This is a genomic window from Microbulbifer variabilis (genome assembly GCF_052468405.1).
Window position 1 is genome coordinate 750,431 of record NZ_CP174343.1, and the last position, 115,343, is coordinate 865,773.

Genomic DNA, 115,343 nt, shown 5'->3' on the forward strand with positions numbered 1-115,343 from the left:
GTGAAGAACTATCACTTGGGCTCGGTACTCAATGGTGGCGGTGCTTTCCCGAACAATGACAAGTTTGCTACTCCCCAGGATTGGCTGGCACTCTCGGATGCTTTCTTTGAGGCGTCTATGGACACCTCCGATGGCGGTGTCGCTATTCCTCTGATTTGGGGTTCCGATGCGGTTCACGGTCACAATAATGTAATTGGCGCTACCCTGTTTCCTCACAATATTGGCTTAGGTGCTGCCCGGGATCCAGATTTGATCGAGCGTATCGGTCGTGCGACAGCTCGCGAGGTCGCTGTTACTGGAATTGACTGGACCTTTGCACCAACAGTTGCAGTTGTTCGCGATGATCGCTGGGGACGAACTTACGAAAGCTACTCTGAAGATCCTGTGCTAGTTGCCGATTATGCGAAAGCTATGGTTAATGGGCTACAAGGAATAAAAAGCAGCGTGGGTTTTTTGCGCGGTGAGAACCTGGTAGCCACTGCCAAGCACTTTGTCGGTGATGGTGGTACTACCCGAGGAATAGACCGGGGTGATAATGCGGTACCCGAGCGTGAACTGGCTGAGGTGCACGCGGCTGGTTACCTGACGGCGCTCCCCGCGGGTGTGCAGACTGTGATGGCTTCTTTTAACAGTTGGAATGGTGAGAAGTTGCATGGCCACAAGTATCTGCTGACAGATGTCCTGAAAGGGCGTTTGGGCTTTGATGGCTTTGTTGTAGGCGACTGGAATGGCCACAGCTTTGTGCCAGGTTGTACCTTGGAGAGCTGTGCCGCAGCAATTAATGCCGGTCTGGATATGTTTATGGTTCCGGCAGACTGGAAAGCGCTCTACAAGAATACGCTTACTCAAGCCAAGAGCGGTGAAATTCAGCCTGAGCGTCTAGAAGATGCGGTGCGTCGTATCTTGCGAGTGAAGCTTCGCGCAGGCCTATTTGAGCGTAACATGCCGTTGGCTGGTAAAGGTGGCATTTTAGGAAATAATGAGCATCGCGCGATTGCCCGGGAGGCGGTGCGCAAATCTCTGGTGTTGTTAAAAAACAATGAACAGCTACTGCCGTTGGCTGCCAACCAGAATGTGCTCGTGGTGGGAGACGGGGCGGACAACCTTTCCAAGCAAAGTGGTGGTTGGACTATCTCCTGGCAGGGAACTGGAAATACCCGAGCTGATTTTCCCGGTGCAACCTCGATTTATGAAGGGATTGCTTTGGCAGTAAAAACGGCTGGTGGTGAAGCTATCCTGAGTGTGGATGGATCTTTCGGGGCTGATACCTTTGCAAATGGCAAGCCACCTGGAGTAGCGATCGTCGTTTATGGTGAGGATCCCTATGCAGAGTGGCACGGAGATATCACCAATATTGAATACCAGCGCGGCGGTAAAAAAGATTTGGTACTACTGAAAAAACTTCGTGAGCAAGAAGTGTCGATAGTCAGTGTTTTCTTGTCTGGACGTCCACTATGGGTGAATAAGGAGCTAAATGCGTCAGATGCCTTTGTAGCGGCGTGGTTGCCGGGCTCAGAGGGCGCGGGTGTAGCAGATGTATTGTTCAGGGGAGAAAATGGTGAGGTGCGCTATGACTTTACTGGCAAACTACCTTTTAGCTGGCCTGTGTATATTAACCAAGCCGTTCTCAATCCTTACCAGGAACACTATGAGCCACTTTTCTCGTTGGGTTATGGTTTAACAGCTAAAGAGGAGTCTCTGGTGAGTAATGAATTGCCTGAAGTCAGTGAAAATTTTGCTGGGGGAGTCCTTGAAGATGCCTGGTTAATGGTTTCCCGTCCCAGGGCTCCCTGGGTATTGAATATCGTTGAAAGGGATTCCAAGACAGTTCCAGTCACGGGTAATTACACAGCTAGTGACGATGATGAAAATGTCGTTGTTACCTCAATTGATATGTCCTCTCAGGAGGATGCCCGTCTGATCAAGTGGAAAGGTTTACGTCCTGGAGCCGTAGAGTTGTCTGCAGAATATATGCAGAACCTGAATATTTACCTGGAGGAAAAATCTGCTCTTAGCCTAAATATCCGGGTTGACCGGGAGGTGGAAAAGCCGGTATTTGCCGGGATGACTTGTGGTGAGGGCTGTATTGCCAAGGTACCTTTACATTCTGCCTTGAAAACCATGCCTCTGAAAGACTGGACTCGTATCTCTGTGGACCTGCGGTGTTTTGCTAATGCGGGCGCTGACTTTGGAAAAATTTTCAGTGTTTTCCGCTTGGAAAGTGAAGGCGCTATGGAAATTGCGGTGGCCAATGTGAAATTGATTCCAGAAGCGGCAAAAACTGCAACTGTTCAGTGTAAAAGTTAATAGCGAGATATTTGAGGGGGTCAAGTAGGTTCAATAAAATGGACTGGTTCAGGCCAAATCTGAACTACTACAAATAAAAGCTTGATTCCCTTTAGAGATTTTGAAAGCCCGCATTCAACTCTGAGGTGCATCACCCTCTAGGCCGCTGTAGCACTCGCATTGTCTTCCATAATCTGTCGAGGAGTTTTATAACCTCAGTGGTTCAACCATGGAAGATGCACTTTACGAAATTGAATCAACAATTAAATTTGTCAAAGTAACCTTGGGGAGCCGATCCCCAGAGTAAACAACCATCCTTGACAACTTTTCCTGCTAGCCCATTAACCTCCTAAATGCCGTCAAGGCTTTCAGGAAAGCTTTTTCATATTCTCCAGCTACAAGGAGTATCAGTAAGTCCCTAAGTCAGGGGCGCGTTAGCGCCCCAGGAACATCGGGTTACCACCCTGTGAGAGTGATCAATTGCAGGTTGCAGGACCAATTTCCTCCCAAACTGTGGAAGCACCAGGTTCGTCACCCTGGGTCCACCACTTGGCACGGTAACGGGCATCGCCGTGATTTACTTCGTCCCCACCGTTGTAACTGGTCGTTGCATTCCATGGCATTTCGACTTCACTGACCAGTATCCAGTCAGCTGCAGTTATCCCCGGCTCCATCTGGGTCCAGTACTTGGCCTGCCAAACGAGATTCTGATGGCTTACCTGGTCACCGCCCAGGTAAGTGCCCCCCATTTGCCAGGCAGGGTAATTATCTGCGTTGGGGTCGGACTGGTTGCAGCTATCCCCTGTATCGGTCACATTCACCTGCACTGCGGCAGAGACACTGGTGAAGCCATCGCTGACGGTCACTGTCGCGGTGAAAGCAGTATTCGCTTGAACCTGGGGTGCAGTGAAGGTAGCACTGGCACTATCGCCATTGGCTACAGTAAGACCCGGTGCATTCCAGTTGTAAGTAAGCGTATCGCCATTGGGGTCACTAGCATTGGCAGTAACACTGACACTCCCTCCTTCAGCAACAGAGACACTGCCTGGGACGGAAACGACGGGGGGCGCATTATCTCCCTCTGGTAGCAGAGTCACTAAGACATTATCGGTATTCGATAACTCACCATCGCTCACAGTGAGTTCAAATTCCAACTGCGTCTCCATAGTAACCTGCGGAGCGGTAAACTCTGGAGAAGCACTATCCGTACCCTGTAGGGGTACTGTGGGGGTACCGATCTGAGTCCAGGAGTAGGTCAAAACATCACCATCTGGATCACTGGAAGCACTACCATTCAAAGTCACTGAAGTACCGCTCACCACAGACTGATCAACTCCCGCATTGGCTGACGGTGCTCGATTGGCCATGCCATCATCGTGGCCCAGGCTCTCATGCATGGCATTGAGTATGTCACCGTTGTCTGCATCAATTTCCCAGGCAAACAAACCTGCGAGACCATTGCTTCGTGCGTAAGTACCTTTTTGCATGACGGAGGTGACATTGTCATAGGTAATCAGGTCACCGGTATCAGCCTTGAAGATATAGGCGCCCTGAGCAGTACTGTCGTAGTGCTCCTGCCACTCACCGCTGGCAATCTTCCCGGCAATATCACGGTAGTCCACAATGCCGGCTTCCCAGGTGCCTGGAGTCGCTCCGGTCGCTGTTCCTGTCAGGTGATCAGCACCCGTCCAACCGGTAACCCCGGTCCAACCGCGACCATACATTGCAGTACCCAACACCAGCTTTGACGGTGGTACACCTGCGCCGATCAATGTCTGGATACCGGAATGAGCATTGTAGTCATCTGTCGGATTCCAGCTCGGAGCATAAATCGCCGTCTGATGCCCAAGAGTCTCGTTACTCCAGGCTCCGTAGAAGTCATAGGCCATCAAAAACAGATAATCCATGTACTGTTCGACATTCGAGTAATCGACATCTTCGATCTTGTCAGCCCCAGCACCAATAGCAGAAGTGAGCTCGTACTCACGGCCGGTTTCCTGCTCGAGCTGGTCCAGCATTGCGCGCAGTTCTTTCATCAGTAAGCGGTAAGTTTCACCATCGGTATTGGGATCGCCAAGATTAGGGTTCGCGCCCTGGCCACCAGGGTACTCCCAATCAATGTCCACACCGTCAAAGAATTTCCAGGTACGCAGAAACTCCTCTACTGAATCCACAAAGCGGGTACGAAGTTCAGGATCATCAAAGAAGTAGAATGGATCGGATAGGGTCCATCCACCGATCGACGGTAGTACCTTGATATCTGGATAGGCCTGCTTCAACGCCATCAACTGGCCGAAGTTACCCTTGTAGGGATCGGACCAGCTGTGCCCTGCTTGTGATTTCTGCAGTGCCGCAAATGGGTCGTGAATAGCAACTTTGAAATCTTCCCGCCCAGAACAAGAGCGCTGTAGTGCCTGGAAGCTGCCTTCAATGTCCTTGAGGCTGTCGTTGATGCCGTCGCCGCCACAAATAGGAATAAAGCCGTACAAGATATGGGTGAGGTTATAGGCTGGGATTTTGTCAACCGGGAACTTTCGACCGTACACACCCCACTCTACAAAGTAAGCACCCACAACAGATCCGCTGGTATTAGTGTAAGGCTGGTTATTCTCTCCATCATTGAGCACGATTGGGTCCAAGTGGCTCCCGTCAGTATCAGCTACGACGATGTCAGTTACTTCTGAACTGCTGCAACCGGAGAAGTTACATAGGGCGACCTGCAGTTCGTATCGGCCTCCTTCAGTGATCTGCAATGTGGCAGTTCCGCTCTGGTTGCCGGCGCCATTTACTGGCTGCTCGAATACAACTTGTCCATCGAGCAGATACTGTGCAGTGTCGGCATCGTCGCCTGAAAATTTGGACCAGGACACAGGTATTTCAGCCTGGTCTTTGATGGTCACCAGCTGCTCGTAGGCGGTAGCTGTGTCGTCAACTTCAATAATGGCAAAGCGGGTTTCCATATTGTTAATGGCGGGTACACCGGGGACTGCGAGTGCGGTCGAACTGACTAAAGCAAATATCAATGGAGTTTGCGACCAGGTCAGGAATTTAGGCGTTTGCATAGGGTTTACCTTGAGCAAGTTATTTTTATTGTTGGCCATCGGCAGTTAGGTGATGCGATTGCCAAAATGACACCGCTGTCAAAATATCATCGCTTATGGGGAGTCGCAATGCAGAAAGGGATGAATTGCCACGGGGTAAAGAGAATTCGAATGAAAGTGCCGCCATTGGAGGCAATATGAGACCCGTATCACGAAAAAAACGGAACTTTACGAGAATATGACTGAGGCAAGACATTGCGCCTTTTCCCAGGGGGGGAGGTTTGATCAACCCGGATCAAGGGGAGAAAACGAGGAGTACTGGTGGGCGACTTTTCTGCATCGAGCAGGAGCTTTACCGGTGGTGATCGTTACGGTTCACCGACCAGCTTGCCAGCCGGTAAGGGAGGTGCAGGAATAACAAAGTTAAGGAACCTCTGATTAACGAAGCATTTTTCTAGAATTAAGCTGAATCACTTATAAAACTCACTTTTTTACGCGCAAACGCTTAATTTTCGCGTACTAGCTCCCTGATTTTTCACCAGAAGTCCTCAATAGGCGAATCACGGGCGCCCCCCCTAGGCAGCCAAGTATTTTTTCCCTATTAGTAAGTAAGTGAAGCCTGCGAACAAGCACAGCCGCTCAGTATTTTTTACCAGTCCTCGATAGCGGACCTTGTCATAACCCAATACCCGCTTGATGTAGCGAAAGGGGTGCTCGACCTTCGCTCTTATCTGCGCCTTGATCTTTTCCGCAAGGCGCGACTGTGGAACTAAAGTGTCCATTTCTTCAAGGAATTTTTCCCTACGGGTCTTGCGGCGCTTATTCAGAGGTTCCTTAAATCAATATCTAATATGGCATAACAACGTCAGTTCGAACTGTTTACGAATATCTTAAGCTCTGTGGAGGGGGTACGCTAAAGAAATCTGCCTAACAGGCCTGTGAGCAAAACACAATTCCTGCATGAATTAATTTAATATGTAGTGTAAATGCTCATAAAAAATAAAAGCATGATTATGTTGGAGGTTGGTAATCTTCTGTTTTTGTATGTTAATCGTTCCTACTCAAATCATTACATTCCAAGCAGAAGATTACACTTGATTTTGTGATCGGACACCGGGTAACAGCGGGGGTGCCTATAAAAACGATCACGTAGATATAGAAATTACTAAAGATCGTGGCGACGGCTTCAATGTTGGCTGGATTGATCAGGGAGAGTGGCTTGCCTACAAAAATTTACAAATACCCAGCACAGGAAACTACAAAGTTCATATGCGTGTTTCCAGTCCCTCAGGTGCCACAGTATCTGTTGATTTAAACGGTGTGCAATGTATTGGATCGAGCCGTCACCCCCAATACCGGCCGTTGGCTGGCAGAAATGGCTGACTATCGACTTCACCGCCAAAATAGAGGCGGGTAATTATAATTTACGCGTTTATGCAGAGTTTGGAGGTTGGAGTTTCAATTGGATCGAAATAATTGCCGTAGACTTTAAGAGTCTTGTGTCGGCCGACGAGCTCAATAGTACCGATAGCAGCAGCTGGAGTTTCTAAACCAATTATGGTGGTTGCGAGATACAGTATTACACTAACGGGCAGAATGTGACGATTCAATATGATCGCGCTGTGGGTTGTAAGGTGCTGGCAATCGAAGCCGGATAAGAGGAGCACAACAATTAGAATTGCTGATAGGGGCCGTGACCTTCAACTCCTTTTCCAGTGGAATGGTGGGGGTGGCGACGACGGAATATCGTCGGCTTAATGAAGGTGAAGTCAGTAAAGGAATTTGCTTCTGTTGAGGTGGGTTAGTGGTTTAACGGTTATGGTGGGTCCTCACTTTCTGCCCGGGTAGGTATACTGTTGCGGATTTTACTTCCAGGCTCTCCTGTCAGTGACAATTTCAACTTACCAAAAACGGCTACCAGAGCTTATCCAAGCTTCGCTGCAGTGCTATCCCGCACAGGGGCGTCTTTGGGTGGGGTTCTCTGGTGGCCTCGACTCCACTGTGCTTCTTCACGTATTGCATAAATGTGAGATTCCGGTGCTGGCTTTGCATGTACACCATGGTCTTAGTGAAAGCGCGGACAGCTGGCAGGCCCATTGTCAGGCATTTTCCAATGGGCTAAATATCCCTTTTACAGCGCTTCGCGTGGCAGTAGATAAGAAGGGTGGTGGGCTTGAGCAGGACGCACGCCTGGCCCGTTATCGTGCCTTTGGCGATGTCATGTCCCCAGGTGATCAAATTTTGCTCGGTCATCATGGGGATGATCAGGCGGAGACCTTCTTGCTTCGCTTACTGCGAGGTGCCGGTGTGCTCGGGCTTGCTGGTATGGCCAAATGGCGCCCATTGGGGAGTGGCGCATCCCTGCTTAGACCTCTGCTTAAGGTTGGTCGGGCTGAACTGGAGGATTGGGCCCGGGAGCATAACCTCAGTTGGATTGATGATGAAAGCAACAGTGATGAAGGCCTGGATCGCAATTTCTTACGTCATCGCATCATGGCTCCGCTTGGTGAGCGCTGGTCGGTTAGGCAGAGGGTTGCTCAGGCTGTGGATAACCTCAGGGAATCCGTCGAGCTGTTACAGGAGTTGGCACTTGCTGACCTGAATACATGTGACCTAAAGCGAGAGCGTTTAGGCGAAAGCCTGTCCCTGAAAGTATTTTCCGCCTTGAGTATGGCGAGACGTAAGAACCTGTTGCGATACTGGGTTCAACGCCAGGGGGGGATGCCACCAGAATCTGTCTCGCTGCAAGAGGCTCTGGCGCAAGTGAGTGGTGCAGCACAGGACGCCCAGTTGGTTGTGCATTTGGGGGGGCAGGTAGTGAGGCGATATCAAGACCGGCTTTACCTGACCCCGAAGCTGGCTCCTCTATCTTCCTGTAAGAATACTCTTTTGGCTTGGGATGGTATTTCCAGCCTTGCGCTGCCAGGAGGGGCGGTATTGGAGCCGGTGACAGGGTGGCCGCAGGCAGATTACCTGGTGCGCTATCGCAGCGGTGGAGAACGCGCACTGCCAATAGATCGTACCCATTCCCAAACTCTCAAAAAGATTCTGCAAGAGCGGGGCTTGGAACCCTGGCTGCGCGACAGGGTGCCACTGGTATACAGGGGAGAGGAGTTGGTGGCTGTTGCCGGGCTCTTTTCCTGTAAAGTAAATAGCGATATCCCCGATCGGCCTCCAAGCTGGCGGTTTTTCGATTGAGTGGGAAGGGGTTTTCTGCTACTCTGGCGCCCCGTCTCAAAGGCACCGGGAGAAGCTGGATTATCCGCCCGGGCCAGCCCTGTAAGCTCGACATTCATCGAGCGCTCAACTGACCAAGGTTTTGCATGACGCGCTATATTTTTGTAACTGGTGGCGTGGTTTCCTCGTTGGGGAAAGGTATCGCCTCCGCCTCTCTGGCCGCCATTCTCGAGGCCCGCGGCCTCAAGGTTACCATCCTAAAACTGGACCCTTACATCAACGTAGACCCAGGTACCATGAGCCCCTTCCAGCACGGTGAGGTGTATGTCACCGAGGATGGTGCCGAGACTGACCTGGACCTGGGTCACTATGAACGCTTTATCCGTACCCGGATGTCCAAGCGTAACAACTTCACCACCGGCCGTGTGTACGAGACCGTACTGCGTAAAGAACGCCGTGGTGACTACCTGGGTGGTACCGTACAGGTGATCCCCCACATTACCGACGAGATCAAACGCCGCGTCGTGGAAGGTGGCCGCGATGTCGACGTCGCTATTGTTGAAATCGGTGGCACCGTAGGTGATATCGAATCCCAACCGTTCCTGGAGTCCGTGCGTCAGCTGCGTGTGGAAATGGGCACCAACCGCGCCCTGTTGATCCACCTGAGCTATGTGCCTTTTCTTGCCACTGCTGGTGAAACCAAGACCAAGCCGACCCAGCACTCTGTTAAAGAGTTGCGTTCTATCGGCTTGCAGCCGGATATTCTGCTGTGCCGTTCCGAGCGCGAGATCGATGAGGACTCCCGCCGCAAGATTGCACTGTTCACCAATGTTGAAGAGCGCGCTGTTGTACCGCTGCCCGATGCCAAGACCATCTATGGCGTACCGCGTCTTCTGCACAGTTACGGCCTCGACGATATCGTTGTGGAAAAGCTGCAGCTGGAATGCCAGGCTCCAGACCTGTCCGAGTGGGACCAAGTGGTCGATGGCAAGCTGAACCCACAGCACGAAGTGAAAATTGCCATGGTTGGCAAATACATGGAGTTGCTGGATGCCTATAAGTCCCTGATCGAGTCCCTGACCCATGCGGGTATCAAGCATCGCTGCAAAGTGGATATCGACTTTATCAACGCTGAAGACGTTGAGGGCGAGAACGGTATTGACCTGATCAAGGATGCCGATGCAATCCTGGTTCCCGGTGGATTTGGTGAGCGCGGTTTAGAGGGCAAGCTTGAATCTGTTCGCTACGCCCGTGAAAACAATATTCCTTACCTGGGCATCTGCCTCGGTTTACAATCTGTGGTTATCGAGTTCGCGCGCAATGTGCTCGGCCTCGAAGGTGCCAACAGTACTGAATTCAATACTAAAACCCCGCACCCTGTTATCGGCCTGATCACAGAGTGGATCGATAGCGAAGGCAATATCGAGAAGCGCGATGAGCAGTCCGATCTGGGCGGCACCATGCGCCTGGGCGGCCAGGAATGTCGCCTGGCTAAAGACACCAAGGCCCGCGATATCTACGGTGCAGACGTCATCGTAGAGCGCCACCGCCACCGCTACGAAGTGAACAACAACTACGTTGATCGCCTGCAGCAAGCCGGTTTGAAAATTGGCGGCTGGTCTGCAGACGATACCCTGGTAGAAATGGTTGAATTGCCGAACCATCCCTGGTTCGTTGCTTGCCAGTTCCACCCGGAATTTACTTCAACCCCGCGCGACGGCCATCCGCTGTTCGAAAGCTTTGTTGCCGCGGCAATGAAGCAGCGTGAAAACCAGGGTTAATCAGTAATTCCATCCCCGGCGCCTGTGGCTGGGGGTGAGATGACAGGGAGCTGACAGTGAAAACCATTGAAGTCGGAAATATTCAGGTCGCCAACGATAAGCCTTTTGTGCTGTTTGGCGGTATGAATGTACTGGAATCCCGCGACCTGGCGATGCAGGTGGCTGAGCACTATGTAAAAGTCACTGAAAAACTGGGTATTCCCTATGTTTTTAAAGCGTCTTTTGACAAGGCCAATCGCTCTTCCATCAACTCTTATCGCGGACCGGGAATGGAAGAAGGCCTGAAGATTTTTCAGGAAATCAAAGACACCTTTAAGGTCCCCTTGATTACCGATGTCCACGAAGTACACCAGGCTGCTCCGGTTGCCGAAGTCGTGGATATTATCCAGCTGCCGGCCTTCCTGGCCCGTCAGACTGATCTGGTCGCCGCTATGGCAGCGACTGGTGCAGTGATCAACGTCAAAAAGCCCCAGTTTATGAGCCCGCCGCAAGTTAAAAATGTGGTGGAGAAATTTGCTGAGTGCGGCAACGAAAATATTCTTTTGTGTGAGCGCGGTGCCTGCTTTGGCTACGACAACCTGGTTGTCGATATGCTGGGCTTTAGCACCATGATCAATGCCTCCGGCGGTGCGCCGCTGATTTTTGATGTTACCCACTCACTGCAAATGCGCGATCCTTCCGGCGCAGCCTCCGGTGGTCGCCGTGCACAGGTCACTGAGCTGGGCCGCGCAGGTTTGGCTATCGGGATTGCCGGCCTGTTCCTGGAAGCACATCCGAATCCAGACAAAGCATTGTGTGATGGCCCCAGTGCATTGCCATTAGAGAAGCTGGAGCCATTCCTGGCGCAGATGAAAGCGGTAGATGACCTGATCAAAGGTTTTGAGCCGCTGGATACGAAATAAAAAAGAGAGTTTTTTGCGCGCCCTGATCGGGCGCGCGGCACTTTCCCCTCTGCTATTTAGCTTTAGTGCTGTAGCAAAAGTGCATAACGTCTGATTTACGAAAACCTATTTTCAGTAAGTACCAATACGGAGCCCATTGTAAATGAGCAAGATTGTCGCTGTTAAAGCCTTTGAAGTAATGGATTCTCGCGGTAACCCTACCGTTGAAGCCGATGTAATCCTGGAAGACGGTTCCATTGGCTCCGCCTGTGCTCCTTCTGGTGCCTCTACTGGTTCTCGTGAAGCTCTGGAATTACGCGATGGTGATAAGAGCCGTTACCTGGGCAAAGGTGTATTAAAGGCGGTTGAAAATATCAACACCACTATCGCCGATCTGCTCAAAGGTATGGACGCAACTGATCAGCGCACCCTGGATAAAGCGATGATCGATGCCGATGGTACTGAAAACAAAGCCAAGCTGGGTGCCAATGCTATCCTGGCTGTTTCCCTGGCGGCAGCCAAGGCCGCTGCAGCCTCCAAGAAAATTCCACTGTATCAGCATATTGCTGAGGTGAACGGCACCCCCGGTCAATACTCTATGCCGGTGCCGATGATGAATATTCTCAACGGTGGTGAGCACGCTGATAACAATGTGGATATCCAGGAATTTATGGTTCAGCCCGTTAAAGCTGAGTCTTTTGCCGAAGCCCTGCGTCAAGGTGCTGAGATCTTCCACTCCCTGAAAAAAGTACTGTCTAGCAACAGCCTGAATACGGCAGTTGGCGATGAAGGTGGCTTTGCTCCGAATCTGCCTTCCAACGAAGCAGCTTTGAAAGTCATTGCTGAAGCGGTAGAAAAAGCCGGTTACACCCTGGGCGATGACATCACCCTGGCTTTGGACTGCGCTTCTTCCGAGTTCTACAAAGATGGCAAGTACGACCTGTCCGGTGAAGGTAAGCAATTCGATAGCGAAGGTTTTGCCAGCTACTTGGCCGAGCTTTCCGCAAACTACCCAATCCTGTCTATTGAAGACGGTATGGACGAAAGCGATTGGGACGGCTGGAAAGTGCTCACCGACAAAATTGGTGACAAAGTACAGCTGGTAGGCGACGATCTGTTCGTAACCAACACCAAGATCCTGAAAGAAGGTATCGAGAAAGGCGTGGGTAACTCTATCCTGATCAAGTTCAACCAGATCGGCTCCCTATCTGAGACTCTGGACGCGATCAAAATGGCAAAAGATGCCGGCTACACCGCAGTGATATCCCACCGTTCCGGTGAAACCGAAGATACCACCATCGCCGACCTGGCTGTTGCTACTGCTGCTGGCCAAATCAAGACCGGCTCCCTGTGTCGCTCCGACCGCGTAGCCAAGTACAACCGTCTGCTGCGTATTGAAGCTGAGCTGAACGGTGCCGCTCCTTACCGTGGCCGTGCTGAATTTAAATAATCAATATTTGAATCGCACATAGATATTGCAGAGGACTTCCTCTGCAATATCTATAATACGAACAAGCGAAATATCGTAATCTCGTATGAAATGGCTGCTGGCAATTCTCACTATCATTCTGCTTACCACCCAATATCGACTTTGGGTTGGTGGAGGCAGTCTCGCCGAAGTTACCCGTCTTAAACGACAACTCGACCAGCAACAGGAAAAAAATGCTGCTCTCGCTCGGGAAAATCGTCAGCTATTGAGGGAAGTAAGGAGCCTCAAAGTGGGCACCGATGGTGTTGAGGCTAAAGCACGCTATGACCTGGGACTCATAAAAGAGGGGGAAACCCTTTTTATCTTCCTGGATTCGGAAGAGGGTAAAAAGTGATTACAGATTATTGGGTGATTGTACCCGCTGCGGGAATTGGCAAACGCATGGGCGCGGATCGGCCAAAGCAATATCTGCCTTTGCTTGGGCAACCCCTGTTATCCCTAACCTTACGTAATATTTTAAGTTGGCCCGGGCTCGCTGGAATTGTCGTAGCCCTTTCTGGTGATGATCAACTCTTCCAGCACTTGAGGGAGGCGGAGCATCCATTCGTGCACACTGTTACCGGTGGTGCTGAGCGTTCTGATTCTGTTCTTGCTGCATTAGAGTTTCTTTCTGAACGGGAATTGGCTGATACCCCTGTGCTGGTTCACGATGCTGCACGCCCCTGCGTGACCCTGGATGACATTAGCGCACTTCTGGATGAGAGTGTTTCCCCTATGGCTCTCCTGGCAAGACCTGCCAGTGATACGGTAAAGCGCGGTCATGAATCGAGTGGTGTGCCCTGTGTGGAGCAAACTCTTGACCGCACACAGATATGGTTGGCACAGACACCCCAGCGCGCCCCATTGGGAGTGTTGTATTCCTGTCTCAATCGCGCGCTGGAGCAAGGTGAAGCGGTGACGGATGAGGCGAGTGCACTTGAGACTTTTGGCCACTCGCCGCAACTTGTTGAGGGGCAGGGCGATAACATTAAAGTGACCCATCCTTCAGACATCATGGTAGCTGAGGCCATACTCCGCCTGCGTTATGCACCCACTGAGGATAAACGATAGTGAGTTTTCGAATTGGTCAGGGCTTTGATGTACATGCATTCTGCCCTGGCGATCATGTTGTGCTTGGTGGGGTAAAAATTCCCCATACGTTTGGCTTAAAGGCCCATTCAGATGGGGATGTGCTTTTACACGCCCTAGCAGATGCTCTACTTGGAGCTCTGGCCCTTGGAGATATTGGTTACCACTTTCCTGATACGGATAAACGCTATGCGGGTGCTGATAGTCGCACATTGCTGCGGCATGTCCTGTCCTTGGTTAATAGTAAGGGTTATCGTTTGGTGAATGTGGATACCACCCTGATAGCCCAGGCCCCCAAGATGGCACCATATATCCAGTCCATGCGAGAAAATATTGCCGGGGATTGTGATGTGGATGTTGAGAGCATCAGTGTAAAAGCCACAACCACTGAAAAGCTTGGTTTCACTGGGCGTGGAGAGGGCATTGCTGCTCAGGCTGTGGTATTGCTAGAGAATAGCCATGTCTGAGGCCTGGAACCTAAATTGGCCCCGGGCTTTGGGAGGGGCAGAAATCTCCGCAGATTTCCGTACTGAGCCGGAAGATTTTGTTGTCGATGAGTTGGCCTTTCCAGAACCCTGTGATGATGGCGAGCACGTATACCTGCACATCCGGAAGCGAGGTGCCAACACTGCCTGGGTTGCGAAACAATTGGCCAAACTCGCCGGCGTACGTCAACTGGATGTCAGCTATTTTGGTTTGAAAGATCGGCATGCAGTTACCACCCAGTGGTTTAGCGTGTGGCTTGGACAAAAACCTGAGGCCGATTGGTTGCAGATTAATGGTGATGAGGTTTCTTTACTGCAGACATTTCGCGGTGCCCGCAAGCTACGTCGCGGCGAACATGCCGGTAACCGATTCAAAATTCGCCTGCGCAATATTCGGGGAGATCGCCAAGCTGCAGACAAGGTTCTGGAGCAAGTTAGGGAGGGTATACCGAATTATTTTGGTGAACAGCGCTTCGGTGTTTCTGGCGGTAACCTGGATCTGGCGCGCCAATTGGTGGAAGAAGAAGGTCGATGCCGCAAAAGTGAGAAAGCCTTTGCCATGTCGGCAGCGCGCAGTTGGTTGTTCAACCAGGTTCTGGCGGAGAGGGTTAATTCAAAAAGCTGGTTCGAGTGCCTTGATGGGGAGCCAGAGGCCACTCCCAGTGGTCCCTTGTGGGGGCGCGGACGCAACCCAACTGTAGGTATTGCAGGTGAGCTTGAGGAAAGGGTTCTTGGAGAATGGCAACCCTGGTGCAACTGGCTGGAACATTGTGGCCTAAAGCAGGAGCGAAGACCGCTGGTATTACGTCCGGAGGCTTTTCGCTACCAGTGGTGTGGCGATAACCTGGAACTTGAATTTGCTCTTCCACCAGGCGCGTTCGCAACCGCCTTGCTGAGGGAAGTCGCCAATCTGGTCAATGTGAACTCGGGCACATAAAATTCAGTAATGGAAGCGACGGCTGCGATACAGGGGATGGAATCAAACAGCTTATGGACCGCTTGAGACACGAAGGTTTGGGAATGACTTCCCAGCGTACCCGCAATCGTCTGATACAGCGATTGCGTGAAGAGGGCATCAGTAATGAAGAAGTCCTCAATGTAATGGCATCAACACCGCGACACCTGTTCCTGGATGAGGCTCTGGCCATTCGCGCCTATGAGGATACGGCCCTGCCTATTGGTTACGGGCAGACTATTTCTCAGCCTTACATTGTTGCGCGAATGACAGAGCTACTCTTGAGCCGAGCCAAGTCTTTGCACAGCGTTTTGGAAGTGGGGACGGGTTCCGGGTACCAAACAGCGATTCTCTCTCGTTTGGTGGAACAACTTTATTCTGTAGAGCGTGTCGAACCATTGCTGGAGAAGGCACGTAAGTGTTTGACAGAGCTGGGTCACCATAATGTTGAATACAAACTTAGCAATGGCGGCTTTGGTTGGCCAGAAAAAGGTCCATATGATGCAATCCTGGCTGCGGCAGCACCGGTAGTAGTTCCCGATGAGCTGAAGCAACAGTTGGCACCTGATGGTGTGTTGGTGATTCCTGTTGGTTCAGAGCATCAGTATTTGACGATGGTGACCCGTCGCCAGGATAGTGATCAATTTGATGTGGAAAAATTGGAGGCGGTTCGCTTTGTACCGCTGCTCAGTGGTGTTGTTCGATGAAGTTATATGAAACCCTCAGAGGTCGCTATCCTGGGGTGGTGTTACGAGGTATGGCGATGGGGGCTGCAGATGTGGTCCCCGGGGTTTCTGGGGGAACTATCGCCTTTATTACGGGGATTTACCAGGAGTTACTGGACTCTCTCAGCCGAATAGGCCCACACTGCATCACTCTCCTAAGGAAGGAGGGCGTTGCAGCAACCTGGAAATATATAAACGGTGGTTTCCTGTTGTCCCTGTTTTTGGGAGTGCTGATTAGTATTTTTAGTCTTGCCCGATTAATAAGTGGACTGCTGGAGAATTACCCGATTGTTGTCTGGTCTTTCTTTTTTGGTTTGGTTCTGGCATCCACTGTTTCGGTTATACGAAATATTCCGCGGTGGTCCCCTTCAGTTATAGTTTTTTTGTTCCTGGGCATAGCTTTGGCGGTTACAGTCAGTGAGCTACGTCCGGGAGAAATCCCGGCAACGCCTCTGACATTATTTTTATCTGGAGCTTTGGCTATTTGTGCAATGGCACTTCCGGGTATTTCCGGCGCCTTTATTTTGTTGATGATTGGGATTTACCCCAAGGTGCTTTCCGCCGTTCATGAGTTACAGATAACAAATTTAATTTGTTTTGCCGCAGGTGCAGCCATTGGGTTGATGTTATTTAGTCGATTACTTTCGTGGTTGATGCATAGGTTTGTCGCTCGTACACTGGCTTTTCTTGCTGGAATCTTGCTGGGAAGTTTGAAAATAATTTGGCCTTGGAAACTGCCTATGCCCGGAGAGGCAGAAACGTCCAGTAAGTTGGCACCGCTGTTAACAAATACCACTCCGGCAGATTTTGTGACTCAAACAGGGGATTCGGCACAACTTGGTGGGGCTATTACAGCTGCCCTGGCGGCCATGGTGTTGGTTCTCACAATAGACTTTTTGGGAGGGGCTCATCGGGGAACATCTAGCGCCACACCGCAATAAGATCTGGAAAATCTCGGTATGGCAGCGTTTTATGAAGCGTTCACCGGAATTTTTGGAGCTTTTCTTTAGACACTTTTTCCATAAATGCCGTGGTCTGATGTAAAAAGAGAATAATGGAATGTCATCTTTTGCTACGCTCTAAAGGCCTGTTTTGGCGGAACAATTCCCCCATTTCTGGTCATTTTTTGTTTGGGGTGTTAAAAATATTAGGCATCAGTATCCTGTTATTGCTTCTGGTTTCCTGTGGTAGCCATATGGCTCCCACCAGTTCCCTGAAGCAACCCCCCAGTATCAGGCTCAACTATCACACAGTGAGTAAGGGCGACACCCTCTATTCAATTGCCTGGCGATACGGCAAGGATTTTCGGCAGCTGGCGGCGCTTAATGGCATTAGATCTCCCTATAATATCTATCCTGGTCAGCGGCTTAAACTGACGGGAAAAGTACCTCCAAGTGCCTCCTCAAAGGCTCCCATCGCCGCAAAGAAAACTGTGAGTAAACCGGTTTCCTCAAAGAAGCCAGCCGCGACAGCAAGTAAAAAATCCTTAACGAAAGCTCCTCGACGCCAAACGGCTCAAACCAAGCGCGCAGGCTCTATTCGCTGGCGCTGGCCTGTACAAGGCCAACTGATCAGCCGCTTCCGCTCAGGGGATCCTTTGCGTAAGGGTGTTGATATCGCAGGAGAAAAGGGTGAGTCTGTATTGGCAGCAGCCGATGGCACCGTTATCTACGCGGGAAGTGCATTGAGAGGTTATGGAAAGCTGCTGATCGTTAAGCACAGTGAAGTTTACCTGAGTGCTTATGCCCACAATCACCGTTTGTTGGTGAAAGAGGGCAGCAAAGTCAAAGCTGGGCAACGGATAGCGGAACTGGGTTCGAGTGGTACCGACCGCAACAAGCTCCACTTTGAGATTCGCAAAAACGGTCAGCCAGTAGACCCTCTTGCTTACTTGCCGTAAGCCGGATGGGTGCAGTAAAGCTCTGTAAATAAAAATGGACTTTTAACTAATACCACTTGAGGTAGTCACTGTAATCGTGACGACTGAAGGGTCTGGCCGATTCAGTGGCTGTCGCCATACACTCATGGTGCCTGATTGTATTTTGATCAGCTTCTTGAGTGTTTGGGCGGCTGATATTGGCAAAGTACAAGGAGCAGGGGAAATGGAAGCACAACGGCAAGACCAGTCTTTGGCTGGCCAGGCAGAAGACTTTCCTCCTGAGTTGGCGGTAGAGAATGAAGAGCAGAAACTAAGTAGCAGCGAAGAGAGAGGTAAAGGCCGTACCCGGAGAAATGCGGCAAAAAATAACTCCGTCTCCTCCCCCGGAGAGAAGAGTAGGGTCACCAGATTGGATGGCGACAGCCATTTGCAGAAGAATTTGGATGCTACTCAACTCTATCTGAATGAAATTGGTTTTTCCCCCTTATTGACCGCTGAAGAAGAGGTGTATTACGCACGTAAGGCTTTGCGTGGTGACGCTGCGGCGAGAAAGCGCATGATTGAGAGTAATTTGCGCTTGGTAGTAAAGATTGCTCGTCGTTATGTCAGCCGTGGCCTGGCGCTGCTAGACCTGATCGAAGAGGGTAATTTGGGGCTTATCCGCGCTGTTGAGAAGTTCGACCCTGAGCGGGGTTTCCGCTTTTCTACCTACGCTACCTGGTGGATACGTCAGACAATAGAACGAGCCATTATGAATCAGACTCGGACTATTCGCCTGCCAATTCACGTTGTAAAGGAATTAAATGTGTACCTCCGGGCATCCCGTGAGCTGGCGCAGAAGCTGGATCACGAGCCGTCCGCAGAAGAGATCGCTAATTTATTGGAGAAGCCGGTTGAAGACGTTGAGCGGATGTTAGGGCTCAATGAGCGGGTAACTTCAGTAGATACTCCGATAGGTCCCTCTTCGGAAAAGACACTGGTGGATACGATTCCCGACCAGCAGGAGTCTGATCCGGCTGAGTTACTTCAGGACAGTGATCTCTTTGATAGCATTAATCGCTGGCTCGGGGAGCTTCCCGACAAACAGTGTGAGGTTGTTTCCCGGCGATTTGGGTTGCGTGGCTTTGAAGCGAGCACCCTGGAAGAAGTTGGTAGGGAAATCGGCCTAACGCGTGAGAGGGTGCGCCAGATCCAGGTTGATGCACTTAAGCGCCTGCGTGAAGTCATGGAAAAACAAGGACTTGATGGACTGTCTTTGTTTGGAAACCTATAAACTTGGTCCTTAACCGAGGAAACCCCACGAAGACAATGTATCCGTGGGGTTTCCGTTAGCGATTCAATTTGAGGTTAATAGATTGGGTCTGATCTATTTCCTGACCCAGCGCCCAAGATTGTCCTGGTAATACTCCCCAGGAGAAAGGCGAGCTTCCAGTTTTTCCGCGGCACGGGCCGCTACTTGAGCAATATCGACATTATTGCGTTTGGCAATTTGCGCATAAGAAGTTTTGCGCTTTGCATTGATCTCTTTGACTAACTTCTCAAGCTCCGGGGAGCTAGCGTCTACGATAGCGATATAGCCGCTATTTGCCTCTCCAACCAACCCTTGACTCTTGGCTTCATTGAGTGAGATCGCCATTGCTGGAAGTGCGATGACGAAGCCTACGAGTAACAGGGCCTTCTTTAACATATGCATACGTTGCCTCCTCAAAAAATGCCTTCTTTGTCTTCAAACAAGGTATCTAGGTCCCGATCAACTTTTACCCGGATTTCGTGTTCAATCTTTACGTTTAAGTTTACAGTGATTGGCTCACTGGGAGCCTTTACCGCCACAGTAGGGGTGCACCCTGTGGCAACCATAGCGTACAACAGCCCTATGGAAATCAGCCGGCTGGCTCTCATCTGCTACTCCTTTCCGTACCTTCAGGTACCTTCTATTTGTTGCTGTTACAGCAGTTATCTCAATATCTGGGCCAGGTTTGCCAACCATATTGGGAGTTACCATATTCCCCATATAGTATTCGCTTAACCTTAACCGGCTCTGAATTAGCCAGTCCCCAATTTCGAAGAGCCTACTTTAATCCAGACCTATTGGTCCAGCTGCTTTTCCAAGGCTTCTGTCAGATCGCGGCTGGCCTGAAGAGAGCGAAGCATGGCTGGAATATTATTCTCAAGATTGAGGTTAATAATCAGATCCCGCTCTGAATCCACGGAATCACTGCGCCCTACAAGCTTTAAGCTTAGCTGCAGGTCACCACTGGGAGGGTACTCCATACTGCCTTCCAGGGTACGGAAATCGTAATCTTCGAGCGCATTCGCAATCAGCTTAAGTTGCGGGTTCCCCGACAGTATCTGAGGGGAAAAAGCTCCGTAATATCTCAGTCGTCCTCCCGGCTCCACTGCTTCCAAATGGCCGCGCTTTACTGTGATGCCGTCGGGGCCAGTTATAATAGGAATCACCAAATCTAGATGTCCGCCAGCTTCAAAGTTTTCTGACTCAGTTTCCTGAGCCAATTGTTCCAAGGACACATTCTTGGCAGACAGGATACTGCTCCGAGTTTTATCGGCCAGATTCCAGGTGAGCGCTTCTGAACGCAGCTCCCCGTCAAGAAATTCAGCTGAGAAATCCCTCAGCGACAGATCCTGCTCCCTGTCCAGAGACAAAGAAAAAAGGACTTTATCCAAAGTGAGTCCTGCATTGATAGATCGTATTGATAGCGGCTGAGGCTTCGGCGTAAACCAATGTTCCTCATCGTTTTCCAGTAGAATTGTCCCTTCTACTCCAGTAGCAAAACTTTCCCCGTAGACTGCAGCAATATTGGTAAGTATTAACTTGAAGGAATTTTTTGGTTGTAAAGGCCAGGATACATTGCCATTGGCAGAAAATGCCCCTGAAACTATATCTAAGGGCAAACCTTGAACTGCCTTGCTGAGGGGGTTATTTGTGGTGAATTCAACCTCTGGTAAGGAAAAATGAATATTACCGGTGGCCTGCTCGATATTATGATACCAATTCGAATCAAGCCTCAAAGCCCCAGCATTGAGCTGGCTTTTTCCCTCAATCTTATCTCCGTTCAGGGAGAAAACCCCAGTGAGGGTTGGTGTCATTGAATAATTTTCAGGAGTAATAACTTTGAGGTTTTTGCTGGAGAAGTTGGCACTTAGCTCAGTGTTTCTTTTGGTAGTTTTTAGGTTAAAATCACTTAAGACCAAATCTCCAGATAACGAAATAGATTCACTGTTAAATGCATCAAGTTGATTTTTCCATTTCGGACTAATACAGCTTGTAGAGAGTGTTTTTATCTCACAGTTCATTAGGGGTTGTTGAATAACACTCTTCTTTAGCTTGAATTCTCCCCCTGTAATTTCTTCAAATGTGGTATTTATCTGCTCAAGTTTAACTTTTCGAATGTCACCGTCCGTTTGGATTTTGATTTTTGCAGAAGAATGAAGCTCCTTTACGACGGTATTTATCGTTTTGTTAATAATGGTTGGTGCCATTAAGTCCAGGTTGAAATCGCATTCAGAAGTCCTATTATAACTGCAATTAAGCTGTCTAATTTGTAAAACAGCTGAGGTGGTTGAACCAGATGCTTGTAATTTTGAATTAACCCCACCATTGCTGATAGAGGCCGCAAAAGTGTTGGTGGCAGATGGCTCCAATATAAGTTGTACCGTATCTACAATCTCTACATCTGCTTGGCTTTGGTCCAATCCGGTGGACTTTAAAAGGGAATTTTTTTCCTGGTTTGATATTGAAGTGTTGAGGTGTATCTCACTGCCAGGGAGAAAGTTGATGCCAATCCTTTCTAGCCAGCTTTGCCACGCCGAGGTTGAGTTGACAGGCTTAAAGAAAATCTCACTCTGAAACTTCAGCTTGCCCCCCAAGTTGGTTACTGTAAATGAGGGAGCAAATATCTTCCGGTGAAGCGATTGTAGTATAGGCTCTGCTGCATCGAGATAAGCAGAACCCTCCGCGTGTAGTTTGGGGCTTTGTGCTTCGTCAGTAGCGGACTCAAATTTCAAGTTGAGCAGGGGTTTATCAGCTTCGTTATCATGTTTAGATGAAACTTCAAATGCACCGGAACCCGTGATGTACTCGAGTAGTAGGGGAGAAAATGACTTAAACTCGATCTCAATAGGCGTTGTGGTTGATAGCCTGGCCGTCGTATTTATGATTGATTTGTCGTCGAAACCTGAAATTTCCAGTGATTTGCTCTTCACCTGTAGATTGATATTCTGGTAATCCGAAAGGGAAAAGATATTATCAGGGATAAGTGCATTTGCATTTACAGTAAGTCGTCCGCTGGAGTCAATTTCACTTTCTGGAAATAGGTTTAGTAGCCGAGTAGCCCTGATAATTGGAGTAATTACTTCCAGGTTCGAAGTTGCTTCACCATCCAACTTCCAATAGTTACTGCCCTCTTTCGAGATACTCAGTGTCGTATAGGATATTAATTCAGAAGAACCTGGAGTGATACTAGCATTCACAGAAATCTTGTCTGGGGTTAGGTCTAGCTCTAAAGAGATGTGATAGTTATCAAATCCAATAGTCTTATAGGGTAATTCTGCGAGGATGTTGCTGTCTTCTCGGACAATGCTGAGTGGGCCAGCAATAAAGCTGTTATTAATTTCGATTTCCTTCACTAGCACTTTTCCGGGTATATTTTGAGTGATATCCCGGGCGATCTTTTCTAGGGAAAAAATAATTTCTTCTGCGAGCAGATGAGACGTCGGATTCTGTGTGTCCGGTTTGCTTTCCTGATGAGTTAACTTGTCAACTGATAATTCTATTCTCTGGATGTTATCCCGGCTGATAAGTACATGGAATGGGTAGAGTACTTGAACATTATCTAGAGTCAGGTTTTTGCCACTGGTGGATGTCAGTTGAATCCGCTCAATGGAAACTTCCCTGAAACTGATGTTCAGCCCGGATAGTTGCTTGATGACTACTTCACCGGAAAATAAATTGATAAGTTGAGGGGCGACGATATCCCTCTTCCACCAGCTGCCGAATAGCAGCATAGCCAGGATAGTTAAAAACGTAAAAATAAGAATACGGGGCTTTCGCACGCTAAACCTCAAGCTCCAGGAAAGGAGGTAACTTTGTTATCTCGCTTATGGACTGCAGTAGGTGGCATACAATGCAGGACAACTGCTCCCATAAAGTTGGTAAAAGGCTATTTTATCAAACTGGCCGGATAATCATTGGTGCAAACGTTGGATTATTCGTGAATAGGATGGTTCACTCATTCATGGCTGAAAAAATGTGAACAAGCAGTCATGGTGCTTCTACTATGGTCTCCTGCAGTAGCTTCAGGCGCCATAGGCCCTGTTCCTTGACCCAGAGGCTGGATGTAAACAGCCAGGCGGAAACTGGCTTATCTTCGAAGCTGCCCTCAAAAGATGTATACATGGTCATAAGTGCAGTCTTTGCGCTCAGAGGTGTTATTGAGACCTTATAAGAGGAGTGTTTCTTAATATCCAAGGTTCTGAACTTTTCAACAACCTGTCCGGGACCGAGGGCTTCCTTGTAATAGGGAGTAACTATCAATCCGTCTTTAGTCATTATTTCTTTGATGGCATTACCATCATGTTGCATAAAGGCCATTTTGAGAGCTTCCATGCGGGAGTTCAGCTCATCGTCCAGCTTTGCTGCCGAAGCTGGCGTAGCAATGAAAAGCAAAATGCCAACGATAAACAGTAAAGCGATAAGCTTGTTACCCATAATGACCACCTGAGTGAGAAGCAGCCCACCGACCGTTTGTTGCTTTAAAGATAACTGTGAAAGTAAATGGCCGCAAAATTGCTGAATGCTAGTGTCAGGGTGAGAGGCTTCCAAACCAGCCGGCATGGAGAAGGTCTTGTTATTCTGATCTACTGAGTGATAAGTGGGAATACAAGCCTATAAGAAATGCTAATAGTTAGGCTTATTATTTCAACTTGTAATACTGCTTTTTACCCCAATTTATTTATCCCCTTACCGTTCCGATAGGAACATACTTATTGAGGATGTTTCAACAATGCAAGATGCCCAGCCGAAGACTACTTACCTGAAGGACTATCGTGTGCCGGATTACCTGGTGGATAGTACCGACTTGTGCTTCGAACTGGAGCCAAAGGCCACCCTAGTGAAATCCCGTCTCAAAATTCGTAGAAATCCGGAGGCCGAAGAGGGAATACCGCCTTTACTTCTGGATGGAATCGACCTGGAACTGCTGTCTATTGCTATTGACGGCACCATGCTGTCTCCCGCTGACTATCAGGAGTTACCGCAGGGATTGTCGATTATTGTTGAGAAACCAGATTTTCTCCTGGAAATTCACAATCGGATAAACCCTGAGGATAATACATCCTTAGAGGGCCTGTATCTCTCCAATGGTATGTATTGTACGCAATGTGAGGCCGAGGGTTTCAGGAAGATTACCTTCTATCCAGACAGGCCTGATGTAATGTCAAAATTCACAACTACCATTGTGGCCCCAATAGATCATCCTGTGTTGCTTTCCAACGGTAATGAAGTGGATCGGGGCTATATTGAGGACGGACGTCAGTTTGTTACTTGGGAAGACCCTTTTGCCAAACCGGCTTATCTCTTTGCTCTGGTTGCGGGAGATTTACAGCATGTTGATGATACTTTTACCACTTCCAGTGGACGTGAAGTAAAGCTACAGATTTTTACTGAAGCAAAAAATATCGGCAAATGTGATCATGCGATGCGATCCTTGAAAAGTGCCATGCACTGGGATGAGGAGGTGTATGGTCGGGAATATGATCTCGATATTTTCATGGTTGTTGCAGTTGATCACTTCAATATGGGGGCAATGGAAAATAAAGGGTTGAATATCTTCAATTCTGCCTGTGTTTTAGCCAGCCCGGAAACCGCTACCGACTCGGCATTCCAAAGAATTGAATCAATCGTTGGTCATGAGTATTTTCATAATTGGTCGGGTAATAGGGTTACGTGCCGCGATTGGTTCCAGCTTAGTCTTAAAGAGGGATTTACGGTTTTTCGCGATGCAGAATTTTCCGCTGACTTGAATTCGAGGGCCGTTAAACGTATTGAAGATGTGACCTTGCTGCGTACTAATCAATTTGCGGAAGATGCCGGTCCAATGGCGCACCCTATTCGCCCGGACTCCTATATGGAAATCTCTAACTTCTACACACTTACTGTGTATGAAAAGGGCGCAGAAGTTGTGCGTATGATCCATACGCTTTTAGGAGCGGATGGCTTTCGCAAGGGGAGTGACCTGTACTTTGAGCGGCATGATGGGTGTGCCGTTACCTGTGAAGATTTTATAGTTGCAATGGAAGATGCTAATCAGGTGGATCTCACCCAGTTCCGTCGCTGGTATAGCCAGGCTGGCACGCCAGTCTTGGATGTGACAGATCAATTTGATGAAAGTACGGGTGTATATAGGTTTGTCATTCGCCAGTCTTGCCCTCCTATACCTGAGCAAAAAGACAAACTCCCGTTCCACATTCCCCTTACGGTGGGGTTACTGGACTCAACAGGGAGCGATATCGCGTTGGATAAAGCGGGCTCCACCCAGCTTGTTCTGGAGATCACTGAAAGTGAACAGATGTTTGAGTTTAATGGGCTGAATGAGAAGCCTCTACCTTCCCTTTTACGAAGCTTCTCTGCACCAGTGAAAGTACGCTATGACTATAGTCTTGAGCAGCTTCTATTCCTGATGAGCCATGATTCGGATACTTTTAATCGATGGGATGCTTCTCAAAGATTAGCGTTTAAGGCTATGAATCTGCTTCAGGGTGCATACCAAGAAGGTTTAACTTTAAAACTGTCTCCAGAGCTCATTTTGGCTTATCGGAATATATTGTTGGATAAAGAGCTAGACCCGGCACTGGTTGCGGAAATTATGCTTTTGCCCAGTGAGCACTCCATTGCGGAGGAATCAGTATCTATTGATGCTGAAGCTATTGTCGCTGCAAGAGCTTTTGCTCGTAAATCGCTCTCCTGCGCGCTTATTGATGAGTTAAAAGAACGGTATGCTGAGCTTGATATTGAAAGGCCCTATAGCCCTAATGCCAAGGATATCGCTGAGCGCAGGTTAAAGAATATCTGCTTGGAATACCTCTGTATCACAGAATCTGCGGATGCTCTAGATCTCGCTCAGCGACAATTTGATTCGGCTGGAAATATGACAGACAGAGCAGCGGCGTTAAGTGCATTGATTAACTATGGTAATGATCAATACGCTGAACAAGCCATTCATCAATTTTATGACCGCTGGAAGGAAGATACACAAGTTACTGAGCTTTGGCTTGCACAGCAAGCCTGTAGCGCGAAAAGAGGCACCCTGAATAATATCAAAGCGCTTATGCAGCATCCCGCCTTTGAGTTGAAAAACCCAAATAAAGTGAGGGCAGTAATTGGTGGGTTTGCCAATCGAAATTTCCAACAATTCCACAAAAATGATGGTAGTGGTTTTGAGTTTGTTGCAGACCAGGTTATTGCCTTAGATAAGTTAAACCCCCAGATAGCCTCCAGAGTGGTAATTCCTATCACGCGCTGGAAGAAATATCAGGGGGATTTGGCAGATAAAATGAAAGCTGCACTATTACGAGTGTCAAATTCCGGGGAGCTCTCCAAAGATGTTTATGAAGTGGTGAGTAAGAGTTTAATGAATTAGCAATTAGTCAGAAAAGAGCGGTGGTCGTAATACGGCCCCGCACAAACAGTCACACATAATGTACCTTATGGTTGGTGGTGTGTTTCTTCTTTAGAGATATTTTTGGGTTGCGTTCCGATATGTAGCTATGAACGGCCTTTAAAGAGTAAGCTATATGCGATTACACATTGATGAGATAGGTTTTATTCACTGGTGCTATGCTCTTCTTGTTGGCCATGTTTCCTGAATTCACGTGGGGATTTTCCCGTCCATTTTTTAAAGCTCCTCGAAAAGCTACTGGTGTCATTGAATCCAAGCTTATAGGTAATTGATGTCACGGGTAACTCTTGTTGCTTCAGGTATTGAATAGCCTGGTGTTTACGCGTTTTGTCCAGTATTGCCTGATAGCTAGAACCTTTTTCCTTAAGTTTTCTGTGTAGACTGCGGCAACTGATTCCGATGGTTTTGGCGACAATTTCTTGGGATAGGTCACCGGTAGGCATCAGATCTATTAAAACTTTATTTGTTATATTGATAATGTCATTTTTTCTTAGGCGTGATAGATAATTCGTTAGTGCCTGTTCGTTGATATTAGCCAACTCACTATTTCCTGAGCAGATGTGCCGATCTACAAAATCGCGTTCTAATCGAATTTCACAGGTGCTTGCAGAAAATCCCACTGGGCATCTATACATCATTCGATGGTGTTCAGGGTTGACTGGCTTCGTGCGCGTAAGGTTAATTGCAATCAGATTTTTGTGGATATCCGGGGATATTTTCCTGCATGATTTTATTAACAAGGCGATAAAGGCATCCACTGCATGGATGCTGGGCTCATAATGCAAGTCTTCGACCTTGTGCCAGGAGACTATTACTTCGTGTCGCTCATTGCGAATACTGATTTTCATGGCAGTGCTGACTACCTCTGAGAATCGCGATGACCGCTCCAGGCTTTCTCTGATGGAACTACTGGCCAAGTGAGCGTAACTTAGAGCGTGGAGGTTTGTGTGGTTAACATGCTTCACAACCTCTAAACCTATGCAATCATTGCCGGATAAGGACTCTGCCAGATTCCATAATTTTTTCATGTTTTCCAAAGGGATACGTCTATTTGTATCCTCTATGCTACAGGCTGAGATACCGGCCTTTCGCAGGGCTTCCCGGGGGGGACAATAAGGTTTTAAAGCCTCAATAATGGGTAAAACCCAGGTTGCAATGGTTGTGTGTCCATTCTCAGCCATTTGCCAGCTTGTCCTAATTGGTCAAGAGTTTGGCCAGTTAAGTAAAGAAGTGCATAGGCCAAACTATTAGCATCAAAATCAGTATTTCTACATTCTTCCAAGATTAGCCTAACAGTCTTGGTATGTTAAGGAAACCTGCTGCTTTTAAAGTAAGTCCCGATACTCATGCGATGGGAACTATGCACAATTTAATTAAAAGAATAGTGGTACTTACTGGTTTATCAGCCTCCGCATTATATGGAAGTGTGATGGCTGATGAGCCCACCCAGCTTTTCTGGGGAGATATGCATTTACATACCTCTTACTCATTCGATGCCTTTTTAAGTCAAAATTACTCGGCAACACCTGATACTGCTTATCGGTGGGCCAAGGGACAACCGGTTATTCACCCTTATACTCATGCTAAGGTACGAATAGATACACCGCTGGACTTTCTTGTGGTCTCCGATCATGCAGAGGGATTGGGGGTGATGAGGGCGATAGTTAACGAAACAGACCAGCTAAATACAGAATTACCCATTTCCCAATCAATAAAGCGCTGGTTCGCCAAGCAGCATATTCGCTATAAAGTATCTGTGAATGAGGGGATGGATATATTTAATGAGTTGCTGCCGATACAGGCGCTCAACTCGGAGGATGATGCTGATCCAGTACAGGACCCTGCCAATATTGCCCCAGAGCCGGTGCTCGGGGACTTAAATCAAACCCGGGAAACTGCTTGGCATGAAATCATTGATGCAGCCGAGCGTCATTATCAACCTGGTACTTTCACGAGCTTTATAGGTTGGGAGTGGAGTTCAACCCCTACAGGGGCCAACCTGCATCGGGTGGTAGTTTCCCCCAATGGTTCCAAACAGGCTAAGCAATATCTGCCTTTTGGGTCAGACCAGAGTCAATATCCAGAGGAATTATGGCGTTGGTTGGATGAAACGTCAGAGCGAACTGGTAGCGAGTTCATTGCTATCCCCCATAACTCCAATGTGTCAAAAGGGTACATGTTTGCAGAAACCACTCTGCGTGGTGAGCCGATCGACACACAGTATGCACGAACGCGCATGCGCTGGGAGCCCCTGGTTGAGATGACGCAAATAAAAGGGGATTCCGAGACGCACTCACAGCTTTCACCTATGGATCCCTTTGCTGACTTCGAAAATTATCCTTTCTACTTACAAGCTGATCCAGAAGCTTATCGTGTAGCTAAAGGCGACTATGTGCGCTCTGGCTTAAGGGCTGGTTTGGAGATTGGAGAGAAAATAGGGATGAATCCCTATAAGTTTGGATTGATTGGGTCCACCGATTCTCATACCGGTATATCGAGTGCTGAAGAGGGAAACTTCTGGGGTAAATTTGCCCATGATTCAATTCCGGAGGGCAAGCGGAAAAATACTGTCATAGGCGGAACCAAAGCAACTGGTTGGAATATGTCAGCTTCTGGTCTTGCTGCAGTTTGGGCCGAGGAAAATACACGAGAAAGCCTGTTTGCCGCTTTTAAGCGTCGTGAGGTTTATGCAACTACAGGGCCGAGAATTCAAGTGCGTGTTTTTGCAGGTTGGAGTTTCCCAAAGCATGCAATAGATGCAGAAAATATTGCTGAATTGGGTTATTCCCATGGAGTGCCTATGGGGGGGGATTTAACCAGGCCCCAAGCTTCAGATAAGTCGATACAATTACTGATACGTGCTGTTAAAGATCCCAAAGGAGCAAATCTTGATAGAGTCCAAGTTGTAAAGTCATGGCTCGACGAGGGAGGGCACAGTCATGAGCAGATCTTTAACGTAGCCTGGTCTGGCCAGCGGTCCCTGGATAACAGAGGTCAATTACCTCCGGTGGGTGATACTGTTGACCGCGAGACAGGCCTTTATACCAATACCCTGGGTTCTATCGAGTTGTCCACGTTATGGCAGGATCCAGGCTTTGATATGAACCAGAGGGCTTTTTATTATGTTCGTGTTTTACAGATTCCAACGCCGCGTCACTCCCTTTACGATGCGGTGGCAGCAAAAGAAATCAACCATGGAAGAGTTCAGATACCCTCTGAAGGCCCGGCAATTATTCAGGAGCGTGCCTATACCTCACCTATTTGGTATACGCCGTAGCTAATCAATGAATAAAGTCTGATGGTACAGTGAGGCGATCATTGCTTAACCTTATTAGCTTAGTAGTTGTAGAGGTTTTTAGTGGGAGGCTTAAATGCTGAAGAATTTGGGAGGACTGGGTAGAGATCCATTGGTACATTTTTTGGCTATCGCTTTGTTTCTATTTGTTGGTATTGAGCTGGTGGATCCAAAGGCAGGAGCATCGGATCAAACGAATATTCTACATTTGAATGAAGATTTGTTAATTGAATATATTCAATATCAAAAAAAAACATTCAACCCGAGGTTTGCCAGGACTTACTGGCAGAGCTTGGCCCCCTCTGATCGATCAGACTTGATTCATGACTATATTAGGGAGGAAGTGCTTTACCGCGAGGCTATGAATCTTGGCCTTCAGGATAATGATCAGATCATACGTCGTCGCCTTATTCAAAAGCTTGAGTATGTTACAGATGGCTTTGTTGGTGATATTAATGTTTCCCGGCAGGATTTAGAGCAGTACTTTTGGCTTCATCAGGAAGAGTACCGGATTGAAGCTTCTGTGACTTTCACTCATGTTTTTTTTGATTCCAGGAATCAATTTAATAACAGTCTAGAGGAGGTAGCTTTACAGACCTTGGATCACCTTTTGGAAAAGTCAGTGGCTTTTGAAAAATCCGCAGGGTATGGAGATAGATTTATATTTCACCGAAATTATGTGGCGCGAACGCGTCAACTGGTAGCTAGTCATATGGGGGAGGATATGACCCGGAAAATATTTCAGTTGCCAATAAACACTTGGTCCGGGCCTTATCAATCCCCTTACGGATTGCATTTAGTATTGGTGGTTGAGAATAATCCCAGTCGCCTGCCAAATTTTCAAGAGGTTGCTCCTCTGGTATTAGAAGACTATCGCCGTCAAAGAATGGATGATATGAGGCGACGTAAGATACAGGAATTGATTGCTCAATATCGAGTTGAATGGGATCTTTCAATACAGGATTTGTCTGCGGATTTTACCTATGTTAAATAGATATTCCTGCAGGTTAAGATTAATTATTTTAATTTTTCTGGTGGGTGGAATCTATGGTCGTCCTGGCTTTGCCCATGAAGGGAGGCCAATTTATATTCAATTGCAGGAGGTCTCAGAAAAAGTCTATAGTTTACGATGGAAGATCCCTCCCGTGATGGAGCCGGGTACTGAGCCCGATATTTACTTAAAGGGTGCAGACTGTCAAAAAATCTCTGGAGTTGAGGTTCCTCGTCATTCTGCTGTAAAAATGTATCAGTGCCAATCTCTAAGCTTCAATACTATTAAAAGCCCTACTACTGATTTGCAAATATATCTTGTATACCCTGTTGCAAATCCAGTGCTATCTACCTTGATTCACTTTGAAAGGATAAATGGGGATGCTGTCCACCTTTTTAATGGCCCAGGTGTATTGGAAGTAAATCTGCCTGCTGATTTGTCTGCCTGGGAATGTGTGAGGCAGTATATTAAAGCTGGATTTTTACACATTTTAGAAGGTTACGATCACCTGCTTTTTGTTTTGTGTCTGGTTTTTATTGCAAGGGGGCTTCGGGGTGTTTTGATAGCGGTAACTGGCTTTACGCTAGGTCACTCGATCACACTGGGGCTCGCAAGCTTGAATTTCTTTACCATAAGGGTGGATGTTGTAGAAGTATTAATCCCATTAAGTATTATGGTCCTAGCGGCTGAGATTATTAATGCAGGGCATTCTCGTGATAGGAATACTTTGTCTTGGCGATTCCCGGTTATTGTTGCTAGCGGTTTTGGGTTGTTACATGGATTTGGGTTTGCCAGTGCATTGACAGGGCTGGGCCTTCCTCACGACCAAAAATTAGTAGCCTTGATTAGCTTTAATGCTGGTGTCGAGCTTGGTCAATTGGTATTTGTTTTATTTGTGCTTCTTTTGACATATATGGTTAAGTTGATATTTTTAAGATGGGGTTTTTCAGTATACTCACTTCGTGGTTTGATGCCGTCTACATCAGCTGTTTACCCAGTAGGTGTGGTGAGTGGGTATTGGCTGATTGAAAGATCTTTAGAATTGGTTTCTTAGAATTTAAGAATTTTAATTTACATTAAATGTAAGATTTCTATTCGGTTATCCACTTATAGCAAAATTCAGCAATATTTATCCATTTGGGTTCTAGCATTAAGTAGTGGCCATAGCCTTCCGCAACATGCAAGGTGGTTTGTGAATTGCATTTCTTGGCGATGAGCCGTGCTGTAGAGGGTGGTATTGCGAGATCTTCAGAGCCTGAGATCATTAGAATAGGGCACTTTATTTTTTCATATTCAATTTTGGTGGTTTTATTTTCATCAAAGATCCAGAAGAATAGTTCAAAAAGCACTCTGCCTGATTCCGGTCCTAAACGATTAAATACAAGGTGCTGGTCAGATAAGTTTAGTTTGTTGAGCCCGAATTTTGCCATTGTTTCAAAGTCGGGTAATAGTATATCCTCCCAGAACTTCCCCGATGCCATAAACATTTTGCCAAGACTGCATTCCTGGCTGGTTGTGGGTGGAATTCCCCAGTTAGTGCTTCCATTCAATAAGATTATTTTTTGCGCTAGGCCCATGGAGCCTATTTTTTGTGCAATAACTCCTCCTAAGGAATGTCCAATTAGAATTGGTTTTCTATTCAAATGTATAACAAATTTTGCTATATCCTCTACATAGTCTGTAATGCTTGTTCCGACAAGGAGTCGATGAGCCGCTTCTGATTTTGGGGTTTCATGGTACCGATAGGCGGGACTATGGCAGTTAAATCCTTTTTGAATAAAGTAGTTATGAAAATTCTCTAAAGTCCAAGGGCCAGCATTAGTGCCGTGAATTAGAACAATGGGAGTGTCTATGGCTATTCTCCTGTTTTCTGTTACCGGGAATGTTGAAAGCTTAGCAAGGGAGTATGCTTTTTATTGGATTTTGGATGAGGTAATGTGGCTGTTGGTCAATTGATGTACGTATTGATTGACGTCTATAACCACAAGGAGAGTTTTAAGCTGTTTCGTCATTGAGAACCTAAAAGTACGTAATTTTATTTGTGGGATATTTAGATGATTTCGCATATATCATTGGGCACTAATGACCTTCAGAGAGCTGAGCGCTTTTATGATGCAATTTTAATTGTCATACAGGCTACAAAAACCTATTCATCTGAACGGGTTATATTTTGGGGATTTCCGAACTCAACAGCAAAGTTATCAATTACGGTTCCTTTTGATGGTGAGCCAGCGTTTCATGGCAATGGCACTATGGTGGCTCTTAAGGTGGAAGATGCAGGACTGGTGGATGCCATATTTACTAGGGCAATAGAATTGGGTGCTATTAGTGAGGGCGAACCTGGAGAGAGAAATCAGGGGGCTTACTATGGTGCATATTTCAGAGATTTGGATGGAAACAAAGTTGCTATCTTTTCGCGTTAGTAATTTTTTGAGACACAAAGACGGCCTCTACTCCGACAAAAGTTATATATGGATTTTTTTAAGGATTATTGTTAATGAGCAAAGGGATGTTTCATAAAATGTTGGATGGCAATTTACCTATGCCTAATGCGGCACAAACTCTTGGTGCAAAAATACTGGAGATAGATTGCAAAAAAGGAAAGGTAAAGGTTGAGTTTGAGGCGAAAGAGGCTTTTACCAATCCTGTGGGGAATATCCAGGGAGGATTTCTATCCGCCATGCTCGACGATACTATGGGGCCGGCGCTTGCTGTAACCCTTGAGGATAATGAGTTTGCGCCAACTTTAGAGCTGAAAATAAACTTTATTGCACCTGCTGTAATCGGTAAGCTATATGGATGGGGGAGGGTTGTTTCCAAGGGGGCTAGTGTTTGTTTCCTTGAGGGAGAACTTTTCCAGGAGGGAACCTTGATTGCCAGGTCTACTGCTACCGCTCTTATTCGGAATTTCTCTTCCTCCGCCAAAAAACAAGATCACTAGTGTGTGTATCAGGTGAGCCTGTGCCCAGAAAAAGGGATAGGTATAGATCCGCTAATATATTTTTCTAAACTAGCTGCAGGCTTCGATCTCTGCGAGTAAAGTTGTCATTAATTCGCTTGCAGGTAAGGCTCTGGCTAATGGGGCGCCCTGGCCTGCCCATTGGACTGAAAAGTCCTCGCTGCCAGCATTGGCTGCTGCGGCGGCAAGTGCTTTACCTGCACTGTAGCATATAGGGTAGTCCGGGCGGGCAGGGGCATTTATATCCAGCTCTCGATAAAAGCGATTGCTGACTCCCCGGGCAGGGCGCCCGGAAATGTTAGTGGTAATTGCGGTGTTGTGTGCCCGCTCACTCTGAAGGGATTTGCGAAAGGTATCATTAGCGGCGGATTCAGGGCATAGAACAAAAGCTGTCCCCATCTGCACCGCACTGGCACCCAGGGAAAAAGCTGCCTGAATACCCGCTCCATCCATTATGCCTCCTGCGGCAATAACCGGTAGGCGGTGTTGGCAGCTCAGTAGCCTTACTAGTGCCAAAGTGCCTAGCTCCTCATCAAGCTCTGGTTCGAATACACCTCTGTGACCACCGGCTTCTATACCTTGTGCAATTACGGCGTCAATGCCGGCTTCTTCAATAAGTTGTGCCTCTATAAGATTTGTGGCGGTAGCTAGAAGAGTAATACCTGCATCTTTCAGGGTGTCGATAGCGGATTGCTCTGGTAAGCCAAAATGAAAGCTGACTACGGCTGGCCTCTCTTCCAGAATTACTGACAGCATTTCACTATTACCGATAAAGCTATAGTAGGGCTCATGGAGTTCTTTAGGTGGTGTCGCCTTCAGGGCGGCAAAGTAAGGAGCGAGGTGGGCAAGCCAATCTGCTTCGCGTTTAGCGTCTGCAATAGCTGGCTGATGGCAGAAGAGGTTTACGTTAAATGGAGCGCAGGTTAGTGCCCGGGTTTGGCGGATTTGCTCTGCAGCTTTTTGTGGTGAACTTGCACCGAGGCCAAGAGCGCCCAGGCCGCCTGCATTAGAAACAGCAGCGGCCAGTTCTGGGCTAGAAACACCTGCCATGGGTGCCTGGAGTATTGGGTGCGGAACTCCCAGTCTTTCCAATAGTGCTTCCGCCATCCCACCGGCCTCTCTGATATTTGTCTTACTACATTAAGGTAGTTTGCGCGCGGTAGCTATACCGCGCTGCGGTTATTTCGAGTAGGTGGGGCAGGGCTATTTACAGGTGCAGGTTGAGTCCAATATAGGGACCTTTAATTTCGATATCGCTCTGCAGGTCGTCCAACTCTTCCAGGTCAAGGCTCATTACCCGATAGCCTGCCTCGATAGCCAAATCAATTGCCGGTACGAAATCCCAGCGTACTTTTGCGGTGAGGTCTGTGTGGGTATCACCTCGGTATGCCGTACCATTACCTTGAGCAATAACCGACCAGCCGGTAAATGGCAGGTCGAAACGCGCCATAGCGTAGGCCATTGGCAAGTAACCGGTGAGGTCGACAGTTTCTGCCTGGGTTTCGCTTACCGCAGTAAATTCTCCGTCATACATGCGCGCAGTCAGGCCTATGTCTAAATTCACCCAGTTATCCAGCACTTCGTAGTAGAAGGTGGCATCGGTGTGTGTAAGGGTGAGGTCAGTGGTGATCTCTGAGCCTACCAGGAAGGTTTCATCGTCGAAGGTTACAGAGCCCTCCAATAGTGCGGCACCATCGGTGTCAATCTTGCTGTGGGCTAACAGGATATTGGGGACCAGTGGTATCGGGTGCTCCAGGGCCGCCTGAATAAAGGTAATGTTGTCTTCACTGAGGGAGAGATTGTCCAAATCATAGTCATCATTGCCAATGCCACCGGTGTAACCTGGGAGCCAGACGCCTGCTGTGGCATCAAAACCAAGTATGGTATCTGCGCTGGCAGTAGTGCAGGCGAGGAGGGCACTGAAAGCAATTGCGGTTTTTTTCATGGACTTCTCTCCGTGATGAATTTGTCGCGGAGTGTACAGATATATTTTTTATGTGCCGCTGTAAGTTGCACATTTTTACAAATCTTTTTGAACGGATAAGCAAAACTGGCGTGTAAAAGCGTCGTGCTGTTGGGGTTCAGCTCTCCGCCTCCTTTAATGTATTGCGATTGGCTCCGGATTAGTCAGCCAAGTCTCACTAAATGAGCTTGTGATATTTTTCCTTTTGCGCTGGTTTAATTGGCTGCTTCAAATAACATTTCTTGTAGGGCACTGGCGGCATTGCTCAAGGTGCGACCGCGATGACTGATGACACCCAGGTTGCGCAGCACCTGCAGTTTCTTCACTGGTAATACAGCGAGGCTTTCATCGACCAGCGTGTGGGGCAGTACACTCCAGCCAAGGCCCACACAGGCCATCATCTTGATAGTCTCCAGGAAGTTGGTCGCTAATTTGGCGCTGAGTTTTAGCCCTTGTGCATCAAACTCGCGTTTAATCAGGCGCCCGGTATAGGTATTGAGGTCCGGCAGTATGGCGGGATAGTCGGCCAGGTCGGCCAGTTCCAGCGCGGGAATTTTTGTCAGGGGGTGTTCTGGAGCGGCTACCACCACACAGGGGTCGGGCCAGATAACCTGTGCATTGAGGTGCGGGTATTCTTTCAGGGCCAGAGTTACAACTGCCAGCTCATACTTGGCTGCCATCAGTGCCTCATAAGCCTGTTCGGAATCCAGGAAATCGATATCGAGGGCCACTTCTGGATAGCGGTTACTGAACTCTCTAAGCACCGGTGGCAAGTGGTGCAGTCCCACATGGTGGCTGGTAGCAATGCGCAAGCTGCCGCTCACCGAGTTGCTGAGGGCGCGTAACTCCCGCTCTGCATCACTGATTTCGTTGAGAATATGTCGGGCGCGGGGCAGTAGCACGCGGCCGGCATCAGTCAGCTGTAGGCGCCGGCCGATGCGGTTGAATAATGTCGCGCCAAGTTGCTGTTCGAGGGCGGCGAGGCGCTTGCTTACCGCGGGCTGCGTCAGGTGAAGCTGAGTCGCCCCCTCGGAGACAGAGCCTCTCTCAGCAATTGCTAAAAATGCTTTAAGCCATTGAATTTCCAAATTTTTTAGCCTCGTTTTATGGGTTGCGGGAATATTGTTGGCGGTGTATGAAGCGACCCAGCTTACATGCTACTTCAGGATGAGCTTTGAATTCCATTATGGAATACTTGTGATAATAAATATAAATTGGTGTTATTTGTTGCTGCTGGGTAGACTCGTTCTCTAAACAATTGAGAGGACTGGCTGTGGCAGGGCAAACACTCTACGACAAACTGTGGCAAGACCATCTGGTCAAGACCAGTGATGATGGCTCGGCGCTTATTTACATCGACCGTCACTTGATTCACGAAGTGACTTCCCCACAGGCATTTGAGGGCCTTCGACTGGCAGGGCGCAGACCCTGGCGCAAGGATTCCCTAGTGGCGACACCGGATCACAATGTGCCTTCCGAGAGCACGGAGCGCGCCGCAGGCGTGAGCGGTATCCGTGACGATATTTCCCGCATTCAGGTACAAACTTTGGATGAGAACTGCCGGGATTTCGATGTGGTGCAGTTTGGCATTAACGAACCGGGTCAGGGCATTGTGCATGTTATTGGTCCTGAGACCGGGGCGACTCTGCCCGGTATGACCGTGGTATGTGGTGACTCACACACCTCTACCCATGGTGCTCTGGGCGCGCTGGCCCACGGCATAGGCACTTCTGAAGTGGAGCATGTCATGGCCACCCAGTGCCTGACCCAGAAGAAGATGAAAAATATGCTGGTGCGCGTAGACGGCGAACTCCGTCCAGGCGTTACCGCCAAAGATGTGGTGCTGGCGATTATCGGTAAGATCGGCACCGCCGGGGGCACTGGCTATGCGATTGAGTTCGGCGGTGAGGTTATCCGCAACATGTCCATGGAAGGTCGCATGACCGTTTGTAACATGGCGATTGAGGGCGGTGCCCGTGCCGGCATGGTCTCGGTTGACCAGATCACTCTCGACTATGTGAAAGGCAAACCCTACGCGCCAAAAGGTGGGCAGTGGGACAGAGCGGTTGAGGCCTGGAGTCACCTGCATTCCGATGATGACGCCGAGTTTGATGCGGTGGTGGAATTGCGCGGTGAAGATATCGAACCCCAGGTGAGTTGGGGTACTTCACCGGAAATGGTGGCCTCGATCAGTGCCAAAGTGCCAGATCCCTCTGCCGAAAGTGATGCTACCAAGCGTACTGGAATGGAGCGCGCTCTCGACTATATGGGCCTTGAGGCCGGGCAAAAGATTAGTGATATTCGCCTGGATCGGGTATTTATCGGCTCCTGTACAAATTCCCGGATCGAAGATCTGCGCGCTGCTGCTGAAGTGGTCCAAGGCCGGTACAAAGCAGATAGCGTCAAGCAGGTATTGGTTGTACCCGGTTCTCAGGCGGTGAAGGCTCAGGCGGAACAGGAAGGGTTACATGCAATCTTTGAGCAGGCAGGCTTTGAGTGGCGAGAGCCCTCCTGCTCTATGTGCCTTGCTATGAATGCAGATAAGTTGGGGGCTGGTGAACACTGTGCCTCAACCTCTAATCGCAACTTTGAAGGACGTCAGGGCTATGGTGGGCGCACCCACTTGGTGAGCCCCAGTATGGCGGCAGCCGCAGCAATTGCGGGACACTTTGTCGATGTGCGTGAAATGGCGACGGTGCGAGCGGAAGAGGAGATGGCCTGATGAAAGCGTTTACCCAACATGAAGGTCTTGTGGTGCCGATGGACCGGGCCAACGTGGACACCGACCTGATAATTCCCAAGCAATTTCTTAAGTCCATCAAGCGCACCGGGTTTGGCCCCAATTTGTTTGATGAGCTGCGCTACCTGGACGAGGGATTCCCTGGGCAGGACTGCTCAAACCGCCCTGTTAATCCAGATTTCCCACTAAATTTCCCGCGTTACCAGGGTGGTTCGGTATTACTTGCGCGCGAGAATTTCGGTTGTGGTTCCAGTCGTGAGCATGCGCCTTGGGCGCTGGATGATCACGGTTTTCGTGCAGTTATCGCCCCCAGTTTCGCCGATATCTTCTTCAATAACTGTTTTAAAAACGGCCTGTTGCCGATTGTATTACCGGAGGAGGTAGTACATCAGTTGTTTGAAGAAACTCATGGGCAGGAAGGATATTCACTGACCATTGATCTGGAGCAGCAGCATGTGCGCAAACCCTGCGGCGAAGTGATTCCCTTTGAGGTAGATGCGTTCCACAAGCACTGCTTGCTTAATGGCCTTGATCACATCGGCCTGACATTGGAGCACTCAGAAGATATTCGTGCTTATGAAGAGGTGCGACGTGAAAAAGCCCCATGGCTTTTTGATGCGGTTCAGTAATTAAAGGAAATTCCTGTGACAAAGAAAGTAATGATTTTGCCGGGCGACGGCATTGGCCCGGAAATTGTTGAGCAGGCGATGGCGGTACTGGAAGTCGCGTCTGGAAAATTTAATTTGGGGCTTAGTTTTGAACAGGGGCTGATTGGGGGTTCCTCAATTGATGCCCATGGTGAGCCCCTCACCGATGAGGTGCTCAAGGCTGCTGGCGAGTGTGATGCAGTATTACTCGGTGCTGTTGGTGGTCCCCAGTGGGATACCCTGGAGAGAGAAATTCGTCCGGAGAAAGGCCTGTTGAAAATCCGCAGTGGCCTCGGCTTATACGCCAATTTGCGCCCGGCAATTCTTTACCCCCAATTAGCAGATGCTTCCTCCCTGAAACCGGAGGTGGTTTCAGGGCTGGATATTTTGATTGTACGTGAGCTGACTGGCGGCATTTACTTTGGTGAGCCTCGGGGTATCCAGACTCTGGAAAATGGCGAACGCCAGGGCTTTAACACCTATGTCTACAGTGAGTCGGAAATTGAGCGTATTGCGCGCAGTGCCTTCGAGGCGGCGCAAAAACGCAGCGGTAAACTCTGCTCTGTGGATAAGGCTAATGTGCTCGAAGTCACTGTACTTTGGAGAGAGGTATTGGATCGTCTGGCACCGGAGTACCCCGATGTTGAACTGTCCCATATGTACGTGGACAACGCTGCGATGCAATTGGTGCGTGCGCCCAAGCAGTTCGACGTAATGGTCACCGGTAATATGTTCGGCGATATTCTCTCAGATGCCGCCGCCATGCTTACGGGCTCCATTGGCATGTTGCCTTCTGCCTCCTTGAATGAAAGTGGTTTTGGCCTTTATGAGCCCTGCCACGGTTCCGCGCCGGATATCGCAGGGCAGGGTATTGCCAATCCATTGGCAACGATTCTGTCCGCTGCGATGATGCTGCGTTACTCCCTCAATATGAGTGAGGCAGCAGAAGCCATTGAGGCCGCGGTGAGCAAGGTGTTGGAGCAGGGGTTGCGCACCGCGGATATTTATACTGAGGGCAGCCAGAAAGTCACCACCGCAGAAATGGGGGCTGCCGTCGTCGCTGCACTTTAATCCCCGATTTCACTATCGCGCCGCTTTCCCGGCGGCGCACTTTGATCACATCACACACAGGATATCGCAATGCAAAAAATTGGTTTTATCGGCTGGCGCGGCATGGTCGGTTCGGTATTACTGGAGCGCATGCGCTCAGAGGATGACTTTGCCCATATCGTTGAACCGGTTTTTTTTTCCACTTCCAATGCGGGTGGAAAGGCACCGGATATTGACCGTGAACTGCCGCCTTTGGGCGATGCCTACGATATCAATGCATTGGCAGAGTTAGATGCGATTGTCAGCTGTCAGGGTGGTGACTATACAAAGGAGGTTTTCTCCCGCCTTCGTGACGCAGGCTGGAATGGCTACTGGATAGATGCCGCCTCGAGTTTACGTATGCAGGACGATGCCGTAATCGTTCTGGATCCGGTTAACCGCGATGTTATCGATCGCGCCATAGAAGCCGGGCAAAAGAATTTTATTGGTGGCAACTGCACCGTTAGCCTGATGTTGATGGCTCTCGGTGGTTTGTTTAAAGCCGGTATGGTGGAGTGGGTTACAGCCATGACCTACCAGGCCGCCAGTGGTGCCGGTGCCCGCAATATGCGGGAGCTCATTGGGCAGATGGGCGCTATTCGCGACGGTGTTAGCGGTGAGCTCGCCGACCCCGCCAGCGCGATTCTGGAAATTGATCGCAAGGTGGCTGCGGATATGCGGTCGGTTGAATTTCCCACTGCCGAGTTCGGTGCCCCCCTGGCTGGCAGCCTTCTGCCATGGATTGATGCCCAGCTTGAAAATGGCCAAAGCCGTGAAGAGTGGAAAGCTCAGGTTGAAGCGAACAAAATCCTGCAGACAACTGCTCCAATTCCGGTGGATGGTACCTGTGTGCGTATTGGTGCGATGCGCTGCCACAGTCAGGCTTTTACTGTGAAGCTGAAGAAAGACCTGCCTATGGCAGATATTGATCAGTTGATAGGTGCGGCAAATGAATGGGTCAGCGTCGTGCCCAATGATCGCGAGGCTACTTTACAGTCGCTGACTCCCACTGCCGTGACTGGCAAACTGGATATCCCGGTGGGGCGTCTGCGCAAGTTGAGTATGGGGCCTGAGTACTTGAACGCTTTCACTGTGGGGGACCAACTGCTGTGGGGTGCTGCAGAGCCCCTCCGCCGCATACTTCTGATTTTGCTCGGCAAGCTTTAATTGGTACGGCCCTGGATAAGTCCTCAAATGGCAATCTTTTTTGTGCCTATTAATGGAGGACTTTTCGCCAAGCTGTGAACCCCATCGCGTAAAAAGCCGCTACTGGTTGTCATAGCGGCTTTTTCGATTTTCCCTCACAGGTATAATCGCCCCTCATTTTTTCCTTTCCAATTTCAACGAAGTGAATAGCCATGTCCGAAGCCGCCCGCGAACTGGTCATCGTCGGTGTCGATAACGCCGCCTTTGCCCCTCTGCTGGAAATACTGGAGGAGCGGGAAATTATTACCGCTGAACAGCTGAGTTTGCTGGAGACCGAAGACCGGGAAGTGGACCCGCAGGTGTTTGCTAACCGCAATATTCCTGTGCAGTCCCTGGAAAAATTCGCTTTTAATGACCAGCAGGTGGTTCTCCTATTGAGCGCCGGTGATGCTGTTCAAGCCGCCATGGCTGCGGCCGAGCAAAATGATGCCTGGATAGTGGATGCGGCTGCCAATACCCGAGGCGATGAAAGTGCTGTTTTGATCCACCCGATGTTTAACAGTGGGGATCTGGCGAATGCAGATCGTCGCCTAGTTACCCTACCCTGTGCTGGTGCCGCCATGGTCGCGGAGGCCTTGGCCCCCCTGAAGGATAAGTTGCAGGCTATCGAAGTTCAGTTGAGCCAGCCGGTATCTGCGCTGGGGAAGGCTGCGATTGATTCAATGGCCGCACAGACGGCGCGTATGTTTAGTGGACAGGAGGCAGAAATTGATCCGGCGATCGGCCACCGCTTGGCTTTTAATTTGCTAAGCGCTAGCGAGGGGCTGCTCGCCAGTGGTCACACTGTGAGTGAGCTGACCCTGATCCATGATTTGCGCCGCCTGCTTGGCGAGAATGTTGCGGTGGACGCCAACATCAGCACGGTTTCCGTATTTCACGGTCAGCTGGCTAACTTGGGTGTTTCCCTGTTGGAAGATGTTGATTTGGAAAATGCGTGCGCATTGTTGGGCAATGGCGCTCGCCTGCAGTTGGCGGAACAGCCATCAGCAGAAAACGCAGTCGGCAGCGATGTGACAATCATCGGACGCTTGCGCCAAAGTCTACTTAATAAGCGTCAGCTAAATCTTTGTGCAGTATCAGACAACCTGCGAAAAGATGTAGCAATGAACTGTGCACAAATTGCTCACTTGTTGCTAAAAAACTACTGATATTTAATACTTAGCGGCCATAGTGAAGGTGTAATCTTAACTTTGGTCCGGCTGAGAGTGGCGAATTATTCACCACAGTTGGTGGCCGCTTGAAAGGCGGTCAATTAGTCGAACGATTACCGTTCAGTAATGGGGATTTTCTGAAGGCGCGCTTTTCGGAAGCCCTGGGAAGATTCTAACAATAAAGGGAATCGGATATGCGTGTGCGTAAGCTGGCACTTGCAGTTGGTCTAGTCGGTGCACTGGGAAGCAACGCGGCTCTAGCGCTCGGATTGGGTGAGATCAAACTCAACTCCACCCTTAATCAGCCACTTAATGCGGAGATCGGACTGCTGCAAACGCGCGGTCTGAACGACACAGAGATTAAAGTACGCCTCGCGGGGCCGGATGAATTCAATCGTGCCGGGGTGGAGCGCGCCTATTTACTCACTTCACTGCGCTTTGATGTGGATTATTCGGGTGCCAAGCCGGTTATTCGCATAACAAGCCGCGAGCCTATCCGTGAGCCTTTCTTGAATTTCCTGGTGGAGACTCGCTGGCCCAGCGGCCGCCTGCTGCGCGAGTATACCCTGTTGATGGATCTGCCGGCATTTTCGCCGAACACAGCCCAGCAACCGGTGCGTGCTGCTGAACGTGAACGCCAACAAGTCCGTCGGGATACTCCGGTACAGCGTCCCGCTCAACGTCCCCTCCAGCCAGCTCAACAGCCGACGGTTGAGCCGGACAGTGAGTTGGTTGGTGAACCTGCGACGGCGCAGCAGTCTGAGCCGGTTCGGCGCCAGCCGCAACGCGCTTCTTCTGTGGAAGACGCGGGCAGCAACAGCCAGGTTTATGGCCCGGTTTCCTCCGCCGATACTCTGTGGGAGATCGCCTTGGAAAATCGCGTTGGCCGCGAGTTTTCAGTGCAGCAGACCATGCTGGCGATCCAGCGCCTGAACCCTGAAGCCTTTATTAATGACAATATCAACCTGCTGAAAAAGGGCGCTGTTCTGCGCTTGCCCAATGCTGATGACCTGCGCAGCCTAAGCCTTACCGAGGCGATCTCCGAGGTTGCCCAGCAAAATGATTCCTGGCGCCAGCGTACAGGTGCGGAAGACATTGCTGCAGCTGCGCCCCTGGATGCCCGCGCTGTGGTCGAAGAGACCGTAGCCAATGATGTTGTTGAAGGGCGGGTAAGCTTGGCCGCTCCAGGTGATAACGAATCCGTTACTTCCGGCTCTGGCAGTGGAGCAGAAGACAGCGAAGCGCTGGATGGCGACCTGACAGTGGCAGAGGAAGAACTGGATAAATCGCAGCTGGAAAACACCGAGCTACGCGAGCGCATCGCAGAGCTCGATGAACAGATTGACACCATGGAGGCTCTGGTCGATGTCTCCAATGAAGAGATGCGCGCGGTACAGGCAGCTGCAGAGCAGTCTGATCCTCTGCTTGATCCCAGTGAAATTGACTCTGCAGAAATCGATACCGTGCAGGAAGAGATGCTTGCCGCGAGTGAAGGTGAATCTCTCGATACAGCCGAGCAGCCTGAGGTGGAAACGGCTGCTGTAGAGCCGGAAGCGCGCAATCGCGTAGTTTCGGTCAAGACCAAGTCAGAGCCCACTCTCATGGAGAGGCTCGGCGATAATATGCAGTTCATCGGTATTGGGGCTGCCGGCTTGCTGGTCGGTATTTTTGGCTTCTTTACTTGGCGCCGCCGTAAAGCTGAGCAAGAGGCCGAGCAGCAGCTGGAGCAGGAAATGGCTGCCGAGCGGGCGCCAATAGAGATTCCGATGGAAAACGCGGAACCGGATGAAACCCTGGCCGCTGTTGAAAGCATGGAGGCGGATGATACTTTTGACCTTGGCGATCTTGGGGATGTGGGAACCGATGACCCTATTTCCGAGGCGGAAATTCATTTGTCGCTGGGACAGTATGAAGAGGCTGAGGCCAAGCTGTTACAGGGCCTGGAAAAAGACCCACAAGTGGTGGATGCGCGCCTGATGCTGATGGAGGTGTATGCCCATCATCAGGATGTAGAGAAATTTGACGAGCACTATCTGCAGTTGCTCAGTATTAGCGATGGCCCTGTGGCTGACCGCGCAGCGCGTTTGCGGGAAACCATTGCCGGGGCGCCGGATTTTGAAGCACCGTCAATGGATTTTTCCAGTGAATCCCTGGAAGCGGCGCAGTTGGATGATATCGGTGCAGCCCTGGACCAGGATTTTTCCAGTGCTGAACCGTCAACCCTCCCCGCTGATGATTTCAGCAGTGACACGTCGCTTCTCGATGATCTGACCATGGATCTGTCCCTGGGCGATGAAAAGCCTGTCGGCGCCGATTCCGAACAGGAGTTGTCCCTGGATCTCGACCTGGACACCTCTTTTGATGAGTCGGTTTCTGGTACTGACCAAGCTTCGGACCTGGAAAGCGAATTCAACCTGGATGACCTTGATCTCAATGGCGCACTGGAAAATGAAGCGCAGTTGGCTGATAGCGAAACCCCATTGCAGGCAGATAATGATCTAAGCCTCGATGATCTGGATCTGGGTGAGCTGGACCTCGGCGATCTCAATTCAGAAGCTGGTGACCTTGGTGAGCCAGCAGTGAAGGAGGCCTCTGGGGATGAGTTAGCGATAGATGCCTTCGATAGCGCTGAGTTGGACCTTGACGCCCTGGAGCTTGAAAGTGACAGTGCGGAGCCAGCCATTGAAAGTGCGGCTGCCGAGGCCTCTGAAGCCAAGGCCCGCGGGTCTATAGGTGGCTTGGACTTCGAGCTGGACCTCTCCATGATGGATGGTGAGGATGAGGTAAAATCGATTATTGAGGAGCCTCAGGCTGAAGAGCCAGCTGCTGAATTGGATCAGGACCTGGATCTTGATGCTATCGATATGGATCTCGCAGACTTGCAGAGCCCTGCAGGTGAAGCCGATTTGTCCCTGGAGGAGTTCTCTGAGGGTGAGCTTGAAATGATTGGTGGAGAGCTCGATTCCGAGTTGGATCTCGACAATATCGATCTCGATGATATTGCCGCGGATCTTTCCTCTCCTGATGAATTGGCAGTGGAAGCTGAAGCGGTTTCCAGTGAATCGGCTGAACTCGATAATAGTGGTGATTTGTCTCTGGAGACGGATCTTGAGCTGGATATGGCCTCCTTGGAAGCAACCGGTGAGGAGTTGTCTCTGGGCGAGGAGTCTATTGAGGAGGAGTTCTCTCTAGAGGATGAGTTTGCCCTGATTGATGAGTCTACTGATGGCGACCTTACTCTTGAGACTGGCGCGGATCTTGGCGAGGGGGCTATAGCCGATGAGCCTGGGCAGCTTGAGGCTGTGGCTGAAAAAGAGCAATCTGGAGGAGAGTCTGAGTTTGCCGACTTGGATTTCAACCTGGAAAGTGACCTCAACTCGGAATTGAGCTTGCTCGAAGGCGGCGACGAGATGGGTACCAAGCTGGAATTGGCCCAGGCTTACCTGGATATGGGGGATAAAGAGGGCGCCAAGGATATCCTCAAGGAAGTGGCCCAGGATGGAGGCGGTGAGCATAGGAATCGCGCTGAGGAAATGCTGGAGCGTATGGTGTAAATTTTCTTGGTATTTCGCCTTAGAAAACCTCGCACAGGCTGCGAGGTTTTTTTATTGGGCTGAAGCATTATTTTCCTGTCCGTTAGGGGCATTAATCTGATTGATGTTGCTGTCGCTCTGATATCGGGAGGGGCAAAGAGTGGTTTTTCAATATGATGCAGGCCAGAGAACGCGAGTACATTTATAAAACCAATGGCGAGGTTCCAGCGGGTGAGCAGTTGCCGGATGGGCTGCGTAGATTCGCTCTGGGGGTTGAGTATTGTGGTGCGCGATTGCACGGTTTTCAGAAGCAAAAATCAGCTGCGGAGACAGTGCAGGCTCACCTTGAGCGGGCTTTGTCCATTATCGCTGCAGAGCCCATAACGCTGGTCTGTGCTGGGCGTACTGACGCGGGCGTTCACGCCACCAATCAGGTTATTCACTTTGATACTCACGCCCAGCGCCCAGAACGGGCCTGGATACAGGGAGTGAATACCAAGCTGCCAGACTCTGTGCGTGTGCGCTGGTGTCGCAAAATGCTCCCGCAATTCCATGCACGTTTTTCCGCCCATGCGCGCAGTTACCGCTATTTGATCCACAGCGCGCCGACTCGTTCTGCCCACAGCGCAGCGGAAGTTACCTGGACCCAGCACTCCCTGGATCTCGGTGCTATGCGCGAGGGGGCAAACTACCTGATTGGCCGCCATGATTTTACCAGCTTTCGGGCCTCCCAGTGCCAAGCCAAGAGCCCGGTTAGAGAAATTACCCGCCTGGACGTTGCTCGTGTAGGGCAGCTGATCGTTCTGGAAGTAAGTGCCGATGCCTTCCTGCATCATATGGTGCGCAATATAACTGGGGTACTAATGGCTGTGGGGCGCGGAGAGCGGGCACCGATATGGGTAAAAGAGGTGCTGGACCAGCGCGACCGCTCGGCAGGAGGGGTTACAGCACCGCCATTTGGCCTTTATTTGGTGGATGTGCAATACCCGCGGGAGTTCCAACTACCCCAGTGTGAGCCTGGGCCACTTCTGGTGCCTTTGTCTCTGGGAGAGTTACCGGTTGTATGACTGGAATAGTTGAGTAGTAGTCAGAATGGCCTTATAGGTTAGGGTGGCACGCGTTTCACACCTTGCACCAATCTGCTAGTATCGGGAATTCCCTCGTTTTTGCTGGTCGGTCGGCTGGCTTCAGGTTTAGCAATGCAAGTGAAGATTTGTGGCATCACCCGTGCTGAAGATGCCCTTATGGCTGTTGATGCTGGCGCTGATGCGCTGGGACTGGTGTTCTACAAGGCGAGCCCCCGCTATATCGATCCCAAGGCTGCTGCCGCTATCGCCGCTGTAGTTCCTCCCTTTGTTACCTTAACAGGGCTCTTTGTGAATGCTGCACAGGGTGAGGTGGATCAGGCACTGGAGCTCGTGCCTCTTAACCTCCTGCAGTTCCATGGTGAGGAGGGAGCCCGTTACTGTGAACAGTTCCGCCGGCCCTATATAAAGGCCCTCCGAATGAAAGAGGGGTTGGATACCATTGCTGCAATGGAGGAACACCCTAAGTCGCGTGGTTTCCTACTGGACGCCTATCGCCCAGGGGTTCCCGGTGGTACCGGAGAGACCTTTGACTGGGATCGGGTGCCTCAAAGTAGCTCCAGACCCATTGTTCTGGCCGGGGGGTTGAACCCGGATAATGTCGCCAGTGCCATCAAAGCTGCGCACCCGCAAGGCGTGGATGTCAGCGGAGGTGTGGAGCAGTCACCGGGTAAAAAAAACCCGCAAAAAGTAGCTGCCTTTATTCGTGCGGCGAAGGGTAGCCAGCTCGGTACCGCAGAGTAAAAATAGGTGGCACATTGAGGTGTCGCCCACCGGTGTTGGCCGGTAAATAAAAGTAGAGCGGAGTATCTACAACAGTAATGACCGGTAATGTTTAAAGTGGTTAGGAGTAGCGCTTTAATCAGTAGGTAAATAGACAGAAGAAATTTTTGTGATCGACGGAGTATGAGTGTGACTAAGCCAGGTGCTATTGATTTTTCCACCTTTCCGGATGCCAGCGGGCATTTTGGTCCGTACGGCGGTCGCTTTGTATCGGAGACACTGATCAGCGCATTGGATGAACTGCAGGCGATGTACAGCCGCTTGAAAGATGATCCGGAGTTTGTCGCTGCTTTTGACTACGATCTTGCGCACTATGTCGGACGGCCATCGCCCCTGTATCTAGCTGATCGCCTGACAGAGCAGGCCGGTGGAGCGCGTATCTGGCTTAAGCGCGAGGATCTCAACCACACCGGGGCTCACAAGGTAAACAATACCGTAGGCCAGGCACTATTGGCCAAGCACAGCGGAAAAACCCGGGTTATTGCAGAGACCGGTGCGGGTCAGCACGGTGTAGCTTCTGCAACGGTGGCCGCACGTCTGGGATTACAGTGCACGGTTTATATGGGGGCGGAAGATGTTAAACGTCAGTCTCCCAATGTTTACCGTATGAAACTCCTGGGTGCTGAAGTAGTACCGGTGGAATCCGGCTCCAAAACCCTCAAAGACGCCATGAATGAAGCGATGCGTGATTGGGTTACTAATGTCGATAACACTTTCTACATTATTGGAACTGTTGCCGGCCCCCATCCGTATCCGCAATTGGTGCGGGACTTCAATTCCATTATTGGGCGTGAAGCGCGTCGCCAGAGCCTCGAGCATTTTGGCCAGCTGCCCGACGCACTGGTGGCCTGTGTGGGTGGGGGCTCCAATGCCATAGGCCTGTTCCACCCCTTCCTGAATGATGCCGATGTGAAGATGTTTGGTGTGGAGGCCGGTGGTGAGGGCCTGGCTTCCGGTAAGCATGCGGCGCCGCTCAACGATGGTATCCCCGGTGTCCTGCACGGCAACCGCACGTACCTGATGGAAGATGAGGATGGCCAGATTATCGAGACTCACTCTGTTTCTGCAGGCCTCGATTACCCGGGTGTTGGACCCGAACACGCCTGGCTTAAAGATATTGGCCGCGTAGAGTACGTCACTGCTGATGACAAAGAGGCGCTCGATGCCTTCCGTCGCCTTACCCGAACCGAAGGTATTCTGCCGGCCCTGGAGTCCAGCCACGCTGTTGCATACGCGATGAAATTGGCTGCCAGCATGCAGCCGGAACAGAATATTGTTGTGAACCTTTCTGGTCGTGGGGACAAGGATATTTTTACCGTTGCCGCTATTGATGGCATTGAGGTTTAACTGATTGGCGCCGGCTTGTTGAGGCGGGCAGGTGGCAGAGAATACAGACCAAGTGAGCTGGTGATAGCCAGGAGTAGCTCAGGGAATACACAGTGACAGAACAAAACAGAATTGACCGCCGCTTTTCCAGATTGCGCGGCGAGGGTCGTAAAGCCCTGGTAACTTATATTGTCGCCGGTGATGGTGGCCTGGAGAATACGGTACCGCTAATGCACCAGTTGGTAGCCAGCGGTGCCGACATGATTGAATTGGGGGTGCCTTTTTCAGATCCTATGGCTGAGGGTCCGGTAATCCAGAAGGGACATGAGCGCGCGTTGGCCAGTGGTGCCTCCCTGCGCAAGTGCCTGGCCACGGTGCGTGAATTCCGTCAGGTCGATGAGGAAACGCCAGTAATCCTGATGGGCTATGCCAACCCGATCCAGCGTATGGGGGAGCGGGAGTTTGCCGATGCAGCGCTTGATGCCGGTGTTGATGGGGCGCTTACAGTGGATCTGCCTGCGGAAGAGGCAGGTCCACTCAATAGCTTGTTGGCAGAGCGCAACTTGCGCAATATCTTCCTGCTGACCCCCACCACTACTGAGGAGCGTATTCGCGAGATTACCGGCCTGGCGAGTGGCTTTGTTTACTATGTATCCCTGAAGGGGGTAACAGGTGCAGGCCATCTGGATCTGGATTCAGTGCGCGACAACCTCGAGCATATCCGCCGCTTCACCGACCTGCCACTATGTGTAGGCTTCGGTATTAAAGACGGGGCCTCGGCACGCTCAGTAAGTGCCCACGGAGATGGCGCTGTAGTGGGGAGTGTCCTGGTGACGGCGGTGAATGAGGCGGCAGATCTGGTGGCAGCAAAGGAGAGGGTTGGCGCAATTGTCAGTGAGATGCGCGAGGCTCTCGACCGCTAATCTAGCTTGGTGTCCCGTTACAGGGCTGGCCAGAAAGCCAAAAATAGCGGCTGATCTGGCCGGGTTTGTAATTCTGCTTAGTGTTTTAATTCGTAGCCTGAAACTCACTGGTCGGTAAAATGAGCCGGCCTATTGAAAGTATCCGGATTTGGAAACGAGATGAGCTGGTTAGAAAAAATAGTTCCCGCGGTGATTCGCACCGAGCGCCGCGCAGGTAGCAGCAAGGTTCCGGAAGGCGTCTGGAAGAAGTGCGTCAAGTGCGACGCCATGCTTTACCGCCCGGAGCTGGAGCGCAACCTGGATGTGTGCCCTAAGTGCGACCACCATATTAGGATTGGTGCACGTCGACGGCTGGATATTTTTCTGGATGAAGAGGGGCGTGAAGAGCTGGCCACCGATGTATTACCGGTCGATCGCCTCAAGTTCAAGGATGTAAAAAAATATAAAGACCGCTTGCTGCAGGCGCAAAAATCCACCGGTGAAAAAGATGCCCTTATTGCCATGCAAGGCACTTTGAGGGGTGAGCCCCTGGTGGCGGTGGCATTTGAGTTTGCTTTCCACGGCGGTTCCATGGGTTATGTTGTGGGTGAGCGCTTCACCCGTGCAGCCCAGCGCGCCCTGGAACAGCGCATCCCCCTGGTGTGTTTCTCCGCTACTGGAGGAGCTCGTATGCAGGAAGCTTTGATCTCCCTGATGCAGATGGCCAAGACCTCGGCAGTGCTGGAAAAAATGAAGATGGCCGGGGTGCCCTATATCTCGATCATGACTGACCCCGTTTACGGTGGCGTATCGGCTTCCCTGGCCTTGCTTGGCGATATCAATGCGGCTGAACCCGGTGCCCGTGCTGGTTTTGCCGGCCCCAATATTATCGAGCAGACCATTCGCCAAAAACTACCCAAAGGTTTCCAGCGCAGTGAATTCCTGCTGGAGCACGGGGCGATTGATATGATCATCCCGCGCAGGGATATGCGCTCCACAGTATCGCGCCTGCTGGGCAAACTGAGCGGTAACTGATATTCCATCCCCCGTATCGGCAGCCGGTTACAATACAATCTGGCTGCCCAATTCCCACCAGTGATTTATCCAACTATGTCTTCATTGCAAGATTGGCTCTCCCGCCTTGAGCAGTTGCACCCAACTGAAATTGAGCTTGGCCTGGAACGGGTTTCCAGTGTGGCCGCTACCCTCGGTGTGCAAAAGCCGGCACCTACGGTAATTACGGTGGCAGGCACCAATGGAAAGGGCTCCTGCGTGGCGACAATGGAAGCCCTTCTGTGTGCTGCCGGCCATTCCGTTGGTGCCTATAGTTCCCCACATTTGCTGCGTTTTAATGAGCGGGTGCGGATCAATGGTGTCGAGGTATCTGATCTGGAATTGGTCCGCGCTTTTGAGGCGGTGGAGACTGCTCGCGGTGAAATAAGCCTGACTTATTTTGAGTTCTCGACCCTTGCGGCGCTCTGGCTGTACCAGCGCGCTGGGGTTGAGTTTGCACTATTGGAGGTCGGCCTTGGGGGGCGCCTGGATGCGGTTAACCTGGTGGATGCGGATTTGGCAATTATCACCAGCGTGGCCATTGATCATGAGGATTGGTTGGGAAGCGATAGGGAAGTGATCGGCCGGGAGAAAGCGGGTGTCCTGAGACCGGGAGCCCCGTTTGTCTGTGCAGATAAGAATCCTCCGCAATCCGTGTTGTCTGCGGCAGAAAAACAGGCAAATTCGAGCTATTTTATTGGACGGGATTTCTCTGTTACTCAAAGTGAAGGTGAAGAGAAATACCAGTTTGGCGAACTGCAGCTGACAATACCGCCGATCAGTCTGCCGCGCCCGAGTATTGCTGCAGCAATAACTGCACTGGTGCTACTGGGTGTTCTGCCGGAGGAGGGTGTAGAGAGCGCCCTGGCAAAAATAACCTTGCCGGGCCGATGCCAGCAGCTGTTATGGCACAATCGCAATCTGTTACTGGATGTCGGGCATAACCCCGCTGCGGCTGAGCATTTGGCCCGCTGGTTGGATGCGAACCCAGTATCGGGAGAGACCCACGCCCTGGTAGCGGTTATGGCGGATAAGGATCTCATTGGGCTGTTTGCCCCCCTGAGCAACCAGGTGAACCACTGGCACCCAGCGCTTTTGCCCGGAAATGATCGTGCTGCGGGAGCGGATGCACTGCTCAGTGGCCTTGCTGGTGCGGGTGTTGAAGTAACTAAAGTGGATGCCCGCTGTCCAATTGTCGCCGATGGTTTACAGCAGCTGTTAGCGACCACCGGTCCACAGGACAGGTTGCTTGTATTTGGATCCTTCTTTACTGTGGCGGAAGTTCTGCAGCAGATGCGAGATGAGGATAATGGAGAATTGCGAGGATAAGTCTCCCCTTAGGGGACGGCTGAACGATGGCTTCAAGCAGCGTATCGTCGGTGCGCTGGTATTGGCTGCGCTCGCTGTCATTTTCCTGCCCAGTCTGCTGGACCGGGAGTCGTCAGGCTACATCAGTGAGGTGAGCCAGATTCCAGCGGAACCGGATATACGGCCTATTGAGATTGCCAAGCCTGAGCCTGTTGCCAATGTGGCACCAGCCCCGGTGCCCGGAGAGGCTTTCCAGCCGGAAGTACCTGAGCAGTTTTCCAATCCCAAGGCGGCAACTGCGACCGAAGAGACTACGGCAGCGGTCGGTGGGGTACCCGACGATAATACTGTGCCTGATATCCCCGTCCGCTCAGCCCCACAAAAAGGGTCTTCCGCCTTAGTGGATACTCAGGGTCTGCCTGTGGCTTGGGTAGTGCAAGTGGCCTCTTATCGTGATGCCTCCCGTGCGGATCAGCTGCGTATGCGTCTTATGGACGAGGGGTATCGCGCTTATACTCGGGCGGTTGAAACTGATAAGGGGCGTTATGTGAGGGTCTTTGTGGGACCTAACGTGGAGAAAGCGGAAGCCCAGGCTCTGAAATCGAAGCTGGACGCCCTGCTGGAAGCCCAAACCTTGGTACTGCGCTTCAAAGCGTAACAGCAATTGCTATTTGTAATCCCTTTTTAATGGCCCGGTGGACGTTGTTGCCACCGGTGACCCTTGACTTCCAATGCACTTTTATTCGGCAGAAATTCACAGCTGGACCGTCAATCTTCCACGGATACTTGTTCTCTGGGTATTAAATTCCAATCGGTTGGCCTACGGCTTCACGCGCCTAGCCCCTTAAGTTAGAATGCGCGCTCTTCGCGGCAGCAGCCGCCACGCAGGTAGGGTTGAATGAATTGGGCTGACTGGACCATCCTGGCTATTGTGGGTATTTCCACACTCTTCGGCCTTAGCCGGGGTTTTGTGCGTGAGACCCTGTCACTGCTCACCTGGATCGCTGCCTTTATTGTCGCAATGATGTTTCGCGACCAGCTTGCGCCTCTGCTTTCAAATCTCGTCGATACTCCTTCCCTTCAGGTGATTGCCGCTTTTGCCATCCTGTTCTTTGGCACTCTCCTGGCTGGGGCTGTCCTGAATATGATGCTTTCCGCTTTTGTTGAGGCCACCGGTTTATCCGGCACTGACCGTGTGCTGGGTATGGTGTTTGGCTTGGTGCGGGGAGCAATTGTGGTGATGGCACTTTTGATTCTGGCTCCGGCACTGGTGCCGGTGGAGCAGGACAGCTGGTGGAGTGAGTCGGTATTGATTCCCCATTTCCTCGAGTTTGAGGGCAGTGCGCGGGAGCTGGCCAAGTCCGTGAAGGACTTTTTTGTAGAGTTATTTTAATCGGGCGCTAGCACCGCCTTTTCGATCAATAGGGTCAAATATATGTGTGGTATCGTCGGTATCGTCGGTAAGAGTGATGTCAATCTACAGCTCTATGATGGACTCACTCTATTGCAACACAGGGGGCAGGATGCCGCAGGCATCGTAACCTGTGACGATGATCGCCTGAACCAGCAAAGGGCCAATGGCCTGGTGCGCGATGTATTCCGTGCGCGCCATATGGAACGCCTGAAAGGTAATTTTGGTATTGGCCATGTGCGCTACCCTACTGCGGGAGGCTCCGGCCCCGCCCTGGCGCAACCGTTCTATGTGAACTCCCCTTACGGCATTGCCATGGCTCACAATGGCAACCTCACCAATGTACGCAAGGTAATGGACGAAATCTTCCAGCAGGACCTGCGTCATATCAACACTGATTCCGACTCGGAAGTATTGTTGAATGTGTTTGCCCATGAGCTGCACAAGCAGCACAAGTTGCAGCCCAAGGCAGAAGACATCTTTACCGCTATGCGTGCAGTACACAAACGTGTGCGTGGCGCTTATGCCTGTGTGGCCTTGATTGTTGGCTACGGTATCGTCGCATTCCGCGATCCAAATGGAATTCGCCCACTGGTTTACGGCAAACGCGAGACCGAGAAGGGCACCGAATATATGGTGGCTTCTGAGTCTGTGGCCCTGGATGTACTGGGTTATACCCTGGTGCGGGATGTGGCTCCTGGTGAGGCACTGTATATTGAGCTGGATGGTACCGTGCATTCCGAGCAGTGTGCGGAAAACCCGTCCCTGACCCCCTGTATTTTCGAGCATGTGTATTTCGCCCGCCCGGATTCCATTATGGACGGCGTATCTGTGCACAAAGCGCGTCTGCGTCAGGGTGAGCACCTGGCAGATAAAATTCTGCGCCTGCGTCCGGATCACGATATCGACGTGGTGATTCCAATTCCCGATTCCGCCCGTACTGCCGGCCAGACTGTGGCGCACCGATTGGGGGTTAAATTCCGCGAGGGTATGGTAAAAAACCGCTATATCGGCCGTACCTTTATTATGCCGGGACAGAAGCAGCGCAAGAAGTCTGTGCGCCAGAAGCTGAACGCGATTGAGCTGGAATTCCGCGGCAAAAATGTACTGCTGGTGGATGACTCCATTGTACGCGGTACCACCTGTAAACAGATTATCCAGATGGCCCGTGATGCCGGTGCTGCGAAAGTGTATTTCGCCAGTGCAGCGCCTGCGGTGAAATATCCGAATGTGTACGGTATTGATATGCCATCAGCCAATGAATTGGTGGCCCACGATCGCACCACTGAGGAGATCTGCCAGGAGATCGGTGCAGATTGGTTGGTTTACCAGGATCTGGAAGACCTGGTAGTGAGTTCCAGTGGCGGCAAGCAGAAAATTGAGCAGTTCGATTGCTCTGTATTCGATGGAAACTATGTAACTGGCGATGTGGATGAGGAGTACCTCAATAACCAGCATGTGGCACGTAATGACGATGCCAAGCGCAAGAAGGCCAATACCAGCGCCTTGTAATTGACCTGGACCAGCGTCCTCTTCACGGCAGAAGAGGGCGCCATGCACGGCCGTTTCGGTTAAGATGACCGCTTCCAAAAAATACTGACCAGGAAGCGGTATATGTTTGAAGACGACGGTTACGCTCTGGAAACCCTGGCCGTGCGTGCCGGGCAGGTCCGTTCGCCGGAAGGCGAGCACTCTGAGGCCCTCTATCTTACCTCCAGTTACGTTTTCCCCTCCGCTGCGGAAGCCGCCGCACGTTTTACCGGCGAGAGTTCCGGTAACGTTTATTCCCGCTACACCAATCCCACTGTGCGTATGTTTGAAGAGCGTATTGCCGCGCTAGAGGGCGGTGAGGCAGCTGTGGCGACTTCCAGTGGTATGGCCGCGATCCTCAGTATTTGCATGGCTTTGCTGAAAAGTGGTGATCGGGTAATTTGTTCCCGCAGCGTATTTGGTACTACTACCGCACTGTTTGGACGCTATATGGAAAAGTTCGGTGTGCGCGTAAGCTACGTGGATCTCACTGATATGGATGCCTGGAAGCAGGCGGTGGACGGCTCTACCAAGCTGTTATTCATGGAGACTCCTTCCAACCCCCTGTGCGAGGTGGCAGATATTCGCGCCCTGGCGGAAGTGGCACATAGTGCCGGTGCTCTGCTGGTGGTGGATAACTGTTTCTGTACCCCGGCACTACAGCGTCCGTTGTCGCTGGGCGCTGATATCGTTGTGCACTCCGCGACAAAATTCCTTGATGGCCAGGGGCGTGCCCTTGGCGGCGTCACAGTTGGGCGCAAGGAAATTATGGATGAGTTGGTGGTATTTTTGCGCACAGCTGGCCCCAGCATGAGCCCTTTCAATGCCTGGGTATTCCTTAAGGGCTTGGAGACGCTGAAGCTGAGGATGCAGGCCCACTGTACTAATGCACTCGATTTGGCCTGGTGGTTGGATGAGCAGGAGATGGTGGAGAGAGTCAACTACACCGGTTTGCCAAAGCACCCCCAGCACCGGTTGGCTCGGGAGCAACAGGATGCCTTCGGCGCCGTGCTGAGTTTCACTGTGCGCGGTGGCAGGGAACAGGCTTGGAAGGTGATCGACAGTTGCAAAATCCTGTCTTGTACAGCCAATCTCGGTGATGCCAAGAGCACGATCGTGCATCCGGCCACCACCACCCACGGACGCCTGAGCGATGAAGACAGGGCCCGTGCGGGTATCACCGAAAACCTGATTCGCATTTCTGTGGGGCTTGAAAATGTGGAAGATCTCAAGCGCGACCTTATGCGGGGCTTGTCCCAGCTGTAGGTTGCACTTTTTGGCAGTGCCCCTTTCTACCTATGATTAATACGGGGTAGCCAGCTTATTTGCAGCAAAAAGCTGCCGGTGAGTGCTACCCATATTGAGGTTGAGGCCGTGTCCGAGGCCTGAAAAAAACAGAGCAGTAATGGATTTGCCGTGCAAAAAATAGTTTCCGCCATAGTTTCCGATATCGGCAGTGTTCTGCTGGGTAAAGAGCGTCAGGTAAAGTTGGCTTTGGCCTGCCTTTTGTCAAAAGGGCACCTGTTGATTGAGGATTTACCCGGCATGGGTAAGACCACCCTGGCCCACGCCCTGGCTCAGGTGTTGGGGCTTTCCTACAAGCGGGTGCAATTCACCAGTGATATGTTGCCGGCGGATATACTTGGCGTTTCCATTTTTGACAGGGAATCGGGTCAGTTCCATTTTCACGAGGGCCCGGTTTTTAGCCAGGTTCTTTTGGCAGATGAGATCAACCGTTCTTCGCCAAAAACCCAGAGTGCGCTGCTTGAGGCGATGGAAGAGTGCCAAGTCAGTGTGGATGGCGAGACCAGGTTATTGCCACAACCATTTTTTGTAATTGCTACCCAGAATCCACTGCAACAGTCTGGCACTTTCGCTTTACCGGAATCCCAGCTGGACCGCTTCCTGATGCGCATCAGTCTTGGTTATCCGACCAGAGAGGCCGAGCGAGCCCTGTATTTGGGCACCGATCCGCGCCAACAGCTTGCTAAATTAAAGCCGCGTATCGATCTCGCAACCCTGAAAAAGATGCAGAGCCTAGTGGGCCAGGTAAAAACTTCCGACAGTTTATTGGATTACCTTGAACGGCTTGTACTGCATACACGACAGAGCCCGGATTGCGCGGTCGGTTTGTCGCCCCGTGGTGCACTGGCGTTGTTGCGAGCGGCTAAGGCCTGGGCGCTTCTTCACAATCGCGGCCATGTGTTACCTGAGGATATCCAAGCCGTATTGCCCTCTGTGGCGGGGCACCGATTACAGGGCGAGGGTGGCAATGGCGATCAGTTGGTGGAGCGGCTGGTACGCCAAGTGGATATTATCGCGGCTTGAATGAATGAGTGTTTTACGCAACCCGGCTCGTTTTCTTACAGACCCCTTGCGTGGCGCCATGCAGCGCTGGCTCAGTCGCCGTGCGCCGCGCTCCCGCAGTATCACCCTCAATCACAGTCGTCTTTTTATCTTGCCCACCCGTGCGGGGCTAGGGTTTCTTCTGGTGATTATGCTGCTGTGGTTACTGGGTACTAATTACGAAAATAACCTGGTATTTGCCCTGACTTTCCTGCTTGTCAGTGTATTTGTAGTTTTGCCAGTGCATACCTTCGCCAACTTGACTGGCTTGCGCCTGCAGTTGCTTGGCACAAGCCCGGCTTTTGCTGGCGACTTTGCTGAAGCGCAAATCAATATAAGCCGTGAGGATAAGCGCGAAAGGGAGTGGATACGACTGTGCTGGCCTCCCGAAGAAGGTGCTTACTTGGATCTTTGTGCGCAGGCTAGCGAGGATATTCGCATTTCCATGCCTGTGGTGGAGCGCGGCCGTGTACAGGCCCCGCGTCTGCGAATTGAAAGCCGCTTCCCCCTCGGCTTATTTTGCTGTTGGAGTCGTATCGACCTAGATGTGGAGTTCCTGGTATACCCCCGACCGATATCTGCTGGTCCTCTTCCTTTTGGGGGCGTACAAACAGAGGGGGATTTCGGCGAGGTGCGCCATGGGGGTGATGATTTCAGTGCCCTTAAAGCTTATCAGCCCGGCGATTCCCTGCGGCACGTGGCCTGGAAACAATATGCCGCGGGGCGTGATCTTTACAGCAAGGATTATGAGTGCCGCACTGATGTGCGCCTCTGGCTCGATTGGGCACTGCTCGATGGGCGCGATGTGGAAACCCGTTTGAGCAACTTGTGTTACTGGTGCCTGCAAGCAGAGAAACAAGGCATTGCTTATGGGCTGCGCTTGCCCGGTGTCGCTATCGAGCCTTCCCTGGGGCCGAGCCACCAGCGGGAAGTGCTGCAGGCTCTGGCCCTGTTTCCGAAGTGGGGTAGTTAATGGCCACCACCCAGGATTTGCTGCCCCGCGAGAGCTTACTGTGGATCTTCGCTGCACAGTTTGTTGCTCTTTTACCCCAGTTTACCCAGCTGCCGCTTTGGGTGCCCTTTGCTTGGGCCTTCGCTGTCTATTGGCGCCTAGAAGTTTTTCGAGGTCGTCGAGACCTGCCTGGCCGTACTCTGAAGCTTCTGGTGATTTTTCTGATAATAGCCGGGTTGGCTATGTCCTACCGGCGCTGGTTTGCGCTGGAGCCGATGGTTGCACTGCTGACCGTGTCATTCACCCTGAAAAACCTGGAGCTGGTGAGCCGCCGTGACGCCTTTGTCAGCCTGTTATTGGCTTATTTCGTCGCCGCCACTCTTTTTGTGCGAGAGCAGACTATTCCCTACGCTCTTTACGGTTTGCTCAGTGTTGTTGTGATCACTGCAGCCCTAGCTGCTCAAATGGGTAGCTTTAGTGCTCGCCCGCGTCGGGCCCTGGGGCTTTCCCTGCGACTGCTGGCCCAGGCTACGCCGCTAATGCTGCTGCTGTTTGTGGTGATGCCGCGTCTGGGGCCCTTGTGGTCAGTACCCCAGGACACATCTGCCGGGCGCACTGGGGTCAGCGATTCCATGGCTCCGGGCGACTTTACCCGCCTATCGAAATCCGATAAGCCGGCACTGCGGATCTCATTCGATGGACCCATACCGCCGCCAGAGCAGCGCTATTGGCGCGGTTTGGTGTATTCCGAGTTTGATGGGCGCACCTGGCGTCAGGGCTTTGGTGTCGATCCGCGCAATGGTGGGCGCGTTTACTGGAGGAGTGGTGAGCGGCCGCTGCCTCAGGTGGGGCCACGTTACCGTTATCAAGTGATTCAGGAGGCAAGCCGGACCCCGTGGTTGTTTGCCCTGGCGCGCCCGGTTTCCGATAGCACCGAAGTGGGGGAGACCGAGGATGACCGGCTGGTTAAACGGACTCCTGTTTACAGTCGCTTTGCCTATGAAGTGCGCTCCTGGCCGAGGGATACCGATAGTGTGCAGGCTCCTCTTAGCACCGCCGAACGCCGTCGCAATTTGCAGTTGCCTGTAGAGGGTAACGAGCGCACCCGTAAGTGGGTGGAGAACTTGCGTCGCAGGGGGTTGGGTGCAGAGGAAATTTCCACGCAGCTGTTAGCTCGTTACAACCGCGAATTTACTTATACATTGAGGCCCCCGGCTCTGGGTGTTGATAGTGTTGATGAATTCCTGTTTGGCAGTAAACAGGGCTTTTGTGAACATTTTGCTGGCAGTTATGTGTTCGCAATGCGCGCTGCAGGTGTACCTGCACGGGTTGTCGCCGGTTATCAGGGTGGTGAGTGGGTAAGGGGTGAGCAATATCTGTTGGTTCGAGAGTACGATGCCCACGCGTGGGCGGAGATCTGGCTGGATGGGCGTGGCTGGCAGCGGGTGGACCCCACTGCGGCAGTAGCGCCTGAGCGGGTGCGCGATGGACTGGAGAGTGCAGCTGGAGAGGAGTTTATGCAGGACTCGCTGCTGCCCCTGCACCGTATTGATGTACTGGTAAAACTTCGACTGCAATGGGACATGATCAACTACCGTTGGTACCAGACGGTAGTGAGCTTCGATAGTGAAAGGCAGCGCGATACTTTGCAGCGTTTGCTGGGTGATGTGTCTCCACTGCGAATGGCGCTGTTGTTTGCTTTACCAACTGTACTGGCATTGCTGGGCGTATTGGCGTGGATCTGGTACAGCGGTCGCAGACGCAAGTTGCCACCGGCGGAGCGGCTATACCGCAAGTTTTGTCGTCGCATGGCGCGCGCAGGGGTAAAACGCGATGCCGGAGAGACGCCGCAGGATTATGCGGAGCGTATCGCCGCGCAAAAGCCGCGTTTGGCAACCCTGGCACAACGGGTTACCGATGCTTTTGAGCGAGCGGCTTATGCCGGTGAGAGTGCGGCTTTGAGTGAGCTGCGTCAGCTGCTGCGTTGGCGATTAGCGTCAGCTGTCAGTCCTGCCCACAAGCGGGAACTGGTGGGGAGCTGAAACTTGACTAACCTCTCACGCAAAATGCCGGCCCGGTTGCAGAAGTTTCTACTGGGTTACAGCGGAACATCGCTGGCAACTGGGTTGCAGGTCATTTTACTGCCTTGGATAGCACTGACTATTGTGGATTTGCCAGCACTGCAGTTGGGCTGGGTGCAAGCGTCGGTATTGCTTCCCAACCTGATATTCCTGTTGTTTGGTGGCGCCCTGGCTGACCGACGCGATCCGGCACTGGTGGCCACACTGGCCTGCCTGGGGCTTGCCCTGTGCCACGGTGGGCTGTTGCTCTACTACTCGTTAAACGTGGTCACACTGCCAGTATTGATGATCTATGGCGTTTGCCTGGGTATTTGCAGCGCGTTCCTGCAGCCTTCACGGGATAACTTGGTACAGCGTAGCGCGCGCAATGAGCAGGGCAGGGCATCAGAAAGCCGCGTTCAGAAAACCGTTACCTGGATGATGTTGGCCCAATATGGTGGACAGGCGGCAGGTATGTTGCTGGCGAGCCGATTTGATCAGTGGGGTTTACAGCCCTTATTAGTTGTTCAGGTAGGGGTGCTATTACTGGCAGCACTCTCCCTGCTGTCCCTGCGCGACGGTGAAACCCGCGTGACGGAGATAGAGAAGCGCCCTCACACTCTGATTCTTGATGGCCTCTCCCAGGCTTGGCGGCATCCGGTCTTACGCGAGTTGACTGCGCTGATGGCGTTCAATGGCTTCGTGCATATCGGTGTATTTCTGGTGGTATTGCCACTGCTGGCGGAGGGGTATGGCCGCGGTGCCGGATACTACGCGACCCTGCAACTGGCTTTTGTAGCGGGAACGGTGATCGCCACTGTAACCATGTTGCGCCGGGGACAGGGGCCTGAACCGGGGCGGGGGATTCTTATGTGCCTGCTCTATAGTGCGGCTCTGTTGATCGCCATTAGCCTTGGCCCCACCCAGCTGGGGCTGATCTTGCTTTGCCTGTGCTGGGGAGCAGTTGCGGCCGCCTCTGCCGGTTTGGGGCGCAGTATTGTGCAACTGTTGGCTCCGGCGGAGTACCGCAGCCGGATTATCTCAATTTACCAGTTTGCTCTATTTGGCTCGGCTGCCCTGGGTGCTCTGGCGGCGGGAGTTCTGAGCGAATATGCGGCCCCGTTCTCGACGCTCATGTGGGCCGGTATCTTAAGCCTTGTCGCCTTTGGATTGGTGGCATTGAGTGGTGCTTTACGCCAGTTAAGGGTCAGTGACCCGGAAGTTTAATGCATCGCCTGGCGCTGCCTTTGGGGCGCGATTTGGTCACCATATAGTTGGCATAATCAGCAAGTGTAGATTTTGAGGGTGGGAGGTGAAATTTGGGTCCTGCCAAAACAGTCAACTGGTCTGAGCAGGTGACGCGAAGCAGTCGTGCCCTGGATCTGCCTGAAGGACTATTTAGCCTTGATAACCCTAAGGCTATTGCCTGTTCACTAAAGGCCGCTGCCGAGTCCAGTAAGCGGTGCAAGGCTGATCCCTATCGCTCCGCAATGTCGATGCTGACGTTCTTTATCAATCGTGCAGGGCATCGCCTGCCGGCCAAAAGGCGGCGTATTCTGGAGGCGGCTAAAGATGAATTGCGCGATCTGTATGGGCGTCCGCGCCGGCATTGAACCGGCGGCGGAGAATGGCATCAGGCTATGAAAGCTTTTAGGGCGCCTGGCAGGGCAGGCAACGCACGTAGAGGGCGCGTGGGTCGCGGTAGCTCTGCAGTTCGGCGATTGGCGCCAGCACCGGCTGTACGCTATTTAACCAGGCGCCTAAGGGCAGGTTGGCCTCAAGGCTTGCGGCGATTTGCGCGTCCACATTATCGCTCAGCGCGCGCAAGAACTTCTCACCGGGGCTCAGTTCACGCTGAATCTCTATTACGTCGTATTCTTCGATTTCAGCAAGCTGCGCGGCGTCGGCGATGGCATCGCTGAGATTGCCGAGATCGTCCACCAGTCCCAGTTTCTTGGCCGCGCGGCCAGTCCATACTTGCCCCTGCGCAATCTTGTGTACCTCTTTGGGGGTGCTGCCACGAGCCTCGGCAACAATACGCAGGAAGCGGGCATAGGTATTATCGACGCCCTGTTGCAGGATGCTGGCGGCTGCCGGTGGCAGGGCGCGATCCAGGCGCATGCTGCCAGCCAGGTCTGAGGTGCCAACTCCATCGGTGTAGACGCCGATGTGCTCGAGAGAATCCTCGAATGTTGGGAAGGCGCCAAATACTCCAATAGAGCCGGTGAGAGTGGCCGGGGAGGCCCAGATACGATCACCACCAGTGGCAATCCAGTAGCCCCCTGACGCGGCCAGGCTCCCCATGGATATAACGACAGGTATATCGGCTTCGCGGGTGGCCAGCAGTTCCTGGCGAATGGCTTCAGAAGCAAAGGCGGAGCCGCCGCCGCTGTCGATGCGCAGAACCAGGGCTTCCACTTTCTTTTCACGAGCCTGGGCGATCAACTTACCGAGGCTCTCGCTGCCAATACGCCCCGCAGGAGCCTGGCCGTCAATAATGGCGCCGCTCGCAGTGATGAGGCCAATCTTGTTGGATTCCTTGATTGGCTTTGCAGTCTCGGAAATTTTACGGCTTCGCAGGTAGGTGAGGGCGTCGATGTATTTGTAATCGCGGTCTTTGTTTTCGTCTTCGCCTATTTCTTGCTTCAGCGCTTTCAGGGCCTCAATACGGCTCGCTAGCTGGTCCACCAGTTTGTTGGCAAGTGCGGCATCAGCCCAGCTACCCTCGTTCTGTTGCAACTTTTCCGGCAGCTCACTGATGAAGATATCGAGACTTTCCGCAGGCAGGTTACGCAGACCTGTTACCTGCTCACTATATTCACTCCAGAGTTCATTCAGCCAGCGCTGGTTATTTTCACGGGAGGCTGGGGACATATCATCCCGGGTATAGGGCTCGATAAAGTCTTTGTAATCCCCCACACGAAATACATGGAAGTTTACCTTGAGTTTTTCCAGTGCACTCTTGTAGTAATTGCGGTAGACACCAAAGCCAGTGAGCATCACTGAACCCATTGGGTTCAGGTAGACCGTGTCGGCATGGCTGGCGAGGAAATACTGGGATTGGGTGTAGTTATCCCCCACTGCGTAGATGGGTTTATCGGCGGCTTTAAATCTCTGTAGTGCGGCACCGATTTCATCTAACTTGCTAAGGCTGCCCCCTACCATATGGTCCAGTTCAAGCACCAGCGAGGAGATTCGCTTATCCTTGGCGGCATTATCGATGGCGTCTACTAGATCTTTGACACGCACTTCTGCCGGGCCCCGGTTGCCGCTGAGGAAAATTGGCAGCGTAGCGGGTTGGGTGAGTTCATCCACAAGGAAGCCACTGGGTGCGACACGCAGAGCCGCACCCTGAGGTACCACCAGCTGATCGTCTTTCCCAAAAATAGCAATACCGAGAAACAGCAATATCAGGAGAAATACCAAGTTGGTAAATACTCGTCGCAACCAGGTAATGGCGCCACCGATAGCACCAAAAAAACTACGGACAAATCCTTTTTGCTGGTGTAAATCAGTCAAACCTCAAAACTCCTTAGCGCGTCGGGGACCAGGGTAACCCACGCATTTGTGTCTGGAACCAATGGCGGTACGACCGCCGCGGGGTTACTGCATGCGATGCCAGCGACTGCTCATCATTGCAGAGAAGAATAGGATAAGGCTCAGGGCCGCCATTACGCCATCCTGCCAGCCGCGTGTAGGCATCATTACATCGACAATGCTGGTTGTGATGTAAAGGAGCAGGATAAAGCAGAGCCATAGGTAGCTGCGGTAACGCTGTTTGATTAAGCCCGGCAGCACTAACAGCAGTGGCACGGTCTGTATGGTCCACAACAGGATGGAGCCCCCCTCTAAAAACAGGTTTCGCACGGCAATAAGCGCTAGCAGGCCGATATAGCAAAACCAGTTAATTCGCAGCGCAATATGAAGTTTGCGCTTTACCGTATCATTCACGCGCTACCCCCTATTTGGCTGCGGCTTCTAATGTTTGGGACAGTTGGCCGACTCGGGCACCCAATGCCTTGCACAAGGTGATCTCATCATCACTGAGCACGCTACTACGCCCTTTGGCCCAGTGAGATGCACCATAGGGGGTTCCACCGGTTTGGGTACGCATCAGTGCGGCCTCGGAATATGGGATGCCGGTGATCAGCATGCCGTGGTGCAGAAGTGGCAGCATCATGGAAGTTAGGGTGGTCTCCTGGCCGCCATGGAGGCTACCTGTTGCGGTGAATACCCCCGCAGGTTTTCCGGTCAGGCTGCCCTCCAGCCAGATGTCACCAGTCTGGTCGAGGAAATAGCGCAGAGGTGAAGCCATATTGCCGAAGCGGGTAGGGCTGCCCATCAGCAGCCCGGAGCAGTTGCGTAGGTCTTCCAGGGAGCAGTAAGGGGCTCCCTCACTAGGCACTGGTGGTTGGCTGGCTTCTGTATCGGGGGAAACACTGGGGACTGTGCGGAGGCGCGCAGCCACCCCGCTGGATTCAACTCCGCGAGCCAGTTCTTTGGCCATGCGTTCGGTGGCACCGGTGCGGCTGTAGTAGAGAATCAGCACATAGGGTTCTGAATCCGAGGCCATTAAAGCAGCTCCAGCACATTTTCTGGTGGGCGGCCGATAGCGGCTTTGTCACCTTTTACAACAATTGGCCGCTGAATCAGAATTGGGTTCTGTGCCATGGCGTCGATCAGTTGGGCTTCACTCAGGTCGCGATCTTTCAGGTTGAGTTGCTTGTAGGGCTCTTCACCTGTACGTAGCAGGTCCCGTGCACTAATGCCGAGTTTGATAAGGATCTCTTTTAGGTTTTCTGCGCTGGGCGGCGTTTCCAAATAGAGAACTACTTCTGGCTCCACGCCATTTTCCTGCAACAGTTGCAGCGTTTGACGGGATTTTGAGCAGCGGGGGTTGTGGTAAATCGTCCACATTGGGTCGGCATCCTGTTAGTGTTTGGCGTATTCTAACCGAATAACGTTGCGGAGTTCTAAGTGCGGGCTGGCATTGCCTGCTTCTGCTGATAACCGCACATTGCAAGATGGAAAACGGAAACCACCATGAAGGATACGGTGATTCAATGGCGGCGCTTTGCCACTTCGCTGTGGTCGCTGTTTAGTGAAAAAGACTGCCAGAAGAGTGCTGCGGCACTCACCTATATGACCCTGTTTGGCATAGTGCCTTTGGTAACGGTCAGCTACGCGATGCTATCCCTGTTTCCAGATTTTGCCGGTTTGGAGAGCAAGTTTCAGGAACAGGTTTTTTCCCACTTTGTGCCACAAAGTGGTCGAGAGGTGCAGGAATATATCAACAGCTTCTCCGCTCAGGCCCAGCGCCTGACAGGGGTGGGCATCGCCATGTTGATTATTACCGCTGGACTGACCCTGAGAAGTATCGAAGGTACTTTCAACTCCATTTGGGATGTTTCCCGCGGGCGCAGCGGGGTCTCCAGTTTTCTGCTGTATTGGGCCATTCTTAGCCTGGGCCCTATTTTATTGGGTGCCGGCCTCGCCGCCAGTACCTATCTTCTCTCTCAAAAACTGTTTATGGGGGGGGAGGATGGTTTTGGCATGATGGCGGTGGTATTGAGGGTACTGCCTTTTATTTTCACCAGCATTATTTTTACTCTTCTGTTTATTGCCGTCCCCAACTGTTATGTGCCTCTGCGCCATGGTATTGAAGGTGGTGTAATTACCTCGATCGCCTTCGAAATAATGAAGTACTTGTTTGGGTTAATTGTTGCGCGAAGCTCGGTTCAGGCTATCTATGGGGCCTTTGCATTTGTGCCGTTATTCCTGTTATGGATTTACTTGACCTGGATGCTGGTACTGGCTGGTTGCGTACTGGTGCGCACCTTGTCGGTTTACCAGGCGGCAACCCAGGGGCGGCAGCATTCGGATTTGGTGGCAACCCTGATTGTGCTATGGCAACTTTATAAGGGCGGTCGCCATGGTAAACCTTTGCGTGAGCAAGATATTTCTTTAATGGGGATCAAGTTTGGGCAGTGGCGTCGCCTGCGCAATGTACTTCAGGGGCACCGGGTGATAACCCAGACCGAAAGGAATGATTATGTCCTGTTGCGCGACTTGAATTCCGTTTCGCTAATGGAGCTGGCTGGCTGGCTGAGTCCGCACTGGATACCCAGTAGTATCCCCCGTGATCTGGAGGGTTTCCGCTGGTACGCAGATATAGAGCACCGTTTTGCCAATGCGCGGGATTCCGCCAGGGAGCAGCTCAGTATTACGATCGGCGCCTTGTTCTGGGCGGCCCGGCAGAAAGATGAGGAGTCTTGGGCCAGGCACGGTAGCGCCCCTGCAGATACCATCGAGAATAATAATGAACGTGATAGCAATGGCCGCGAGGGAGAGAAGGATGTTTCAGGTAGTAAATCTAAAAAACGTGAAGGGAGTCCTGGGGCTGGCCTTTCTGTGCTTGGCAAGCGGAATAAGCGGCTGTGATAGTGGGGTTAATTTAAAGAGCAGCAGTGGTGCGCTTATTGAGACTGAGGGCAAAATAGTTCTGGTCAACTACTGGGCGGAATGGTGTGCACCCTGTCGAGAGGAGGTGCCTGTGCTCAACCAGCTGGCGCAGGCCAATAGCAATATAGTTGTGGTGGGAGTTAATTTTGATAATCTGCCAGATTCCGTTGTCAGCGAGCAGGCGCAAAAACTGGGAATAGAATTTCCCTTATTATCTACTGAACCAGAGGGCCGCTGGGGTCAGCCTAGGCCTGACGTTCTGCCTACAACCCTGGTTATCGGTACCGATGGCAGTTGGAAGGAAACCCTGGTGGGTCCGCAGTCTGCTGAGGACTTTAAAGCGGTACTGCAATAATATAAATCGCGGAACCTACAAATAACTGTATAAAAATATAACTAAAGCAACTATAGGGCGTTGGCGTAACGCTGATAGCATGCCGCCACTTTCCAGTTTGCCCGCTGTGGGATTTTCAGATCATGCATATCAGCTCCTTTGCTCTGCTGTTTTTCTTTGTTGCCTTGCTCTTTGCTTTACATCGCTGGCATAGAGGCCGGAAGTCTCTGGCCCCCGCAGTTTTTGCCGGCCTGCTACTCGGTGTAGTTTTTGGTGCTCTGTTGCAATTATCTCGTGGCTGGGGTGCCGCCCCCGTAGAAGTATTGCCCTGGATCCAGATGCTGGGTAAAAGTTACGTAAACCTGCTGTACATGCTGGTTATGCCGCTTGTACTTACTTCTATCCTTGTTGCGGTAGTGAAAGTTAGTCATACACAGGCGCTTGGCAGAATCAGCGTTTCCGTTTTGGGGGTATTGCTAGGCACAACAGCGATAGCAGCCTTAATCGGCGTAGCCATGGCAGAGCTCTTTGGCCTCTCCGCCGCTGGGCTGGTTGAGGGTTCCCGAGAGGCAGCACGGGTTGAAGTACTCAATGAGAGAATCGGCAGGGTGAGTGATCTCTCCATACCGGAAATTATCAGCACCTTTATTCCGCGTAATATATTTCAGGATTTGACCGGTGCCCGCTCCACCTCTGTGATTTCAGTGGTTATTTTTGCTGTGCTATTGGGTCTTGCGGCCCTGGCTGTGCGTCGAGAGTTCCCGGAAGAGGGCGCGGCAATTGAGCGCTTTATTCATATTGCCCAAGTGTGGGTGATGAAGCTTGTGCGCCTGGTGATGGCTTTCACTCCATACGGTGTAATGGCACTGGTTGCAGGATTGATTGCAAAGTCCAGTTGGGCTGATATCGCCAATCTGTTTGGGTTTGTGGTGGCCTCTTTTTGTGCGATTGGTCTGATGTTCCTAGTTCATGGGGCACTGTTATTTATAAATGGAGTGAACCCACTGCACTATTTCGCCAAAGTATGGCCGGTGTTGATATTTGCTTTCAGCTCCCGCTCCAGTGCTGCAACAATACCGCTCAACGTGGAAACACAGGTGGAACAGTTGCGTAACTCTCCCGCGATTGCCAATTTTTCCGCATCGTTTGGGGCTACTATTGGGCAGAATGGTTGCGCCGGTATTTATCCTGCGATGCTTGCCACTATGGTGGCGGTACCCATGGGAATTGATGTGTGGGACCCGCTTTGGTTGGGTACCCTGATTGCGGTAGTGGTTATCAGTTCATTTGGGATTGCTGGCGTGGGTGGCGGTGCTACTTTTGCCGCGCTGGTGGTACTTCCAGCCATGGGGCTGCCCGTAACAATTGCCGCATTGTTGATTTCCGTGGAACCACTGATCGATATGGCGCGTACCGCACTGAACGTTAACGGTGCTATGACGGCTGGAACCCTGACACAGCGCTGGCTGGGTGATGAAGTACCCGGAGCTGAAGTGGTAGAAGGGTGAGTAAAATGCCAGTGACTACTGGCATTTGTCTTAAACAGTCTTTATTGAGGGTGAATTACCAGAAAAATCAGGGTTGACTGTCAACCATTTAGTGCAGAGGCCGTTCTAGTCAGTGTTTGGAAAATTTGTTTATTTTTGATCACGGAGCTGGAGCAACTTATGAAACAACTGATAGGACTTCCCCTTCTGGTCGCCAGCCTGGCCCTGCCAACCTCTCTATTTGCCCAAGAGGATAGTATCCGATCCCATGATCACGGCGATCATGTGGAGGAGCGCCTGGATCATAAAGGTGATCGTATTGAAAGCAAGCTGGACAACAAGGGGGATCGTATAGAGGAGCGTCTTGATAACAAGGGCGACCGAATTAATGACCGCCTCGATCAGCGTGCAGAGCGAGCAGCTTCCAATGGCAATGAAAAGTTGGCTGAGAGGCTAGACCGCAAAGGGGATCGTATTGACAACCGCCTGGATCATAAAGGTGAAAGGATCAATGAGAGCCTCGATACGAAAGGCGAAAAAATCAATAGCCGCTTAGATAATAAGGGTGAGCGAATCGATCGCCGTATGGATCAACGAGCAAAATATAAGAAACATAAAAAGAACAAAAACGACTGATGAAGCCCGGTAAAAAATCGTCTTAAAAAAATCGTGACGGGACTGGTTTCGTAAAGAGACCGTGGAAAGTATTTCTGTGCACAAGGACCTCAGCCGGCATTTATGAATCAGTTCCTCGCTCAGGTGGAAAAGCGGGCTTTTACTATGGCAAATTTTGCTGTAGGTAACCGTGATGATGCGTTAGATATTGTTCAAGACTCCATGTTGGCACTGGTCAAGAATTACAGTGGCCGTGAAAGGGCCGAGTGGCGCCCGCTTTTTTTTACCATTCTTAACAACCGCATTACTGACTGGCACCGACACAATAGGAAGTTGTCCCGCTGGCAATTAATTCGGGAAAAGCTTCCTATCAGTGGTGATGACGATGATGATGCATTTGCCACGGAATGGGTTGATATCTGGGGACCGACACCAGATAGCGCATTGATCGGCGAACGCTTATTGCTGGCTATTGATGGTGCAGTAAGCCAGCTGCCATTGCGACAACAGCAGGCATTCCTGTTGCGCTGTGTTGAAGGGTTTAATGTGGCAGAAACCGCTCGCGCAATGTCTTGTAGCCAGGGCAGTGTCAAAACCCACTTATCCCGCGCTATGCATAGCCTGCGCAGCCACTTGGAGGAGTTCCAATGATACAGCCGGATAAATCTGTTCTGGAACAGGAGCGGCGGTTAGTGAAAGCTGCTCGAGTGGCGGTCACTCGCCGGGAAGAGGAAATTGATGGGGAAACCCTTTCAAGGTTGAGGCGTGCCAGGGCGGACGCCCTGAAGCAGTCAAAGACCTGGAGTATATCGGGGTATCACTGGCTATGGCTCAGTGGTGCCTGCACAGTGCTGGTGGTAGCACTGCTTTGGTCGGGCACTGATAATTCCCCGGGTAAAATAGAGCCGTTTATTGCAGGAGACTGGCTGCTGTATGAAGAAGTGGATGTAGAAATGATCGAGGATATGGAATTTTATCAGTGGCTGGCGGAGGAGCTGGATGGGCACTCCTCTTAAGGAGGGTAAGTTTCTTTTTGTTGTCCTCTTGTTGTATGGGGTGGCGGTAAAAGCTGCGGAGATGGAGCCCCTCGAGGAGGATTTTCTGTTGTTTCTCGGCGAGTGGGTGGATGAGCGGGGAGATGTACTCGTGCCTGAGGAGTCAGAATTATGGCCTGAAAGTCCGCAAAATGAGGTGCGTAGGCAGCGCCATTACGACGAGGGTGGGTATACCCGTGAGGATCAGTGGGATGAATAACTGGGGCATCTTCTACCTCGTTCAGCTGTGTGGTCTGCTGTTATGTCTCTGGGGAAATATCTCGCTGGCTCAGGAGTGGCAGACCCTCAATGAGGGTGATCGTCAGTTATTGAGGGGATATCAAGATCGCTGGCCCCAAATGAGTGAAACCCAGAGAGCTCAATTGCTGCGAGGCGCCAAACGCTGGAATACAATGAGCTTCCAGCAGCGTAGCCAGGCGCGTGAAAAGTTCGAGAGCTGGCAGGCGTTACCCGAGGATCGTCGCAACCGTCTTCGAGATTCCTACCGCCGCTTTATGGATATGCCAGAGGAGAAGCGCCAGCAAATCCGTGAGGCGCGCAAGAAATTCCGGCAGATGCCCCCGGAGCAGCGCCGCCAGTTGAGGGAGCGCTGGAATAAAGACAAAAGTGGTCAGCGCCAAGCCAGAGGCCGGGAGCTTAATGACTCAGGAGGGCAAAGTGGTCGCAGTGAACGACGTGAGCGAAATGGTCAGCAGGAGCACAGCAACCGGAGTGAGCGGCGCGAACGCAAACAGCAGCGTGAGAGAGATAATCGCCGTGAGCGTTCAGAGAGACCAGAGAGACAGATGCGGCGCGAACAGAGAGAAGGAGGGGAACGTCGCCAGAGGCGAGAGAGGTCGGGGGATTTCTGACGCTTTGTGCCTGCTATTGTGTAATTCAGCGTCTATTCAGATCGATTCGATTAATCTGCTACCCGTTGATAAATAACGGGAGACTGATTGTGCAACCTTTGAAGCAGTTTATCGCAGGCGCAGCCGTGGCCGCTTTGGTTGGCTTAAGTGCTACCGCCAAGGCGGGACCGGCTGGTTATGCAGATCCCTATGGCGCCGATAGTTACGATTTCGCTCGGGTTACGGAAGTTACACCCGTTTATACCGATGTAGAGGTTCACACTCCTCGCACCCAGTGCCGCGATGAGCAAGTGATGTACCGCGAACCTGCATCTCCGGCGGGTACCCTCGTAGGCGGTTTGATTGGTGCTGCAGTGGGCAACAGCCTCGGTGGGCACGGCCATCGCGGCCGCTATCACCACGGTGGTCACCGTGGCGGTGCCACTGTAGCTGGCGCTGTAGTTGGTGCCCTGGTGGGAAGCCAGATCAGTCGTGCCAATGCCCAGACATACTACACCACTGAATCCCGTTGTCGTGTTGTGGACGAATTCAGCTTACGTAGGGAATTAGTCGGATACGATGTGCGCTATCGGTATAATGGTCAGGTTTATCTGACTCGTACAGATTATCATCCTGGAGATAGAATCCGGGTTCGCGTCGCAGTTTCACCGGCACCTTGAGCCGGCGATAGCGCGGCCGAAGAGAGTTTAAGGTGGAAAATTTGGATATCCACAGGAGCCACACCGTGAAACTATGCCGCGCTTTAATACGGCCTTTTCTCCTTGTCTTCGCACTGTTACCCGGGCTTTGTGCCGCCTCACTGCACGGTTTACCGTCATACGAAAAAGAGGCTTTCAGGTACGAATACCGACGAGCGCAGGCTGGGGAGATTTCTCGTAAACAGGCCGCCTCCATCGTGAAGCAGCGTTATGGCGGCAAAATATTGTCAATCTCTGAGACCCGCAGGCAGGGACAGGCGGTATACCGCGTGAAGGGATTGTCGGATAAGAGTCAGGTTTATGTGGTCTATGTGGACAAGAAAAGCGGTCGCATCTCCCGTTAGCTGGCCGCACCCCCACAAAATAGATCCGCAGTGTAAAGGGATAGAAAATGCGTGCTTTATTGGTCGAAGATGAAGCTTTACTGAGACAGCAGCTGGCGGAGTCCCTGCGTGGTGCCGGGTATACGGTGGATGAAGCCCCGGATGGAGAGGAAGCCCTCTATCTGGGTCGTGAATTCCCCTACGATATCGCGGTGATGGACCTGGGATTGCCCAAAATGGATGGTATTCAGGTGATCCGTACCCTGCGCGGTGAGGAGAAACACTTTCCCATCCTGATTCTAACGGCTCGCGGCCATTGGCAGGAGCGTGTGGCCGGGCTTGAAGCCGGTGGTGATGACTACCTGGTAAAACCTTTTCATACCGAGGAACTATTGGCGCGTCTCAATGCGTTGGTGCGACGTTCCGCAGGTTTCTCCTCCCCCAGCATCAAAGCTGGCCCCATAATGCTGGATACCAGTTCACAAAGGGTCACTGTGAATGAAACGGAGCTGGAGTTGACTTCTTTCGAATACAAGGTGCTTGAGTACTTGATGTTGCACCCGGATGAAGTGGTTTCCAAAACTACCCTCACTGAACATATTTATGAACAGGATTGTGATCGAGACAGCAATGTCATTGAGGTCTTTATAGGACGCCTGCGCAAGAAATTTGATACAGCAGCGCAACTCAAGCCCATCGAAACCCTGCGTGGGCGTGGCTACCGCTTTGTTGCGCCCCAGTAACTGCCATTCTGAATGCGTTTTTTCTCATTTTGGTTGAATTCCCTCAAAGGCCGGCTTGCCCTGGTTACCAGCTTGGTGCTTGTCGGTTTTGTCTTGCTTATTTCTGGTGTGCTCGAACACGCTTATCGCACCTCTCTTGACGAGGCCAAGCAGCGGGAATTACAGCTGTATATCTACACTCTATTAGCACTGGCTGAACCTGAAGGGGAAGGTTTGGTGCTGCCGCCGGAATTACCTGAGCAGCGTTTTAATCAGCCGGACTCCGGCCTGGTTGGCGCAGTCCTGGATGGCGAGGGAGAGATTATCTGGCGCTCTGAGTCGGCATTGGCTATGCCGGATCTGCAATTCAATTCACTGCCCCAAGGGCAGCAGTCCTATATGCAGATTTCCCTGCCCGGGGATGATACAAACTACAGCAGTTTTCGCCAGGGTGTGGCCTGGGGACTTGAGAATGAAAATCCCTTTACCTTCGTTGTTTTGGAAGATGCAGGGCCTCTCAGAGCGCAGGTGGGGCAGTTTCGTTCCACTATGTGGCACTGGCTTGGTGTGGGTGCGCTTTTGTTGATCTTGGCACAGTGGTTGGTTTTGCGCTGGGGTTTTGCACCACTAAATGCACTGGCAGATGCACTGCGGGATATGCAGCAAGGTGGCAGTGACCGACTCGAAGGTAATTTCCCACGAGAACTGCGTCCTCTCACCGATAACCTCAATCTGTTGATTGAAAATGAGCGGCGCCAGCGGGAAAAGACTCGCCATACACTGGCCGATCTGGCTCACAGTCTAAAAACGCCCTTGGCTGTACTCAAGGGGTTAAGCCTGGAAAGTGACAGTAAGGCTGCAGGAAAGACTCTGGTGGATCAGGTTCAGCGCATGGACAGCATTATTAGTTACCAGCTACAGCGGGCAGTAGCCAGCTCCCCCAAATCTATCCTGCGTGGTATCCCAGTTGCGCCCCTGCTGGAAAAAATCCTGGATGCCCTGGAAAAAGTTTATCGAAGTAAACCCAGCCAGGTGCACAGCCAGTGCAGTGAGCGAGCCTTATTTTACGGGGACGAAGGGGACCTGATGGAGTTGCTAGGTAATCTATTGGATAACGCCTATAAATATGGTGAGGGTGAAGTAAAAGTTAATATTAAGAATGCCGATGATGGACGCAAGTTGACAATTCGTGTGGCAGATAACGGCCCTGGCCTTGATAGTAAAAAATGGCAGGAAGTCACCCAGCGTGGGGTGAGAGCCGATCAACAGCAGCCGGGGCAGGGTATTGGGCTTGCTGTGGTTATGGATATTGTCGAGAGTTATCAAGGGCGCATTAATGCAACGCCCTTATCCGGTGGAGGTACGGAAATTACAGTGGTGCTGTAAATTCCGTATTGAGCCCAGGGACTGTTTATTGTTTAGAACCAGCTATCCTGCATATCAAATGGAATACTGTTACCGCTTTTAAGTAGAGCCATAGATTGCTTAATATTTGGTAGTTCCCACTCAAAGTAAAATTGAGCAGTGTGTATCTTGCCGCGATAGAAGTTTTCATCCTCCAGACTGGGATTATTTTCCAGTGCTTTCTCTGCAATAATGGCTTGGCGCAACCAAATCCAGGCGACCAGTACACAGCCAAACACATCAAGATATAAAGTTGCGTTACTGAGGCCGCGGTCTACGTTTTCCTGCAGTTGCCCGAATAGAGCCATTCCGGTTTCATCGAGTTTTTCCAGTGACTCCTCCAGGGCGTTTGCCATGGACCCCAGGTTATCTTTATCTCGCGCTTGCATTACTGTGTTGCGGATTTCTGCCTGCATTAGCTGATAGGCGGTAAGGTTTTTGGCGGGCACTTTTCGTGCAAGCAGGTCCAGTGCGTGGATTCCCTCAGTACCCTCGTGAATAGCATTCAGGCGGTTGTCCCGATATAGCTGCTCCAGGGGGAATTCGCGGATGTAACCGGCACCACCGAGAACCTGGATCGCCAGTTCGTTGGCTTTCAAGCAATATTTTGAGGGCCAGGATTTTACCACTGGGGTAATCAAGTCCAGCAGGGTGGCCGCTGCCTGGCGTTTTTCCTCTGTAGGTGCTGTATGCTGATCCTCATACAGGGAAGTTGCATAAATACTCAGTCCCAGACCACCTTCGGAATAGGCTTTCTGCAATAAGAGCATACGACGCACATCGGCGTGCTGGATAATGGGAATCTGCTTGGAACTGGGGTTGCGATCGGAGGGAAGCCGGCCCTGTGGGCGCTCTCTGGCGTATTGGAGAGAATAGGCATAGCCTTGATAGCCCAAAACCGAAGCTCCGGCACCAACACTGATGCGGGCTTCGTTCATCATTTGGAACATATATTTTAGGCCTTGGTGCGGTTGACCAATCAGGTAGCCCACTGCCCCCTCATTTTCTCCAAAGCTCAGCACAGTAGAGGTGGTATTGCGGTAGCCCATCTTGTGCAGCAGCCCAGCCAGTTTTACATCGTTGCGTTCGCCGGCCTGACCATTTTGATTGAGGAGGAATTTGGGCACTAGGAAGAGGGAGATTCCCTTCACTCCCGCCGGAGCACCTTTGATCTTCGCCAATACCAAGTGCACGATATTTTCGGTTAGGGACTGGTCGCCCCCTGAAATAAACATTTTCTGTCCGTGAATACGGTAACTACCATCTTCCGATAGTTCTGCACTGGTGCGGATATCAGCCAGGGCGGAGCCCTGATCCGGTTCTGTTAGCGCCATGGTGCCGGCAAAGCGGCCATCCATCATCTGCGGAAGAAATTGAGCTTTGAGTTCATTGCTGGCAAAAGAACGTATCAGGTTGGCAGCACCGATTGTCAGGAATGGGTAACTGGCACTGGCAATATTGGCTGCGCTGATAAAGGCGAGGGAGGTGCGCATTATGATTTCGGGAAGCTGCAAACCGCCCTCTTCGAAGTCGCAATGTGCGGCGAGAAACCCAGCCTCTGCAAAAGCATCCCAGGACTGCTTGGTTTCCTCGATCAGGTGTACCTGTTCTCCATCAAAGCTCGGCTCATTGGCATCCCCCTTAGCGTTGTGATTGGCGAAATATTTTTCTGCAATAGTACGAGCGGTTTTGAGGGTAGCGTCGAAAATCTCGCGGGAGTGTTCCCTATAGCGCGGTCTTTGCAGCAGCGCTTCAGTGTTGAGGAATTCATAGAGGAAAAAATCTGTATCACGCTCTTTGAGCAGTGGATGAGCCATACCTGCCTCGTCAATTATTTTTATAAATCATCGTTGCTTAGGTACGGCGATAGATTAGTCAAGCTACCCTACCGCCATATCAGCATATAAGTAAACGCGCAGTATTGGCACTGGACAATGACTTATTGTGTGATTGCACTTGGCGATATAGTGAGAGGATATGGTCGTGCTATTTAGAGGTGTTTTGGTAAGTGTAGTCTCGGCTTTCAGTGGGTCTCGGTACCACTTTACGCCACAGGGCATCGGCCATTTCAGCCGGTGGTTGTTTGCAACCAGCAGCAATCCATCTGGCAATTGCCTCCGCCACATTAGGCCACTGGATACGTAGTGGTGGCGGTAGGTTGTTAAGCCAGTTAATGATACTTTGAGCGTTAATACACTGAACAATTTTTGCCAGCCCTAACTGATTAAGTGCCTTGGCATTGGCCAGCTGTTCGAATTGGGAGGCCAGTGGGCGGCTGAGAATTGGCTTGCCCAGAGCCAGTGTCTCGGCCAGCAGCTCGAAGCCGCTATTGCAGATAACTGCCCTGGAATTTGCCAGGTCCCGCTGGAATCCAGTGGTGGAAGGCGCTTTGAGACAGATATTCTCAGCAGCAGGCAGGTTCTCAGGTATACCGTATACGATAAACTGGTCATCTACTTTTGAAAGTTCCTCCAGCATCGGGACGGGATGCTCAAAAGGTAGATATACCAGGATATGGCTTCCCGCATCCTGATCGGGTCCTTTTTGTGGTGGAACAATTGGTGGAAGTATGGGGTGTCCAAAATGATGCCAATGTAAACCCAGGCTTTTTTGTGTCGGTGCGAAGATCCGCAATATGTTATGGGCGAGCCAATTAAATCTGGGGGCAGGGATCGGGTAGAGAAATGCATACTGGTGGCCGATCCCCACGCTAGCTTTCTTTCGAATTTTAGCTGCCCAGGCAGTTACAGGCTCATAATCACTAATAATTAAATCGAACTCATCGATTGGTAATTCTGAAACTTCTTTTTTAAATTGGAAGAAACCGAGCTTTTGGATTGTCTCAAAGGTTTTTAATTTCCCTTCTCGATGTATAAATGTTAAACCTCTCCGCCACCAATAATCTCCAAAAATTTCCATGCCAAATAAATTTTCTTTTGGTCTACCGGAAAATAGCCATTGGATTTCCAGCTCGGGGTATTTTTGCAGCGCCATTGCCAATGTGCGTGAGCGGGCAATATGGCCATTACCTGTAGCTTGCACACCATAAAGTATCTTCATGAGAAAGTTACGCTCGTGGTTATTGCAACACAGGTACCGAGCAGGGCTCCAGCACAAATATCTGAGGGAAAATGCACGCCTAGGCCGACCCGTGCTACGCCGACGCCCATGGCCCAGATATAACCAAAGCCCCACAGAGGGCTGAACTCAAGCGTTAAAAAAGTAATAAGCATGAAAGCAGCGGAAGTATGACCTGAGGGCAGGCTGAATTTATCGTGTGCGATGATGATGGGACGCATGCCGGGTATGGCTTGTGGGGGGCGCCTGCGTCGGGCTGTATTCTTGATGGCCCAATACAGAGATCTTTCGACTGCAACGCCGGTTAGGGCTGCAATAAAAAGCTGTGTGGCTGTATTATAAATAATGTGGCTGATGAGTACGGTTACGGATAGCCAGCCATCACCGGATTTTGACATCCACAGGTAACGCCTGCGCGAACTGGGTTGTGATGCCCTTTCCATCATATACAGGACCAGGGACACATCGACACTCTTCAGATTCATGGATAAGTCTCGCATGCAGCCAACATAGGAATTGATTATTGCACGGAGTTGACCGAATTATGTCGCAATAGTGAAATCTCAAAAATTGGAGAATCTGATGACTTGGCGGCGGGCTCTTTAAATCTGGTGGGACTTTCCCTTGTGCTAAAAAACTAGAATAAATGAACGCTTAAAAGCGTAAAAAGACAGGTTTTCCCGGCAGGTAAAAGAATTACCCGCCTGAAGAGAGGTTTTTGGTTAAGAAATTTTGATTTCTATATTACTGGAACCAGGTAGGTTTTCCACTAGCTCTGGCCCACATAGCATTGATGGCGTGAAATAGCCGCCTCTTCCCGAGTAAGTGAGGAGAAACTCCATAACTGCCAGTGAACCGGATACTGTAACATCGTATCCATTGGCGGTGATGACACGCCCCACTTTTCGCTCTCCACGGCGGTCGTTGCGCACCTCACCCCAGACCCAGGTCTTCTGTTCCTTGCGGCGTTCCTCATTGGGTCCGCGCACTGATTTATCGACCTTGGATTTCAGCCAATTCTGCACCCATTGGGTGCCCAACAGCCAGCGGATACTATTCAGGCGCTTCAATTTCTTCGCCCTTTTGGGGCTCATGGGAATATATGCCTCTATATTTGGAATACCGGTGGAGTAAAAGGCGGTTGCGACATCTCCCCATGGAATGGAAACTGCAAACTTACTGCCGCGGCCAAAGTCTATCTCTCGTGTCAGCTGGCCATGGCCGACTGTCTCAATCTTCCCCTTGCGGCGTATGGCACCACCAACGCCTAGACTCTCGATTGAGGTTTTCGCAGTGCCGGGGCTCAAACCTGAATCAGAGTCGAACCCCAATGCCAGGTGCGTGGCAGAGGGCATCTTTTTGTGTAGTGCCGCCGCCAGGCAGTCGGTGGGGACTACATCAAATCCTGTGCCCGGGCAAAGCACTACTCCGGCGGCCTCAGCCTCAGCTCCTAGGCTATGGGCTGCCTCATATACCGCGATTTCGCCGGTAATATCCTGGTAGTGGGTTTTTGAGCGAATACATGCCCGCATCATCGGCTCTGCGGTTGATGAAAATGGACCGGCACAGTGAATTACCAGATATACATCCTGCAGGCTGCGCTCCAGGGTTTCAGTGGCTTCAAGGCTAACTGCTATTGCAGGCAGGTTGAGCTGGTCTGCGACGGACTGGAGCTTCTGGGGGTTGCGTCCGGCCAGGATAGGGTGATAACCCTGTGCTACGGCTGCTCTGGCGATTAGTTCGCCTGTATAACCATTAGCGCCATAGATCATGATGTTTTTATTGTCCACCGAGTGTCCTTATTATGTGGCGTAGCTGGTTATTACCCAATTAACTGGCACCCCAGCGAAATAGTTTGTTATTTTGGGTTTTGGGCTTAGGCCCGGGTGACTTGAGGGTATATTGAGCGAGCTCCCTGGTGCAATTCGCGAAATTGTTCCGCCCTTCAAATAGCGGTTGCAGATTATGCGCCCGCCCGTTGACTCTCAACCAATTCGAAAGGCTTCTCCAGTGCGAATCGAGGTATGATTTTACCGTCTTTTTCCGAGGTTTCTGTGAAGATTGACAGTGGTTTTGCCCACACACCGTAGTCTCCATATAGAGCGCGGTAAGTAACCAGTTTCTCCTCAGTTTTACTGTGAGTGGCGACATATAGGGCCCCGTAAAGGTTTCCTTTGTGGTGGCGATAGAGGCCGCGCTTCATTTTGGAATTACCTGTTAACTCATATGGTGGGGAGACAGTTGCAGTTGCTCAATTCGGCTGCCATGCAGAATGGCGATGCCAGAGTAACGGTGCTCCCCAGTGGAAGTGAATTCAAATTCATAGCTGCGCTGCAGGCTGATATGGCCATGTTTGTTGCGCTTGAGGCGGGTTTTTACCAGCATAACGGTATCGTCGAGTAACTGGACACCCAGCTGCTTGCAGTGGTTGGATGCTGCGCGTTTGACTTGCTCCTTGGCTGCCATATTCGCCCAGATATACCAGACAATGGTTGCCAGAAGCAGGAACCAGAAGATATCAGTTAGTGAGTAATACATTGCTCTACAGTTGCTATGATCGCTTTGCGCAAGAATAACATCGAAGGAGTCGAAATGTCTGGAACCATACTGATTACTGGAACTAACCGCGGTATTGGCCTGGAGATTTGTGCCCAGTTTGCCAGTGATGGCTGGAAGGTTTACGCCTGTTGTAGGGATCTCGATCGGGCCAGCGAACTCAAGACCCTGCAAGGGCAGTATTCAAACCTCTATCCCATTCAGCTAGATGTGACAGATTATTCACAGATGATATCCCTGGCAAAAGCGATCGAGGGAGAGCCTATAGATATCCTGTTCAATAATGCCGGTTATTACGGTCCCAAAGGGGTGGCTTTTGGGCAGGTGGATCTCACTGAGTGGCGCCGGGTGCTGGAGTCCAACACTATCGCCCCCTATATGATGGCGGAGACTTTCTGCGACAATGTGGCGGCCAGTGAACACAAGCTGATAGCGATGATGAGCAGTAAGGTGGGCAGTATCGCCGACAATCGATCTGGCGGAGGGTATATCTATCGAACCTCCAAAACGGCCCTTAACCAGATCGTGAAAAGCTTGTCGATTGACTTGAAGGAGCGAGGTATCACGGTAGTAGCTCTGCACCCAGGGTGGGTAAAAACTGCGATGGGTGGTCCAGGAGCCCTTATATCTGCTGAGGATAGTGTCAGCGGCCTAAAAAAGATCCTTTTACAGGCAAATCAGGCCGATAGTGGTCACTTCTACAATTACGATGGTAGCCAGATTCCCTGGTGATAGTTGGGTATGGGTTACTGGCCTTTCTCTCGACCCCTCCCCCGTAGATGTCCTGATGTCTACTCGCACTGAGATTTATCCCGAGCACGCTTAGAGGTGACTTAATGGCGCTTGATTTCCCTGTTTGCAAAATTAGGCAAGGATAGGGAAGGAGTTAGCTACCACCTTGTTCATTAAAACGGTAAAAATATCCACGAATATGGAGGGTGGGCGTTTCCCTCGATTTATGCGAATAGGAACGACGGCGGCGTTTTAGGCAAGGACTGCGCGGTCAAATATGATAGTGGCGGAGTGGAACTGATGAATGGGGCTGTAGATAGCACCGGCGGTGGATATACCCTTTCCCAAAAACGGCAGTTAAAAGGTATACGCCTGCTACTGGGATTATCGTTAGCTGCTGGAGCGGCGCTTTTAGGGGGGATGCCTATTTGGGTGGCTATGTTAGGTGTCATTGCGTATCACTCACGCGGTAAGAATCTACAGGCCGGGGCTTACAACTTGGCTTGTGCGGTTACCGGACTGGGCCTGGGATTTGCTGCCCAGGTGGTAGTGGCTAAATGGCAGTTACAACCTCACTTTGCAGCCCTTCCCATAGCTTTGCTATTTGCGGCAATCGGTGCTTGGGCAATGGGCTGGGTAACGGGCGTGAGTAATATTTCCAGCTACGCGATCGGCATTTTGATTGGATTTACAGCTCAGGTGAAAATATCACTGGATAGTTACTTTATTTTGATTGCAGCGATATCGATCGGTGCCGTTATGTCGGGGGTGGTCGATAGGCTTTGGCCCGGACGCCACAGCTTGTAATGGGAAGTGGATGTGAGTACCACAGAACAAAGATTTTATTAGCAGCTTTTTTATTTGGATCGAATGGGAGTTGGGCGAACAGGTAAGAAGCAATCATTGGTGTAATCCCGTTTTTTTAATAGTGAAGTGGGAGTATATTGCTTAGAGGTAGTTGCAATGTTCAAACGAGTTATGTTTACAGTGGCGATGGTTTTCGTTACAGCTCTGGCCTTTACTGACCCTGCAGCCTCCGGCTCTGAAGCTGACTTAAAATATCTACAATATTGATAGAATTCAGTCATTGGCATTAATCTATATGTTGCCTTAATTTGATGCATAGGGGGTGCTTAAATGGAAGAAAAATTCTGGTTGGATAAATGGCAGAAAAATGAAATAGGTTTCCACGAAAAGTCTGGTAACCCCATGCTGGCTCAATATTTTACTGCGCTATCACTGAAAAAAGGCAGTCGTATATTCCTGCCTTTATGTGGAAAAACTGGGGATATAGCTTGGCTGAGAACTCAGGGATGTGCCATCGCCGGTGCAGAACTTAGTGAAGTGGCTGTGCAGCAACTTTTCGAAGAGCTTGAACTGACTCCAAAGATAGAAAAAGAAAATAACCTCAAGTGCTACAGTGCCGAAAAAATTAAGATTTTTGTAGGTGATATATTTTCCCTGACAGGAGATGCCCTTGGCTCTGTGGAAGCGATATATGATCGAGCCGCTTTGGTAGCATTGCCCGAAGAGATGCGTAAGCGCTATACCCAGCACCTGATGACAATAACAGGGGTTGCCTCACAGCTATTAATATCCTTCGAGTATGAGCAGTCGCAGTTAGCTGGCCCTCCTTTTGCGATCGGCTCCCGGCAGATCTTTGGCTATTATGATGCAAATTATCACCTGGAGATGCTTGGCCATCGGCAGGTTCCCGGTGGCCTGAAAGGTTTGGTGCCCGCTGAAGAGGTTGCCTGGCTACTGACTCGACGCTAATGCCTGTTACAGGTGTAACTTATTGCTACTTAAGCTTTCTGCCGGAGTAAGTCGCTTAATTTCCTATCTCCTGCTCGCCCTCCTTGAATAACACCATCGGTGGAAGGGTGCCGGCGATCAGGGCTTCCTTCTTTTGCTTGGGCCATTTCTTGATGGTCATTTCCAATTTGAGTGCCGCTGACTTACCTGGCACCCCTATCTGGTACTCAAGTTTGAGAGGGCCCTTACCCCGCAAAGCTTTAGCCGCTCTGGGACCGTTGGAACTGTGCTCTGTAAATCGCCGTTGAACATCCATTGTGATCCCCGTATAAAGAGAACCTTTGGAAGTACGGATCAAATAGACATACCAACTGTTCATTTAGTGGATTACCAGAAAAAGGTATTAAAATAGTTCAAAATAGTATCTGCTGATCTCCAGGCTGAGGTGGGCGGCAGAACTGGCTGCAGTCTAGCGATAGTCGACGATGATTCAATCCCAATTTCTTGATGGCAATAATAAAGCGTTGACGGAGTAGTTGGGCAAAAATACCAGTACCAGTGCGGCGCTGGGAAAATTCACTTTGGTAGTCACGCCCACCTCGGCTTTGCTGTACCAAGCTCATGACATGTCCAGCCTTTAGTGGGTAGTGAGCAGAAAGCCACTCTCGAAAAAGGGGCGCCACTTCATGGGGCAGTCGTAAAAGGATATAGGCTGCTCGCGTTGCTCCCACATCATGACCGGCCTTCAGGATTTTTTCCAGTTCATTATCATTGAGAGCTGGGATCATAGGTGCTGCCATTACCGCGGTAGGTATTCCTGTAGTACTTAGTTGCTCAATAATACGCAAGCGGGCTGCCGGCCCAGCGGTACGAGGCTCCAGCTTTCTCTTTAGCTCGTTATTTAAAGTGGTCACGCTTATTGCGATTTGGGCCAAGTTGTCCTGCGCCATTTCTGCAAGAATGGGAAGATCCCGAAGTATGAGCTGTCCCTTGGTGACAATAGTTACCGGTTGGTTAAACTTTTGCATAACCTCCAAAAGAGAGCGGGTGATTTTTTTATCTTTCTCCAGGGGTTGATAGGGATCTGTATTTGCTCCCAGAGCAATTGGGCTACATTGATACCCCGGCTTACGTAGAGCCTGCTCGAGTAGGTCTGCAGCATTAGGTTTGAAAAATATTTTGCTCTCAAAATCCAGTCCCGGCGACAGGTCCATATAGGCATGAGCGGGACGAGCGTAGCAATATATACAACCATGCTCACAGCCTCGGTAGGGGTTAATTGATTGAGTGAAGGGGATATCCGGTGACTGATTAGTGGCGATAATAGATTTTGCCTTCTCCTCAATAGCCGTTGTTATCAAGCGCTCTATAGGTTCCAGGTCCACTTGCCATCCGTCACTTTCATAAGTACTTGAATGGCTGGCAAATCGCCCGGTGATATTACTGGCAGCTCCGCGACCTTTGTGTAAGCGCAGAGGGTTGTTGGAATCTGTCATTTTACAATGGGAGAGGATGCTGGATGTATGTACAGTATAGATTGATTTGTTGGAATTGGGAATAGCCAGAAAGAAACTTGGTTTAAACAGCTTTTGTCGTTTGGCGACAATGATATAGATGATAAAAATTTTGGCCGAAATGAGCGAGTTAAGGTAAATTTCTAATCAAGAGTAAGTTGAATTAAGCATGTTTATTGGTGAAATCCAAAAGTTTCTTGATCCAACAATGTGGATCACCAATAAATATTAGCAGAGAATAAGCTGGCGCCCGCCCTGAAGAGTTTTACAAAGCGGGGTAGCAGATGTATCTATCCATTGGTTTCAGTAATGGTTTTGGGCATATATTTGGCAGGTACTGTAAGCCCCGGTCGCTCATCATCCCAAATCATATTCGTAATTTTCCATGATTTTCCATCATGGTAAAGCTGAATACTGTTGATCCCCCTCTTTAGAAACTGGGTTCTTTCCTCATCTTTCCAGGCTTCATACGTACTAAAGGCGTGGGCAATATTACCGAAAACTTCAATAATATTTTGAATTTCATCCTCGTAAAAGGCCCGCTCGCCTATCAGCTCCTGAAAGTTATCAGGGTAGTCTTGGATATCCATTACCAGTGATTGTGGTTCGCCATTACTGTCTGCTGAGGTGCGGATTACCTTTGCATAGGAAGTGAACAGGTTCTGTTGCCTCTTCCAATCCCGCTTATAACCCGCAGGGCCAGAAATTACCTTGTAGAGTTCCCTTAAAAGTTCTTGGATTTGAATTTTTGCGTCCATTGCTTCGTTCTCTTCATGTTATTTTTAGATATGTAAGAAAGCTATAATCCCATTTAACTTATACGAAAGTAAACCTCAATTACTGCTTTTATTTTTATAAAACACTGGGTAGTTGATTTAGGGGGGGTAACCAGGATAGGATTTTCCACCCCTTCTCTGTATTCGCCAGAGTGTAGGTACTACAGATATGATCAAGTAGGGAGTAATGTGATGTGTAGCGCTTAAGTAAGGCTGACGTAATAGTTAGGTTCTCGCCACGAAACTGAGTTTGAAAATTGACTATTTCAGACCTTGCATAATCTCTCTTCTCAAGTGCGAAACGGATATCCGCTAGGATAGCCTCCACTTCAGCTGCACTGCTTGGTGAAAATATCTTTGGGTCGAAAATAAAGTGAGGAGTTTGTGCTAAGTAGTGGCTTGCTGAGCTCTCAATTTTCCGTGATGAAAAGTTGTCAATAAAACCTGTAAGGTAGTCTTCATCTGAGGTATTTGCATAAGTATGTAAACTCGTACAAAGTAGAAATATTACTAATTTCTTGAATATGTTCAACTTTCTACCTTTAGATTTTGTTGATTGAAATCTTTGCTATCTAAAAATGTATTTTTTCTGCCGGTAAGTATCGCGACATTGGTGGCTCATCGATAGAGTTGCTTGCGAATAATAATTTAGAGTTGGCTGTGGGGTAAATGTGTATTTGATAATGGTAATTTTTGATTGTTCTTTGATGATATCTGGTGAGTCTGATCCTGTATGTATTGTTCGTGCTACGTCATTTTTAACATGGGCAATAGTTGGCTTTAATTTAATGGCATGGCAATCAGATATGTTTTTTATAAGGTTTGGATGACTATTTCCAGAATTTTACATATCTTGCTTTGAAGGGGCTGCTTCTGTGATCTAAAAGTAGCTATCAAAAAGCGGATTTTCCGTAAAGCAGGTCGGTTTGGTTATAGGTGCCAAGTTGGAGTCAGAGCTTGTTCCTAGCATAACTAGTTGTTTATTCTTATTTATTATTAGCCGTTTCTGGGTGCGTTCTGAGAATCGAACTATTGATAGCGCTTGGAAAGGCTGGAACATTGTGGATATATGGAAGGGTGCCGCGCTTTCTCTTTCCTATACTTCTTGGGCAAAGACCTCCCCGCCGGGAAGAGTTCACAATGCAAAAAGCAAAGCCTTTTCGAAAGCTTGGGGCTCAAGAAGCTCTTGATGTACATTTGACCAGCGAGTCAAACGGTGCGGTTCAACTGGTAACTTTCTTTCGGGTATGTAACACACTGAATATAGATAAGTTAATAAAGGGGGTAGAGTATCTACATAATTTCCATCCTATGCTCCATTCACGGATCAAGAGGATTCCATATGCCCATTGGTTCTGCGATGTGAGATTTGAAGATATTTCTATTGAAATCAAGAAGCATACACCACCTTTAAATTATGAAAAGGAGTTCAAGCGATTAGGAGGTAGCATTCTTGACTTGAATAAATTTACTTATTGCCTGACTGTTTATCTCGACAGGCAAGGAAGTGTGAAGTGGGTTGCTTTTGTTTTTAGCCATGCTGCCGTAGATGGGCGTTCAGCATTGATCTTAATTCGTGATTTAGATAGGTACTTGAGAGGGTATCAAACAGAGAAGTCCTTTCCCTCGATAATGCACAAGCCAGTGGAGGAATATGTTAGCTTAAGAAAACGTCTTAAAGGTTCAAATTTGCGAGTTAACGACAGTGTTTATACGCCAGTAAAGTGGCCAGTGGAGGAGGCAGCTCACGCCTCGCGGCGAAGTGGATGCTCTATTTATCGAGTCCTCCCAAAAGAATCTCTCGAACGTTTACAATCATTTCTAAAAAAAGAGAAGATATTAATTACATCTTTTTATAGTGCGATAGCCATTCTCGCTGCCCGGTCACTACCGGGTTTTTCTTCCGCAGCAGAGTTGATGCTGCCTATAGATGCACAATGCTTATGTAAATCTCTGATAAGCAAAGATGTTGTGGGGGAGTGCACAACATCTTTAACTTTATCACTCTCGCCAGAGGATACGAGTCTTGATTTGTTAAGTCTAGCAAGCTTAATTCAAAAAAAAGTTTATGTGCACTTGAGAAGTGGTGCATTTTCTGATCTTGCCCTGGAGCCGGATTGTAATCCTGCAGAGATCGTAAAGATAGCTAAAGAGCTTGCCTCTGAAAAGGACTGTTTTTTTTCCGGTATTTGTGTTTCCAATATGGGAGATGTACAGGAATTTGTGGGCCCTTTGATATTCTTTGATTTTGGCTTGATTATGACTGTTCAGACCCATGGGGCTCATCCGATAATGGTTCTGACTTATACAATAAATGGGCAAGGGGTATTTGTTTTCGGGTATTGTGAGCCACTGGTTAGTAGAAAAAGTGCTGTAAATTATGTGAAAAAATATATGAAGTTACTTGGGGAGGTGTTTGATGGTTAAGGTTTTAATACAGATTAGCCTTTAATTAATTTTTTAAAGATTTACTGTTTGCAGAAGCAAGCCCAGCAGTATTTTCCGCTCAGTAATAATTTTTTGTTGACTTAGTAGCGAGTGTTATAATTTTCTAACTGGGAGCGTATTTGTGGCAGCTAAACAATTCTCCAGAGTGCTGGGTGCAGAATAGGCTATTTTTACGGAGCTGGCACGAAGAACTTGTGGTGGGACTTTAGTTGTATCTTTCATAAAGGTTTTAACTGCGCTGAGCGTTGAGCAGTTATGCTCTGGATTCGCCAAAATTGATAAAGTTTATCCGCTTTTGCAGGCAAGGGTTGAGCCATGAGAGCAGTTAATCTGGCGTTGTGATGTGCCCTTTGAGTCAATTCTTATTGAATTGGTTAAACTGGATAATCCCCTTGACTTTGAGCGAGAGTTTAATCGTAGGGGAGAAATGGGGCTGGATGTTGACAAATGTACCTATACGCTCTCCTTCTACATTGATTCTAAAGAAAAGGTAGAGTGAATTATCCTTGATAAGCAGCCATGCGGCCTTAGATAGTTGTTCTGTAATGACATTATTTTGTGTCTTGGATTTCTACTTTAGGGGTGAAGTGACTTTTAATTTAGATGGTCGGCCCCTGTATGGTGCGGTCGAGAATTACTTTGAACCATCAAAGTATTTTACAAGCCAGGAGCCTTCGGTAGTAAAGGATGAACTATTTAAATGGCTTGTAGAAGAATCAGCTTTTTCTCCCGAACGTCAGGGCCGGGCTGTTTATCAGAATTTTACAACGAGGGATCTTGCGACTCTAGTCGACATGGGGAAGAAATATAAAGTGAGACCTAAAGCGTTATTTTGTGCGGTTGCTATTCAGTCTTCCCGCATTCTGCCGAATCACAGGGATTGGATAAAAGTTTTATTGCCTTTAGATGTGAGAGAACTATATGGTGCTCATATAGGATTGAGTGCTGTCGGTGCTTTCTCTGCTGTGACTACACTCGAAGTAATGCCGGATATTGATGTGGAAGATACCTGGCAGTTGGCAAGATACTTACAAGTGGAACTTGACCGTTAAGCTGAGACAGGAGAATCCCGTAAATTTGGTATCCCCAAACACTATGAGCTGAGGGATGTCATCGGTTGTATACGGGAATATGAAGACAAAAACCCTATTTTTGCTGAGGGGCTATGTGTTTCCAATGTAGGAAGTATGAAGGCTCTAGGCACAGAAATGAATTACTTTGAGATTGTTACTGCTATTCCACTTCAAACTCATGGTGCTCATCCGATCCCACTACTAACTTATTCCACCGTAAGAAATTCGGTTTTCATATACTCTTACTGTGAGCCACTCATAAAGAAACCAGGTGTTTTGCTATTTGTAGATAGATATATAAATACATTAAGGAAGTTATTGAAAATGGAAAAACTAACGTAGTTCCTGCGTGAATATGAAGAAAGTTAATATTCCATATGTTTATGCGGTGGGTATGCCCTTTGCAGTACTTATTGCCTCCACTTCGCCTAATTCCTCCCCTTTTCCTATACTGGTTGAGTAACTTCGCTGGACTACAAGATTCAATCAATGTAGGGCTCAGATATGCAGACAGAGCCACCTTCCCGAGAGCTGGATGCCCATAAAGCGTTGTTTTTGGCGTTGACTATATGGTCAATAGTTGGCGCCCAGGTTATTGTCTTTATCCGGGTATGGGAGGCAGTGGGTATTAAACTCTTGCACCGAGGTATCGCTTATCTACACCTGTTTCCCCCGATGTTGGGAGCCCGGGTTGAGAAGGGGGTAAAGCCCTCGTGGTGTTGCAATGTTGAATTTGGGGGGATTCTTTTTGAGGTGTATCTTGAAAGGTATGCCTGCCTGGTAACCCTTTATGTAAATAAAGAAGCGGAAGTTGAATGGATCGTGGTAGCGCCCTGCCATGGAGCTATTGACGGCCGCTCCATTATGGCTCTGTTTTGTTATCTGGATGTTTTTTTGGTTGATGGCTTTTATCCAGAGCCGGCCTCTCTGTCTTTGCCAAAGCCTGTTGAAGAATTACTTAGGGCTGTGGGTCACGTTAGTAGTGATACTTTATTTTACCGGAGTAGGAAAGAGGTAATGTGGCCACCAGTAGAACAGCTGGCTGCAGTTGAAAAGCGTACTAGCCATGCCATATCCCGGGCCCCACCCACAGAAGTGAATGAGTGTCTTGCTGCATTTGGAGAAAGGCACCATATAAATCATACGGCTATCTATTGTGCAATTGCGGTAATATCTGATCACACCTTACCCAGCCACCGCCCATGGGTAGAAATTCTCTTACCAATGCGTGTTCGAAGAATGTACCAACCGATAATTGATATTCATGTTGTTGGGGGGAGGGTGCCGCCACAACCGCTTCGGAAGTTCCTTCTGAGTCTGTTTCAGGGGATATTATGAAGCTCGCAGGCTATTTTCAATCAGGTTCTAATCAAAAGTGTCGACGGCAGGGACCGAGGGCATTTACATTTGAAACGAATTATCAACAGCAAGATATCCTTCAAATAGCCAAAGTGTGTGCTTCAGAAAAACCAGTATTTCTCTCAGCAATTTGTGTTGTGAATGGAGGCAATATGCGTGGTACCGAGGAAGGATTATGTTATTTTGAGTTTGAAGCAGAAATATTAGCACAGAATCACCGTACCCAACCCGTTACGGTAATTTCCTATACCGCCGAATGCCTGTCGGTATTCGTTGTTGGATATTGCAAATTTTTAATCAGTAAACAGAGCGCTTGTAGGTTTGTAGATCGATATATGGAATTAGTCGAGGATTTAGTGGAAAGGACTTAATACCATAGAAACCTATCGTGAATACAGTCGGAGGTTTTTAATTCTGAATTGCTGGTTGATCCTGACCATCGCTGGGAGAGTAAATTTGTGAACGATGTGGTTGTCATTGTCGGGCAGGGGCTTTATTTGGCTGCAGCAGCAGTTCTTGGCTTAGGTATTGCCCGTATCTTAAGGATCGATAACACACTCGGGTGCCTGGTCGCTGGGGTACTGGCGGGATTATTGCTACCAGTGATTGATTATGATACTGGCTTGCGCGCTACCAGTCTCCGTGAGTTGGTTTTCTTTGTGATTCTGCCTGTTTTAATTTTCGAATCGGCTTGGCAGCTTGAGCCGAAAATACTGAAGCGTTGGATTGGTCCGATTCTTCTATTTTCTACTTTGGGTCTTGTAGTCTGTGCCTTTCTTATTGCTGTAATTACTTACTATGGAATCGGGCATCCAGAAGGCTTCCCCTGGATTGCCGCCCTGCTTACCGGAGCGATACTTGCAGCTACTGATCCGGTATCAGTGGTCAATAAACTTCGCCAGGAAAAAACTGGTGAGGATTTATTAACCCTCGTAGAGGGTGAAAGCCTTTTTAATGACGCTGCCGCTGTAGTCCTGTACTCACTGGTTTTAGGGCTGGCCACTTATTCTATTGTTGGCGCAACTGGTATGGGAGCAGAAGCCCCCTCTCTGGGTGTGGGTCCCGTGACGCTGTATTTTTGTATGATATTTTTTGGTGGAGTGGCAGTTGGGCTTGTTTTTGGGTTGTTTACTACTCTGGTTATTTTATTTCTCAGGTCTCCCAGTGCCTCTCTAATGACTTTGGTCGTTGCTGCTTTTGCTAGTTTTTACCTGGCTGAGAGCATATTGCATGTATCGGGTATTATCTCTGTGATGACTTGTGCAATTGTTGCCAGAGCCTGTCTGCGCAAACAGAGTAAGACGTTTCTTGCCGACGCGGAGCCCACCTGGGAGTGGTTGGGATTACTATTTACCGCGATCATTTTTGTGATTATGGGACTGGTGATTACCTTTGAGATGTTTACCCATCAATGGCTGGCTATGATGATTGCCACAGCAGCAGCTTTAGGAGCACGGGCTTTGTCAGTGGTTTTGGTGACCCCTTTGACGAGGTTCGTTGGCCCACCCATCCCAAAATCCTGGCGCCTATTAATGAGCTGGGGGGGGCTGCGTGGTGTAATCGCTGTAGCATTAGTGTTATCACTACCTGTCGAACTTCCCTACTGGTGGACGATCCAGTCTATGGTATTCGGCGTTGTCCTATTTTCACTACTGGTTCAGGGCACAACCAGCGGGCGTCTGATACATAAATTAAAGTTATAGATATGAAAGTTATAGATATGAAAGTTATAGATATGAAAGTTATAGATATGAAAGTTATAGATATGAAAGTTATGGATATGGCTTTTGTGTCTTTTGTTTACGGGATGGATCAGGCAGAAAGCCAGTAAGAATTACTGAGAAAGAAATACTGAAGATATCGAGGAAACACGACAGAATCAGGAGGGAGTGCTGTTTTGATGAAGGGCTTAGGGTTGGGCTGCGGGTTGCCCCGCAGCCTGGGCAGGGCTATTTCCAGTTAAGGATAACCTTGCCGGACTCTCCGGAGCCCATAGTATCGAAGCCTTTCTGGAAGTCATCGATATGGAACTGATGGGTAATAACCGGAGTTAAGTCCAGGCCGGACTGGATCAGGCTGGCCATTTTATACCAGGTTTCGAACATCTCGCGGCCGTAGATACCCTTAATGATCAGGCCTTTGAATATTACCTGGCTCCAGTCAATGGCCATCTCGCCAGCGGGAATTCCCAGCATGGCAATTTTGCCACCGTGGTTCATGGCAGCGAGCATATCGCGGAAGGCCGCGGGTACACCGGACATTTCCAGGCCCACATCGAAGCCTTCACTCATGCCCAGTTCAGCCATCACATCGCTGAGGCTTTCCTCCGCAACGTTCACTGCACGGGTTGCGCCCATTTTACGGGCCAGATCCAGGCGATACTCATTGATATCAGTGATTACCACATGGCGTGCGCCAACATGTTTAGCTACAGCAGCAGCCATAATGCCGATGGGGCCGGCTCCGGTAATCAACACATCCTCACCGACAAGATCGAATGACAGAGCGGTGTGTACGGCGTTACCCAATGGGTCGAAGATAGAGGCCAAATCGTCGGAAATATTATCCGGGATTTTGAAGGCATTTAATGCAGGAATAACCAGGTACTCGGCAAAGGCGCCCTGGCGGTCCACGCCTACTCCATAGGTGTTGCGGCATAGATGGCGGCGACCGGCGCGGCAGTTGCGGCAGTGCCCGCAGGTAATATGGCCTTCGCCGGAAACACGATCACCCACCTGGAAGCCCGCGACTTCCTGGCCCATACCAACTACTTCTCCTACGTACTCATGCCCCACTACCATGGGGACCGGGATGGTTTTTTGCGACCACTCATCCCAGTTATAGATATGCATGTCGGTACCACAAATGGCGGTTTTGTGGATTTTGATCAGAAGGTCGTTGTGGCCGGGCTCAGGAATTTCCACGTCTGTGAGCCAGATTCCCACTTCAGACTTCAGTTTCGATAGTGCTTTCATTGTCATTAAAACTACAAATAGAAAGGCGCGGCGGAACCATGCAAAGGGTGAGTCCTGCTATGGCGCTCTGCCGCGATCAATTGGGCGTTAAATAATTTTCAGTTCACGGCCTACTTCGATAAAGGCATCGATACACTGGTCGAGTTGTTCACGAGTGTGTGCCGCCGACATCTGAGTGCGGATGCGCGCCTGGCCTTTGGGTACTACCGGGTAGAAGAAACCCACCACATAGATGCCGCGCTCCAGCATCTTGTCGGCCATCTTCTGAGCCAGTGCGGCATCGCCAATCATTACCGGGATAATTGGATGGTCGGCGCCGGCCAGGGTAAAGCCAGCTTCAGACATGCGCTTGCGGAAATAGGCGGAGTTATCGCGCAGTTTCTCACGCAACTCACCACCTTCCATCAACATATCCAGCACCTTTAGTGAGGCGGTAACAATTGCTGGGGCCACGGAATTGGAAAAAAGATAGGGGCGCGAACGCTGGCGCAGCATATCGATGATTTCCTTGCGGCCAGAGGTGAAGCCGCCGGAAGCGCCGCCCAGGGCCTTGCCCAAGGTGCCGGTAATAATATCGATACGACTGATAACATCGCAGTACTCATGAGTGCCGCGACCGTGCTCACCGAGGAAACCTACCGCGTGGGAGTCGTCCACCATCACCAGGGCGTTGTAGCGATCGGCCAGATCGCAGATGGCTTTTAAGTCGGCGATTACGCCGTCCATGGAAAAGACACCATCAGTGGCGATCAGCTTGGTCTTGGCGCCCTCGGCGTCAGCTGCCTGTAGCTGTTTTTCCAGTTCCGCCATATTGTTGTTGGCGTAGCGGTAGCGCTTGGCCTTACACAGACGTACACCATCGATAATCGAGGCGTGGTTCAGGGCATCAGAGATAATTGCATCTTCCGGGCCTAGTAATGTTTCGAACAGGCCGCCATTGGCATCAAAGCAAGAGGTGTAAAGGATAGTATCTTCAGTGTGCAGAAACTCGGATAGGCGAGACTCCAGGGCCTTGTGGATGTCCTGGGTACCGCAAATAAAACGCACAGATGCCATGCCGAAGCCGTACTGGTCGAGGCCTTCTTTCGCAGCTTCGATAAGATCTGGATGATTGGCCAGGCCCAGATAGTTATTGGCGCAGAAATTCAGTACCTGGGTGTCGTTGTTCACCTGGATCTCAGCGGCCTGTTGGGAGGTAATAATACGCTCGCGCTTGTAGAGGCCGTCGGCATCAATTTGTTTCAGTTCATCGCGCAGGTGCTCAAAGAATTGTTCTGGCTTTGACATGGTATTGTTTTTAGCTCCTGTCCGGTGCTCGTGGCACTTAGTGATTGGCGCTAAGCAGGTTGGCGCCTGTGTATTCTAGTTTATCCCGCCAGTTCACACGCCTTGTGGGCAGTGATCGGCTGCTCGCTGGCGCGGCAACTGGTGGCGAATTTTAATGCCTCTTCCGCAGTGTCGAACAGCAGTTGCCACAACAATTGCCGATCGGCCCGTCTCACTGCCCTAACCGCCGTACGGTTTCGCTGGTTGGCGATCTGAATTTCTATAACGTCTTTACTGGATAGCGATGTTTCGGACATGGTCCCTCCAACAATAAAATTTGGAGGGCTGACGTGGAAGCGGCGAATGGGTATTCGCTAATCCGGTTGGATTGCTCTTGTAGAGCCCCATCCTCCCCGCTGGCATTGGTGTGCCGGCAGAGAGAGAACCACCTTGCCCCGGTCGGCAGGTTGGCGTTGGCGTCAGCCACTCTCGTGATGTGCGGGCAAAGATAGCTGGGAGGGGATTGGCAGTCAACTATGCCGCCCCCGTTTGGGGGCGGTGCAGAAGTTTATGCGGGCAGTTGCACGGATTTCAGTTCGATAAACTCGCCGAGCCCGGCATCGCCAAATTCGCGTCCATTGCCCGAGCGCTTGTAACCGCCGAAGGGAGCATCGTAGTTAAACTCGCCCCCATTGACGAAGCAGAGTCCCGCCTCGATACGGCGTACCAGAGGCATGGCACTATCCGCATCCTTGGCCCAAACGCCGCTGGATAGGCCGTATTCGGTATCGTTGGCAATGGAGATGGCCTCGTCCATATCCTTGTATGGGATCAGGCAGGTTACGGGACCGAAGATCTCCTCGCGCGCGATGCTCATATCGTTGTGTACATCGGCAAATACAGTGGGCTTAACATAGAAGCCTTTTTCCAGGTTCTCCGGTGTCTCGGCACCACCAGTGACCATGCGCGCACCTTCATCAATACCCCGCTGGATATAACCACGAACGATTTCACGTTGGCGTGCAGAAGAGAGCGGCCCCATAAAGGCGTCTTCTCCGGTGCCCATGGTGATTCCTTCGGCCACTTGCTGGGCAATTTCCACCGCTTCTTCATAGCGCTCAGCAGGTACCAGCATACGGGTCAGGGCTGTGCAGGTCTGGCCGCTGTTGATAAATACATCTTCGCAGCCCCAGCGTACAGCAGCTTCCAGGTCTGCATCGGGGGTGATAATCAGCGGTGATTTACCGCCCAGCTCCTGGGTTACACGTTTTACCGTGGGCGCCGCAGCCTTGGCTACTTCAACGCCGGCGCGGGTAGAGCCGGTGAAAGACACCATATCGATGCCAGGGTGGGATGAAAGTGCCGCACCCACTACCGAGCCAGCACCGGGCACCAGGTTGAAGACGCCGGCGGGTACTCCGGCCTCATCAATAATTTCTGCCATGATAAAGTCCTGCAGAGGGGTAATCTCGGCAGGTTTGGTGATCATGGTGCAGCCGGCGGCCAGCGCTGGTGCCACTTTGCCGACGAACTGGTGCAGCGGATAGTTCCAGGGGGTAATAAAACCACACACGCCCACAGGCTCGCGGAATAAAATTGAATGGGCCGCTTTCTCGGTTTTTTCCATCTCGGAAGTACGCTCAGCGTAAAAGCGCATGGCGTAGATAGGGCCGTCGACGTGTAGCCAGCGAGCGATATGTTCGGGGCATCCGAGAGTTTGGGAAATTGCGAAAGTCAGTTCTTCTTTGCGTTTTTCCATTCCGTCAGCGATGGCGTTGAGCAGTTCGCGGCGTTTCTGTGCGGTACTGTTACGCCAGCTGTGAAAAGCCGTTCTGGCGGCGGTTACGGCCAGATCCACATCTTCGGCAGAGCCCTCTGAAACTTCGCAGATTAACGCTTCGGTGGCAGGGTTGATCACAGGGTGTGATCCTGCACCCAGGGGCTCACGCCACTGGCCATCAATAAACAGCTTTCCGGTTTGCAGTTTGCTGAGATCTGTCATGTCACGCTTCCATTTATTCTGCGCCTGAAGGCGCGCTGATTTCTATCAGGGTTGGAGTTTTTCGGCTAAAGGCTGCACTTACCGCTTCTGTCAGCTGGCCGGGTTGATTGATTCGGCACCCCTCTGCACCAAAGGCTTTGGCGAGGGCGACAAAGTCTGGGGTGCGCAGGTTTACACCTTCCTGGGGCACTTCAGCGGCGTCCATAAAATCACGGATTTCTCCGTAACCGGAATTGTTCCACACCAGTATCGGCAGCGGCAGTTGTTGTTCCACAGCCACTGCCAGTTCCCCCAGGGTAAACATCAGCCCTCCATCGCCAATCAGCGCTACCACGTCGCGCTCACTGGATAACTTGGCGCCAATAGCCGCGGGCAATGCAAAGCCCAGGGTGCCGTAGCCTGTGGTACAGGTAACGTGGCTGCGCGGATGATAGAGGGGCAGTGCGTGGTTAGTGTTATAGGCCAATTGGGTGGAATCTGTCACCAGGATGCCGTTATCCGGCAGGGACTCACGCAGGGCCTTTACCCAGGGGAGGCGTTCCTCAGAGCCATCCCACCACTCTTTGCGACAGTCCTGTAGTAATTGGGCAACCTCTTGTTCGGATTGCTCTTTAGCATTTCCGCTGCGTTGGACCAGAGCGGTATTTAATTGCTGTAGGCTTTCTGCTGCATCGGCGCAGATGGCCAGATCGGGGGTGGCGTTACAAACAAGTTGTGCAGCATCTATATCGATTCGGATTAACTTACCGGAAAAGGTGTAGTCTTCCCGGACCAGATTGCGGTCTGTCTCGGAAAGTTCGGTGCCCACTGCCAGTACGATATCCGCATTTTCCACCCGCTTGCGCACGCAATCGAAGCTCAGGTTGGCACCGCCGCACAATGGGTGGCGTTCGTCCACTACGCCTTTGGCAGCCAGTGACAGGAAAACTGGAGCGGCAACTTTTTCGGCAATTTGTGTAGCTGCCTCACCTGCAGACTGAGCCCCTCCGCCCAAAAGAATAACGGGGCTCTGCGCATTTTGCAGCCAATGAGTGGCAGTGGCGATAGCGGTGCTGTTGGCGCCTGGGGCCATAGCTGCTGGAGCGGCGTGATAATCCTCTATTTGGCCAGGCATGGGTGCCGGGAACAGGTCGATGGGAATTTCAATATGTACTGGCCCTGGGCGGCTGGATCGCAGTAGCTGGAAAGCCTTCGCCATTACTTCCGGCAGTTGTCCGGCCTGAGTCAGGGAATGTTGCCAGATACAAAAGCCGCGGCTGGCATCACTTTGCCGAGGCAGTTCGTGAAGGCGCCCACGGCCCATGCCCAGATCTTCGCGGCGATTAACTGCGGAGATAACCAGCATGGGGATGGAGTCGGAGTAGGCCTGTGCCATTGCGGTGGCGGCGTTGGTGAGGCCGGGGCCGGTGATCAAAAAACATACGCCGAGTTTGCCGCTTGCACGTGCGTAACCGTCCGCCATAAAAGCAGCACCCTGTTCATGGCGCGGAGTGATATGTATCAGGTCGCTGCCTGGCAGGCCGCGATACAGTTCGATTGTGTGTACACCGGGAATCCCGAAGACTTTTTCCACCTGGTATTCGCGCAACAGGCGCATCAGCACCTGGGCACATGTGGGTGCAGAGGACATAACCACCGTTTTCCTTATTCGTGTAAAAATGCAGTGAGCCTAGCCGCCTGCCAAATGCCACGCAAGCGCCCGCAGAGTCTGCATCTGCGAGATGGAAATCGCAGGAAAATTGAGATTCCCCCTGCGTCGCGACAGGAAACTTTGTACGGCTGTCGCGCTTTCATTTACCGTTGGCGGGATGGAAGGGGAGCAGATTTGACGAGTTACTCGCGGAAAAATACCTTTGCCACAACTCGCCAGATACACTATTGAGCAATAGCAACTTAGGAAGTAACACCATGGAAATCGATCAGTGGCGCCGAGAATACCTACTCGGCGGTTTACGTCGTTCTGAGCTGAAGCCTACGCCTCTGGAGCAGTTTCGACAATGGTTGGAGGAGGTCGTTAAAGCGGGCCTTAAAGATCCTACTGCGATGTGCCTGGCCACTGCGGATGCTGCGGGCCAGCCATCTCAGCGGATCGTTCTGCTGAAAGGTTTTGATGAACGCGGTTTTGTGTTTTACACCAACCTGCAGAGCAAAAAAGCCAGGGACATGGCCGATAATCCGCAAGTATCACTTTTGTTCCCATGGCATTTATTGGAGCGTCAGATCATTGTCTATGGCCAGGTTCAGCCGGTATCCAGGGAGGATGCTATAGCTTACTTCCAGTCCCGACCACTGGACAGCCAGCTGGCCGCATGGGCTTCTCACCAAAGCCAGCCCCTGTCTTCCCGCGAAGAGCTGCAAAAGCAGTTTGAAGAAGAAAAAGCCCGCTTTGATGGCGGTGAGGTTCCTTTGCCTGAATTCTGGGGTGGCTACCGGGTTGTGCCGCATTCCGTGGAATTCTGGCAAGGGGGAGCAAATCGCCTGCATGATCGTTTTGTTTACTGTGCTGATGATAGCGGCAGCTGGTCGGTTCAGCGCCTTTCCCCCTGAATAACTCCTATCAATTTCTCGGTTGTAGTTCGTTAGCGGACTGCACTTTTCCCTTCCCTGAGTAGCAAAATAAATGAAAGCGGCTTATTACCGCTTTCATTTTCTGTGTTAAAAACTCGCTTTCGTTCGCTTGCACCAGCTGGCTATTAATATGCCTGGCCGCTTAGAATATTGCGCAATAAACAAAGTAGAAAACCGGTTGCAAAAACTGTGGGTTCGATTTTTTTGCTTACTTAGCCTTTAAAAATAGGTAGAGAGTATTATGGCCATTATTGGGATTGATCTGGGAACCACTAATAGCGCTTGTGGGGTATTGACAGACGATGGAGTGAAACTGGTTCCCAATCGCCTTGGAGAGACCTCGACCCCATCAGTTGTCAGTTTAGATGAGGCTGGCAAACTGGTCGTAGGAAAAACTGCAAAAGAACGCTTGATCAATCACAGCGATACCACTGTTGCTGCCTTTAAGCGTTTAATGGGCACCGATCATAAAATTAAGCTAGGCCGTCAGCAGTTTAGTGCAACTGAACTCTCTTCATTGGTGTTACGTTCCCTGAAAGAAGATGCTGAGGCTTTCCTGAATAAAGAAATTACCGAGGCTGTGATTAGTGTGCCAGCCTATTTCAATGATAACCAACGCCAAGCAACAAAACAGGCTGGGGAATTAGCCGGCCTGAAGGTAGAACGCCTGATCAATGAGCCCACTGCGGCAGCTATAGCCTACGGTTTGCATGATAAACGTGAAGGTAATTTTCTTATTTTGGATCTGGGCGGCGGTACCTTCGATGTCTCCATCCTGGAATTCTTCGATGGCATTATGGAGGTACATGCCAGTGCCGGGGATAACTACCTTGGCGGTGAGGATTTTGTCGAAGCGATGATCGACAGTGTTCTGGAAGAATTAAAACTGAAAAAATCCTCACTGAAACCTCGCGAACTGCAGAACCTGTATATGCAGATGGAAACGGCCAAGCGCCGTATCAGCCAGCAGACAGGGCAGTTACTTAAATTAAACCTTAGTGGTCGTGAAGTTGAGTGGAAAGTGACTTCCGAATGGTTTGAGAGACTCAGCACTCCGCTGCTGCTGAGAGCCAAGCGCCCGATTGAGCGCGCCATGCGCGATGCCGATTTGCCGTCTGCTAAAATTGACGAAGTGGTACTGGTGGGTGGCTCCACCCGCCTGGCCCTGTTCCGCTCTATGGTGGGGCGTATGTTTGGCCGCTTACCCTCCTGCCACCTGAACCCGGATACCGTTGTCGCCATGGGAGCGGCTATTCAAGCCGGGCTCAAGGAAAAAAATTCCGCGTTGGATGATATTGTTCTCACCGATGTATGCCCCTACACCCTGGGTACCGGCATAGTGAACGAAGACAGCCCGCAGCTGGGCAATTACTTCCTGCCGATTATTGAGCGCAACACCGTGGTGCCGGTGAGTATCGTACGAAGCGTCTGCACTGCCCGCGATGATCAGAACGAAGTTTGTATCGATATTTACCAGGGGGAAAATCGCCTGGTAAAGAAAAATGTTTATCTGGGCGAACTCACGGTACCGGTACCCAAGAAACCCAGGGGCGAGGAAGTTGTGGAAGTCCGCTATAGCTACGATATGAACGGTTTGCTGGAAGTGGATATCACCGTCGTTTCCACCGGTAAAACATTTAATAAGTTAGTGGAATTTACGCCGGGCGCCCTGAATGAACAGGATAGAGTCCAAGCCCTGGAAAAACTGGCCAAGCTCAAATTTCACCCCCGTGAAGATGAAGAAAACCGGGCGCTGCTCGCCCGTGGTGAACGCTTGTACGAAGCGAGCCTTGGCGAGCAGCGCGACCATATTTCTAAATTACTCGCAAGCTTCGACCGGGTTTTGGATAAACAAAACCTAGTGGAGATTAGCAAGACGCGTGCCGAACTCACTGAAATATTTGATAAGCTCGACGGTGAGGACTGGATTTAATGAGCCCCTGGGAGATACTCGAGCTAGCGCCCTGTGATGATGCGCGGGCGATCAAGCGTGCCTATGCAAAAAAACTGAAGCATACCCGCCCGGATGAAAAGCCAGAAGAGTTTCAGCAGTTACACAGCGCCTATAAATGGGCGCTGAAAGCTGCCGAGCGTCAAAAAGAAGAGAATGAGGAAAGTAAGGAGTCGCAAAGTACTGAAGCTATTGCGGAAATTACCAATGCTGAGCAGGCTATACTTTCCCCTGAGGTCGCGCAATTACAGGGGCACGTAGAGCCGCAAGTACAACAAGGTAGTGAACTGAATCATCAAGATCACTCCCCAGTCTCCCCAGAAGCTATTGAACAAGCCCCATCAGAAGTCTCTCATGACCTTAACCAAGTCCAGGGCCAGGAAACTGGGGGTGAGATACAGCGGGAGACCGCTACAGAGAAATATACTGAAGAGCAGCATTCTGAAGGTAGGGATGCACAAGAAAATCCTATTGAAGAGGGTGTTACTGAGCAAGATCCACAGCGAGCACAGCGAATTACCGAGTACCATCAAGTACTGGATCAAGTGGATAGGCTGCTGAAAGAGCCCAGTAAATTCAATGTAAAAGAGAATTGGCGGTTTCTCACCGATACACCTTATATGCTCGATGAGGAATATAACTGGAATCTGGGTCTCACAATTTTCGAGCGTTTTGCCAGAATAAATTTGCAGGCAGGTGAGTGTGCCTCTAAAGATAAAAAACAAATACAGATTTCCAACAATATTATTCAGTATTGCAATAACCTGTTCGACTGGAATGGTAATGCCCGCTATTTATACGGCGCTTTGGATGAATCTCTTTGTGACTGCATTTTCAATTCACTACAAAGCGAAGAAGTTACTGTGGACCCTGCCCAAGGGCTTCGAGGTGGGCGCAAGCTGATCCGGCAGAAAGCTATCCAGCCGGAAGAAACCTACGATCAATACTATTTTGGCCACCTGCTGGCTCGAGGCGTAGCGGTCTTACTGGATTTATTGTTGTTGTACGTCGCTGTCGGTTTTATCGCCTCCATTGTAATTATGAAGGTTTACGATATGCCAGAAGGTGCCGCCACAACCATAGCGTTGGGAATCTGTTGCCTGGCCTATCTGCTGATGGCCTGGATTGCAGAGAGCTCCCACTTTCAGGCAACGCCGGGTAAATATTTGATGGGCTACAAAGTCACCAACAAAAAATTTGAGCGAATAGGCTATGGCCACGGCCTTTGGCGCCTACTGAGTTTCACCCTCACCCTACCGTTGGGTAAGATCGGTTGGTTGATTAACTGCTTCCTAGGTGGAAACCTGATGCACGACCGCCTCAGCTCAAGCCATGTCATCAATATGCGTAAATCCCGTGAGGAGCATTTGCGAAAATTAAGAGGGTAGGATTTTGAAAGATAGGAAGTCTATAGATGAACAGATGGTGTCTTTGATATATTTGCGCCTTCAGAGCTATGGTTCAAACAGCTCACAAATTTGGAGTTCTCACGAGTTTTTATAATGAGTAAGTTTTTACATTCTGCAAAGTGGTTATTAGGTAGCTTGGTTTTACTGAGTGGGCAAACTCTCTCTTACGATGTGGGGAGTAGTCCTGTTGAGTATCTTCGTACCTATAAAGGGTATGCTGTTGCTACTCTTACAAATGAGGGGCCTAACCCCAATGGATGCACTGCAACTTATAAGAATTGGGGGGCTGGCAGGTATGTCGCCATTGAGTTTGACACAGAAGAAGGGCAGGAGATGTATAGTGCCTTATTGGCTGCCTACTTAAGCGGTAACAAGGTAGCATTTGGGGCTTATGATGGTAAAGACCGTTGTAAGATGTGGAATGGAACGAATACTATTCCGGTTGCATATCGAATAGATATTCTTCGCAAATAGTTATAAATCCAAAAAATTATCGTCTACGCATAGATGATTATATTATAGCCCTAATAAAAGAGAGGCGGTGTAAAGACAGAACCGCCTCTCTTTTTAGTGCTACTTTTACAATGTAAAATATGGTAACCCCTTATTGTTTAAAGAGTGCTATGTTTATATGGGTTTTATTCTATCCAGTTTTTAATTGGGATTAATTAAGCATGATTTTCCATGCAGACTTAAGATATATATTGTAATGAATTTATTTGCCATTTGCGTAGCTAAAGTAACGGATAATATTTAATCCACCACTTGCTTGTTGGCTATAAAAGTCAATTGGGGCGAATTTAAGAAGCAGCCATTTGTTATTGCAAAGAGCGAATTTTAATTATAGGTAACTGCTTTCAGAACTCCTCTAGTATGAATTCAGATAAACAGAACTTATCTTTGGATATTGATTAGGCTGCCCACCGCATCCACTTACCCAGAAATTTACTTTTTTGCCATCTAGTTTAAGTGGGGGTTTATAAGTCCCCTAACATACTAAATAGTTATAGGATTTTTTTGCTTTTAGTAATCAATATATCTTTTTAATTGTTATTTAATGTTGAAGAGTGGTTTCAGTTGAAGAATTGGATTTCATCCAGTGATTTATTTGAAATTTTTTAAGGGCATCTTTGGTGTCCTTATTTTCCTATCGCCTATTCCAATAGCTTTAAGGCAAGTTAGGTGGGATTGAATGAAAGTGCACTATGTCACTTATGACAGTTAAGTTCTTTTTTTCGTTTCTCTTGCTCTATCGCTACTCTATTTTTGTACTGAATCATAAAGTCCCGCAATATTAAATCCAATTGATTCCTTATTGCCCTTATGTTTTTTAGGGTGGAGAAATTGATGCTTGACTTTCAACAGAGTGAATATAGGATTCGCCATCCGGCAGTCTATTGGTAAGCTATGTTTCATCCCTTGGAAGATAGATTCTTTTAGTTGTAGGTGTTAGTGATTAGGTAATACAAGCATAAATCTTTGGGGTTAAGAATTTTTGCTTACTAAAAAAGGTAGTGGAGTTATGGGGTTGTGGTTAAGGCTTAGCCTTTGGTTATTTTTATGTGTCAGTGAAGTGGTAATAGCCTCGCAGATTTTACCTGCGTCTCAGCATGCTTCAGATATTAAGCTGATAACAAGCACTGAAGATGGCAGTGTTGAAAATCTTATTATCAGGCCTCCTAACGATTCGGGGATTTCTGTTAACCGGTTTTCTACTTTCTCAGTATCGAATAAATCACTAAAGATTCTTAATTTACCTGAATTCTCCGGTTCAACGAGCTTGCCAGCCACATTAATTGTTATTCAGTCTAACAATCTGTCCCTGGCTAACAATATAGAGCTGGTTGGAGAGCCAGCAGATGTACTTTTCATTACAGATAGCAGTAGCTCCACAGTATCTTGCTCTGGGTGTAGTTTTGCCAACTTTCAACGTATCTCCCTAGCCGCTGGCACCCTCAGTAAAAGTTTATCCGATAGCACCAGTAATATCGGTGATATTAAACTGTTAGGAACGATTAATATCAACCAGCTTTCGGCTCCAGGTGCGCTGTCAGTCGATGTCATGGGGCGTTATATGAGCCTCAATGGTGAAATTAATACACATCAGAACGTCTCCTTAACATCTGGTGGGGATTACATTAGTGATACGTCGGGTCGCTTAACCACAGGTGGTGGGGCGGTTAACCTGTACTTGGGTAACTATTCACTGAGGTATGAATCCCGAGAGATTACCAATATCCCCTCGCAAGCAAAGCCCTCTTCCTACACAACCTTGAATGGCACTATTCGTTCTACATCTGTTACGGCCACAATGGCTAATACTTGGTACAGAATTGCAACGAATATTGATACCAGTAGTAATCTCATCTACTCAACGAGCTATCAAGATACTCATGTGATCAATGAAGAATCGATACTGATACAGAGTTTTAGTTCGCCATTGATTATCAACAGTAAATTGGCATCTGATAACAGTGTTACACTGCAATCTTATGACAGCTTAATCATAAACGAGAATGCAGAAATCAATGCACATACACTATCGGTGCTTGCAAAAAATCAGATTATTAATGATGCGAATATATTAACTACCAAAACAGAAATTGCCGCCAATGATGTATTCAATAAAGGGGAAATCGAGGGGCTGTCTGGAGTAGATATCTCAGTTGTTGATAATCTGCTTAATTCCTTTGGTGGAATCATCCGGGGTAATCTGGTTAATTTAAAATCCGATAAAGGTTTGATTCGCAATGGTTCCAGAACGCCATTCTTGAGTGAATATAATCAATATAATAACTTGCTGAGCTGGGATATAAACAATATTAGCCCTGCTGAGTTGGGTACTTTTTTTGCGTTAGGGTTAGATGCTAATGAAGCGCAGGGTAAACAAAAAGCTGATACTCTTGCAGCCAATATCTTATCTAATAAACTAACTATTAAAGGCAAAGCCTTCGAAAATATTAACCCCTACTATGTGTATAAAGCACCAGGGGATGACTGGTCTACAGGCGTGCCATTAAATGCGGCACTAGCTAATCAGGTTTTGGTTTCTGCGGAAACTCAGTTCTTTATTAAGGCTGATAACTATGTAGTTAATTCCTCTGCTGTTATGCGCTTGAATCAACCAGGCGCTGTCTATATTGATACGAATCTATTAACTAATGAACGTTATCGCTCCCAAGTACTTATTGAACGAGAGTCTGATAAGTGGGAAGAAAATTTTTATTACTATTCTCCACCAGGTCTAATTCATACTGTTGGCGACTTTAATCTCAAAGCAAATACAGGTTTTATCAATAACACCGCCTTCTTCGAGGTTTTTGGCAATGCCACGCTGGATACTCCTAAACTAAAAGAATTGGGTATAGCAATTTCACAGGTTTCTTATACTACCTATACTACCGTTTATCACACATGTTTACAGAAGGGGCGAAATGGGGTTTGTACTGAGCCGGGTGAACCCAAAACTGTTGAGACAACCATTGTCCGTGTCAATCAGGATGAGAAAGAATCACTCTTTCATGTGGAAGGTAATTTCATTGGTCCTAAGACGACGGTGAATTTTTCTAAGCATGATCCCATTGCTTATTATCAAAATCTTGCAATTGCTGATTATAAATCACGGGAATTCTACATACCCTACGGTGACAAACAGCAATACAATAAAAATGGAGTCCCATTTTACAGTATATATACAAGCACTGCTCAAGATGAGATCAGAATTACTCAAACTAGGTGCATTGTAAATCAGCAGGATCCTGTTGATGATTCTTGTGTTTCAGGGGTAATTAAAACTGAGTCGATTACAGATGTCGTGATTGCTTACATGGAAAAGATTAAGAATGCCGTTCTAAGCTTTTTCGATCAAGAGTTTGACTGGTGGGACTAGGTTTTAGGGAAGTATGATAATGAATACAGAAAAAAAGACAGAAAGGTCTAGTTACACCAAGTGGCAGCGTCTCATAGCTTCCGTGGTGACTTTCTTTTTCTCTATGCAGCTATGTATGCCTGCTATGGCTGGTGTTGCTGGGATTATAGAATCTGCACTTATTGAAGCTGAGCTGAATGCCAATCATCTATTTCAGCGAGAAAATAACAACGAATATCAATTTAAGTCCGCTGACTATTTGGATACAAACGCCCATCAAACAGATGTAAATATAGAGAGCTTTTTTAAACGTTTAAAAGAAAGCAGCAAGGAAAATCTACCTGCGCCCTTGATGATACCCATTGGGGTAGGCGATATTACGGTTATTCTGCCTCACTACCCATTAATTAAGCGGGTGGGTACAAACTTTGTCCAGAGTCGTTATATTCGTTCACAAGTCTATGCCCAGCTCGGCAGGAATCTGATTAATACGCAGGTCTACGGCACAGAACGCGAGCAAATTAGCAAGTTATATGATAACGCATATAACTATGCACTCGTTTCCGGGAAAATATTTGGCGAACCTCTTGGGCTATCTGCCAGTCAGATTACAACCGATATGATTTGGCCAGAAGTGCGCTATATCAATGGTGAGAATGTTCTGGTTCCTATCCTCTATTTGAAGTCTTCCACCATAGATGCACAAAAAGTTACCGGTGATGAAAATGAATTTGGCGGTAGTCTTGTTGAGCTTGGCGGACTACAAATAGACAACACCGATGTTACCCTCCGCAGAGCTTCATTCCTAAAGATTGCTGAGAACTTGGTTAATAACCAGGGTAACTTAATCGCCGAAGATGATCTAAAAATAGTTGCAGGAGGTTCCCTGCAGAATATTTCCGGATTGATTTCAAGTGAAGGAGACTTGCTTATTGGTGCGCACTCTATTGAAAACCGCACTATTGTTCACCGTTACAACCTAGGACAATTTCAATCTGAACGGTTTGGTCCTATAGCAGAAATTAATGCTGAAGGCGATATCTACTTTAAAACCAGCTCCGATATTATATTACAAGGATCTGTAGTCTCTGCAGGAGAATCCATACGATTCGAAGCGGGTGGTGATATCTATATCGGCAGTCAGCAAATCACCAACCGTCGAGAAGGGTCTTCTGGAGGGATATCTTATCGCAGCTCCTCAATTGCTCACTTGGCCTCCAAGCTTTCAGCCAGCGATACCATTGCACTGATAGCACAGGGAAATATTCTAATTGATGCTTCTGAGATTATTAGCGATAGCGGTCATATTGAGATATTGTCTGGTCTCGGTATTACCATAGAAGACAATCTGAACGTCAGGGAATCTTATAGAAAAGGGAAATATGGTAAGCGAAAGATTGAAGAATCTATTTATCAGACGGTAGCAATACGCTCACTTCTGGATGCTGGCGAAGGTATTCGACTGCATAGTGAGTATGGAGATATCACCCTCCGCGCAGCTGATATATCCAGTGAAGATGGCACGAAAATTCAGGCCAAAAACGGCGGTGTCAACCTGTTGATGACAACAGAGACAGACCAGTATAGCTACACCTCAATTAAAAAGGGTTTATTTACTGTATCGGTTAAGTCTGAAGGTCACGTTATTGAAAAAGCTGTCACCAATTCAATTGTTGGTGGTCTTGCAGTTAAAGCCTTTTCCACCGTAAACGTGGAATATGAAGGTGACCGCTCCTTATCGATGGATGAACAAATTGCTCAGCTTTCCAAAATGGAAGGACTGGAGTGGATGGGATATGTACGCTCTGAATTTCCAAATGCTGACTGGACAGCTATTGAACTTCAGTACGAAGAGTGGAATGAATCCAGCACTAGTATTTCACCAGCTTTTGCTGCTGTGATTTCAATAGCTATGGCTATTGCCTCTGGAGGATCAAGCCTTACTGCATCATCCTGGATGCAGGCCGCAGTTGCCGCAGGTACCGCTACTCTTGAGACTCAATTAGTTATTGCACTAGCAAATGGAATTGTCGATGGCGATATTGCTGGATCAATGGAGAATTTAGCATCCTCAGAGACCTTTAAAGGGCTGGCTGTTGCTATGGTGACTGCAGGTGTTTTACATCAGGTTGATACCACTTTCTTTGGAGCGGATACGAATGCCATAAATAAAGGTAAAGAAGCCTTTGATGCCGCGATAGCGATCAATCCTAGTGATATCGCTGCTGCGGATAAAGCTTTCCAGGCTGCCTTCGATGCGGCAGCAGCACAAAGTGTTTTGTCACCTTTGCAGCAGGTTTCTCAGGCTGTGACTCATGCTGCAGTTAGAGCAGGAATACAAACAGGAGTTTATGATTCTGACTTTGAGGATACTTTTACTCAGTCACTGATGCAGAATGGGATCAACCGTCTTGGTGCCCATATGGCAAAAAAAATTGGGCAAGCTTGGGATCCTAAGGATACTAATACGGAGATAAGTAACTGGGATACGGCGATGAAGTATATCGCACATGCGGGTTCCGGTTGTGTTATTGGTGTACTTACTGCAGAGAATTCTGGCCAGCAAAATGCCTCTGATGGTTGTGTAAGTGGTGGAGCTGGTGCAGTTATTGGAGAATTTACCGCCACTGTCTATAGGGAAAGAACTAAGCCTCAGGTTGATAAAGCGAATACTGCAATCAATAACCTATTTAAAAAATATGGTGACGATGTAGCAGATTATGAGAGTAGGGGTTATTCTCGTGAGCAGATTGCAGATATTTTCCGTTATGAATACGGGTTAGGTGCAATTGAGCAGCAAATTACAGAGTTAAAAGAGCAAGGAGTAGATTTAGCTCGATTCTCTGCTGGACTTTCTGTATTTCTAGCGGGTGCGGAAGCGGCGGGTGTTAATACGGCAGCGGATGTTGGCGCTATCACTGCTGAGAATAATGCACTCTTCATATTCTTAATCCCAGTTATTTTAAAAGCAATTGACCTTGCACTACTTGGTGTCGATTTATACCCGATATACGAGGCCTATCGTGATGGAGGAGTCGATGCAGGTAATCAAGCTTTAGCTGATTATATTATTGTTAATGGTACTACCAATTTAGTTCTTACTCTGTTCCCTGGAGGAAAAATTGGTAATAAGCTCATTTCTAAGATGGATGAGAATGAGCTTTTCCAAGCAATTAAAGCCTGGGGGGAGCAGCTTGGAAATGTTGCCAAAGAAACAGGAGATGCATTTTTAACCCTCCTTGGTGAGAAAAGTGAGTTAGCTCTTGAGGGGCTTAAGGGATATATTCTCAGAAGAGAGTTGCGAGATGATAAAGAGGGACTTGAATTAAATGGCGGTAAAGTAGATACAGAGAAATATTTAGATGGGCTGACAGACTTCTACGAACGGAAGGGTGATCTTTATATTAGTAAAAAGGGCGAGGGAGTTGCATATAGAGATACTGGAGTTTTAGAAGATGGCAAACCGGTTTTACAAAGTGAGAAGGGATCTTATTACTTCTATGTAGATGAAAATGGTGTTCAAGTTCCCACTAGTTCGCCATTTGCAGCCAATGTCGATAAGTACCGCATATTTCATAATAAGCAGGTTGATGCTATTTTTATTGAATATGGAAAAATACCGAATATTAAAGTTCAAAAAGAAGTGACTGTTCAGTATGACAACGAGGGGCACGAATATCATGGTATGATCGCGCGGGCAGATCTTTCAGTGACCGGTGGCGGAAGAGATGGAGCTATTGATGTACCCGATGATTTTGAGTTATATGATCTAAATGGCAATCATATACCTGGAGGAAAGATCCAGCTTGACTCAGAGGGACGTGCACTTCTCGAAGTTAAGACAGGGAATGCAACATTAACGTCAAACCAAAAAGTAGTTTATGATGCATGTACCTCCGGCCAGGCAAGTGCATGTGGTGCTAATGCTGATGAAGGCGGGTTCAGAGGACAGATGGATGAGATATTTGTTTATATTCTAAGGTCAACAAAATCTCCACATGATTAAAGGCAGGTCTACCATGACTTTTAAAAAAGAAATCTTGGAGGCCGCCAAGGGAAAGGCGACCAAACTCCCAGATTGGCAGTTTGTTTCTAATAGGTTTAGATCTCGTCCAGTGAAATTTTGTGATCTATTAATAGCACCCTTTTGGAATTTTAGTGGTTCTCCTGCTTGGGTAACAACCCAGCCGGCTGCAGGTGTTTATATTAAAGAGGTGGAAGATATTTCATCTCATCTTTCAGGTCTTCCTCTGAGACGAACTGCTACCTTTTCAAGGAGAATTAGAATAGATGACCTAAAGAACCCTTTTAATCTAACAGTTTATGCTAAAGATTTCGGAAGCCAGGGAGAAGCTGTGGCGCAAGTTATGCGTGACCTGGATAATATAATCGAGTTTGGGCAGGCGTACTTAAGAAAGCAATATTGTCTAGACAGCAAAGAGTCGTTTTACCTAAGTGTACCTGAAGAAACACGTGGTATCTGGGCTACACACTATTGTATTGTGCGTGGATTGCTTGGAGATACGGATTATATAAAACGGGTGCTTCGCAAAGAAATTGATCCCGAGGGTCATCAAGAGCTAGAGCTTATTGGCAAGGTTTTGGATTATTTTTCTTGAGTTTAAAATGGGGGCAAGGTTCGTCTTGCCCTTAAACTCACTACATAAAAAGCTTTACGCATCTTTAGCCAAATTCACATATTAAAATTTGGTTTTATTTAATTGGCATTTGAGCTAATTTTATATTTAATCGAGTATCAGTCATAATTTTAAGAAGGCATTCCAATGAATATCAAACTGTTGGGCTATCATTCAGGTTTTGCTCTCTGTAATGCTTTATATATAGGTAGCGTCACTAAAGAAGAGGAATTGCTTGTTCCTTTTTGTTGTTTTTTTGATGCTGAACAAAGTGTGATTACTCCTTTCGAAGCAGAGTCACAAGCTTTAGCAGATCAGAAAGCCCGTGCGGCTATAGCGAAAGAAGAAAAAGATTGGACAGGATGGTGCTATGCACGTGAAGGAAAGGTGAACCTTCAAGGTGGAGGTAAATCTGATGCTTATGTGATCGAAGCAAAATTAAAGGAAATGAAGCAGCCTTTAAGCCTGATCCAGCTCTTTGAATACCCATTTAAGCCCGTGAGCCGACTTATTGTTAGTGCTCCTAACGATTTTCGTGAAGTATTTGCAAATAATCTTCCTGCATTTAGAGAAGCATTTATTCAAGGGGCTAGATCTCACAAGCTGGGTGGTGAGAATTGGAAAGAGTGGGAGTCCACAGTTTTTACTGGTTAAGACTGTTTAGAAGAAGATGGTTGTTGTTTAGAGAAAAAATGAAAGATTTCGGAAAAGTATTGTTCTTAATTATTTTCTTTGTACCTTTGCTAGGTCGAGCCGAATGGACTCCCTATTCAAAAATTTCCTATATGAAAGTCCACGATGCTGGAGTTGAAATTAGATTGCAAAATTTCACCAATACCAGCTCAGAAATAAACTGTAAAAGTGATGTGGATTTTCATCTTACTGTTGAGGATACAAAACTATTTGATACAAAGCTCTCATTCTTACTGTCTGCGTATATGGCAAAGGAAACCGTTAGCTTTAGCTATTATGAGTGCAATAATACGGGCTCCAAAATACTGCTGTCTTCAGTTATGTTTCCTGAGTAGAAAAAATAGTAATGGTACCGTGTCCAATAAATTTGCCTTGCCCAGGACATAATCGATCTGAATGATTCTGAGTTTGTTAACGGTCGAGGCTTTGAGTTAGTAGAATGGGACGATCTATTTTTATTTGGTTTCGTTCCCTTGCGCATATAAGCCGGCATTCAAAAAGTGAGAGGCCTAGTTGAATGCCAGTTTGTTTAGTGGGTAGATTGTATTGTTTTAAGCTCGACCTAATTTAAAAAGTTAAACGGCAAATCGATGGCTATATATTTTCTATGGCATAACAGAGAGATTCCTCAAATCTGCAACATTGTGGTAAGTTGTACAGTCATCGCTACTCTTCAAAGTAACAGTCTGCTGGGCGGCGAGGGCGCTTAAAAGCAGGCTGAGATATATTTTGCCCTCTTCATTGGTACTATCATTAGCATCTTTGTTTATACCGTCAAACGCAAAACTATAGTTTGTATTGGTTGAACAGGAAACCTCTCCTAAAGGTGCTCCCTGAACTTTAACAAAAATTCTACCCTGATACTGTGGCCCAGTGTGAATTTGACTTAACTTTCCTGTAAAAGTGAACTCAGCGAGGCATATAGTAGGTAAAAAAATAAGTAGTAAGGCTAAAAATGTTTTCATTTTAAATACTATTGAATAATTGGGTGAGGGTATTTTTCTTTACTGTAAAACACTAAGTGATTATATTCGATTTTCCTATGTTAGTAAATTTTTCGATTGTTGGTAATAATGTATGCTTTTTGGGGGTAAGGCATATTATGCTTTCACTTCACTCTTTAGACGTTTGTTTGATTAGACCTTTTGATCTTATATGCAATAATTAAATTGTACAATTATGATCCCTGAAAAGCTTAAGTGAGACTGATTTTTTCAAATTAAAAAATTGAGGGTAAATGAAAGGCTACAATATCAGGTTTTTTTCAGTAGAGCACTATCGCAGTTTTTGGAATATATCGATTACGCCTCAGGTATAATTTATAATTAGTTTTGACATTCAAGGTTAACAGATTTTAAGGCTATACCTATACGTCATTAGGTTAAAATCTTATAATTTCTAGCAGTTGATCGATTGTTGTAAATTGAGAGTTAAATTTTGAGGTGTTGATGAGATTTTTAAGTGCTTTGAGCTTTACTATGGTCCTTTTAGCTGTAGATGTGCTGGCTCTAGGGGATGCTAACGAATCGACAGTGCGCTATATCGAGGTGTTTTCGAGTGCCTCCTCTAGAGATGGCGAAGTGGTTGTGAAGTTGGACGCTGAAACTGAGAGTTGTCATCAGTATTGGATAAAGTCGGAAGAGAGTGTAGGCCAAAAAAACTCAGTGGCTTCTATCTTGGCGTCACTCCATGCCAAATCTACAGTTCGGATTGTTGGTGATACTGACAGCCTTTGGAGTGGAAGCAGCGCCTTTAAGACCTGTGAGATTATTTCATTGCGTGTTCTGTAAAGGTTTTGTAGTTTGAAAACTGGTAATGTCTTCTAGCTAGAGCAGCCCCACTTTTGCTTGGTACAATATTGGTAAGTAGCTCCTCTTAGGGGGCGCACTCTGCGGTGTGAGAAGGTTGTATTAGGTGGCCGTATTTATTATGCGGCCTTTTAAAATGATCGTATGATAAGCAGAGTGACCTTTAGTTACTTGGCTCACAACAATATTTCAGCTCTCTTGCCCTGATATTGGATTGTCTCTACTCCATAAATAGTTTTTTTGATGCTCTCTTCTGCTAATTCTTCATCTGTCTTTTGTTGAGTTGTAATATACTGATTTATCGGCATTTCTTATGGGGTGTCGCAATAAAGTGAGAAGGTTAAGCTCGGTAAAGAGAAATGGGGCCCTTCTTATATGTGAGGCGAAGAATTCCTACCTTATTGTTATTTTGCTCTGTCTTAGCCCCCCATTTCGTCTCGAAGTTCGTATTTTGTTGGTATTTTTGTAATATAAGCGTCTTCAAGTTTTAACTCTGTTAGCTTTCCATTAATTTTATTTAGTCAATGCCTTGGATATTAATACATCTTGTTGAGTTTTAGTTCCAAGTCGGTGAATATATATTTAATCCATTATGGTTATAGTTCCTCCTTGCCATTTTTATTTTTTGTCTGTTAGATATTTGGTAATCAAATCAAGTACAAAGGGCAGGTGCTAAGTGGTGATGCAAAATTACAATTTTAGGTTTCTGGTAGCGACTTATCCAAACCATTAATTCTGTTTCTACAGGGCGGCTCGGGAGATGCGGAGTTGGGGTTGGTTCTATTTCAGGTGACTGCTGAACGGGCGCTCAAAGATAAGTATTTAGTGGCTTATCTTCATGAAATAGAGGCCGGCAAGTCTCTTGAGGTGAGTGACGATACATTAACGATAAAGAGTAATATTAAGGTATGCGTAATGTTATCTCTTTTCTAAATGAGCACTATAAGAAGGATAAGGTTACTTTAATTTGCCACTCTTGTGGTGGGGGCTTGCAGCTCTCTAGGCTAGTGAGCATCCTGAGACATTGGAGAGGCTGGTGTTTATCTCTTCCTCCCAGGATGCGCATAAGCAGGTAGAAATCAGTTTAGAAGCAACCCTGCAATGGGGGGAGAAGGACGGCAACCAGTTAGCAATACAGGAGTACAACAATATCATGAGTCTCCCTCTGAGTATTATCCGCTTCTTTCTAATTGGGTGAGTCGCGCGCGAATGGTGGTAACGCAAATGGGATCGATATTTGAGATTTTCTAGCAGTTGAAAAGATTAGTGAGAGATTTCCTGGGTGGCAGGAACGGCGTGGAAGTCTGGCTGACAAGATGCACGATGAGTTTTAGGCCATGAGCGTAAAGGGGGGTATCGATCATTTACAGATTCCTGCTCTATTTGTTGTCGGTGAGAATGATTCCATTACCACGCCTTCACAGGTAAAGGCAGATTATAAAAGGTATAAAGGGGGTAAATCTTTCTCGGTACTAAAAGATAGTCATCACTTGCCCTTTAAGGACGCAGCGGAACGTCTGGAGAAGACTATGTTAGTATTTTTAGAGGCCGGGGAGTATATTAGTGAAGAGCATTAGTGACGGATAGCAAGCTAGGCGAGTAGTCAGGGCCCAGTAACGTTTTCCTGCTATAGGGCCGGCAGGTTCGCGGTTAAAAAGAATACTTCCGTGGTAGCACCTTGGTTTTAAAAACCTGCTCTATCCCCTTATCGTAGCCTGGATTCACAACAGTATCGTGGTTTTCACCCTTAATGACTCGCTTGCGTAGAGTCAAATTTTCATAGTCGCGGGACTTGAGTCGCTGGGCCAGGTCCCTAAAGTCTTGAACGCCACAAACCTCTCCTTCTTCTAAGCAGACCTCCTCCCCACCGATAAACATATACACGCTTTTCGATAAGTCAGTCTGGCGTTCAGCGTAGGCAAGCTCACTCTCTAGAATTTGCTTATTGGCCCACCAGATACTCGGGCTGCCGATCACATAGCGGTCGAAGCTATCGGTGTGATTGAAGAGGGCGTGGAGGGCTAACAGTCCGCCGAGGGAGTGGCCAGCCAGTGTTTCGTCGCTTTCATCTCCTTTGAACGAATTATTGATGAAGGGCTTAAGCTCATTCTCCAAAAATTCCAGAAACTGATTT

General features: G+C 49.4%; 108 protein-coding genes and 1 riboswitch (2 of these 109 running past the window's edge). Of the genes, 76 read left to right on the top strand and 32 right to left on the bottom strand.

Annotation, left to right across the window (positions count from 1 at the left end; all coding sequences use genetic code 11):
• Nucleotides 1-2,307: the 3' portion of a glycoside hydrolase family 3 protein gene (locus ACJJJB_RS03690; protein ID WP_444945421.1), read on the top strand. Its footprint begins 276 nt before the window's first position; 2,307 of the gene's 2,583 nt are visible here — the last part of the coding sequence; its start codon lies off the left edge, out of view; its stop codon occupies nucleotides 2,305-2,307.
• 455 nt (nucleotides 2,308-2,762) lie between these two features.
• On the opposite strand, the gene ACJJJB_RS03695 is transcribed toward ACJJJB_RS03690, so the two are convergent.
• Together ACJJJB_RS03695 and ACJJJB_RS03700 are read right to left on the bottom strand one after the other, a co-directional pair.
• Nucleotides 2,763-5,348: a glycosyl hydrolase family 18 protein gene (locus tag ACJJJB_RS03695; RefSeq protein WP_051089467.1), complete on the bottom strand. Its 2,586-nt coding sequence runs from the start codon at nucleotides 5,346-5,348 to the stop codon at nucleotides 2,763-2,765.
• 554 nt (nucleotides 5,349-5,902) lie between these two features.
• Entirely contained in the window at nucleotides 5,903-6,109 is a 207-nt protein-coding gene (locus tag ACJJJB_RS03700; protein WP_020411727.1) for a transposase, read from the bottom strand.
• Between the two features lie 418 nt (nucleotides 6,110-6,527).
• Here ACJJJB_RS03700 and ACJJJB_RS03705 point away from each other — a divergent pair, with 418 nt between their 5' ends.
• The 14 genes from ACJJJB_RS03705 to rpoS all read left to right on the top strand — a co-directional run bounded on the left by ACJJJB_RS03705 (nucleotide 6,528) and on the right by rpoS (nucleotide 19,040).
• Nucleotides 6,528-6,710 carry a carbohydrate-binding protein gene (locus tag ACJJJB_RS03705; RefSeq protein WP_353375457.1) on the top strand — a complete coding sequence of 61 codons (183 nt, stop codon included), beginning with the start codon at nucleotides 6,528-6,530 and terminating at the stop codon, nucleotides 6,708-6,710.
• Entirely contained in the window at nucleotides 6,653-6,877 is a 225-nt protein-coding gene (locus ACJJJB_RS03710; protein WP_444945420.1) for a carbohydrate-binding protein, read from the top strand. The genes ACJJJB_RS03705 and ACJJJB_RS03710 overlap by 58 nt, the downstream gene beginning before the upstream one ends.
• A gap of 337 nt (nucleotides 6,878-7,214) precedes the next feature.
• Nucleotides 7,215-8,525 (top strand): tRNA lysidine(34) synthetase TilS, encoded by a 1,311-nt coding sequence (gene tilS, locus ACJJJB_RS03715; protein ID WP_445365762.1) that lies wholly within the window; start codon nucleotides 7,215-7,217, stop codon nucleotides 8,523-8,525.
• A gap of 125 nt (nucleotides 8,526-8,650) precedes the next feature.
• Nucleotides 8,651-10,285 (top strand): CTP synthase, encoded by a 1,635-nt coding sequence (gene pyrG / locus ACJJJB_RS03720; RefSeq protein ID WP_282951248.1) that lies wholly within the window; start codon nucleotides 8,651-8,653, stop codon nucleotides 10,283-10,285.
• Between the two features lie 56 nt (nucleotides 10,286-10,341).
• A complete protein-coding gene (gene kdsA / locus ACJJJB_RS03725; RefSeq protein WP_020411730.1) occupies nucleotides 10,342-11,187 on the top strand; it encodes a 3-deoxy-8-phosphooctulonate synthase in 846 nt (281 codons plus the stop codon).
• A 142-nt stretch (nucleotides 11,188-11,329) separates the two neighbouring features.
• On the top strand, nucleotides 11,330-12,616 hold the full coding sequence (gene eno, locus ACJJJB_RS03730) for a phosphopyruvate hydratase (RefSeq protein WP_020411731.1): 1,287 nt from the start codon (nucleotides 11,330-11,332) through the stop codon (nucleotides 12,614-12,616).
• Nucleotides 12,617-12,701: 85 nt separating this feature from the next.
• Nucleotides 12,702-12,989, top strand: coding sequence for an FtsB family cell division protein (locus tag ACJJJB_RS03735; protein WP_020411732.1), 288 nt, complete (start codon nucleotides 12,702-12,704; stop codon nucleotides 12,987-12,989).
• The gene (ispD, locus tag ACJJJB_RS03740; protein ID WP_020411733.1) at nucleotides 12,986-13,705 is read left to right on the top strand and encodes a 2-C-methyl-D-erythritol 4-phosphate cytidylyltransferase; all 720 of its coding nucleotides are present in this window, start codon (nucleotides 12,986-12,988) and stop codon (nucleotides 13,703-13,705) included. Before ACJJJB_RS03735 ends, ispD begins: the two co-directional genes overlap by 4 nt.
• The gene (gene ispF, locus ACJJJB_RS03745; protein ID WP_444945419.1) at nucleotides 13,705-14,190 is read left to right on the top strand and encodes a 2-C-methyl-D-erythritol 2,4-cyclodiphosphate synthase; all 486 of its coding nucleotides are present in this window, start codon (nucleotides 13,705-13,707) and stop codon (nucleotides 14,188-14,190) included. The genes ispD and ispF overlap by 1 nt, the downstream gene beginning before the upstream one ends.
• Entirely contained in the window at nucleotides 14,183-15,145 is a 963-nt protein-coding gene (truD, locus tag ACJJJB_RS03750; RefSeq protein WP_445365763.1) for a tRNA pseudouridine(13) synthase TruD, read from the top strand. Before ispF ends, truD begins: the two co-directional genes overlap by 8 nt.
• A gap of 53 nt (nucleotides 15,146-15,198) precedes the next feature.
• Nucleotides 15,199-15,870, top strand: a complete 672-nt coding sequence (locus ACJJJB_RS03755; RefSeq protein WP_445365764.1) for a protein-L-isoaspartate(D-aspartate) O-methyltransferase — start codon at nucleotides 15,199-15,201, stop codon at nucleotides 15,868-15,870.
• Nucleotides 15,867-16,829, top strand: coding sequence for a DUF368 domain-containing protein (locus ACJJJB_RS03760; RefSeq protein ID WP_282951244.1), 963 nt, complete (start codon nucleotides 15,867-15,869; stop codon nucleotides 16,827-16,829). Before ACJJJB_RS03755 ends, ACJJJB_RS03760 begins: the two co-directional genes overlap by 4 nt.
• A gap of 254 nt (nucleotides 16,830-17,083) precedes the next feature.
• Nucleotides 17,084-17,788, top strand: coding sequence for a peptidoglycan DD-metalloendopeptidase family protein (locus tag ACJJJB_RS03765; protein ID WP_353056844.1), 705 nt, complete (start codon nucleotides 17,084-17,086; stop codon nucleotides 17,786-17,788).
• 202 nt (nucleotides 17,789-17,990) lie between these two features.
• Entirely contained in the window at nucleotides 17,991-19,040 is a 1,050-nt protein-coding gene (rpoS, locus tag ACJJJB_RS03770; protein ID WP_040628155.1) for an RNA polymerase sigma factor RpoS, read from the top strand.
• A 93-nt stretch (nucleotides 19,041-19,133) separates the two neighbouring features.
• Here the strand turns inward: rpoS and ACJJJB_RS03775 are convergent, their stop codons facing one another.
• The 4 genes from ACJJJB_RS03775 to ACJJJB_RS03790 all read right to left on the bottom strand — a co-directional run bounded on the left by ACJJJB_RS03775 (nucleotide 19,134) and on the right by ACJJJB_RS03790 (nucleotide 23,492).
• Nucleotides 19,134-19,460 (bottom strand): YdbL family probable chaperone protein, encoded by a 327-nt coding sequence (locus tag ACJJJB_RS03775; protein ID WP_020411740.1) that lies wholly within the window; start codon nucleotides 19,458-19,460, stop codon nucleotides 19,134-19,136.
• A gap of 11 nt (nucleotides 19,461-19,471) precedes the next feature.
• The gene (locus tag ACJJJB_RS03780) at nucleotides 19,472-19,666 is read right to left on the bottom strand and encodes a YnbE family lipoprotein (RefSeq protein WP_353374970.1); all 195 of its coding nucleotides are present in this window, start codon (nucleotides 19,664-19,666) and stop codon (nucleotides 19,472-19,474) included.
• A gap of 186 nt (nucleotides 19,667-19,852) precedes the next feature.
• Nucleotides 19,853-22,411, bottom strand: coding sequence for an intermembrane phospholipid transport protein YdbH family protein (locus tag ACJJJB_RS03785; RefSeq protein WP_445365765.1), 2,559 nt, complete (start codon nucleotides 22,409-22,411; stop codon nucleotides 19,853-19,855).
• Nucleotides 22,412-23,045: 634 nt separating this feature from the next.
• Nucleotides 23,046-23,492: a nuclear transport factor 2 family protein gene (locus ACJJJB_RS03790; RefSeq protein ID WP_282951240.1), complete on the bottom strand. Its 447-nt coding sequence runs from the start codon at nucleotides 23,490-23,492 to the stop codon at nucleotides 23,046-23,048.
• 295 nt (nucleotides 23,493-23,787) lie between these two features.
• Between ACJJJB_RS03790 and pepN the strand changes: the two genes are divergently transcribed.
• Nucleotides 23,788-26,421 (top strand): aminopeptidase N, encoded by a 2,634-nt coding sequence (gene pepN / locus ACJJJB_RS03795; protein ID WP_445365766.1) that lies wholly within the window; start codon nucleotides 23,788-23,790, stop codon nucleotides 26,419-26,421.
• Nucleotides 26,422-26,603: 182 nt separating this feature from the next.
• Here the strand turns inward: pepN and ACJJJB_RS03800 are convergent, their stop codons facing one another.
• Nucleotides 26,604-27,641: an AraC family transcriptional regulator gene (locus tag ACJJJB_RS03800; RefSeq protein WP_444945415.1), complete on the bottom strand. Its 1,038-nt coding sequence runs from the start codon at nucleotides 27,639-27,641 to the stop codon at nucleotides 26,604-26,606.
• 248 nt (nucleotides 27,642-27,889) lie between these two features.
• Here ACJJJB_RS03800 and ACJJJB_RS03805 point away from each other — a divergent pair, with 248 nt between their 5' ends.
• The 3 genes from ACJJJB_RS03805 to ACJJJB_RS03815 all read left to right on the top strand — a co-directional run bounded on the left by ACJJJB_RS03805 (nucleotide 27,890) and on the right by ACJJJB_RS03815 (nucleotide 31,800).
• The gene (locus ACJJJB_RS03805) at nucleotides 27,890-29,737 is read left to right on the top strand and encodes a DUF3604 domain-containing protein (protein ID WP_444945414.1); all 1,848 of its coding nucleotides are present in this window, start codon (nucleotides 27,890-27,892) and stop codon (nucleotides 29,735-29,737) included.
• Nucleotides 29,738-29,831: 94 nt separating this feature from the next.
• Entirely contained in the window at nucleotides 29,832-30,749 is a 918-nt protein-coding gene (locus tag ACJJJB_RS03810) for a peptidylprolyl isomerase (RefSeq protein WP_444901952.1), read from the top strand.
• Nucleotides 30,739-31,800, top strand: coding sequence for a HupE/UreJ family protein (locus tag ACJJJB_RS03815; RefSeq protein ID WP_444945413.1), 1,062 nt, complete (start codon nucleotides 30,739-30,741; stop codon nucleotides 31,798-31,800). The genes ACJJJB_RS03810 and ACJJJB_RS03815 overlap by 11 nt, the downstream gene beginning before the upstream one ends.
• Nucleotides 31,801-31,837: 37 nt before the next feature.
• Here ACJJJB_RS03815 and ACJJJB_RS03820 read toward each other — a convergent pair whose 3' ends face one another.
• Nucleotides 31,838-32,605 (bottom strand): alpha/beta hydrolase, encoded by a 768-nt coding sequence (locus tag ACJJJB_RS03820; protein ID WP_445366263.1) that lies wholly within the window; start codon nucleotides 32,603-32,605, stop codon nucleotides 31,838-31,840.
• A gap of 195 nt (nucleotides 32,606-32,800) precedes the next feature.
• Between ACJJJB_RS03820 and ACJJJB_RS03825 the strand changes: the two genes are divergently transcribed.
• Together ACJJJB_RS03825 and ACJJJB_RS03830 are read left to right on the top strand one after the other, a co-directional pair.
• Nucleotides 32,801-33,169 carry a VOC family protein gene (locus ACJJJB_RS03825; RefSeq protein WP_444945412.1) on the top strand — a complete coding sequence of 123 codons (369 nt, stop codon included), beginning with the start codon at nucleotides 32,801-32,803 and terminating at the stop codon, nucleotides 33,167-33,169.
• 74 nt (nucleotides 33,170-33,243) lie between these two features.
• Nucleotides 33,244-33,687 carry a PaaI family thioesterase gene (locus tag ACJJJB_RS03830; RefSeq protein ID WP_445365767.1) on the top strand — a complete coding sequence of 148 codons (444 nt, stop codon included), beginning with the start codon at nucleotides 33,244-33,246 and terminating at the stop codon, nucleotides 33,685-33,687.
• A gap of 69 nt (nucleotides 33,688-33,756) precedes the next feature.
• On the opposite strand, the gene ACJJJB_RS03835 is transcribed toward ACJJJB_RS03830, so the two are convergent.
• The 3 genes from ACJJJB_RS03835 to ACJJJB_RS03845 form a co-directional block, all read right to left on the bottom strand.
• Nucleotides 33,757-34,812, bottom strand: coding sequence for an NAD(P)H-dependent flavin oxidoreductase (locus tag ACJJJB_RS03835; RefSeq protein ID WP_444945410.1), 1,056 nt, complete (start codon nucleotides 34,810-34,812; stop codon nucleotides 33,757-33,759).
• 100 nt (nucleotides 34,813-34,912) lie between these two features.
• Nucleotides 34,913-35,650: a TIGR04219 family outer membrane beta-barrel protein gene (locus tag ACJJJB_RS03840; protein WP_020411754.1), complete on the bottom strand. Its 738-nt coding sequence runs from the start codon at nucleotides 35,648-35,650 to the stop codon at nucleotides 34,913-34,915.
• 233 nt (nucleotides 35,651-35,883) lie between these two features.
• Nucleotides 35,884-36,756 carry a LysR family transcriptional regulator gene (locus ACJJJB_RS03845; protein ID WP_020411755.1) on the bottom strand — a complete coding sequence of 291 codons (873 nt, stop codon included), beginning with the start codon at nucleotides 36,754-36,756 and terminating at the stop codon, nucleotides 35,884-35,886.
• A 185-nt stretch (nucleotides 36,757-36,941) separates the two neighbouring features.
• Here ACJJJB_RS03845 and leuC point away from each other — a divergent pair, with 185 nt between their 5' ends.
• The 21 genes from leuC (at nucleotide 36,942) to ACJJJB_RS03950 (ending at nucleotide 62,403) form a co-directional block, all read left to right on the top strand.
• Entirely contained in the window at nucleotides 36,942-38,390 is a 1,449-nt protein-coding gene (leuC, locus tag ACJJJB_RS03850) for a 3-isopropylmalate dehydratase large subunit (RefSeq protein ID WP_020411756.1), read from the top strand.
• Nucleotides 38,390-39,037 carry a 3-isopropylmalate dehydratase small subunit gene (leuD, locus tag ACJJJB_RS03855; protein ID WP_020411757.1) on the top strand — a complete coding sequence of 216 codons (648 nt, stop codon included), beginning with the start codon at nucleotides 38,390-38,392 and terminating at the stop codon, nucleotides 39,035-39,037. The genes leuC and leuD overlap by 1 nt, the downstream gene beginning before the upstream one ends.
• Before the next feature lie 30 nt (nucleotides 39,038-39,067).
• A complete protein-coding gene (gene leuB / locus ACJJJB_RS03860) occupies nucleotides 39,068-40,126 on the top strand; it encodes a 3-isopropylmalate dehydrogenase (RefSeq protein ID WP_425411203.1) in 1,059 nt (352 codons plus the stop codon).
• Between the two features lie 69 nt (nucleotides 40,127-40,195).
• Nucleotides 40,196-41,311, top strand: a complete 1,116-nt coding sequence (asd, locus tag ACJJJB_RS03865; protein WP_445365768.1) for an aspartate-semialdehyde dehydrogenase — start codon at nucleotides 40,196-40,198, stop codon at nucleotides 41,309-41,311.
• A 191-nt stretch (nucleotides 41,312-41,502) separates the two neighbouring features.
• Nucleotides 41,503-42,498, top strand: a complete 996-nt coding sequence (locus tag ACJJJB_RS03870) for an Asd/ArgC dimerization domain-containing protein (protein WP_445365769.1) — start codon at nucleotides 41,503-41,505, stop codon at nucleotides 42,496-42,498.
• 197 nt (nucleotides 42,499-42,695) lie between these two features.
• Entirely contained in the window at nucleotides 42,696-46,055 is a 3,360-nt protein-coding gene (locus tag ACJJJB_RS03875) for a motility hub landmark protein FimV (protein ID WP_445365770.1), read from the top strand.
• A 152-nt stretch (nucleotides 46,056-46,207) separates the two neighbouring features.
• Complete coding sequence (gene truA / locus ACJJJB_RS03880) at nucleotides 46,208-47,101, top strand: tRNA pseudouridine(38-40) synthase TruA (protein WP_445365771.1); 894 nt, start codon at nucleotides 46,208-46,210, stop codon at nucleotides 47,099-47,101.
• A gap of 132 nt (nucleotides 47,102-47,233) precedes the next feature.
• Nucleotides 47,234-47,863, top strand: a complete 630-nt coding sequence (locus ACJJJB_RS03885; RefSeq protein ID WP_040628161.1) for a phosphoribosylanthranilate isomerase — start codon at nucleotides 47,234-47,236, stop codon at nucleotides 47,861-47,863.
• A gap of 162 nt (nucleotides 47,864-48,025) precedes the next feature.
• Nucleotides 48,026-49,249: a tryptophan synthase subunit beta gene (gene trpB / locus ACJJJB_RS03890; protein ID WP_445365772.1), complete on the top strand. Its 1,224-nt coding sequence runs from the start codon at nucleotides 48,026-48,028 to the stop codon at nucleotides 49,247-49,249.
• Between the two features lie 92 nt (nucleotides 49,250-49,341).
• Nucleotides 49,342-50,151, top strand: coding sequence for a tryptophan synthase subunit alpha (gene trpA / locus ACJJJB_RS03895; protein ID WP_020411765.1), 810 nt, complete (start codon nucleotides 49,342-49,344; stop codon nucleotides 50,149-50,151).
• Between the two features lie 159 nt (nucleotides 50,152-50,310).
• On the top strand, nucleotides 50,311-51,165 hold the full coding sequence (accD, locus tag ACJJJB_RS03900) for an acetyl-CoA carboxylase, carboxyltransferase subunit beta (RefSeq protein WP_020411766.1): 855 nt from the start codon (nucleotides 50,311-50,313) through the stop codon (nucleotides 51,163-51,165).
• 75 nt (nucleotides 51,166-51,240) lie between these two features.
• On the top strand, nucleotides 51,241-52,512 hold the full coding sequence (folC, locus tag ACJJJB_RS03905) for a bifunctional tetrahydrofolate synthase/dihydrofolate synthase (protein WP_444945405.1): 1,272 nt from the start codon (nucleotides 51,241-51,243) through the stop codon (nucleotides 52,510-52,512).
• The gene (locus ACJJJB_RS03910) at nucleotides 52,493-53,149 is read left to right on the top strand and encodes an SPOR domain-containing protein (protein WP_282951221.1); all 657 of its coding nucleotides are present in this window, start codon (nucleotides 52,493-52,495) and stop codon (nucleotides 53,147-53,149) included. The genes folC and ACJJJB_RS03910 overlap by 20 nt, the downstream gene beginning before the upstream one ends.
• 240 nt (nucleotides 53,150-53,389) lie before the next feature.
• Entirely contained in the window at nucleotides 53,390-53,884 is a 495-nt protein-coding gene (locus ACJJJB_RS03915; protein ID WP_020411769.1) for a CvpA family protein, read from the top strand.
• Nucleotides 53,885-53,926: 42 nt separating this feature from the next.
• Nucleotides 53,927-55,414, top strand: a complete 1,488-nt coding sequence (gene purF, locus ACJJJB_RS03920; RefSeq protein ID WP_020411770.1) for an amidophosphoribosyltransferase — start codon at nucleotides 53,927-53,929, stop codon at nucleotides 55,412-55,414.
• Between the two features lie 102 nt (nucleotides 55,415-55,516).
• Entirely contained in the window at nucleotides 55,517-56,698 is a 1,182-nt protein-coding gene (locus ACJJJB_RS03925; RefSeq protein ID WP_445365773.1) for an O-succinylhomoserine sulfhydrylase, read from the top strand.
• Between the two features lie 150 nt (nucleotides 56,699-56,848).
• Nucleotides 56,849-57,760: an AAA family ATPase gene (locus ACJJJB_RS03930; protein WP_353374982.1), complete on the top strand. Its 912-nt coding sequence runs from the start codon at nucleotides 56,849-56,851 to the stop codon at nucleotides 57,758-57,760.
• Nucleotides 57,761-57,764: 4 nt separating this feature from the next.
• Nucleotides 57,765-58,751, top strand: coding sequence for a DUF58 domain-containing protein (locus tag ACJJJB_RS03935; protein WP_353374983.1), 987 nt, complete (start codon nucleotides 57,765-57,767; stop codon nucleotides 58,749-58,751).
• Nucleotides 58,751-60,772 carry a transglutaminase TgpA family protein gene (locus ACJJJB_RS03940; RefSeq protein ID WP_020411775.1) on the top strand — a complete coding sequence of 674 codons (2,022 nt, stop codon included), beginning with the start codon at nucleotides 58,751-58,753 and terminating at the stop codon, nucleotides 60,770-60,772. Before ACJJJB_RS03935 ends, ACJJJB_RS03940 begins: the two co-directional genes overlap by 1 nt.
• Nucleotides 60,773-60,775: 3 nt before the next feature.
• Complete coding sequence (locus ACJJJB_RS03945; RefSeq protein ID WP_444945402.1) at nucleotides 60,776-62,017, top strand: MFS transporter; 1,242 nt, start codon at nucleotides 60,776-60,778, stop codon at nucleotides 62,015-62,017.
• A 92-nt stretch (nucleotides 62,018-62,109) separates the two neighbouring features.
• Complete coding sequence (locus tag ACJJJB_RS03950; protein WP_444945401.1) at nucleotides 62,110-62,403, top strand: DUF3175 domain-containing protein; 294 nt, start codon at nucleotides 62,110-62,112, stop codon at nucleotides 62,401-62,403.
• A gap of 37 nt (nucleotides 62,404-62,440) precedes the next feature.
• Here the strand turns inward: ACJJJB_RS03950 and sppA are convergent, their stop codons facing one another.
• The 4 genes from sppA to arsC form a co-directional block, all read right to left on the bottom strand.
• The gene (gene sppA, locus ACJJJB_RS03955) at nucleotides 62,441-64,309 is read right to left on the bottom strand and encodes a signal peptide peptidase SppA (RefSeq protein ID WP_020411778.1); all 1,869 of its coding nucleotides are present in this window, start codon (nucleotides 64,307-64,309) and stop codon (nucleotides 62,441-62,443) included.
• Between the two features lie 84 nt (nucleotides 64,310-64,393).
• Nucleotides 64,394-64,741 carry a DUF2069 domain-containing protein gene (locus ACJJJB_RS03960; protein ID WP_020411779.1) on the bottom strand — a complete coding sequence of 116 codons (348 nt, stop codon included), beginning with the start codon at nucleotides 64,739-64,741 and terminating at the stop codon, nucleotides 64,394-64,396.
• Between the two features lie 10 nt (nucleotides 64,742-64,751).
• On the bottom strand, nucleotides 64,752-65,363 hold the full coding sequence (wrbA, locus tag ACJJJB_RS03965) for an NAD(P)H:quinone oxidoreductase (protein WP_020411780.1): 612 nt from the start codon (nucleotides 65,361-65,363) through the stop codon (nucleotides 64,752-64,754).
• Nucleotides 65,363-65,707 (bottom strand): arsenate reductase (glutaredoxin), encoded by a 345-nt coding sequence (arsC, locus tag ACJJJB_RS03970; RefSeq protein WP_020411781.1) that lies wholly within the window; start codon nucleotides 65,705-65,707, stop codon nucleotides 65,363-65,365. The genes wrbA and arsC overlap by 1 nt, the downstream gene beginning before the upstream one ends.
• Before the next feature lie 126 nt (nucleotides 65,708-65,833).
• Here arsC and ACJJJB_RS03975 point away from each other — a divergent pair, with 126 nt between their 5' ends.
• The 12 genes from ACJJJB_RS03975 to ACJJJB_RS04030 all read left to right on the top strand — a co-directional run bounded on the left by ACJJJB_RS03975 (nucleotide 65,834) and on the right by ACJJJB_RS04030 (nucleotide 74,723).
• Nucleotides 65,834-67,231, top strand: a complete 1,398-nt coding sequence (locus ACJJJB_RS03975; RefSeq protein WP_020411782.1) for a YihY family inner membrane protein — start codon at nucleotides 65,834-65,836, stop codon at nucleotides 67,229-67,231.
• Nucleotides 67,206-67,607: a TlpA family protein disulfide reductase gene (locus ACJJJB_RS03980; protein ID WP_445365774.1), complete on the top strand. Its 402-nt coding sequence runs from the start codon at nucleotides 67,206-67,208 to the stop codon at nucleotides 67,605-67,607. Before ACJJJB_RS03975 ends, ACJJJB_RS03980 begins: the two co-directional genes overlap by 26 nt.
• A 122-nt stretch (nucleotides 67,608-67,729) precedes the next feature.
• Nucleotides 67,730-69,094 carry an L-cystine transporter gene (locus tag ACJJJB_RS03985; protein ID WP_445365775.1) on the top strand — a complete coding sequence of 455 codons (1,365 nt, stop codon included), beginning with the start codon at nucleotides 67,730-67,732 and terminating at the stop codon, nucleotides 69,092-69,094.
• 159 nt (nucleotides 69,095-69,253) lie between these two features.
• A complete protein-coding gene (locus ACJJJB_RS03990) occupies nucleotides 69,254-69,709 on the top strand; it encodes a hypothetical protein (RefSeq protein ID WP_445365776.1) in 456 nt (151 codons plus the stop codon).
• A 102-nt stretch (nucleotides 69,710-69,811) separates the two neighbouring features.
• Nucleotides 69,812-70,339 carry an RNA polymerase sigma factor gene (locus ACJJJB_RS03995; RefSeq protein ID WP_020411786.1) on the top strand — a complete coding sequence of 176 codons (528 nt, stop codon included), beginning with the start codon at nucleotides 69,812-69,814 and terminating at the stop codon, nucleotides 70,337-70,339.
• Nucleotides 70,336-70,704 carry a hypothetical protein gene (locus tag ACJJJB_RS04000; protein ID WP_445365777.1) on the top strand — a complete coding sequence of 123 codons (369 nt, stop codon included), beginning with the start codon at nucleotides 70,336-70,338 and terminating at the stop codon, nucleotides 70,702-70,704. Before ACJJJB_RS03995 ends, ACJJJB_RS04000 begins: the two co-directional genes overlap by 4 nt.
• A complete protein-coding gene (locus ACJJJB_RS04005) occupies nucleotides 70,688-70,942 on the top strand; it encodes a hypothetical protein (protein ID WP_282951208.1) in 255 nt (84 codons plus the stop codon). Before ACJJJB_RS04000 ends, ACJJJB_RS04005 begins: the two co-directional genes overlap by 17 nt.
• Nucleotides 70,935-71,594, top strand: coding sequence for a DUF3106 domain-containing protein (locus tag ACJJJB_RS04010; protein WP_353374987.1), 660 nt, complete (start codon nucleotides 70,935-70,937; stop codon nucleotides 71,592-71,594). The genes ACJJJB_RS04005 and ACJJJB_RS04010 overlap by 8 nt, the downstream gene beginning before the upstream one ends.
• Before the next feature lie 89 nt (nucleotides 71,595-71,683).
• Nucleotides 71,684-72,253: a glycine zipper 2TM domain-containing protein gene (locus ACJJJB_RS04015; RefSeq protein ID WP_020411790.1), complete on the top strand. Its 570-nt coding sequence runs from the start codon at nucleotides 71,684-71,686 to the stop codon at nucleotides 72,251-72,253.
• A 65-nt stretch (nucleotides 72,254-72,318) separates the two neighbouring features.
• Nucleotides 72,319-72,636 (top strand): PepSY domain-containing protein, encoded by a 318-nt coding sequence (locus ACJJJB_RS04020; RefSeq protein WP_353374988.1) that lies wholly within the window; start codon nucleotides 72,319-72,321, stop codon nucleotides 72,634-72,636.
• Between the two features lie 47 nt (nucleotides 72,637-72,683).
• The gene (locus ACJJJB_RS04025) at nucleotides 72,684-73,358 is read left to right on the top strand and encodes a response regulator transcription factor (protein WP_020411792.1); all 675 of its coding nucleotides are present in this window, start codon (nucleotides 72,684-72,686) and stop codon (nucleotides 73,356-73,358) included.
• Nucleotides 73,359-73,370: 12 nt separating this feature from the next.
• Nucleotides 73,371-74,723, top strand: coding sequence for an ATP-binding protein (locus tag ACJJJB_RS04030; protein WP_020411793.1), 1,353 nt, complete (start codon nucleotides 73,371-73,373; stop codon nucleotides 74,721-74,723).
• A 32-nt stretch (nucleotides 74,724-74,755) separates the two neighbouring features.
• Here the strand turns inward: ACJJJB_RS04030 and ACJJJB_RS04035 are convergent, their stop codons facing one another.
• From ACJJJB_RS04035 to ACJJJB_RS04060, 6 genes are all read right to left on the bottom strand, one after another.
• Nucleotides 74,756-76,558 carry an acyl-CoA dehydrogenase gene (locus ACJJJB_RS04035; RefSeq protein ID WP_445365778.1) on the bottom strand — a complete coding sequence of 601 codons (1,803 nt, stop codon included), beginning with the start codon at nucleotides 76,556-76,558 and terminating at the stop codon, nucleotides 74,756-74,758.
• Nucleotides 76,559-76,727: 169 nt separating this feature from the next.
• Nucleotides 76,728-77,801, bottom strand: a complete 1,074-nt coding sequence (locus ACJJJB_RS04040) for an MJ1255/VC2487 family glycosyltransferase (protein WP_444901943.1) — start codon at nucleotides 77,799-77,801, stop codon at nucleotides 76,728-76,730.
• A complete protein-coding gene (locus tag ACJJJB_RS04045; protein ID WP_020411796.1) occupies nucleotides 77,798-78,304 on the bottom strand; it encodes a phosphatase PAP2 family protein in 507 nt (168 codons plus the stop codon). Before ACJJJB_RS04045 ends, ACJJJB_RS04040 begins: the two co-directional genes overlap by 4 nt.
• 237 nt (nucleotides 78,305-78,541) lie before the next feature.
• Nucleotides 78,542-79,609 (bottom strand): saccharopine dehydrogenase family protein, encoded by a 1,068-nt coding sequence (locus ACJJJB_RS04050; protein WP_282951202.1) that lies wholly within the window; start codon nucleotides 79,607-79,609, stop codon nucleotides 78,542-78,544.
• Between the two features lie 173 nt (nucleotides 79,610-79,782).
• Nucleotides 79,783-80,022 carry a DUF1653 domain-containing protein gene (locus ACJJJB_RS04055; RefSeq protein WP_445365779.1) on the bottom strand — a complete coding sequence of 80 codons (240 nt, stop codon included), beginning with the start codon at nucleotides 80,020-80,022 and terminating at the stop codon, nucleotides 79,783-79,785.
• Nucleotides 80,023-80,036: 14 nt separating this feature from the next.
• Entirely contained in the window at nucleotides 80,037-80,357 is a 321-nt protein-coding gene (locus ACJJJB_RS04060; protein ID WP_020411799.1) for a DUF3301 domain-containing protein, read from the bottom strand.
• Nucleotides 80,358-80,411: 54 nt separating this feature from the next.
• Between ACJJJB_RS04060 and ACJJJB_RS04065 the strand changes: the two genes are divergently transcribed.
• From ACJJJB_RS04065 to tmpT, 3 genes are all read left to right on the top strand, one after another.
• Complete coding sequence (locus ACJJJB_RS04065; protein WP_282951200.1) at nucleotides 80,412-81,107, top strand: SDR family oxidoreductase; 696 nt, start codon at nucleotides 80,412-80,414, stop codon at nucleotides 81,105-81,107.
• A 300-nt stretch (nucleotides 81,108-81,407) separates the two neighbouring features.
• Nucleotides 81,408-81,914 (top strand): DUF1097 family protein, encoded by a 507-nt coding sequence (locus tag ACJJJB_RS04070; protein ID WP_445365780.1) that lies wholly within the window; start codon nucleotides 81,408-81,410, stop codon nucleotides 81,912-81,914.
• A gap of 330 nt (nucleotides 81,915-82,244) precedes the next feature.
• Complete coding sequence (gene tmpT, locus ACJJJB_RS04075) at nucleotides 82,245-82,883, top strand: thiopurine S-methyltransferase (RefSeq protein ID WP_282951199.1); 639 nt, start codon at nucleotides 82,245-82,247, stop codon at nucleotides 82,881-82,883.
• Between the two features lie 55 nt (nucleotides 82,884-82,938).
• On the opposite strand, the gene ACJJJB_RS04080 is transcribed toward tmpT, so the two are convergent.
• The 4 genes from ACJJJB_RS04080 to ACJJJB_RS22150 form a co-directional block, all read right to left on the bottom strand.
• Nucleotides 82,939-83,241, bottom strand: coding sequence for a GIY-YIG nuclease family protein (locus ACJJJB_RS04080; RefSeq protein ID WP_051089466.1), 303 nt, complete (start codon nucleotides 83,239-83,241; stop codon nucleotides 82,939-82,941).
• Nucleotides 83,242-83,275: 34 nt separating this feature from the next.
• Complete coding sequence (locus tag ACJJJB_RS04085) at nucleotides 83,276-84,358, bottom strand: PA0069 family radical SAM protein (RefSeq protein WP_444901942.1); 1,083 nt, start codon at nucleotides 84,356-84,358, stop codon at nucleotides 83,276-83,278.
• A 308-nt stretch (nucleotides 84,359-84,666) separates the two neighbouring features.
• Entirely contained in the window at nucleotides 84,667-85,134 is a 468-nt protein-coding gene (locus tag ACJJJB_RS04090) for a hypothetical protein (protein WP_282951196.1), read from the bottom strand.
• A 94-nt stretch (nucleotides 85,135-85,228) separates the two neighbouring features.
• Nucleotides 85,229-85,684, bottom strand: a complete 456-nt coding sequence (locus ACJJJB_RS22150; protein ID WP_507015931.1) for a DUF6841 family protein — start codon at nucleotides 85,682-85,684, stop codon at nucleotides 85,229-85,231.
• A gap of 608 nt (nucleotides 85,685-86,292) precedes the next feature.
• Between ACJJJB_RS22150 and ACJJJB_RS04095 the strand changes: the two genes are divergently transcribed.
• The 7 genes from ACJJJB_RS04095 (at nucleotide 86,293) to ACJJJB_RS04125 (ending at nucleotide 91,863) form a co-directional block, all read left to right on the top strand.
• A complete protein-coding gene (locus ACJJJB_RS04095) occupies nucleotides 86,293-87,579 on the top strand; it encodes a condensation domain-containing protein (protein ID WP_445365781.1) in 1,287 nt (428 codons plus the stop codon).
• Nucleotides 87,580-87,943: 364 nt separating this feature from the next.
• Nucleotides 87,944-88,099: a hypothetical protein gene (locus ACJJJB_RS04100; RefSeq protein ID WP_444901940.1), complete on the top strand. Its 156-nt coding sequence runs from the start codon at nucleotides 87,944-87,946 to the stop codon at nucleotides 88,097-88,099.
• Between the two features lie 46 nt (nucleotides 88,100-88,145).
• Nucleotides 88,146-88,652, top strand: coding sequence for a hypothetical protein (locus ACJJJB_RS04105; RefSeq protein ID WP_445365782.1), 507 nt, complete (start codon nucleotides 88,146-88,148; stop codon nucleotides 88,650-88,652).
• A 525-nt stretch (nucleotides 88,653-89,177) separates the two neighbouring features.
• Nucleotides 89,178-90,011 carry a hypothetical protein gene (locus ACJJJB_RS04110; protein WP_444945393.1) on the top strand — a complete coding sequence of 278 codons (834 nt, stop codon included), beginning with the start codon at nucleotides 89,178-89,180 and terminating at the stop codon, nucleotides 90,009-90,011.
• Nucleotides 90,008-90,403, top strand: coding sequence for a hypothetical protein (locus ACJJJB_RS04115; protein ID WP_444901938.1), 396 nt, complete (start codon nucleotides 90,008-90,010; stop codon nucleotides 90,401-90,403). Before ACJJJB_RS04110 ends, ACJJJB_RS04115 begins: the two co-directional genes overlap by 4 nt.
• An 87-nt stretch (nucleotides 90,404-90,490) precedes the next feature.
• Nucleotides 90,491-91,735, top strand: a complete 1,245-nt coding sequence (locus ACJJJB_RS04120; protein WP_157533322.1) for a cation:proton antiporter — start codon at nucleotides 90,491-90,493, stop codon at nucleotides 91,733-91,735.
• A 2-nt stretch (nucleotides 91,736-91,737) separates the two neighbouring features.
• Entirely contained in the window at nucleotides 91,738-91,863 is a 126-nt protein-coding gene (locus ACJJJB_RS04125) for a hypothetical protein (protein WP_445365783.1), read from the top strand.
• Between the two features lie 118 nt (nucleotides 91,864-91,981).
• Here the strand turns inward: ACJJJB_RS04125 and tdh are convergent, their stop codons facing one another.
• The 5 genes from tdh to ACJJJB_RS04150 form a co-directional block, all read right to left on the bottom strand.
• A complete protein-coding gene (gene tdh / locus ACJJJB_RS04130; RefSeq protein WP_282953608.1) occupies nucleotides 91,982-93,007 on the bottom strand; it encodes an L-threonine 3-dehydrogenase, zinc-binding type in 1,026 nt (341 codons plus the stop codon).
• Nucleotides 93,008-93,094: 87 nt separating this feature from the next.
• Nucleotides 93,095-94,294 (bottom strand): glycine C-acetyltransferase, encoded by a 1,200-nt coding sequence (locus ACJJJB_RS04135; protein WP_282951187.1) that lies wholly within the window; start codon nucleotides 94,292-94,294, stop codon nucleotides 93,095-93,097.
• An 80-nt stretch (nucleotides 94,295-94,374) separates the two neighbouring features.
• On the bottom strand, nucleotides 94,375-94,590 hold the full coding sequence (locus tag ACJJJB_RS04140) for a hypothetical protein (RefSeq protein ID WP_282951186.1): 216 nt from the start codon (nucleotides 94,588-94,590) through the stop codon (nucleotides 94,375-94,377).
• Nucleotides 94,591-94,647: 57 nt separating this feature from the next.
• A riboswitch (SAM-I-IV-variant riboswitch) is annotated at nucleotides 94,648-94,776 on the bottom strand.
• 65 nt (nucleotides 94,777-94,841) lie between these two features.
• Nucleotides 94,842-96,275: an aldehyde dehydrogenase family protein gene (locus ACJJJB_RS04145; RefSeq protein ID WP_020411817.1), complete on the bottom strand. Its 1,434-nt coding sequence runs from the start codon at nucleotides 96,273-96,275 to the stop codon at nucleotides 94,842-94,844.
• Between the two features lie 13 nt (nucleotides 96,276-96,288).
• Nucleotides 96,289-97,905: a 5-guanidino-2-oxopentanoate decarboxylase gene (locus ACJJJB_RS04150; protein ID WP_282951185.1), complete on the bottom strand. Its 1,617-nt coding sequence runs from the start codon at nucleotides 97,903-97,905 to the stop codon at nucleotides 96,289-96,291.
• A 278-nt stretch (nucleotides 97,906-98,183) separates the two neighbouring features.
• On the opposite strand from ACJJJB_RS04150, the gene pdxH reads away from it, so the two are divergent.
• The 9 genes from pdxH to ACJJJB_RS04195 all read left to right on the top strand — a co-directional run bounded on the left by pdxH (nucleotide 98,184) and on the right by ACJJJB_RS04195 (nucleotide 111,736).
• Nucleotides 98,184-98,822 carry a pyridoxamine 5'-phosphate oxidase gene (gene pdxH / locus ACJJJB_RS04155; protein WP_020411819.1) on the top strand — a complete coding sequence of 213 codons (639 nt, stop codon included), beginning with the start codon at nucleotides 98,184-98,186 and terminating at the stop codon, nucleotides 98,820-98,822.
• A gap of 262 nt (nucleotides 98,823-99,084) precedes the next feature.
• Nucleotides 99,085-100,776 carry an Hsp70 family protein gene (locus ACJJJB_RS04160; protein WP_445365784.1) on the top strand — a complete coding sequence of 564 codons (1,692 nt, stop codon included), beginning with the start codon at nucleotides 99,085-99,087 and terminating at the stop codon, nucleotides 100,774-100,776.
• The gene (locus ACJJJB_RS04165; protein ID WP_445365785.1) at nucleotides 100,776-102,182 is read left to right on the top strand and encodes an RDD family protein; all 1,407 of its coding nucleotides are present in this window, start codon (nucleotides 100,776-100,778) and stop codon (nucleotides 102,180-102,182) included. The genes ACJJJB_RS04160 and ACJJJB_RS04165 overlap by 1 nt, the downstream gene beginning before the upstream one ends.
• A gap of 114 nt (nucleotides 102,183-102,296) precedes the next feature.
• Nucleotides 102,297-102,677 (top strand): hypothetical protein, encoded by a 381-nt coding sequence (locus ACJJJB_RS04170; RefSeq protein ID WP_020411822.1) that lies wholly within the window; start codon nucleotides 102,297-102,299, stop codon nucleotides 102,675-102,677.
• Between the two features lie 1,021 nt (nucleotides 102,678-103,698).
• Nucleotides 103,699-106,092 carry a hypothetical protein gene (locus ACJJJB_RS04175; protein ID WP_353375002.1) on the top strand — a complete coding sequence of 798 codons (2,394 nt, stop codon included), beginning with the start codon at nucleotides 103,699-103,701 and terminating at the stop codon, nucleotides 106,090-106,092.
• Between the two features lie 13 nt (nucleotides 106,093-106,105).
• Nucleotides 106,106-110,077, top strand: coding sequence for a DUF637 domain-containing protein (locus ACJJJB_RS04180; protein ID WP_445365786.1), 3,972 nt, complete (start codon nucleotides 106,106-106,108; stop codon nucleotides 110,075-110,077).
• A gap of 13 nt (nucleotides 110,078-110,090) precedes the next feature.
• Nucleotides 110,091-110,690, top strand: coding sequence for a hypothetical protein (locus tag ACJJJB_RS04185; RefSeq protein ID WP_026304915.1), 600 nt, complete (start codon nucleotides 110,091-110,093; stop codon nucleotides 110,688-110,690).
• Between the two features lie 165 nt (nucleotides 110,691-110,855).
• On the top strand, nucleotides 110,856-111,362 hold the full coding sequence (locus ACJJJB_RS04190; protein ID WP_020411826.1) for a hypothetical protein: 507 nt from the start codon (nucleotides 110,856-110,858) through the stop codon (nucleotides 111,360-111,362).
• A 38-nt stretch (nucleotides 111,363-111,400) separates the two neighbouring features.
• Nucleotides 111,401-111,736, top strand: coding sequence for a hypothetical protein (locus ACJJJB_RS04195; protein WP_020411827.1), 336 nt, complete (start codon nucleotides 111,401-111,403; stop codon nucleotides 111,734-111,736).
• A gap of 270 nt (nucleotides 111,737-112,006) precedes the next feature.
• Here ACJJJB_RS04195 and ACJJJB_RS04200 read toward each other — a convergent pair whose 3' ends face one another.
• Nucleotides 112,007-112,366 (bottom strand): hypothetical protein, encoded by a 360-nt coding sequence (locus ACJJJB_RS04200; RefSeq protein WP_445365787.1) that lies wholly within the window; start codon nucleotides 112,364-112,366, stop codon nucleotides 112,007-112,009.
• A 483-nt stretch (nucleotides 112,367-112,849) separates the two neighbouring features.
• Between ACJJJB_RS04200 and ACJJJB_RS04205 the strand changes: the two genes are divergently transcribed.
• The 3 genes from ACJJJB_RS04205 to ACJJJB_RS04215 all read left to right on the top strand — a co-directional run bounded on the left by ACJJJB_RS04205 (nucleotide 112,850) and on the right by ACJJJB_RS04215 (nucleotide 114,786).
• Nucleotides 112,850-113,191, top strand: coding sequence for a hypothetical protein (locus ACJJJB_RS04205; protein WP_020411829.1), 342 nt, complete (start codon nucleotides 112,850-112,852; stop codon nucleotides 113,189-113,191).
• A 1,054-nt stretch (nucleotides 113,192-114,245) separates the two neighbouring features.
• Nucleotides 114,246-114,407 (top strand): hypothetical protein, encoded by a 162-nt coding sequence (locus ACJJJB_RS04210; RefSeq protein WP_020411831.1) that lies wholly within the window; start codon nucleotides 114,246-114,248, stop codon nucleotides 114,405-114,407.
• Nucleotides 114,408-114,546: 139 nt separating this feature from the next.
• Nucleotides 114,547-114,786: an alpha/beta fold hydrolase gene (locus ACJJJB_RS04215; RefSeq protein ID WP_445365788.1), complete on the top strand. Its 240-nt coding sequence runs from the start codon at nucleotides 114,547-114,549 to the stop codon at nucleotides 114,784-114,786.
• 73 nt (nucleotides 114,787-114,859) lie between these two features.
• On the opposite strand, the gene ACJJJB_RS04220 is transcribed toward ACJJJB_RS04215, so the two are convergent.
• Nucleotides 114,860-115,343: the 3' portion of an alpha/beta hydrolase gene (locus ACJJJB_RS04220; protein WP_353375007.1), read on the bottom strand. 416 nt of this gene lie beyond the right edge of the window; the window shows 484 of its 900 coding nt (coding positions 417-900); its start codon lies off the right edge, out of view; the stop codon is at nucleotides 114,860-114,862.

Bases quoted from the DNA above. Each gene is read 5' to 3' on its own strand.
- ACJJJB_RS03830 (WP_445365767.1), top strand. From the start codon at position 33,244: ATGAGCAAAGGGATGTTTCATAAAATGTTGGATGGCAATTTACCTATG.
- ACJJJB_RS04095 (WP_445365781.1), top strand. From the start codon at position 86,293: ATGCAAAAAGCAAAGCCTTTTCGAAAGCTTGGGGCTCAAGAAGCTCTT.
- ACJJJB_RS03810 (WP_444901952.1), top strand. From the start codon at position 29,832: ATGCTGAAGAATTTGGGAGGACTGGGTAGAGATCCATTGGTACATTTT.
- ACJJJB_RS04045 (WP_020411796.1), bottom strand. From the start codon at position 78,304: ATGAATCTGAAGAGTGTCGATGTGTCCCTGGTCCTGTATATGATGGAA.
- ACJJJB_RS04145 (WP_020411817.1), bottom strand. From the start codon at position 96,275: ATGACAGATCTCAGCAAACTGCAAACCGGAAAGCTGTTTATTGATGGC.
- ACJJJB_RS03800 (WP_444945415.1), bottom strand. From the start codon at position 27,641: ATGGCTGAGAATGGACACACAACCATTGCAACCTGGGTTTTACCCATT.
- ACJJJB_RS03840 (WP_020411754.1), bottom strand. From the start codon at position 35,650: ATGAAAAAAACCGCAATTGCTTTCAGTGCCCTCCTCGCCTGCACTACT.
- ACJJJB_RS04165 (WP_445365785.1), top strand. From the start codon at position 100,776: ATGAGCCCCTGGGAGATACTCGAGCTAGCGCCCTGTGATGATGCGCGG.
- ACJJJB_RS04200 (WP_445365787.1), bottom strand. From the start codon at position 112,366: ATGAAAACATTTTTAGCCTTACTACTTATTTTTTTACCTACTATATGC.
- ACJJJB_RS03760 (WP_282951244.1), top strand. From the start codon at position 15,867: ATGAAGTTATATGAAACCCTCAGAGGTCGCTATCCTGGGGTGGTGTTA.
- ACJJJB_RS04085 (WP_444901942.1), bottom strand. From the start codon at position 84,358: ATGACAGATTCCAACAACCCTCTGCGCTTACACAAAGGTCGCGGAGCT.
- ACJJJB_RS04190 (WP_020411826.1), top strand. From the start codon at position 110,856: ATGAATATCAAACTGTTGGGCTATCATTCAGGTTTTGCTCTCTGTAAT.
- ACJJJB_RS03975 (WP_020411782.1), top strand. From the start codon at position 65,834: ATGAAGGATACGGTGATTCAATGGCGGCGCTTTGCCACTTCGCTGTGG.
- ACJJJB_RS03805 (WP_444945414.1), top strand. From the start codon at position 27,890: ATGGCTGATGAGCCCACCCAGCTTTTCTGGGGAGATATGCATTTACAT.
- ACJJJB_RS04215 (WP_445365788.1), top strand. From the start codon at position 114,547: ATGAGCGTAAAGGGGGGTATCGATCATTTACAGATTCCTGCTCTATTT.
- ACJJJB_RS03825 (WP_444945412.1), top strand. From the start codon at position 32,801: ATGATTTCGCATATATCATTGGGCACTAATGACCTTCAGAGAGCTGAG.
- ACJJJB_RS04065 (WP_282951200.1), top strand. From the start codon at position 80,412: ATGTCTGGAACCATACTGATTACTGGAACTAACCGCGGTATTGGCCTG.
- ACJJJB_RS03875 (WP_445365770.1), top strand. From the start codon at position 42,696: ATGCGTGTGCGTAAGCTGGCACTTGCAGTTGGTCTAGTCGGTGCACTG.
- ACJJJB_RS03925 (WP_445365773.1), top strand. From the start codon at position 55,517: ATGTTTGAAGACGACGGTTACGCTCTGGAAACCCTGGCCGTGCGTGCC.
- tdh (WP_282953608.1), bottom strand. From the start codon at position 93,007: ATGAAAGCACTATCGAAACTGAAGTCTGAAGTGGGAATCTGGCTCACA.
- ACJJJB_RS03835 (WP_444945410.1), bottom strand. From the start codon at position 34,812: ATGGCGGAAGCACTATTGGAAAGACTGGGAGTTCCGCACCCAATACTC.
- ACJJJB_RS04170 (WP_020411822.1), top strand. From the start codon at position 102,297: ATGAGTAAGTTTTTACATTCTGCAAAGTGGTTATTAGGTAGCTTGGTT.
- ACJJJB_RS04030 (WP_020411793.1), top strand. From the start codon at position 73,371: ATGCGTTTTTTCTCATTTTGGTTGAATTCCCTCAAAGGCCGGCTTGCC.
- ACJJJB_RS04005 (WP_282951208.1), top strand. From the start codon at position 70,688: ATGGGCACTCCTCTTAAGGAGGGTAAGTTTCTTTTTGTTGTCCTCTTG.
- ACJJJB_RS03815 (WP_444945413.1), top strand. From the start codon at position 30,739: ATGTTAAATAGATATTCCTGCAGGTTAAGATTAATTATTTTAATTTTT.
- purF (WP_020411770.1), top strand. From the start codon at position 53,927: ATGTGTGGTATCGTCGGTATCGTCGGTAAGAGTGATGTCAATCTACAG.
- ACJJJB_RS04090 (WP_282951196.1), bottom strand. From the start codon at position 85,134: ATGGACGCAAAAATTCAAATCCAAGAACTTTTAAGGGAACTCTACAAG.
- ACJJJB_RS03790 (WP_282951240.1), bottom strand. From the start codon at position 23,492: ATGGGTAACAAGCTTATCGCTTTACTGTTTATCGTTGGCATTTTGCTT.
- eno (WP_020411731.1), top strand. From the start codon at position 11,330: ATGAGCAAGATTGTCGCTGTTAAAGCCTTTGAAGTAATGGATTCTCGC.
- trpB (WP_445365772.1), top strand. From the start codon at position 48,026: ATGAGTGTGACTAAGCCAGGTGCTATTGATTTTTCCACCTTTCCGGAT.
- leuD (WP_020411757.1), top strand. From the start codon at position 38,390: ATGAAAGCGTTTACCCAACATGAAGGTCTTGTGGTGCCGATGGACCGG.
- ACJJJB_RS04025 (WP_020411792.1), top strand. From the start codon at position 72,684: ATGCGTGCTTTATTGGTCGAAGATGAAGCTTTACTGAGACAGCAGCTG.
- ACJJJB_RS03765 (WP_353056844.1), top strand. From the start codon at position 17,084: ATGGCTCCCACCAGTTCCCTGAAGCAACCCCCCAGTATCAGGCTCAAC.
- ACJJJB_RS04180 (WP_445365786.1), top strand. From the start codon at position 106,106: ATGATAATGAATACAGAAAAAAAGACAGAAAGGTCTAGTTACACCAAG.
- ACJJJB_RS03780 (WP_353374970.1), bottom strand. From the start codon at position 19,666: ATGAGAGCCAGCCGGCTGATTTCCATAGGGCTGTTGTACGCTATGGTT.
- ACJJJB_RS03935 (WP_353374983.1), top strand. From the start codon at position 57,765: ATGAGTGTTTTACGCAACCCGGCTCGTTTTCTTACAGACCCCTTGCGT.
- ACJJJB_RS04035 (WP_445365778.1), bottom strand. From the start codon at position 76,558: ATGGCTCATCCACTGCTCAAAGAGCGTGATACAGATTTTTTCCTCTAT.
- ACJJJB_RS04195 (WP_020411827.1), top strand. From the start codon at position 111,401: ATGAAAGATTTCGGAAAAGTATTGTTCTTAATTATTTTCTTTGTACCT.
- arsC (WP_020411781.1), bottom strand. From the start codon at position 65,707: ATGTGGACGATTTACCACAACCCCCGCTGCTCAAAATCCCGTCAAACG.
- ACJJJB_RS03710 (WP_444945420.1), top strand. From the start codon at position 6,653: ATGTATTGGATCGAGCCGTCACCCCCAATACCGGCCGTTGGCTGGCAG.
- ACJJJB_RS03995 (WP_020411786.1), top strand. From the start codon at position 69,812: ATGAATCAGTTCCTCGCTCAGGTGGAAAAGCGGGCTTTTACTATGGCA.
- truA (WP_445365771.1), top strand. From the start codon at position 46,208: ATGATGCAGGCCAGAGAACGCGAGTACATTTATAAAACCAATGGCGAG.
- ACJJJB_RS04070 (WP_445365780.1), top strand. From the start codon at position 81,408: ATGAATGGGGCTGTAGATAGCACCGGCGGTGGATATACCCTTTCCCAA.
- ACJJJB_RS04150 (WP_282951185.1), bottom strand. From the start codon at position 97,905: ATGTCCTCTGCACCCACATGTGCCCAGGTGCTGATGCGCCTGTTGCGC.
- ACJJJB_RS04105 (WP_445365782.1), top strand. From the start codon at position 88,146: ATGACATTATTTTGTGTCTTGGATTTCTACTTTAGGGGTGAAGTGACT.
- ACJJJB_RS03775 (WP_020411740.1), bottom strand. From the start codon at position 19,460: ATGCATATGTTAAAGAAGGCCCTGTTACTCGTAGGCTTCGTCATCGCA.
- truD (WP_445365763.1), top strand. From the start codon at position 14,183: ATGTCTGAGGCCTGGAACCTAAATTGGCCCCGGGCTTTGGGAGGGGCA.
- ACJJJB_RS03990 (WP_445365776.1), top strand. From the start codon at position 69,254: ATGAAACAACTGATAGGACTTCCCCTTCTGGTCGCCAGCCTGGCCCTG.
- ACJJJB_RS04110 (WP_444945393.1), top strand. From the start codon at position 89,178: ATGCAGACAGAGCCACCTTCCCGAGAGCTGGATGCCCATAAAGCGTTG.
- ACJJJB_RS03755 (WP_445365764.1), top strand. From the start codon at position 15,199: ATGGACCGCTTGAGACACGAAGGTTTGGGAATGACTTCCCAGCGTACC.
- ACJJJB_RS04040 (WP_444901943.1), bottom strand. From the start codon at position 77,801: ATGAAGATACTTTATGGTGTGCAAGCTACAGGTAATGGCCATATTGCC.
- ACJJJB_RS03735 (WP_020411732.1), top strand. From the start codon at position 12,702: ATGAAATGGCTGCTGGCAATTCTCACTATCATTCTGCTTACCACCCAA.
- leuB (WP_425411203.1), top strand. From the start codon at position 39,068: ATGATTTTGCCGGGCGACGGCATTGGCCCGGAAATTGTTGAGCAGGCG.
- ACJJJB_RS04060 (WP_020411799.1), bottom strand. From the start codon at position 80,357: ATGTATTACTCACTAACTGATATCTTCTGGTTCCTGCTTCTGGCAACC.
- ACJJJB_RS03940 (WP_020411775.1), top strand. From the start codon at position 58,751: ATGGCCACCACCCAGGATTTGCTGCCCCGCGAGAGCTTACTGTGGATC.
- pdxH (WP_020411819.1), top strand. From the start codon at position 98,184: ATGGAAATCGATCAGTGGCGCCGAGAATACCTACTCGGCGGTTTACGT.
- ACJJJB_RS04000 (WP_445365777.1), top strand. From the start codon at position 70,336: ATGATACAGCCGGATAAATCTGTTCTGGAACAGGAGCGGCGGTTAGTG.
- ACJJJB_RS04080 (WP_051089466.1), bottom strand. From the start codon at position 83,241: ATGAACAGTTGGTATGTCTATTTGATCCGTACTTCCAAAGGTTCTCTT.
- ACJJJB_RS03915 (WP_020411769.1), top strand. From the start codon at position 53,390: ATGAATTGGGCTGACTGGACCATCCTGGCTATTGTGGGTATTTCCACA.
- ACJJJB_RS03910 (WP_282951221.1), top strand. From the start codon at position 52,493: ATGGAGAATTGCGAGGATAAGTCTCCCCTTAGGGGACGGCTGAACGAT.
- folC (WP_444945405.1), top strand. From the start codon at position 51,241: ATGTCTTCATTGCAAGATTGGCTCTCCCGCCTTGAGCAGTTGCACCCA.
- ACJJJB_RS04140 (WP_282951186.1), bottom strand. From the start codon at position 94,590: ATGTCCGAAACATCGCTATCCAGTAAAGACGTTATAGAAATTCAGATC.
- ACJJJB_RS04055 (WP_445365779.1), bottom strand. From the start codon at position 80,022: ATGAAGCGCGGCCTCTATCGCCACCACAAAGGAAACCTTTACGGGGCC.
- ACJJJB_RS03885 (WP_040628161.1), top strand. From the start codon at position 47,234: ATGCAAGTGAAGATTTGTGGCATCACCCGTGCTGAAGATGCCCTTATG.
- ACJJJB_RS03985 (WP_445365775.1), top strand. From the start codon at position 67,730: ATGCATATCAGCTCCTTTGCTCTGCTGTTTTTCTTTGTTGCCTTGCTC.
- pyrG (WP_282951248.1), top strand. From the start codon at position 8,651: ATGACGCGCTATATTTTTGTAACTGGTGGCGTGGTTTCCTCGTTGGGG.
- ACJJJB_RS03870 (WP_445365769.1), top strand. From the start codon at position 41,503: ATGTCCGAAGCCGCCCGCGAACTGGTCATCGTCGGTGTCGATAACGCC.
- tmpT (WP_282951199.1), top strand. From the start codon at position 82,245: ATGGAAGAAAAATTCTGGTTGGATAAATGGCAGAAAAATGAAATAGGT.
- asd (WP_445365768.1), top strand. From the start codon at position 40,196: ATGCAAAAAATTGGTTTTATCGGCTGGCGCGGCATGGTCGGTTCGGTA.
- rpoS (WP_040628155.1), top strand. From the start codon at position 17,991: ATGGAAGCACAACGGCAAGACCAGTCTTTGGCTGGCCAGGCAGAAGAC.
- wrbA (WP_020411780.1), bottom strand. From the start codon at position 65,363: ATGGCCTCGGATTCAGAACCCTATGTGCTGATTCTCTACTACAGCCGC.
- ACJJJB_RS04185 (WP_026304915.1), top strand. From the start codon at position 110,091: ATGACTTTTAAAAAAGAAATCTTGGAGGCCGCCAAGGGAAAGGCGACC.
- ACJJJB_RS04160 (WP_445365784.1), top strand. From the start codon at position 99,085: ATGGCCATTATTGGGATTGATCTGGGAACCACTAATAGCGCTTGTGGG.
- ACJJJB_RS04135 (WP_282951187.1), bottom strand. From the start codon at position 94,294: ATGTCAAAGCCAGAACAATTCTTTGAGCACCTGCGCGATGAACTGAAA.
- ACJJJB_RS03700 (WP_020411727.1), bottom strand. From the start codon at position 6,109: ATGGACACTTTAGTTCCACAGTCGCGCCTTGCGGAAAAGATCAAGGCG.
- ACJJJB_RS04205 (WP_020411829.1), top strand. From the start codon at position 112,850: ATGAGATTTTTAAGTGCTTTGAGCTTTACTATGGTCCTTTTAGCTGTA.
- ACJJJB_RS04125 (WP_445365783.1), top strand. From the start codon at position 91,738: ATGAAAGTTATAGATATGAAAGTTATAGATATGAAAGTTATAGATATG.
- ACJJJB_RS04115 (WP_444901938.1), top strand. From the start codon at position 90,008: ATGAAGCTCGCAGGCTATTTTCAATCAGGTTCTAATCAAAAGTGTCGA.
- accD (WP_020411766.1), top strand. From the start codon at position 50,311: ATGAGCTGGTTAGAAAAAATAGTTCCCGCGGTGATTCGCACCGAGCGC.
- ACJJJB_RS03695 (WP_051089467.1), bottom strand. From the start codon at position 5,348: ATGCAAACGCCTAAATTCCTGACCTGGTCGCAAACTCCATTGATATTT.
- pepN (WP_445365766.1), top strand. From the start codon at position 23,788: ATGCAAGATGCCCAGCCGAAGACTACTTACCTGAAGGACTATCGTGTG.
- ACJJJB_RS04010 (WP_353374987.1), top strand. From the start codon at position 70,935: ATGAATAACTGGGGCATCTTCTACCTCGTTCAGCTGTGTGGTCTGCTG.